The 112094-nt window shown below is 68.8% G+C and carries 108 protein-coding genes, 1 tRNA gene and 2 riboswitches (1 of these 111 running past the window's edge); of the genes, 57 read left to right on the top strand and 52 right to left on the bottom strand.

The window, feature by feature from the left end; translation table 11 throughout:
* From FZ938_RS12015 to FZ938_RS11995, 5 genes are all read left to right on the top strand, one after another.
* Positions 1 to 1540: the 3' portion of a hybrid sensor histidine kinase/response regulator gene (locus FZ938_RS12015; protein ID WP_149198728.1), read on the top strand. 1268 nt of this gene lie to the left of the window's left edge; only the last 1540 of its 2808 coding nucleotides appear in the window; the start codon falls outside the window, past its left edge; the stop codon is at positions 1538 to 1540.
* Positions 1537 to 2037 (top strand): chemotaxis protein CheW, encoded by a 501-nt coding sequence (locus FZ938_RS12010; RefSeq protein ID WP_098736194.1) that lies wholly within the window; start codon positions 1537 to 1539, stop codon positions 2035 to 2037. Before FZ938_RS12015 ends, FZ938_RS12010 begins: the two co-directional genes overlap by 4 nt.
* Positions 2038 to 2124: 87 nt before the next feature.
* Entirely contained in the window at positions 2125 to 2490 is a 366-nt protein-coding gene (locus FZ938_RS12005) for a response regulator (RefSeq protein WP_045583532.1), read from the top strand.
* Positions 2491 to 2579: 89 nt separating this feature from the next.
* Entirely contained in the window at positions 2580 to 3743 is a 1164-nt protein-coding gene (locus FZ938_RS12000; protein WP_149198727.1) for a protein-glutamate methylesterase/protein-glutamine glutaminase, read from the top strand.
* Entirely contained in the window at positions 3740 to 4579 is an 840-nt protein-coding gene (locus tag FZ938_RS11995) for a CheR family methyltransferase (RefSeq protein ID WP_149198726.1), read from the top strand. The genes FZ938_RS12000 and FZ938_RS11995 overlap by 4 nt, the downstream gene beginning before the upstream one ends.
* 71 nt (positions 4580 to 4650) lie before the next feature.
* Here FZ938_RS11995 and FZ938_RS11990 read toward each other — a convergent pair whose 3' ends face one another.
* The 4 genes from FZ938_RS11990 to ctrA form a co-directional block, all read right to left on the bottom strand.
* Positions 4651 to 4875 (bottom strand): hypothetical protein, encoded by a 225-nt coding sequence (locus FZ938_RS11990; protein ID WP_149198725.1) that lies wholly within the window; start codon positions 4873 to 4875, stop codon positions 4651 to 4653.
* Between the two features lie 48 nt (positions 4876 to 4923).
* Entirely contained in the window at positions 4924 to 5142 is a 219-nt protein-coding gene (locus FZ938_RS30525; RefSeq protein ID WP_174757061.1) for a hypothetical protein, read from the bottom strand.
* A 113-nt stretch (positions 5143 to 5255) separates the two neighbouring features.
* The gene (locus FZ938_RS11980; protein ID WP_012977930.1) at positions 5256 to 5465 is read right to left on the bottom strand and encodes a cold-shock protein; all 210 of its coding nucleotides are present in this window, start codon (positions 5463 to 5465) and stop codon (positions 5256 to 5258) included.
* Between the two features lie 257 nt (positions 5466 to 5722).
* Positions 5723 to 6463, bottom strand: coding sequence for a response regulator transcription factor CtrA (gene ctrA / locus FZ938_RS11975; protein ID WP_109150426.1), 741 nt, complete (start codon positions 6461 to 6463; stop codon positions 5723 to 5725).
* A gap of 254 nt (positions 6464 to 6717) precedes the next feature.
* Between ctrA and fliI the strand changes: the two genes are divergently transcribed.
* Entirely contained in the window at positions 6718 to 8055 is a 1338-nt protein-coding gene (gene fliI, locus FZ938_RS11970) for a flagellar protein export ATPase FliI (RefSeq protein ID WP_149198724.1), read from the top strand.
* A complete protein-coding gene (locus FZ938_RS11965) occupies positions 8052 to 8486 on the top strand; it encodes a flagellar export protein FliJ (protein ID WP_109150424.1) in 435 nt (144 codons plus the stop codon). Before fliI ends, FZ938_RS11965 begins: the two co-directional genes overlap by 4 nt.
* A gap of 85 nt (positions 8487 to 8571) precedes the next feature.
* Here the strand turns inward: FZ938_RS11965 and FZ938_RS11960 are convergent, their stop codons facing one another.
* From FZ938_RS11960 to FZ938_RS11945, 4 genes are all read right to left on the bottom strand, one after another.
* A complete protein-coding gene (locus tag FZ938_RS11960) occupies positions 8572 to 9021 on the bottom strand; it encodes a hypothetical protein (RefSeq protein WP_149198723.1) in 450 nt (149 codons plus the stop codon).
* 170 nt (positions 9022 to 9191) lie between these two features.
* Positions 9192 to 9770 (bottom strand): hypothetical protein, encoded by a 579-nt coding sequence (locus tag FZ938_RS11955; protein WP_149198722.1) that lies wholly within the window; start codon positions 9768 to 9770, stop codon positions 9192 to 9194.
* Between the two features lie 115 nt (positions 9771 to 9885).
* Positions 9886 to 10116, bottom strand: a complete 231-nt coding sequence (locus tag FZ938_RS11950) for a hypothetical protein (RefSeq protein ID WP_149198721.1) — start codon at positions 10114 to 10116, stop codon at positions 9886 to 9888.
* A gap of 146 nt (positions 10117 to 10262) precedes the next feature.
* Positions 10263 to 11276: a LysR family transcriptional regulator gene (locus tag FZ938_RS11945; protein ID WP_149198720.1), complete on the bottom strand. Its 1014-nt coding sequence runs from the start codon at positions 11274 to 11276 to the stop codon at positions 10263 to 10265.
* 147 nt (positions 11277 to 11423) lie between these two features.
* Here FZ938_RS11945 and FZ938_RS11940 point away from each other — a divergent pair, with 147 nt between their 5' ends.
* Positions 11424 to 12596: a mandelate racemase/muconate lactonizing enzyme family protein gene (locus tag FZ938_RS11940; RefSeq protein WP_149198719.1), complete on the top strand. Its 1173-nt coding sequence runs from the start codon at positions 11424 to 11426 to the stop codon at positions 12594 to 12596.
* 138 nt (positions 12597 to 12734) lie between these two features.
* On the opposite strand, the gene FZ938_RS11935 is transcribed toward FZ938_RS11940, so the two are convergent.
* A complete protein-coding gene (locus FZ938_RS11935; RefSeq protein WP_174757059.1) occupies positions 12735 to 12944 on the bottom strand; it encodes a hypothetical protein in 210 nt (69 codons plus the stop codon).
* A gap of 220 nt (positions 12945 to 13164) precedes the next feature.
* Here FZ938_RS11935 and FZ938_RS11930 point away from each other — a divergent pair, with 220 nt between their 5' ends.
* A complete protein-coding gene (locus FZ938_RS11930) occupies positions 13165 to 13719 on the top strand; it encodes a carbonic anhydrase (protein WP_149198718.1) in 555 nt (184 codons plus the stop codon).
* A gap of 64 nt (positions 13720 to 13783) precedes the next feature.
* Here the strand turns inward: FZ938_RS11930 and nadC are convergent, their stop codons facing one another.
* The 3 genes from nadC to nadA all read right to left on the bottom strand — a co-directional run bounded on the left by nadC (position 13784) and on the right by nadA (position 17475).
* Complete coding sequence (gene nadC, locus FZ938_RS11925) at positions 13784 to 14617, bottom strand: carboxylating nicotinate-nucleotide diphosphorylase (RefSeq protein WP_149198717.1); 834 nt, start codon at positions 14615 to 14617, stop codon at positions 13784 to 13786.
* On the bottom strand, positions 14602 to 16263 hold the full coding sequence (locus FZ938_RS11920) for an L-aspartate oxidase (protein WP_149198716.1): 1662 nt from the start codon (positions 16261 to 16263) through the stop codon (positions 14602 to 14604). Before FZ938_RS11920 ends, nadC begins: the two co-directional genes overlap by 16 nt.
* Before the next feature lie 201 nt (positions 16264 to 16464).
* Positions 16465 to 17475: a quinolinate synthase NadA gene (nadA, locus tag FZ938_RS11915; RefSeq protein ID WP_149199017.1), complete on the bottom strand. Its 1011-nt coding sequence runs from the start codon at positions 17473 to 17475 to the stop codon at positions 16465 to 16467.
* A 170-nt stretch (positions 17476 to 17645) separates the two neighbouring features.
* Here nadA and FZ938_RS11910 point away from each other — a divergent pair, with 170 nt between their 5' ends.
* The 13 genes from FZ938_RS11910 (at position 17646) to FZ938_RS11850 (ending at position 30549) form a co-directional block, all read left to right on the top strand.
* Positions 17646 to 17834 (top strand): hypothetical protein, encoded by a 189-nt coding sequence (locus FZ938_RS11910; RefSeq protein ID WP_149198715.1) that lies wholly within the window; start codon positions 17646 to 17648, stop codon positions 17832 to 17834.
* Between the two features lie 151 nt (positions 17835 to 17985).
* The gene (locus tag FZ938_RS11905; protein ID WP_149198714.1) at positions 17986 to 18594 is read left to right on the top strand and encodes a TorD/DmsD family molecular chaperone; all 609 of its coding nucleotides are present in this window, start codon (positions 17986 to 17988) and stop codon (positions 18592 to 18594) included.
* The gene (locus tag FZ938_RS11900) at positions 18591 to 18815 is read left to right on the top strand and encodes a hypothetical protein (protein WP_149198713.1); all 225 of its coding nucleotides are present in this window, start codon (positions 18591 to 18593) and stop codon (positions 18813 to 18815) included. Before FZ938_RS11905 ends, FZ938_RS11900 begins: the two co-directional genes overlap by 4 nt.
* Positions 18816 to 18834: 19 nt before the next feature.
* On the top strand, positions 18835 to 21747 hold the full coding sequence (locus tag FZ938_RS11895; protein ID WP_149198712.1) for a formate dehydrogenase subunit alpha: 2913 nt from the start codon (positions 18835 to 18837) through the stop codon (positions 21745 to 21747).
* Positions 21748 to 21767: 20 nt separating this feature from the next.
* Positions 21768 to 22403: a formate dehydrogenase FDH3 subunit beta gene (gene fdh3B, locus FZ938_RS11890; RefSeq protein WP_149198711.1), complete on the top strand. Its 636-nt coding sequence runs from the start codon at positions 21768 to 21770 to the stop codon at positions 22401 to 22403.
* Positions 22404 to 22583: 180 nt separating this feature from the next.
* A complete protein-coding gene (locus FZ938_RS11885; protein ID WP_149198710.1) occupies positions 22584 to 23582 on the top strand; it encodes a formate dehydrogenase subunit gamma in 999 nt (332 codons plus the stop codon).
* A gap of 180 nt (positions 23583 to 23762) precedes the next feature.
* Positions 23763 to 25283 carry an aldehyde dehydrogenase gene (gene adh / locus FZ938_RS11880; RefSeq protein WP_149198709.1) on the top strand — a complete coding sequence of 507 codons (1521 nt, stop codon included), beginning with the start codon at positions 23763 to 23765 and terminating at the stop codon, positions 25281 to 25283.
* Positions 25284 to 25375: 92 nt separating this feature from the next.
* Positions 25376 to 25753, top strand: coding sequence for a DUF779 domain-containing protein (locus FZ938_RS11875; protein WP_149198708.1), 378 nt, complete (start codon positions 25376 to 25378; stop codon positions 25751 to 25753).
* A gap of 183 nt (positions 25754 to 25936) precedes the next feature.
* Positions 25937 to 27097 (top strand): nitric oxide-sensing protein NosP, encoded by a 1161-nt coding sequence (nosP, locus tag FZ938_RS11870; protein WP_246457322.1) that lies wholly within the window; start codon positions 25937 to 25939, stop codon positions 27095 to 27097.
* A 4-nt stretch (positions 27098 to 27101) separates the two neighbouring features.
* Positions 27102 to 28934 (top strand): ATP-binding response regulator, encoded by a 1833-nt coding sequence (locus FZ938_RS11865; RefSeq protein WP_149198707.1) that lies wholly within the window; start codon positions 27102 to 27104, stop codon positions 28932 to 28934.
* A 42-nt stretch (positions 28935 to 28976) separates the two neighbouring features.
* Complete coding sequence (locus FZ938_RS11860; RefSeq protein ID WP_149198706.1) at positions 28977 to 29696, top strand: endonuclease III domain-containing protein; 720 nt, start codon at positions 28977 to 28979, stop codon at positions 29694 to 29696.
* Between the two features lie 289 nt (positions 29697 to 29985).
* Entirely contained in the window at positions 29986 to 30207 is a 222-nt protein-coding gene (locus FZ938_RS30520; protein WP_174757057.1) for a DUF2281 domain-containing protein, read from the top strand.
* 156 nt (positions 30208 to 30363) lie between these two features.
* Positions 30364 to 30549 (top strand): hypothetical protein, encoded by a 186-nt coding sequence (locus FZ938_RS11850; protein WP_149198704.1) that lies wholly within the window; start codon positions 30364 to 30366, stop codon positions 30547 to 30549.
* 60 nt (positions 30550 to 30609) lie between these two features.
* Here the strand turns inward: FZ938_RS11850 and scpC are convergent, their stop codons facing one another.
* Positions 30610 to 32118, bottom strand: coding sequence for a succinyl-CoA:acetate CoA-transferase ScpC (gene scpC, locus FZ938_RS11845; protein WP_149198703.1), 1509 nt, complete (start codon positions 32116 to 32118; stop codon positions 30610 to 30612).
* 348 nt (positions 32119 to 32466) lie between these two features.
* Here scpC and FZ938_RS11840 point away from each other — a divergent pair, with 348 nt between their 5' ends.
* Positions 32467 to 33204: an AraC family transcriptional regulator gene (locus FZ938_RS11840; RefSeq protein WP_149198702.1), complete on the top strand. Its 738-nt coding sequence runs from the start codon at positions 32467 to 32469 to the stop codon at positions 33202 to 33204.
* Here FZ938_RS11840 and FZ938_RS11835 read toward each other — a convergent pair.
* Together FZ938_RS11835 and FZ938_RS11830 are read right to left on the bottom strand one after the other, a co-directional pair.
* Positions 33197 to 33895 (bottom strand): alpha/beta fold hydrolase, encoded by a 699-nt coding sequence (locus tag FZ938_RS11835; protein WP_149198701.1) that lies wholly within the window; start codon positions 33893 to 33895, stop codon positions 33197 to 33199. The two genes, FZ938_RS11840 and FZ938_RS11835, sit on opposite strands and share 8 nt — an antisense overlap.
* Positions 33896 to 34003: 108 nt before the next feature.
* Positions 34004 to 34621 carry a DedA family protein gene (locus FZ938_RS11830; protein ID WP_174757056.1) on the bottom strand — a complete coding sequence of 206 codons (618 nt, stop codon included), beginning with the start codon at positions 34619 to 34621 and terminating at the stop codon, positions 34004 to 34006.
* A 150-nt stretch (positions 34622 to 34771) separates the two neighbouring features.
* On the opposite strand from FZ938_RS11830, the gene FZ938_RS11825 reads away from it, so the two are divergent.
* A complete protein-coding gene (locus FZ938_RS11825; RefSeq protein ID WP_109156215.1) occupies positions 34772 to 35251 on the top strand; it encodes an Lrp/AsnC family transcriptional regulator in 480 nt (159 codons plus the stop codon).
* 195 nt (positions 35252 to 35446) lie between these two features.
* On the opposite strand, the gene FZ938_RS11820 is transcribed toward FZ938_RS11825, so the two are convergent.
* Positions 35447 to 36685 (bottom strand): winged helix-turn-helix domain-containing protein, encoded by a 1239-nt coding sequence (locus FZ938_RS11820; protein WP_149198700.1) that lies wholly within the window; start codon positions 36683 to 36685, stop codon positions 35447 to 35449.
* 133 nt (positions 36686 to 36818) lie between these two features.
* Between FZ938_RS11820 and FZ938_RS11815 the strand changes: the two genes are divergently transcribed.
* Complete coding sequence (locus tag FZ938_RS11815; RefSeq protein WP_149198699.1) at positions 36819 to 38021, top strand: NnrS family protein; 1203 nt, start codon at positions 36819 to 36821, stop codon at positions 38019 to 38021.
* A gap of 23 nt (positions 38022 to 38044) precedes the next feature.
* Here the strand turns inward: FZ938_RS11815 and FZ938_RS11810 are convergent, their stop codons facing one another.
* The 4 genes from FZ938_RS11810 to FZ938_RS11795 all read right to left on the bottom strand — a co-directional run bounded on the left by FZ938_RS11810 (position 38045) and on the right by FZ938_RS11795 (position 42701).
* On the bottom strand, positions 38045 to 38419 hold the full coding sequence (locus tag FZ938_RS11810; RefSeq protein WP_149198698.1) for a response regulator: 375 nt from the start codon (positions 38417 to 38419) through the stop codon (positions 38045 to 38047).
* Positions 38420 to 38579: 160 nt separating this feature from the next.
* On the bottom strand, positions 38580 to 38975 hold the full coding sequence (locus FZ938_RS11805; RefSeq protein WP_149198697.1) for a hypothetical protein: 396 nt from the start codon (positions 38973 to 38975) through the stop codon (positions 38580 to 38582).
* 124 nt (positions 38976 to 39099) lie between these two features.
* Entirely contained in the window at positions 39100 to 41859 is a 2760-nt protein-coding gene (locus tag FZ938_RS11800; RefSeq protein ID WP_149198696.1) for a hybrid sensor histidine kinase/response regulator, read from the bottom strand.
* Positions 41856 to 42701 (bottom strand): phosphate/phosphite/phosphonate ABC transporter substrate-binding protein, encoded by an 846-nt coding sequence (locus FZ938_RS11795; protein WP_149198695.1) that lies wholly within the window; start codon positions 42699 to 42701, stop codon positions 41856 to 41858. Before FZ938_RS11795 ends, FZ938_RS11800 begins: the two co-directional genes overlap by 4 nt.
* Before the next feature lie 356 nt (positions 42702 to 43057).
* Between FZ938_RS11795 and FZ938_RS11790 the strand changes: the two genes are divergently transcribed.
* The gene (locus FZ938_RS11790; protein ID WP_149198694.1) at positions 43058 to 43246 is read left to right on the top strand and encodes a hypothetical protein; all 189 of its coding nucleotides are present in this window, start codon (positions 43058 to 43060) and stop codon (positions 43244 to 43246) included.
* 72 nt (positions 43247 to 43318) lie between these two features.
* Here FZ938_RS11790 and FZ938_RS11785 read toward each other — a convergent pair whose 3' ends face one another.
* From FZ938_RS11785 to FZ938_RS11775, 3 genes are read right to left on the bottom strand one after another with little or no spacing between them, the layout of a single operon-like run.
* A complete protein-coding gene (locus FZ938_RS11785; protein ID WP_149198693.1) occupies positions 43319 to 46396 on the bottom strand; it encodes a multidrug efflux RND transporter permease subunit in 3078 nt (1025 codons plus the stop codon).
* Between the two features lie 10 nt (positions 46397 to 46406).
* The gene (locus tag FZ938_RS11780; RefSeq protein WP_246457320.1) at positions 46407 to 47651 is read right to left on the bottom strand and encodes an efflux RND transporter periplasmic adaptor subunit; all 1245 of its coding nucleotides are present in this window, start codon (positions 47649 to 47651) and stop codon (positions 46407 to 46409) included.
* A 6-nt stretch (positions 47652 to 47657) separates the two neighbouring features.
* Positions 47658 to 48347 (bottom strand): TetR/AcrR family transcriptional regulator, encoded by a 690-nt coding sequence (locus tag FZ938_RS11775; protein ID WP_149198692.1) that lies wholly within the window; start codon positions 48345 to 48347, stop codon positions 47658 to 47660.
* A gap of 261 nt (positions 48348 to 48608) precedes the next feature.
* Between FZ938_RS11775 and FZ938_RS11770 the strand changes: the two genes are divergently transcribed.
* The 3 genes from FZ938_RS11770 to FZ938_RS11760 all read left to right on the top strand — a co-directional run bounded on the left by FZ938_RS11770 (position 48609) and on the right by FZ938_RS11760 (position 51980).
* Positions 48609 to 49796, top strand: a complete 1188-nt coding sequence (locus tag FZ938_RS11770) for a urate hydroxylase PuuD (RefSeq protein ID WP_149198691.1) — start codon at positions 48609 to 48611, stop codon at positions 49794 to 49796.
* Between the two features lie 35 nt (positions 49797 to 49831).
* The gene (gene guaD, locus FZ938_RS11765) at positions 49832 to 51166 is read left to right on the top strand and encodes a guanine deaminase (RefSeq protein WP_149198690.1); all 1335 of its coding nucleotides are present in this window, start codon (positions 49832 to 49834) and stop codon (positions 51164 to 51166) included.
* A gap of 26 nt (positions 51167 to 51192) precedes the next feature.
* Positions 51193 to 51319: riboswitch (yybP-ykoY riboswitch) on the top strand.
* 82 nt (positions 51320 to 51401) lie between these two features.
* On the top strand, positions 51402 to 51980 hold the full coding sequence (locus tag FZ938_RS11760; RefSeq protein WP_149198689.1) for a manganese efflux pump MntP: 579 nt from the start codon (positions 51402 to 51404) through the stop codon (positions 51978 to 51980).
* Positions 51981 to 52052: 72 nt separating this feature from the next.
* Here the strand turns inward: FZ938_RS11760 and ahpF are convergent, their stop codons facing one another.
* Positions 52053 to 53648 (bottom strand): alkyl hydroperoxide reductase subunit F, encoded by a 1596-nt coding sequence (ahpF, locus tag FZ938_RS11755; RefSeq protein ID WP_149198688.1) that lies wholly within the window; start codon positions 53646 to 53648, stop codon positions 52053 to 52055.
* Positions 53649 to 54005: 357 nt separating this feature from the next.
* Positions 54006 to 54569, bottom strand: a complete 564-nt coding sequence (gene ahpC / locus FZ938_RS11750) for an alkyl hydroperoxide reductase subunit C (RefSeq protein WP_085092243.1) — start codon at positions 54567 to 54569, stop codon at positions 54006 to 54008.
* Between the two features lie 237 nt (positions 54570 to 54806).
* On the opposite strand from ahpC, the gene FZ938_RS11745 reads away from it, so the two are divergent.
* Both FZ938_RS11745 and FZ938_RS11740 read left to right on the top strand, forming a co-directional pair.
* Positions 54807 to 55718 (top strand): hydrogen peroxide-inducible genes activator, encoded by a 912-nt coding sequence (locus FZ938_RS11745; protein WP_149198687.1) that lies wholly within the window; start codon positions 54807 to 54809, stop codon positions 55716 to 55718.
* A gap of 116 nt (positions 55719 to 55834) precedes the next feature.
* Positions 55835 to 56749: a prephenate/arogenate dehydrogenase family protein gene (locus FZ938_RS11740; RefSeq protein WP_149198686.1), complete on the top strand. Its 915-nt coding sequence runs from the start codon at positions 55835 to 55837 to the stop codon at positions 56747 to 56749.
* Positions 56750 to 56774: 25 nt separating this feature from the next.
* On the opposite strand, the gene pobA is transcribed toward FZ938_RS11740, so the two are convergent.
* Entirely contained in the window at positions 56775 to 57974 is a 1200-nt protein-coding gene (gene pobA, locus FZ938_RS11735) for a 4-hydroxybenzoate 3-monooxygenase (protein ID WP_149198685.1), read from the bottom strand.
* Between the two features lie 161 nt (positions 57975 to 58135).
* Here pobA and FZ938_RS11730 point away from each other — a divergent pair, with 161 nt between their 5' ends.
* From FZ938_RS11730 to FZ938_RS11720, 3 genes are all read left to right on the top strand, one after another.
* The gene (locus FZ938_RS11730; RefSeq protein WP_149198684.1) at positions 58136 to 59119 is read left to right on the top strand and encodes a helix-turn-helix domain-containing protein; all 984 of its coding nucleotides are present in this window, start codon (positions 58136 to 58138) and stop codon (positions 59117 to 59119) included.
* A gap of 55 nt (positions 59120 to 59174) precedes the next feature.
* Positions 59175 to 60017 (top strand): serine O-acetyltransferase, encoded by an 843-nt coding sequence (cysE, locus tag FZ938_RS11725; protein ID WP_149198683.1) that lies wholly within the window; start codon positions 59175 to 59177, stop codon positions 60015 to 60017.
* A 94-nt stretch (positions 60018 to 60111) separates the two neighbouring features.
* Positions 60112 to 60849, top strand: coding sequence for a DUF3750 domain-containing protein (locus tag FZ938_RS11720; RefSeq protein ID WP_149198682.1), 738 nt, complete (start codon positions 60112 to 60114; stop codon positions 60847 to 60849).
* Between the two features lie 765 nt (positions 60850 to 61614).
* Here the strand turns inward: FZ938_RS11720 and FZ938_RS11710 are convergent.
* From FZ938_RS11710 to FZ938_RS11680, 7 genes are all read right to left on the bottom strand, one after another.
* Positions 61615 to 61690 (bottom strand) — tRNA-Phe (locus FZ938_RS11710).
* A 118-nt stretch (positions 61691 to 61808) separates the two neighbouring features.
* The gene (locus FZ938_RS11705; protein WP_149198680.1) at positions 61809 to 62054 is read right to left on the bottom strand and encodes a DNA gyrase inhibitor YacG; all 246 of its coding nucleotides are present in this window, start codon (positions 62052 to 62054) and stop codon (positions 61809 to 61811) included.
* 28 nt (positions 62055 to 62082) lie between these two features.
* Positions 62083 to 63342, bottom strand: a complete 1260-nt coding sequence (locus FZ938_RS11700) for a ribonuclease E/G (protein WP_149198679.1) — start codon at positions 63340 to 63342, stop codon at positions 62083 to 62085.
* Positions 63339 to 63962, bottom strand: coding sequence for a Maf family protein (locus FZ938_RS11695; protein ID WP_149198678.1), 624 nt, complete (start codon positions 63960 to 63962; stop codon positions 63339 to 63341). The genes FZ938_RS11700 and FZ938_RS11695 overlap by 4 nt, the downstream gene beginning before the upstream one ends.
* Positions 63963 to 63987: 25 nt before the next feature.
* Positions 63988 to 64206: a translation initiation factor IF-1 gene (gene infA / locus FZ938_RS11690; protein ID WP_012977999.1), complete on the bottom strand. Its 219-nt coding sequence runs from the start codon at positions 64204 to 64206 to the stop codon at positions 63988 to 63990.
* 157 nt (positions 64207 to 64363) lie between these two features.
* Positions 64364 to 65548 carry a lysozyme family protein gene (locus FZ938_RS11685; RefSeq protein WP_149198677.1) on the bottom strand — a complete coding sequence of 395 codons (1185 nt, stop codon included), beginning with the start codon at positions 65546 to 65548 and terminating at the stop codon, positions 64364 to 64366.
* Between the two features lie 67 nt (positions 65549 to 65615).
* The gene (locus FZ938_RS11680) at positions 65616 to 67958 is read right to left on the bottom strand and encodes a hybrid sensor histidine kinase/response regulator (RefSeq protein WP_246457318.1); all 2343 of its coding nucleotides are present in this window, start codon (positions 67956 to 67958) and stop codon (positions 65616 to 65618) included.
* Positions 67959 to 68191: 233 nt separating this feature from the next.
* Here FZ938_RS11680 and FZ938_RS11675 point away from each other — a divergent pair, with 233 nt between their 5' ends.
* Positions 68192 to 69418, top strand: a complete 1227-nt coding sequence (locus FZ938_RS11675; RefSeq protein ID WP_246457315.1) for a PepSY-associated TM helix domain-containing protein — start codon at positions 68192 to 68194, stop codon at positions 69416 to 69418.
* 36 nt (positions 69419 to 69454) lie between these two features.
* On the opposite strand, the gene FZ938_RS11670 is transcribed toward FZ938_RS11675, so the two are convergent.
* From FZ938_RS11670 to hisG, 4 genes are read right to left on the bottom strand one after another with little or no spacing between them, the layout of a single operon-like run.
* Positions 69455 to 69928 carry an arsenate-mycothiol transferase ArsC gene (locus FZ938_RS11670; protein ID WP_149198676.1) on the bottom strand — a complete coding sequence of 158 codons (474 nt, stop codon included), beginning with the start codon at positions 69926 to 69928 and terminating at the stop codon, positions 69455 to 69457.
* Positions 69929 to 69944: 16 nt separating this feature from the next.
* Positions 69945 to 70430 carry a UPF0262 family protein gene (locus FZ938_RS11665; RefSeq protein WP_109073224.1) on the bottom strand — a complete coding sequence of 162 codons (486 nt, stop codon included), beginning with the start codon at positions 70428 to 70430 and terminating at the stop codon, positions 69945 to 69947.
* A gap of 35 nt (positions 70431 to 70465) precedes the next feature.
* Positions 70466 to 71770 (bottom strand): histidinol dehydrogenase, encoded by a 1305-nt coding sequence (gene hisD / locus FZ938_RS11660; protein ID WP_149198675.1) that lies wholly within the window; start codon positions 71768 to 71770, stop codon positions 70466 to 70468.
* Positions 71754 to 72431 carry an ATP phosphoribosyltransferase gene (gene hisG / locus FZ938_RS11655; RefSeq protein WP_109073237.1) on the bottom strand — a complete coding sequence of 226 codons (678 nt, stop codon included), beginning with the start codon at positions 72429 to 72431 and terminating at the stop codon, positions 71754 to 71756. The genes hisD and hisG overlap by 17 nt, the downstream gene beginning before the upstream one ends.
* Positions 72432 to 73009: 578 nt before the next feature.
* On the opposite strand from hisG, the gene FZ938_RS11650 reads away from it, so the two are divergent.
* From FZ938_RS11650 to FZ938_RS11630, 5 genes are read left to right on the top strand one after another with little or no spacing between them, the layout of a single operon-like run.
* Positions 73010 to 73210 (top strand): hypothetical protein, encoded by a 201-nt coding sequence (locus FZ938_RS11650; RefSeq protein WP_149198674.1) that lies wholly within the window; start codon positions 73010 to 73012, stop codon positions 73208 to 73210.
* Positions 73211 to 73258: 48 nt separating this feature from the next.
* Positions 73259 to 74050: a MetQ/NlpA family ABC transporter substrate-binding protein gene (locus FZ938_RS11645; protein WP_149198673.1), complete on the top strand. Its 792-nt coding sequence runs from the start codon at positions 73259 to 73261 to the stop codon at positions 74048 to 74050.
* Between the two features lie 44 nt (positions 74051 to 74094).
* On the top strand, positions 74095 to 75147 hold the full coding sequence (locus FZ938_RS11640) for a methionine ABC transporter ATP-binding protein (RefSeq protein WP_149199012.1): 1053 nt from the start codon (positions 74095 to 74097) through the stop codon (positions 75145 to 75147).
* Positions 75125 to 75793, top strand: coding sequence for a methionine ABC transporter permease (locus tag FZ938_RS11635; RefSeq protein WP_149198672.1), 669 nt, complete (start codon positions 75125 to 75127; stop codon positions 75791 to 75793). Before FZ938_RS11640 ends, FZ938_RS11635 begins: the two co-directional genes overlap by 23 nt.
* Before the next feature lie 26 nt (positions 75794 to 75819).
* Positions 75820 to 76611, top strand: a complete 792-nt coding sequence (locus tag FZ938_RS11630; protein WP_149198671.1) for a MetQ/NlpA family ABC transporter substrate-binding protein — start codon at positions 75820 to 75822, stop codon at positions 76609 to 76611.
* Here the strand turns inward: FZ938_RS11630 and FZ938_RS11625 are convergent.
* On the bottom strand, positions 76583 to 80440 hold the full coding sequence (locus FZ938_RS11625; protein ID WP_149198670.1) for a tetratricopeptide repeat protein: 3858 nt from the start codon (positions 80438 to 80440) through the stop codon (positions 76583 to 76585). The genes FZ938_RS11630 and FZ938_RS11625 overlap by 29 nt on opposite strands.
* Before the next feature lie 172 nt (positions 80441 to 80612).
* Here FZ938_RS11625 and FZ938_RS11620 point away from each other — a divergent pair, with 172 nt between their 5' ends.
* Genes FZ938_RS11620 through FZ938_RS11575 form a run of 10 tightly spaced genes read left to right on the top strand, consistent with a single transcriptional unit; the run spans position 80613 to position 90783 of the window.
* Complete coding sequence (locus FZ938_RS11620) at positions 80613 to 81008, top strand: response regulator transcription factor (RefSeq protein WP_149198669.1); 396 nt, start codon at positions 80613 to 80615, stop codon at positions 81006 to 81008.
* Positions 81005 to 81652: a chemotaxis protein CheC gene (locus FZ938_RS11615; RefSeq protein ID WP_174757054.1), complete on the top strand. Its 648-nt coding sequence runs from the start codon at positions 81005 to 81007 to the stop codon at positions 81650 to 81652. The genes FZ938_RS11620 and FZ938_RS11615 overlap by 4 nt, the downstream gene beginning before the upstream one ends.
* 40 nt (positions 81653 to 81692) lie before the next feature.
* The gene (locus tag FZ938_RS11610) at positions 81693 to 83669 is read left to right on the top strand and encodes a methyl-accepting chemotaxis protein (protein ID WP_149198667.1); all 1977 of its coding nucleotides are present in this window, start codon (positions 81693 to 81695) and stop codon (positions 83667 to 83669) included.
* A gap of 41 nt (positions 83670 to 83710) precedes the next feature.
* Positions 83711 to 85291 (top strand): chemotaxis protein CheW, encoded by a 1581-nt coding sequence (locus FZ938_RS11605; RefSeq protein ID WP_149198666.1) that lies wholly within the window; start codon positions 83711 to 83713, stop codon positions 85289 to 85291.
* Between the two features lie 28 nt (positions 85292 to 85319).
* On the top strand, positions 85320 to 86444 hold the full coding sequence (gene cheB, locus FZ938_RS11600; RefSeq protein ID WP_174757099.1) for a chemotaxis-specific protein-glutamate methyltransferase CheB: 1125 nt from the start codon (positions 85320 to 85322) through the stop codon (positions 86442 to 86444).
* Between the two features lie 11 nt (positions 86445 to 86455).
* A complete protein-coding gene (locus FZ938_RS11595; protein ID WP_149198664.1) occupies positions 86456 to 87079 on the top strand; it encodes a HEAT repeat domain-containing protein in 624 nt (207 codons plus the stop codon).
* Between the two features lie 5 nt (positions 87080 to 87084).
* Positions 87085 to 87963, top strand: a complete 879-nt coding sequence (locus tag FZ938_RS11590) for a CheR family methyltransferase (RefSeq protein ID WP_149198663.1) — start codon at positions 87085 to 87087, stop codon at positions 87961 to 87963.
* The gene (locus FZ938_RS11585) at positions 87960 to 88355 is read left to right on the top strand and encodes a response regulator (protein WP_149198662.1); all 396 of its coding nucleotides are present in this window, start codon (positions 87960 to 87962) and stop codon (positions 88353 to 88355) included. Before FZ938_RS11590 ends, FZ938_RS11585 begins: the two co-directional genes overlap by 4 nt.
* Entirely contained in the window at positions 88352 to 90544 is a 2193-nt protein-coding gene (locus FZ938_RS11580) for a chemotaxis protein CheA (protein ID WP_149198661.1), read from the top strand. The genes FZ938_RS11585 and FZ938_RS11580 overlap by 4 nt, the downstream gene beginning before the upstream one ends.
* Complete coding sequence (locus tag FZ938_RS11575) at positions 90544 to 90783, top strand: hypothetical protein (protein ID WP_149198660.1); 240 nt, start codon at positions 90544 to 90546, stop codon at positions 90781 to 90783. Before FZ938_RS11580 ends, FZ938_RS11575 begins: the two co-directional genes overlap by 1 nt.
* On the opposite strand, the gene bluB is transcribed toward FZ938_RS11575, so the two are convergent.
* The 3 genes from bluB to cobA are packed head-to-tail and all read right to left on the bottom strand — an operon-like array spanning position 90755 to position 93539.
* On the bottom strand, positions 90755 to 91411 hold the full coding sequence (gene bluB / locus FZ938_RS11570) for a 5,6-dimethylbenzimidazole synthase (protein WP_149198659.1): 657 nt from the start codon (positions 91409 to 91411) through the stop codon (positions 90755 to 90757). The two genes, FZ938_RS11575 and bluB, sit on opposite strands and share 29 nt — an antisense overlap.
* Positions 91412 to 91417: 6 nt before the next feature.
* The gene (locus FZ938_RS11565) at positions 91418 to 92731 is read right to left on the bottom strand and encodes a cobyrinic acid a,c-diamide synthase CobB (RefSeq protein WP_246457313.1); all 1314 of its coding nucleotides are present in this window, start codon (positions 92729 to 92731) and stop codon (positions 91418 to 91420) included.
* The gene (gene cobA, locus FZ938_RS11560; RefSeq protein WP_149198657.1) at positions 92724 to 93539 is read right to left on the bottom strand and encodes a uroporphyrinogen-III C-methyltransferase; all 816 of its coding nucleotides are present in this window, start codon (positions 93537 to 93539) and stop codon (positions 92724 to 92726) included. Before cobA ends, FZ938_RS11565 begins: the two co-directional genes overlap by 8 nt.
* 58 nt (positions 93540 to 93597) lie before the next feature.
* Between cobA and FZ938_RS11555 the strand changes: the two genes are divergently transcribed.
* Positions 93598 to 94719, top strand: coding sequence for a cobalt-precorrin-5B (C(1))-methyltransferase (locus tag FZ938_RS11555; RefSeq protein WP_149198656.1), 1122 nt, complete (start codon positions 93598 to 93600; stop codon positions 94717 to 94719).
* Here the strand turns inward: FZ938_RS11555 and cobM are convergent.
* From cobM to cbiE, 3 genes are read right to left on the bottom strand one after another with little or no spacing between them, the layout of a single operon-like run.
* Complete coding sequence (cobM, locus tag FZ938_RS11550) at positions 94686 to 95459, bottom strand: precorrin-4 C(11)-methyltransferase (protein WP_149198655.1); 774 nt, start codon at positions 95457 to 95459, stop codon at positions 94686 to 94688. The two genes, FZ938_RS11555 and cobM, sit on opposite strands and share 34 nt — an antisense overlap.
* The gene (locus FZ938_RS11545) at positions 95456 to 95899 is read right to left on the bottom strand and encodes a cobalamin biosynthesis protein (protein WP_149198654.1); all 444 of its coding nucleotides are present in this window, start codon (positions 95897 to 95899) and stop codon (positions 95456 to 95458) included. Before FZ938_RS11545 ends, cobM begins: the two co-directional genes overlap by 4 nt.
* Positions 95887 to 97125: a precorrin-6y C5,15-methyltransferase (decarboxylating) subunit CbiE gene (gene cbiE, locus FZ938_RS11540; RefSeq protein WP_149199011.1), complete on the bottom strand. Its 1239-nt coding sequence runs from the start codon at positions 97123 to 97125 to the stop codon at positions 95887 to 95889. The genes FZ938_RS11545 and cbiE overlap by 13 nt, the downstream gene beginning before the upstream one ends.
* Here cbiE and FZ938_RS11535 point away from each other — a divergent pair.
* Positions 97124 to 97921 (top strand): cobalt-precorrin-6A reductase, encoded by a 798-nt coding sequence (locus FZ938_RS11535; protein ID WP_246799009.1) that lies wholly within the window; start codon positions 97124 to 97126, stop codon positions 97919 to 97921. The two genes, cbiE and FZ938_RS11535, sit on opposite strands and share 2 nt — an antisense overlap.
* A 77-nt stretch (positions 97922 to 97998) precedes the next feature.
* Here the strand turns inward: FZ938_RS11535 and cobJ are convergent, their stop codons facing one another.
* The 8 genes from cobJ to FZ938_RS11490 form a co-directional block, all read right to left on the bottom strand.
* Complete coding sequence (gene cobJ, locus FZ938_RS11530) at positions 97999 to 98757, bottom strand: precorrin-3B C(17)-methyltransferase (RefSeq protein ID WP_149198653.1); 759 nt, start codon at positions 98755 to 98757, stop codon at positions 97999 to 98001.
* Positions 98754 to 99494, bottom strand: a complete 741-nt coding sequence (locus tag FZ938_RS11525; protein ID WP_149198652.1) for a precorrin-2 C(20)-methyltransferase — start codon at positions 99492 to 99494, stop codon at positions 98754 to 98756. Before FZ938_RS11525 ends, cobJ begins: the two co-directional genes overlap by 4 nt.
* A complete protein-coding gene (locus tag FZ938_RS11520; RefSeq protein ID WP_149198651.1) occupies positions 99491 to 100129 on the bottom strand; it encodes a precorrin-8X methylmutase in 639 nt (212 codons plus the stop codon). Before FZ938_RS11520 ends, FZ938_RS11525 begins: the two co-directional genes overlap by 4 nt.
* On the bottom strand, positions 100122 to 101447 hold the full coding sequence (gene cobG / locus FZ938_RS11515; protein ID WP_149198650.1) for a precorrin-3B synthase: 1326 nt from the start codon (positions 101445 to 101447) through the stop codon (positions 100122 to 100124). Before cobG ends, FZ938_RS11520 begins: the two co-directional genes overlap by 8 nt.
* Positions 101444 to 104836 carry a cobaltochelatase subunit CobN gene (gene cobN / locus FZ938_RS11510; protein WP_149198649.1) on the bottom strand — a complete coding sequence of 1131 codons (3393 nt, stop codon included), beginning with the start codon at positions 104834 to 104836 and terminating at the stop codon, positions 101444 to 101446. The genes cobG and cobN overlap by 4 nt, the downstream gene beginning before the upstream one ends.
* A gap of 230 nt (positions 104837 to 105066) precedes the next feature.
* Entirely contained in the window at positions 105067 to 106128 is a 1062-nt protein-coding gene (gene cobW, locus FZ938_RS11500) for a cobalamin biosynthesis protein CobW (RefSeq protein ID WP_149198648.1), read from the bottom strand.
* Positions 106129 to 106140: 12 nt separating this feature from the next.
* Positions 106141 to 106908: a CbtA family protein gene (locus FZ938_RS11495; protein WP_149198647.1), complete on the bottom strand. Its 768-nt coding sequence runs from the start codon at positions 106906 to 106908 to the stop codon at positions 106141 to 106143.
* Positions 106909 to 106918: 10 nt separating this feature from the next.
* Positions 106919 to 107107, bottom strand: coding sequence for a CbtB domain-containing protein (locus FZ938_RS11490; RefSeq protein WP_149198646.1), 189 nt, complete (start codon positions 107105 to 107107; stop codon positions 106919 to 106921).
* Between the two features lie 44 nt (positions 107108 to 107151).
* Positions 107152 to 107374: riboswitch (cobalamin riboswitch) on the bottom strand.
* A 319-nt stretch (positions 107375 to 107693) separates the two neighbouring features.
* On the opposite strand from FZ938_RS11490, the gene FZ938_RS11485 reads away from it, so the two are divergent.
* The 5 genes from FZ938_RS11485 to FZ938_RS11465 all read left to right on the top strand — a co-directional run.
* Entirely contained in the window at positions 107694 to 108461 is a 768-nt protein-coding gene (locus FZ938_RS11485; RefSeq protein WP_149198645.1) for an ABC transporter ATP-binding protein, read from the top strand.
* A complete protein-coding gene (locus FZ938_RS11480) occupies positions 108454 to 109191 on the top strand; it encodes an ABC transporter ATP-binding protein (protein ID WP_149198644.1) in 738 nt (245 codons plus the stop codon). The genes FZ938_RS11485 and FZ938_RS11480 overlap by 8 nt, the downstream gene beginning before the upstream one ends.
* Positions 109192 to 109342: 151 nt before the next feature.
* Entirely contained in the window at positions 109343 to 110551 is a 1209-nt protein-coding gene (locus tag FZ938_RS11475; RefSeq protein ID WP_149198643.1) for an ABC transporter substrate-binding protein, read from the top strand.
* Between the two features lie 199 nt (positions 110552 to 110750).
* Positions 110751 to 111638 carry a branched-chain amino acid ABC transporter permease gene (locus tag FZ938_RS11470; protein ID WP_149198642.1) on the top strand — a complete coding sequence of 296 codons (888 nt, stop codon included), beginning with the start codon at positions 110751 to 110753 and terminating at the stop codon, positions 111636 to 111638.
* Positions 111639 to 111642: 4 nt separating this feature from the next.
* Positions 111643 to 112094, top strand: a 452-nt coding sequence (locus FZ938_RS11465) for a branched-chain amino acid ABC transporter permease (protein WP_149198641.1), incomplete at its 3' end; no start/stop codon positions are given.

The raw sequence follows: 112094 nt of genomic DNA, 5'->3' as shown, positions 1-112094 counted from the left end.
GGCGATCCAGAACGGGATGGCGTCGGAAGGCGAGCTGGCCTCGATGACCGACCAGCAGATCATCCAGTTCATCATGAAGCCGGGCTTCTCCACCGCCGCCAAGGTCACCAACGTGTCGGGCCGCGGCGTCGGCATGGACGTGGTGAAGACCAACATCGAGAAGATCGGCGGCACGATCGAGATCAAGTCGGTCCAGGGCAAGGGCTCGACCTTCGTCATCAAGATCCCGCTGACGCTGGCCATCGTCTCGGCCCTGATCGTGGAATGCGCCGGCGAACGCTTCGCCATCCCGCAGATCAGCGTGGTCGAGCTGGTGCGCGCCGCGTCCGACAGCGAGCACACCATCGAACGGCTGAAGGGCACGCCGGTGCTGCGCCTGCGCAACCGCCTGCTGCCGCTGGTGTCGCTGCAGCAGCTGCTGCGGCTGGACGACAGCGAGGGCGCCGCCAAGACGGAGGACGAGACCTTCATCGTCGTCACCCAGGTCGGCACCTACACCTTCGGCATCATGGTCGACCGCGTGTTCGACACCGAGGAAATCGTGGTGAAGCCGGTGGCGCCGATCCTGCGCCACATCGAGATGTTCTCGGGCAACACGATCCTGGGCGACGGCTCGGTCATCATGATCCTGGACCCCAACGGCATCGCGTCGGCCACCGGCGAGATGGCGATGGGCGAGGCCGCGGGCAAGGAGACCACCGCGGTCCAGACCCAGCGCCAGGAGGACAAGATGGCGCTCCTGCTGTTCCGCGCCGGCGAGGGCGCGCCCAAGGCGGTGCCGCTGTCGCTGGTCGCCCGCCTGGAGGACGTCGATCTCGCCACGGTCGAGCTGTCGAACGGCCTGCCGGTGGTCCAGTACCGCGGCAAGCTGATGCCTCTGGTGCCGATCAACCCGAACTTCGTCATCGCCAACGAAGGCCGCCAGCCGGTCCTGGTCTTCGCCGACGGCGACCGCTCGATGGGCCTGATCGTCGACGAGATCGTCGACATCGTCGAGGAGAAGCTGAACGTCCAGCTGGCCGCGGAGCGTCCCGGCCTGATGGGTTCGGCCATCATCGCCGGCAAGGCGACCGAGGTGATCGACGCCGGCTTCTTCCTGACCCAGGCCTACAAGGACTGGTTCGGCTCCTCCACCCAGGAGGGGTTCGAGGAGGAGAAGCTGCAGCGCGTGCTGCTGGTGGACGACAGCCCGTTCTTCCGCAACCTGCTGACGCCGCTGCTGTCCGTCGCCGGTTACGACGTGACGGCGGTGGAGAATGCCGGCGACGCGCTGGCTCTCTGCGAGGCGGGCGAGGACTTCGACGTCATCGTCTCCGACATCGAGATGCCGGGCATGAGCGGCTTCGACTTCGCCGAGGCGGTGCGCCACGGCAGCCGCTGGCATCGTGTGCCGATGGTGGCGCTGTCCAGCCATGCCAGTGCCCGCGACCTCGACCGCGGCCGGATCGCCGGTTTCAACGACTATGTCGCCAAGTTCGACCGTGACGCGCTGCTCTTCGCGCTGCAGCAGACGCTGACCGAACAGAAAGGTGCCGCATGAGCAACGCCAAGCTGCCGTCCACCGTCCGGAAGTCCAGGGGCGACGACATCGTCGTATCCGGCAACCAGGACTTTGTGACCATGACGATCGCCGACCAGATGTTCGGCATCCCGGTCCTTCAGGTGCAGGACGTGCTGGGCCATCAGCGGATCACCCGCATCCCGCTGGCCCCGCCGGAGGTCGCCGGATCGCTGAACCTGCGCGGCCGCATCGTCACCGCCATCGACGTCCGCCTGCGGCTCGGCCTGACCGGCCGGCCGAAGGACAAGCCGGGCATGTCGATCGTCGTCGACCTGCGCGGCGAGCTGTACAGCCTGATGGTCGATTCGGTCGGCGAGGTGCTGAGCCTGACCAAGGAGGACTTCGAACGCAACCCGGCGACGCTGGATCCGCGCTGGCGGGAGGTCTCGACCGGAATTTATAGGCTGAACGGCCAGTTGATGGTTGTGCTGGACGTGCCCCGTCTGCTCAACTTCACAACCATCGAGACGGCCTGACGGCTCGCGGCGCTCTTCAGCGATGGAGGGCGCCGGTCCTGCCGGCCGGCTATTGCCGACGAACAGATGACCTGAGGCCCTGCCGCAATGAAATCCTGCCTGGTGGTCGATGACAGCCGCGTTGTCCGCAAGGTCGCGCGCAAGATCCTGGAAGAGCTGAACTTCGCCTGCAGCGAGGCGGAGGACGGCAAGCAGGCGATGGAAGCCTGCGCGGCGCAGATGCCCGACGCCATCCTGCTGGACTGGAACATGCCGGTGATGACCGGGATCGAGTTCCTGCGCCGGCTGCGCAAGATGAGCGGGGGGGAGCAGCCCAAGGTGGTGTTCTGCACGACCGAGAACGACCTCGCCCACATCCAGGAGGCGCTGTCCGCCGGGGCCAACGAGTACATCATGAAGCCCTTCGACAGCGACATCATCCAGACCAAGTTCGCGCAGGTCGGCCTTCTCTGAGCCTGGCCGCATTCCAGGCCCGGGTGCCAGGAGAAGCCGCCCGGGAAAAGCCGCGTTGAACATGTCGAGTTGAAAGGCGAATCGCCGTTATGTCGGACAGTTTTGGCAGAGGCCCCCTCACCACCGCGCGACCGGCCAACCCGGATCCCGTCCGGGTCATGGTGGTGGACGACTCCGCCGTCATCCGTGGCCTGCTGACCCGCGCGCTGGAAGGGGACCCGGACATCCGCGTCGTCACCTCCGTCGGCGACGGACAGATGGCGGTCAATTCGCTGCAGCGCAATTCCATCGATGTCATCGTGCTGGACATCGAGATGCCGGTGATGGACGGGCTGACCGCCATCCCGAAGCTGCTGGCGGTGGCGCCGCAGGTGAAGATCATCATGGCCTCCACGCTGACGCTGCGCGGAGCCGACGTTTCGATGCGCTGCCTGTCGGCCGGTGCCGCCGATTACATCCCGAAGCCGACCTCCACCCGCGAGATCGGCGGGGCGGAGGACTTCAAGCGCGAGCTGGTCGCCAAGGTCAAGGCGCTGGGCGCCGCCGCCCGGCGTGCCGGGTCGCGAAGCCGCGGCGAGATCCGCCCGCTGACCCCGGCGGCTCCGGTCGGGCTGCTGAAGCGCGAGATCGGGCCGATCACCACCCGTCCGGCCCCGGCCGGCATCGCGGTGAAGCCGGACGTGATCGCCATCGGCAGCTCCACCGGCGGCCCGCAGGCCCTGTTCGAGGTGCTGTCGCACCTGAAGACCGGCGTCAGCCAGCCGATCCTGATCACCCAGCACATGCCGGCGACCTTCACGACCATCCTGGCCGAGCACATCAGCCGCCAGTGCGGGATCGACGCGCGCGAGGCCAAGGACGGCGAACCGGTCGTGCAGAACCGCTGCTATATCGCGCCCGGCGACTTCCACATGCTGGTGGCGCAGCGCGGCGGGGCCAACGTGATCACGCTGAGCAAGGATCCGCCCGAGAATTTCTGCCGCCCGGCGGTCGATCCGATGATGCGGTCGATCCTGAAGGCCTTCGGCGGACGCAAGATCCTGGCCTGCATCCTGACCGGCATGGGGCAGGACGGGCTGAAGGGCTGCACCGACGTGGTCAACGGCGGCGGCACCCTGATCGCCCAGGACGAGGCGTCGAGCGTGGTCTGGGGCATGCCCGGTGCCGTGGCGCAAGCCGGCATCTGCAACGCCATCCTGCCGCTCAAGGAAATCGGTCCCCACATCCGCAAGCTCGCTTCGAGGGCAGCATGAGAGTCGAAGATTTCGACATGTTCTCCACGCTGCTCAAGCAGCGTTCCGGCCTGGTCCTCACCCGCGACAAGGCATACCTGCTCGAATCCCGGCTGATGCCGGTGGCGCGCAAGTGGAACATGAAGGGGCTGGAGGAGCTGGCGACCACCGTCCGCACCCGCAAGGACGAGGCGCTGCTGCGCGACATCACGGAAGCGATGACGACCAACGAGTCGTCCTTCTTCCGCGACCAGAAGCCCTTCGACCAGTTCCGCCAGCTGGTGCTGCCGAAGCTGATGGAGGCGCGGGCGGCCAAGCGCAGTCTGCGCATCTGGTCGGCCGCCTGTTCGTCGGGGCAGGAAGCCTATTCGCTGTCGATGATCCTGAACGACGAGGCGGCGAAGCTGGCCGGCTGGCGCATCGAGATCGTCGGCACCGACATCTCGGCGGAAATGGTGGAGCGGGCGAAGTCCGGCATCTACACCCAGTTCGAGGTGCAGCGCGGCCTGCCGATCACCATGCTGGTGAAGCATTTCAAGCAGAACGGCGACAAGTGGCAGATCAGCCAGCAGCTGCGCCAGATGGTGTCGTTCCGCGAATGGAACCTGCTGGGCGACCTGTCGGCGCTGGGCCAGTTCGACATCGTCTTCTGCCGCAACGTGCTGATCTATTTCGACCAGCCGACGAAGGCGAAGGTGCTGGAGTCGATTTCCCGCCAGATGCCGCAGGACGGCGTTCTGTATCTGGGCGGGGCGGAAACGGTGCTGGGCATCACCGACAAGTTCAAGCCGGTCGAAGGCCAGCGCGGCCTCTACAGCATGGGCGGCTTCTCCGCCGCCGGCGCCAAGGTGGCGTGAGACTCTCTGCAGGAGCGACGGGGGCGGGAGAGCCGCCCCCACCCGGACGAAAAATGTAAGGCGAAACGGCGTCAGGCCGACGGCGTGATCGACTTGATCGGGCCGCGCGGGTTGCCGGACATTTCCGCGATCTTGCGGTCCTGCTGCTCGATGAAGGTGCGGATGGAGTTCTCGCGGTCGAACTGGTCGATGTCGGCGGTCGGCACCTTGCGGTTCGAGGTGCGCGCACCGTCCTGGTAGATCACATCGAAGAGCGCGAAGGCGTTGTCGACGGGCTGTTTCTTTTGACGGGCCATGGCCTGTCCTCCGTATGGTCGCGGTCGGCCGCGCTTGCGGTCGGCCGGTCAGGCATTGTTGGTATCGATCTTGGTATCGGTGTCGGTCGGGACGGCGTCATCCTGCGCGTCCGCATCGTCCTGCCCACTCTGTTCGCCGTCGGTCTGATTGCCGGCACGGCGGGCGGCGACCTCTTCCTCGCGACGCTGAAGCTTTTCCTGCTTCCTCTGTTCCTTGGCCCGGTTGCGCTCGGCCCGCTGCTGGTTGTAATTCGGTTTGAAAGCCATAGCGGTTCTCCTCTGGGCAGAGCCCTGCGTCTGGGCAACAGGGACTTGTGCAACACGGAAAAAGGGCACCGGTTTCCCGATGCCCCTTTTTCCGCAGGTCGGCGGTCAGGCGGTCAGACCGCCTTCAGATTTTCCGCCGAGGTCTTGCCACGCTTCGGATCGCGCTGCTCCTCGTAGGAAATCTTCTGGCCATCGACCAGGCTGCGCAGCCCGGCGCGTTCGACAGCGGAGATGTGAACGAACACATCCGGGCCGCCGCTTTCCGGCTGAATGAAACCAAAGCCCTTGGTGCTGTTGAACCATTTGACGGTGCCGACGGGCATGTCTGTCTCCCATAACGCGAAGGGCGCCGCACCACCGGTGCGGCGCATCAGACTGGGTGTGGGAATGGCGGCCCCCAAATGCCCGCTAAGGCATGATCGCGATGGCGAAAAAAGGGGGGCTGAGCGTGGGGGCGTTTGAACGCCCCCCAGTCCGAAGCAGAATGACCAGTCAGACATGGGAACGCCCGGTCCCGCTTTCAAGGTGAAAGACGGCCGGGCGTTCGATGGGCGGACGAAAAAGAAATGCGGGCCTGATGTCAGCCGGCGGCCTGCTGCTGCGGCACGCGCGGCGGCGGCGGGGGATTGCCCTCGGCGACTTCCTCGTGCGGGTCGCGCAGCACATAGCCGCGGCCCCACACCGTTTCGATGTAGTTGTCGCCCTGGGTGGCGGCGGCCAGCTTCTTGCGCAGCTTGCAGACGAAGACGTCGATGATCTTCAGTTCCGGCTCGTCCATCCCGCCATAGAGATGGTTCAGGAACATCTCCTTGGTCAGCGTCGTGCCCTTGCGCAGGCTCAACAACTCCAGGATGCCGTATTCCTTGCCGGTCAGGTGCAGCGGCGACTGGTCGACCTCCACCGTGCGGGTGTCGAGGTTGACGGTCAGGCGGCCGGTGCGGATGATGCTGTCGGAATGGCCCTTCGACCGGCGGACGATGGCCTGGATGCGGGCGATCAGTTCGCGCTTGTCGAACGGCTTGGTCAGGTAATCGTCGGCGCCGAAACCCAGCCCCTTGATCTTGTTGTCCATCTCCGTCAGGCCGGACAGGATCAGGATCGGGGTGGTGACGCGCGCGGCGCGCAGGCGGCGAAGAACCTCGTACCCGTCGATGTCCGGCAGCATCAGATCAAGAATGATGATGTCGTAGTCATAGAGTTTGCCGATCTCCAGCCCGTCTTCACCCAGGTCGGTAGAGTCGACGATGAATCCTTCCGTGTTCAGCATCAGCTCGATGCTTTTGGCGACGGAGGAATCGTCTTCAACCAGCAGAACCCTCATGGCGATATCCCGACGTTTGATGGCGCGCTTTCGCTACCCGACTCTGGTAATGGTCCCCGATCCTTGATGATCGATTTCAACCATCCCGTTTACACAAGTTAACAGACGATTCAGCTTAACGCCAGTGCCAAGCGCTTACACAACGTTAATCCTTCCATCGCAAGATGCGATCATGGTGGTTAACGTCGCCTCCGTCCACAGAACTACCACTTAATAGGAGCGCGTTCCGTCTTGGGAACGCCGGTATCCGATCCATGCCGTTCGATATCGATCAGTTGATCCGCGACATCGACCAGATTCCCGACTGCAGCCGTTACGGCCGCGTCACCGCCGTGTCCGGCCTGATGGTCGAGGTCGGCGGGATCGAAAAGGAATTGTCTGTCGGTGGCCGCTGCATCGTCGAGACGCGCGACCGCCGCCGCATTCCGTGCGAGGTCGTCGGCTTCCGGCAGGGGCGGGCGCTCGCCATGCCCTTCGGTGCGCTCGACGGGGTGGGTCTGGGCTGCCGCGCGCTGGTGGCCGGCGACCAGGCGATGATCCACCCGACCGACGCCTGGCTCGGCCGTGTCGTCAACGCGCTGGGCGAGCCGGTGGACGGCAAGGGGCCGCTGCCCAAGGGACCGCAAGGCACGCCGATCCGCAACAACCCGCCCAACGCCCATTCCCGCGCCCGCGTGGGGGGCAAGCTGGACCTGGGCATCCGCGCCATCAACGCCTTTCTCACCTGCTGCCGCGGCCAGCGCATGGGCATCTTCGCCGGATCGGGCGTCGGCAAATCGTCGGTCATGTCGATGCTGGCGCGCTTTTCCGCCGCCGAGGTCGCGGTGATCGGCCTGATCGGCGAGCGCGGACGCGAATTGCAGGAGTTCATCACCGAGGATCTGGGCGAGGAGGGTCTTGCCCGCAGCGTGGTCGTCTGCGCGACATCGGACGAGGCGCCGCTGATGCGCAAGCAGGCGGCCTACATGACGCTGGCGGTGGCCGAGCATTTCCGCGACCAGGGCCGCGACGTGCTGTGCATGATGGACAGCGTCACCCGCTTCGCCATGGCCCAGCGCGAGATCGGCCTGTCCGCCGGCGAGCCGCCGACGACCAAGGGCTATCCGCCGACGGTCTTCGCCGAGCTGCCGCGCCTGCTGGAGCGCGCCGGGCCGGGGGTGGTCGGGTCGGGCACCATCACCGGCCTGTTCACCGTGCTGGTCGACGGCGACGATCACAACGAACCGATCGCCGACGCCGTGCGCGGCATCCTGGACGGCCATATCGTGATGGAACGCAAGATCGGCGAGCGCGGGCGCTACCCCGCCATCAACATCCTGCGCAGCGTGTCGCGCACCATGCCCGGCTGCAACACGGCGAACGAGAACGAACTGGTCGGCTATGCACGCCGCCTTCTGTCGTCCTACGACAACATGGAGGAGATGATCCGGCTGGGCGCCTACCGCCGCGGCACCGACCCGCAGGTGGACGAGGCGATCCACTACCAGCCGGCGCTGGAAGCCTTCCTGAAGCAGGGCAAGCGCGAGGCCACCGATCTGGAGACCAGCTACGCCATGCTCGCTGAAATCTTTGGGGTGCAGTGGCCGCAATGAGCCTGAAAACGATCATCCGCCTGCAGAAGCTGCAACTGGACGAGAAGCGTCGGGTCCTGGCGGAACTCCACACGCTGGCCGACCGGCTGCGCAACGAGATCGAGAAGGTGAAGCAGGAGATCGCGCACGAACAGGAAACGGTGCGCGACGACTTCTCCGTCTCCTTCACCTATTCCAACTTCGCCCAGGCGGCGCTGGAGCGCGGCCGCAAGCTGGGCGAATCTCTGGGCCAGGTGGAGGCGCAGATCAACATCGCCACCGACGAGATGGCCGAGGCGTTCCAGGAACTGAAGCGCTACGAACTGGCGGAAGAGGAGCGGCTGAAGCGCGAGCGCGACAAGCAGAAGCGCAAGGAGGCCGCGATGCTGGACGAAACCGCGCTGGTCGGATTCAGGCGCCGGCAGGCGGAGGAGGAGGCGGCCGGGGGGTGAGGGTGGTTTGGGTGGTTGGGTGTCGTTCCCGCCGTTGCAGACAAGGCATTTCCGCAACGGCGGGACTTCAGGATTTCCCAGAGGGTCAGAGTTCAAAATCCGAGAGCTGAATGTCAAAAAAAGGTCTCAAGATTTTTTCCTCAAATAACTCATGTTCATCTGATGGAACCGAGGCAAATGTAGAGCGAAAGTTGGGAGACCACCATTTCTTGTCATCGTCATACGGGGCGCCGACTTTTGCGCTGCGAATCAATCGAAATGGGCGGTCAATCCAGCCGCTGCCCCATTCCGTAAAAATATTCGCCGGCCCGGTGAATTGCCCAAAAAGATATATCCCTTGATTTCCATGCGTTAGGTAAAAATAATCTCCTATTGGTGCATCTATAAAAAGCTTTCCTTGTGTTTCGCGCGACGTGCCTAGTCCCTGGGTATCTTTGTGGATGAAAACAAGTTTTTCGCTAATAGACTTTACCATGTCGGCAAATGTAAAGTAGTCAGTGCCGTGTGAAAGCTTCCAGAATTTTGGAACAAACATCGTTAATTCCCCATGGATAATTATAACGCGAAGCTTTTAAGGCTGCGCAATCTGAGAAATTCAAGTATATCATGTTTTATTGATTCGTTGTGCGTTTTTTCGCGGAAAACGCGAGCGCGCGGTTGTGAATGTTGTTAATTGCGGAACTACAGATTAAGATACTATTCTTTTTAAACCGTCACCGACACCAATCCACCCGGCGACCCGCCGGAACGCCCGCCGGTCGCGGCCGGAGTGAAGCCGCCGGTCGTCGGCGCCGCAGCGCTGGTCCCCGCTGCCGTCCCGCCGCCGCCCGAAGCACTCGCGAAGGATACGCCGATCGACGTGCCGGCCAACCCGGAGTCGCCCGTGGCCGGGGTATAGCCACTGCCCGACGAAGCCCCCGTGCTGCCGGTGGAGCCGTCCGCCGACCCGTATGTTTCCGTCTTCGCCGCGGCCGATTTCCGCTCGTCCTCCTGGGCAAGGCGGCTTGCGGTGCGGCGGTATTCCTCGACCACGCGCTGGGAGGGGATCTGGTCCTGGGTTTCGCCGGTGTCGAAATCGCGGAAATACAGAACGGCCACCCGCGCGCCCTGGTCATAGCGCAGGAAGGGGCTGATATAGCCGGGGCCCGAAGCCTTGTCCGTCCCGCCATCGGCGGTGCCGCCGGTGCTGTCGGCGGCGGGCGATGCCGAAGCGGACCCAGCCTCCGTCGGCTGGAAAGCCGTCGGTCGGATCGCCGTCGTGCTGGAAACGCCACGGATCTCCATCGGTGCCTCCCGCGCTTCTTGCCCGCTTTCCAGGCGTTGCCGTTGAGACAGCCCCCGGCCGGGTGCCGTCCCGCTTCGCTCTCCCAGCCGTTCCCGCTACCCGACCCGATCCGGTTCAGACCGAGATGTTGAGATTCTGGCCGCGGGTGGGGGTGGTGTTGCCGCCGCTGGAACCGCTCTGGACCGTCTGCGCCTCCTGCTGGCGGCGGGTGCGCTCGGTCTGGTCTTCCTGCGCGGATTCGACGGGGGAGGTGGACCGCTGCGCCGCGGCCGGGCCGCTGCTGAGCGGGGTGGCGTAGGGCTGCTGCTGATAGCCGCCGATACCGCCAATGCTGCTGACGCCCATGATCGTTCCTCCGGTCGCTGATGCGACGCTTCCTAAACCAACTAGGCAAATTTTGCCCGATCGGAAGGGTTAGCGCCAGCGAAATCGCGCGGTTGGACAGCCTTTGTCGAGAATGTCAACGATCAAAGTGACTTGCGGTCAAACGGTCACAACTCTTTTTCCGTGACCGGTTCCGCTCCGGCAACCGGGGCGGCAACCGATGTGGCTGATTCCGCCGGCGACTCGGCGTTGCGCCACAGTGCGGCTTCGACCGCGAGCGTCCAGAAGCTTTCGGCCGCCTTGCTCTGGCGGGCGCGGGGGCGGACCAGCCGGATCTGCACCGGAACGGTCCAGCGCTCGTCGCCGGCCGGCACCCCGGCGCGCACCAGGGTGCCGCGCGCCAGATCCTCGGCGATCAGGCTTTCCGGCAGCCATGCCACCCCGCGCCCGTCGCGCGCCAGCGTGCGCAGCACCGCCGCGAGGTGGGAGGTGAAGACGGTGTCGAGCGCATTGGTCAGCGGCTGCACCGCCCGCACCGCCTCCAGGATGCGACCCATGCCGGATTCGCGGCTGTAGGACAGGTGCGGCAGCGGCGCGCTTTCGCCGCTTTCCCTGGCCGCCAGCAGATGTCGCGGCCGGCCGGCGGCATCGGGGGCGGTCACCGCCAGCAGCCGGTCGCCGCCGACGACGACGGAGCGGAAGGACTCCGCATCCAGCCGGCCGGCCGCCGCCGGGTGGGCATGGCAGAGCAGGAACTGCGCCTGGCCTGCCAGCATCAGCCGCTCGCAGGCCTCCATGCTGTCGGACGACAGGGTGATGGCGCCCAGCCTCGCCCGCGCCTCCAGCGCCCGCAGCCAGGAGGGGAAGAAGGTCAGCGACAGCGCGTGGGTGGCGGCGAAGCGCAGGGTCGCGGCCTCCGACTGGGCGGCGAGCCGGGCCTCCTCGCGGCCCTGCAGCAGGCGGCGCACGGTCTCGTCGGCGAAGGGGCGGAAGCGTCGCCCGGCCTCCGTCAGCGTCACCGGCTGGGCGCTGCGGTCGAACAGCGGGGTGCCGGCCCAATCCTCCAGCGCGCGGATGCGGCGGCTGAAGGCCGGCTGGGTCAGGTGGCGTGCGTCGGCGGCGCGGGAGAAGTTGCCGCAATCGACCAGCGCCAGGAAATCGTCGAGCCAGGAGAGTTCCATCGCCCAATCTTCGTCACGTCTGCCGGCCTCCGGCCACCCTATGCCGAACCCGCATGATGCGTTCCGACCTTGGCATTGGCCCGGCGGCCCGCACCATCCCTACAGTGCCGTCATCGAACGCGCCACCACGCTGCAAGGGAAACCGCCATGCGCATCGTCGAAATCCGTGAGCAGACCGCCGGCATCAAGTCCGACATCGCCAACGCCTTCATCGATTTCAGCCAGATGACGTGCAGCGTCGTCGCGGTGGTCACCGACGTGGTGCGCGACGGCAAGCCGGTGATCGGCTACGGATTCAACTCCAACGGCCGCTATGCCGCGGGCGGGCTTCTGCGCGAGCGCTTCATCCCCCGGCTGATGTCGGCGGCGCCCGACAGCCTGCTGGAGGACAGCGGCGAGAACCTCGACCCGTTCCGCATCTGGGCGCGGTTGATGACCAATGAGAAACCGGGCGGCCATGGCGAGCGTTCCGTCGCCGTCGGCACCATCGACATGGCGGTGTGGGACGCCGTGGCGAAGATCGCCGGCGTGCCGCTCTACCGCCTGTTGGCCGACCGTTTCCGTGGCGGGGTGGCCGACGACAGCGTCTGGGTCTATGCCGCCGGCGGCTATTACTATCCCGGCAAGGACGTGACGGCGCTTCAGGACGAGATGCGCAGCTACCGCGACCGCGGATACAAGGTCGTGAAGATGAAGATCGGCGGTGCCCCGCTGGAGGAGGATCTCCGACGGATCGACGCGGTGCTGGAAGTGGTCGGGTCGGGCGGGAACCTGTGCGTCGACGCCAACGGCCGCTTCGACCTCGACACCGCCATAAAGTATGCGGAGGCGCTGAAGCCCTACGGCCTGTTCTGGTACGAGGAAGCCGGCGACCCGCTGGACTATGCGCTGCAGGCCGAACTCGCCAACCACTATGACCGCCCGATGGCGACCGGCGAGAATCTGTTCTCCCACCAGGACGCCCGCAACCTGATCCGCCATGGCGGCATGCGGGCCGACCGCGACTGGCTGCAGTTCGACTGCGCGCTGAGCTATGGGCTGGTGGAGTATCTGCGCACGCTCGACATGCTGAAGGACAATAGCTGGTCCAGCCGGCGGGTGGTTCCGCATGGCGGGCACCAGATGTCGCTGAACATCGCCGCCGGCCTGCATCTGGGCGGCAACGAATCCTACCCCGACGTCTTCAAGCCTTTCTGCGGCTTCGCCGACGGTATCGCGGTCGAGGATGGCCGGGTGCGCCTGCCGGACTTGCCGGGCGTCGGGTTCGAAGCGAAGTCGGAGCTGTTCGCGACGATGAGCGGGCTGCTGGAAACCCGATAACGCCGCTCAAGCTTAAGATCAGAACCTGTTCCATTGGGAGACGGAATCGCGATTGTTCGAATCGACCATTGACCGAGTGCGGCACTGTGGCAATCTGTTGGTGGTCGCAACGTTTCAGAAAGGAGGTGATCCAATGTCTCATGGAGCCAGTCCGGTCGTCGCCGCATTGTTCGGTCTCGCCACACTCCTGACGGCGGGGATCGCCAACGCGGACTGTTCGTCCAGCCACAGCGCGAGCGCCTCGCCGCCGCCGGCCTCCAGCACCGTCGGGTCGGCCGGCACGCCGGCGCCCAGCACCACGCGCGGCGGGTGATGGCTGAACGCTGACGACCAGGAACATCCATGCATGGAAACGGGCCGTCCCCAACCGGGGCGGCCCGTTTTCTTTTCCGGTTAAAAATGCAATGAAATCGGGTTGTGGGTCGATCTATCCGAAAAATACCACAGAGGTGAGCGATCATTGCTTTTCCGCACTGTGGAAGCCCATGTATTGGAATTTTTAATACTTAGATGCCACCATCGCGCGTGAAACCCCCGATACGGGTTCGGGGCGTGTTGGGAGGGCACAATGGATCATTCGACCGGTCATCACCACGGCTGCTGCCAGGGCGAACACAGCTCGCGCCGCGGGTTCCTGAAGCTGGCGACGCTGGGTGCCGGCGTGACGCTGATGGCGCCGATGATGATGAGCCGCCCGGCCCTGGCCGGCAGCGTCGACACGCTTCTGCTGTCCTGCATGGACTATCGCCTGATGGGCCATGTCGCCAGCTACATGAACGCCCGCAACATGCAGGCGAACTACGACCACGTCATCCTGGCCGGCGCCAGCCTGGGCGCGCTGACCGACAAGAAGCCCGCCTGGGGCGAGGCGTTCTGGGACCATGTCGCGGTCGCCAAGGAACTGCACCACATCAAGCGCGTGATCGTCATGGATCACCGCGACTGCGGCGCCTACAAGGTCTTCCTGGGCATGGATCTGTCGCCCGATCCGGCCAAGGAGGCCGAGGTGCATGGCCAGTACCTGACCAAGCTGAAGGCGATGGTCAAGGAACGCCACCCGGACCTCGAGGTCGAACTGCTGCTGATGGGCCTGGACGGCAACGTCGAGAAGCTGGCGGCGTAGTAGGAAACATCTGGGAATATCTCCCTCTCCCCCCGGGGAGAGGGAGATATTCCAAGTCACACCCTCACATATCCAGCCCCAAATCCAGGTTCGGGGCGCTGTGGGTCAGCCAGCCGCAGGAGATCATGTCGACGCCGGTTTCCGCGATGGCGCGGACGGTGGCGAGCGTGACGTTGCCCGACGCCTCGGTCAGCAGACGGCCGTCGACCATCCGCACGGCGCGGCGTAGCGTGTCCGGGTCCATGTTGTCGAGCAGGACGACATCGACCGGCAGGCCCAGCAGCTCGTCCAGCTGGTCGAGCGTGTCGACCTCGACCTCCACTTTCACCATGTGGCCGATGGCGGCGCGGACGCGCTCCACCGCCGGGCGCACGCCGCCGGCAACGGCGATGTGGTTGTCCTTGATGAGGACGGCGTCATCCAGCCCGAAACGGTGGTTGAAGCCGCCGCCCAGCTTCACCGCATGCTTTTCCAGAACGCGCAGGCCCGGGGTGGTCTTGCGGGTGCAGACGATGCGGGCATTGGTGCCGTCCACCTCGCGCACCAGGGCGCGGGTGGCGGTGGCGATGCCCGACAGCCGGCCCATCAGGTTCAGCGCCGTGCGCTCCGCCGTCAGCAGGGCGCGGGCCTTGCCGGTCAGGCTGGCGATGGTGCCGCCGGGCGCCACGTCGTCGCCATCGGCGCGCTCCACCGTCACCGAAATGCCGGGGTCGAGCAGGCGGAAGGCGATCAGCGCCGCTTCCAGCCCGGCGACGCGGCCATCCTTGCGGGCGGCGATGCGGGCGGTCGCCACCGCGTCGGCCGGGATGATGCTGTCGGTGGTGATGTCGCCGGCCCGGCCCAGATCCTCCGCCAGGGCGGCGCGGACGATGGGCTCGACGGTCAGAGGATGCAGCATGCGGCGTCTCCGGACAGGGGACCGGCGGTGCCGGCCAGATCGCTGAGGGTCAGGGTGCGGGTGGTGGCCCCATCACCATGGATGGGATTGGGGAGGGGATGGTCGCTGCGGCAATGGGCGCCGCGGCTTTCCTCCCGCGCCAGTGCGGCATGGACGACCAGCCGGCCGACCAGCAGCCGGTTGCGCGCCTCGCCCCACTGGCGGACGATGTCCGGCGGGGCTTTGGCATCTTCGTGGGCGTCATCCCCCTCGCACCGGAGCATGTCCAGGGCCGCCGCCAGCCGGTCGAGCTTGCGCCGGGCGGCCAGCAGCCCCAGACCGTCGCGCACCAGCCCGGCCCCCTCATAGAGCGCGCTGCGCGCCTCTGCCCCGATGGCATCGAGCAGGATATGGCTGACATCGGCGGCGACCGCAGGCGGACGGGGCAAGGCGAAGGGCGGCAGCGGCGCCAGGGGGCGCTCCGCCACGTCGCGGGCGACGCGGGCGCCGAAGACAAGCGCCTCCAGCAGCGAGTTGCTCGCCAGCCGGTTGGCGCCGTGGACGCCGGTGCATGCGACCTCGCCGCAGGCCCATAGCCCCTCCAGGCTGGTGCGCCCGTCGGCGTCGGTGACCACCCCGCCCATATGATAGTGGGCGGCCGGGGCCACCGGCATCGGCTCGGCGAAGGGATCCAGCCCATGCTCGGCGCAAAGCGCCAGCACGGTGGGGAAGCCGTCGGGCTTGGCGGCGAGCGCCGGGCGAAGGTCGAGGAACACCGGCTCCCCCGCCGCGACGCGGCGGCCGATGGCGCGGGCGACCACGTCGCGCGGCGCCAGTTCGGCCAGCGGATGCTCGTCGGGCATGAAGCGGTTGCCCTGGCGGTCGAGCAGGATGGCGCCGGCTCCGCGCAACGCCTCGGTCAGCAGCGGCACCGGGTCGGCGTCGACGGCCAGCGCCGTGGGGTGGAACTGCACGAACTCCAGGTCGGCCAGCCGGGCCCCGGCCCGCGCGGCGATAGCGAGACCGTCGCCGGTGGCCTCCGCCGGGTTGGTGGTGCGGGCGAAGGTGGCGCCGATGCCGCCGGTCGCCAGGATCACGCGGGGTGCGCGGTGCAGCACCCAACCTTCGGGATGGCAGGCCAGCAGGCCGCAGACCCGGCCGTTGCGCAGCACGAGATCGACGGCGAAGGCATCGGTCTCCACCCGCACCGACGGGGTGGCGCGCAGGCGGTCGGCCAGGGCGGTGACCAGGGTGCGGCCGGTGGCGTCGCCCCCGGCATGGACGATGCGCGCTGCGCCATGGGCGGCTTCCCGGCCCAGCAGCGGCGCGCCGTCGGGCGCGCGGTCGAAGGGCAGGCCGTCGTCGAGCAGGCGGCGGACCAGGGCGGCGCCGTCGCGGGTCAGCAGGGCCGCCATCGCGGCGTCGACCAGCCCGGCCCCGGCGGCGACGGTATCGGCGGCATGGTCCTCCGGCCGGTCGTCCGGACCGACGGCGGCGGCGATCCCGCCCTGGGCGTAGAGGCTGGAGCCGCCGGGCAGGCCGGCGGTCTTGGTGATGAGCGTGACGGCGCGGGGGGCGAGTTGCAGGGCGGCGGTCATCCCGGCAAGGCCGGAGCCGACGACGATCACCTCGGCATCGCGGACATCGTAAGGCGTGCTGGAGGTCATCAAAGAACTCCTCACAAGTTCCTTCTCCCCCCTGGGGAGAAGGTTAGGATGAGGGGGTTCGGCGCAGCCGAAGACATCCATGAGGTGCGACTCTTGCCCCCACCCTGACCCTCCCCCGCTCTCAGCGGACCTATGGTCCGCCTGTCGCGTCAGCACAAAGCGGAGCTTTGTGCGAGAGCTGGGCGGGGGAGGGGGATTGGTTCACTTCGGCTTCACCGCGAGCATGCGTTCCACCGAGCGGCGGGCGCGGGCGGCGAGCGCGTCGGGGATCTCGACGCGCGGTTCCAGGGTCTGCAACGACTCCAGGATGCTCGACAGGGTCACCGTCTTCATGTGCGGGCAGAGGTTGCAGGGCCGCACGAACTCCGTCTCGGGAGAGGCGGCGGCGACGTTGTCGCTCATCGAGCATTCGGTGACCATCAGCACCCGCGGCGGCTTCTCGTTGCCGACGAAGTCGATCATGCGGGCGGTGGAGCCGACGAAATCGGCCGCCCCCAGCACGTCGGGCGGGCATTCGGGGTGGGCGATCACGGTCAGCCGGTCGAAACGGCGGCGGAACTCCTCGATCTCGGCGCCGGTGAAGCGCTCGTGCACCTCGCAATGGCCCTTCCAGGCGATGATCTCGACCTTGGTCTGGGTGGCGACGTATTTCGCCAGATATTCGTCGGGCAGGAAGATCACCCGGTCGACACCCAGCGATTCCACCACCTCCACCGCATTGCCGGAGGTGCAGCAGATGTCGACCTCCGCCTTCACCTCGGCCGAGGTGTTGACATAGGCGACCACCGGCACGCCGGGATGCGCCTCGCGCAGGAGCCGGACGTCGGCGGCGGTGATGCTGTCGGCCAGCGAACAGCCGGCGTTGCGGCTGGGGATCAGCACCGTCTTGGCCGGGTTCAGCAGCTTCGCCGTCTCCGCCATGAAATGCACGCCGGCCAGCACGATGACGTCGGCGTCGGTCTGCGTCGCCTTGGCGGCCAGCGCCAGGCTGTCGCCGACGATGTCGGCCACGCCGTGGAAGATCTCCGGCGTCTGGTAGTTGTGCGCCAGGATGACGGCGTTGCGCTCGCGCTTCAGCTCGTTGATGGCATGGACCAGCGGCGCGTGGAAGGGCCATTCGATGGCCGGCACGACGCGTTTCATCCGCTCATAGATCGGCGCGGTCGCCGCAGCGACGGCAGGGGTGTAGGCGAGTTCGGCGACCTCGGGCATCATGTGCTCCGCTCTATGCTCGTTCTGAGCAAAACAATATGTGCTCGATCAGAGCATATCAAGCGGAAAAGATCGGACGGAAACAATCGGGCTCCGGCGGTGTTGTCCGTGGCGTGGGCGGAGCCGGCAGCGCGGCTTCGTTCCGGTCAGCGCTGTCCGGAGATTTGCCGATGAAAGCCTTTCTTGCCGCGCTCATCGCCATCGTCGTCCTGGCGGGTGGCGCCTGGGCGGTCCTGCCGACCTTGTTCGCCCGCAGCGCCGACGAGACTTTCGCCTCAGTGGGCGCGCGGGTGGGAGGGGAGGCGTCGGTCGAGCACCGCAACTTCTCCGGCCGTCCGCAGACCGACCGCAAGGAATGATCCCTCAGCCGGGAATAAGGTGGGAATAAGGGATGACCTCGGCCGGGTAGCTCCGACCGGGCAAGGCAACCTTTGGTCCTGCCCGGCGTTGTCCCTATTCAGCCCAGCCATGGCCTTCGTCGAGGGTTCCGGAGCGGCTTGTGGGAGTGTGATGACGGTTCATGATCCGGAAAGCGGCGCGGATGGCTTGCGCGCCGACGTCTACCGGCTGCTGGCGCTGACGCTGGCGGCCCCGCCGGGCGCCGACCTGCTGGCGCTGCTGGGCGGCCTTTCCGGCGATGCGACGCCGATCGGCCGCGCCTTCGACGATCTGGCCGCGCGGGCGCGGGGCACCGACCCCCAAGCGGTGGAGCGCGAGTTCAACGCGCTGTTCATCGGCGTCGTCCAGGGCGAGCTGGTCCCCTACGCCTCCTACTACCGCACGGGCTTCCTGACCGACCGGCCGCTGTCGGCCCTGCGCGCCGACCTTCAGGCGCTGGGGCTGGAGCGCGCGCCCGGCGTGTCGGAGCCGGAAGACCACATCGCCGCCCTGTGCGACGTGATGGCCGTGCTGATCCGCGAGGGGGCCGACCCGGCGGTGCAGCGCCACATGCTGGACAGCCATCTGATGCCCTGGGCCGGGCGCTTCTTCCAGGATCTGGAAGGGGCGGAGACGGCCGGCCTCTACCGCCCGGTCGGCACCATCGGCCGCCTGTTCCTGGAGATCGAACGGGAAGCACTCAACCGACAGACCGACCAGTTGGAGGAGGCCGACGCATGAAGACGCCGCCAGAACCCCCGCGCAATCCCCCGCCCGGCAATCCGCTGCAGCGCCGCGACATCCTGAAGACGCTGGGCCTGGGTGCGGCCGGCGCCGCCGCGGCCGCCGTGCTGCCGGCCGGCGACGTGGCGCAGGCGATGGAATCGCCGCAAGAGCAACTGAAGACCCGCTATCGCGAAACCGAACACGTCAAGCGCTTCTACGCGCTGAACCGCCTGTAGGGCGATCCGGAGGGAGTCCATGCTGGTCAAACGCAGCTCGGCGAAAACGGCAGGCAACAAGCGCTCCGGTCTGGTCGCCGCGCTGGCCGACACCCTGGAATCGGGTGTCAGCCGCCGTGGCTTCCTGCGCCGCTCCGGCCTTGCCGCGGGCGGCATCGCCGCGGTCGGCGCGCTGCCGGGCGCGATGATCCGCAAGGCGGAGGCCGGTCCCATCCTGCCGAATGTCGAGGTGGTGACGCGCAAGAATGTCTGCACCCACTGCTCGGTCGGCTGCACGGTGATCGCCGAGGTGCAGAACGGCGTCTGGGTCGGGCAGGAGCCGGGCTGGGAAAGCCCGATCAACCAGGGCACCCACTGCGCCAAGGGCGCCTCGGTCCGCGAGCTGACCAAGGGCACCCGCCGGGTCAAATACCCGCTGAAGCTGGTGGACGGCGTCTGGCAGCGCATCACCTGGGACCAGGCGATCGAGGAGATCGGCAACAAGCTGCTGGAGATCCGGCAGGCGTCCGGTCCCGACGCGGTGTTCTGGCTGGGCTCGGCGAAATTCTCCAACGAGGGGGCCTATCTCTACCGCAAGCTGGCGGCCTTCTGGGGCACCAACAACGTCGATCATCAGGCGCGCATCTGCCATTCCACCACGGTCGCCGGCGTGGCGAACACGTGGGGCTACGGCGCCATGACCAACAGCTACAACGACATCCAGAACTCCAAGGCGCTGCTGATCGTCGGCGGCAACCCGGCGGAGGCGCACCCGGTGTCGATGCAGCACATGCTGCGCGGCAAGGAGCACAACCGCGCGCCCTTCATCGTCATCGATCCGCGCTTCACCCGCACCGCCGCCCACGCCACCGAATATGTCCGCATCCGTCCCGGCACCGACATCCCCATCGCCTGGGGCCTGCTGTGGCACATCTTCGAAAACGGCTGGGAGGACAAGGAGTATATCCGCCAGCGCGTCTACGGCATGGACGAGATCCGCGCCGAGGTGAAGAAGTGGACGCCCGAGGAGGTCGAGCGGGTGACAGGCGTTCCCGGCGCCCAGGTCCGCCGGGTGGCGGAGGTGATAGCGAAGAACAAGCCCAGCACCGTGATCTGGTGCATGGGCGTCACCCAGCACACGGTGGGCACCGCCAACGTCCGCGCGCTGTCGATCCTGCAATTGGCGCTGGGCAACATCGGCGTGGCCGGCGGCGGCGCCAACATCTATCGCGGCCACTGCAACGTGCAGGGCGCCACCGACTTCGGCCTCGACGTCAGCACGCTGCCCTCCTATTACGGGCTGGCGGAAGGGGCGTGGAAGCATTTCTCCCGCGCCTGGGACGTCGAATACGACTATCTCAAGGGCCGGTTCGCCTCCAAGGAGCTGATGGAGGCCAAGGGCATCCCGACAACGCGCTGGTTCGACGCGGTGCTGGCCAAGCCGGGCGACATCGACCAGCCCAGCCCGCTGCGCGCCATGATGTGCTTCGGCCATGGCGGCAACACCGTCACCCGCATGCCGGACATGGTGAAGGGGCTGGAGAAGCTGAGCCTGCTGGTCATCGCCGACCCGCACCCGACCACCTTCGCCGCGATCAAGGAACGGCGCAACGGCACCTACATCCTGCCGGCCTGCAGCCAGTTCGAGACCGACGGGTCGCGCACCTGCTCCAACCGCTCGATGCAGTGGGGGGAGAAGGTGGTGGAGCCGATCTTCGAATCGAAGGACGACTACACCATCATCTACCTGCTGGCGCGCAAGCTGGGCTTCGCCAACGAGATGTTCAAGCACATCACGGTGGAGGACACCCGGCCGGTTCCGGAGGACATCCTGCGCGAGATGAACCGCAGCTGTCTGTCGATCGGCGCCACCGGCCAGTCGCCGGAACGGCTGAAGATGCACATGAAGCATCAGGCCGATTTCGACAAGATCACCATGCGGGCCTCCTCCGGCCCCTGCGCCGGCGACTATTACGGCCTGCCCTGGCCCAGCTGGGGCCATCCGGAGATCAGGCATCCCGGATCGGCGGTGCTCTATGATACCTCCAAGCATGTGATGGACGGCGGCGGCGTCTTCCGTGCCCGCTTCGGCGTGGAGCGCAACGGCGTCTCGCTGCTGGCCGACGGCTCCTATTCGAAGGGGTCGGAGATCGAGGACGGCTATCCCGAATTCACCATGGCCGTGCTGAGGAAGCTGGGCTGGGACAAGGATCTGACGCCCGACGAGATGCGCGTCATCCAGGCCATCGGCGGCGGCGGGGCAGAGGTGGACAATGTCAGCTGGCAGACCGACCTGTCGATGGGCATCATCCGCGTGGCGCTGAAGCATGGCTGCGTGCCGCACGGCAACGCCAAGGCGCGCGCCGTCGCCTGGAACCTGCCCGACCCGGTACCGATCCATCGCGAGCCGATCTATTCCCCGCGCCCCGATCTGGTGAAGGACTTCCCGGCCATCGAGGACCGGCGCGACTTCCGTCTGGTCCAGCTTGCCCGCTCGCTTCAGTTCAAGGTGGCGGACAGCGACCTGCGCCAGCGCTTCCCGATGATCCTGACCTCCGGCCGGCTGGTCGAGTATGAGGGCGGCGGCGAGGAAACCCGGTCCAACCCCTGGCTGGCCGAACTGCAGCAGTCGATGTTCGCGGAAATCAACACCAGGGACGCCGAAAAGCTGGGCATCCGGGACGGCGCCTGGGTCTGGGTCTATGGGCCGGAGGACGGCAGCAAGGCCAAGGTGCGGGCGCTGGTGACCGACCGCGTCGGCGGCGGCACGGTGTTCATGCCCTTCCACTTCTCCGGCTTCTGGCAGGGCGAGTCCTTGCGCGGCAACTACCCGCCCGACACCGACCCCATCGTGCTGGGCGAGCCGGCCAACGGGGTGACGACCTACGGCTACGACCCCGTCACCTTCATGCAGGAAACCAAGGTCACCCTCTGCCGGGTCGAACCGGCATGACGTGCAGGAGCTGATGAGACATGGCCCGGATGAAGTTCCTGTGCGATTCGGAACGCTGCATCGAATGCAACGCCTGCGTCACCGCCTGCAAGAACGAGCATGAGGTGCCCTGGGGCATCAACCGCCGCCGGCTGGTCACGCTGAACGACGGCAAGCCGGGCGAGCGGTCGATCTCCATGGCCTGCATGCATTGCAACGACCCGCCCTGCGCCGCGGTGTGCCCGGTCGACTGCTTCCTGCAGACCGCCGACGGGGTGGTGCTGCACAGCAAGGATCTGTGCATCGGCTGCGGCTATTGCTTCTACGCCTGCCCGTTCGGCGCGCCGCAATACCCGCGCACCACCGATTTCGGCAGCCGCGGCAAGATGGACAAGTGCACCTTTTGCGCCGGCGGTCCCGAACCGGACGGCAGCGTCGAGGAGTACCAGAAATACGGTGCCAACCGGCTGGCCGAGGGCAAGCTGCCGCTCTGCGCGGAGATGTGCTCCACCCGCGCGCTGATGGCCGGCGACGGCGCCATCCTGGCCGACATCTATCAGGAACGGTCGGTGCGGCGCGGCTACGGCTCCGGTGCGCCGGGCTGGTCCACCGCCTATGGGCGGAATGAGCGGGGCTCCCCCTTCGCGCCCGGTGGGCCGGGGACGGGAGGGGCGTGAGGAGTGCCGCGGCGGTTGCCCCCTCCCCATCCCTCCCCCGCTCCGCGGGAGAGGGGGCAGGACGCTTGGTGAAGTTTGGCAACGGAGCGGCGGCAGTCCCCTCTCCCTCGAAGAGGGGGAGGGTTAGGGAGGGGGCAATCGGCGCCTCCCTCATATGAAGGACCATTCTGGGAGACCACCATGCGCCCCCTGCACGCCCTGCTGCTGATCGCCCTGATGGCCGTTGCTGGTCTGGCCGCTCCGACTTTCGCACAAGCGCAGCTTACTCAGGTGCCCGGCCCCAACTCGCCGACCACGAAGGAGCAGGTGCCGCTCTACGTCCCGCAGGACGACAAGGTCGTCGGCCGCGTCAGCATCCCGGACGAGAAGCTGGCGGTGCTGGTCCAGCCGGAAGGGCGGGAATGGCGGGAGTGGCGCACCCACACGCTGCGGCTGGCCATCGGCGGGCTGGCCATCGGCATGACGGTGGTGCTGGCGATCTTCTTCCTCTATCGCGGCACGATCCGCATCCATGGCGGCAAGGCGGGGCGGCTGGTGCTGCGCTTCAACGGGCTGGACCGCTTCGCCCATTGGACGACGGCGGTCAGCTTCCTGACCATGGCGCTGACCGGCGTGATCCTGACCTTCGGCCGGTCGCTGCTGATCCCGCTGATCGGCCATCAGGCCTTCACGCCGCTGGCGGAATATTCCAAGTCTATCCACAACTTCGTCAGCGTGCCCTTCGTCGTCGGGCTGCTGATGATCGTCGCGCTGTGGCTGCGTGACAATATTCCGGAGAAGGCCGACTGGATTTGGATCAAGTCGGCGGGCGGGCTCTTCTCCAAGGCTGGCCATCATCCGGAAGCCGGGCGCTTCAATGCCGGCCAGAAGTTGGTGTTCTGGAGCATCGTGCTGGGCGGCGTCGTGATGGCGGCCACCGGCTATCTGCTGATGGTGCCCTTCGCCTTCACCGGGATCGGCGGGATGCAGACCATCCATGTCATCCACGGGCTGCTGGCGGCGGCGCTGATCGCCGCGGTGATCGGTCACATCTACATCGGCACCATCGGTATGGAAGGCGCCTTCGACGCCATGGGCTCCGGCGATGTCGACGAGAACTGGGCGATGGAGCACCACCGCCGCTGGTATCAGGAACAGCTGCGCAAGGGCTATGTCGAAGGGCGCCAGCCGGCGGAGTGAGGCGCCCCGGGGAATCCGTCATGGAGTGGCCCATTGGGTGGGATACGAACAATCCCACCTCCGCACCGTCTCCTTCCATAGTACAATTTACCCTTCCCCTCTCAGAGTGGCTGAATGGCCCCGACAAACGCGTTGGACCGGAGACCTGACCGGTTCACCACACTGAGAGGAACGGCCCAAATGCTCCACCAGGCTCTCGAAACGCTCCAGAAGCAGATCGCGCTCCGCCCCCGCTACGACAACTTTATCGGCGGCCAGTGGGTTGCGCCGGTGGACGGCCAATACTTCACCAACCTGACCCCGATTACCGGCAAGCCGCTGTGCGAGATCGCCCGTTCCCAGGCCGCCGACGTCGAGCTGGCGCTGGACGCCGCCCACAAGGCCAAGGACGCCTGGGGCCGCACTTCGCCGACCGAGCGCTCGAACATCCTGCTGAAGATCGCCGACCGCATGGAAGAGCGGCTGGAGATCATCGCGCTGGCCGAGACGCTGGACAACGGCAAGCCGATCCGCGAGACCCGCGCCGCCGACGTTCCGCTCGCCATCGACCACTTCCGCTACTATGCCGGCTGCATCCGCGCCCAGGAAGGCTCGATCGCCGAGATCGACCACACCACCTACGCCTACCACTTCCATGAGCCGCTGGGCGTCGTCGGCCAGATCATCCCCTGGAACTTCCCGCTGCTGATGGCCGCCTGGAAGCTGGCCCCGGCCCTGGCCGCCGGCAACTGCATCGTGCTGAAGCCGGCCGAGCAGACCCCGATGGCGATCCTGGTCCTGATGGAGATGATCGGCGATCTGCTGCCGCCGGGCGTCATCAACGTCGTCAACGGCTTCGGCATCGAGGCCGGCAAGCCGCTCGCCACCAACAAGCGCATCTCGAAGATCGCTTTCACCGGCGAGACCTCGACCGGCCGCCTGATCCTGCAGTACGCGTCGGAGAACATCATCCCGTCGACCGTCGAGCTGGGCGGCAAGTCGCCGAACATCTTCTTCGAAGACGTGATGGCGTCCGACGACGAGTTCCTGGACAAGGCGCTGGAAGGCTTCGCGATGTTCGCGCTGAACCAGGGCGAGGTCTGCACCTGCCCGAGCCGCGTCCTCATCCAGAAGTCGATCTACGACCGCTTCATCAAGCTGGCGGTCGAGCGCGTCGCCAAGATCGCCCAGGGCCATCCGCTGGACGGCGGCACGATGATCGGCGCCCAGGCGTCGCAGGAGCAGATGGAGAAGATCCTCTCCTACATCGAGATCGGCAAGGCCGAGGGCGCCAAGGTGCTGATCGGCGGCGAGCGCGCCCATCTGGGCGGCGAGCTGGAGGGCGGCTACTACGTCCAGCCGACCATCCTGGAAGGCCACAACAAGATGCGCATCTTCCAGGAGGAGATCTTCGGCCCGGTCGTCGCCGTGACGACCTTCGAGACCGAGGAAGAGGCGCTGGCCATCGCCAACGACAGCGAGTTCGGTCTGGGCGCCGGCGTCTGGACCCGTGACGGCAACCGCGCCTTCCGCATGGGCCGCGGCATCCAGGCCGGCCGCGTGTGGACCAACTGCTACCACCTGTATCCGGCGCACGCCGCCTTCGGTGGTTACAAGAAGTCCGGCATCGGCCGCGAGACGCACAAGATGATGCTCGACCACTACCAGCAGACCAAGAACCTGCTGGTCAGCTACAGCCCGAAAGCGCTCGGCTTCTTCTGAGCCCTGCTCCTCCCTATCGGGCGAACCTGGGCCGGGGGCGCGTCCCCCGGCCTTTTTTCTTTCTCCGCGTGGTTTCGTGATAAAGGACCGCCATGACCGACCGCGTGATCGCCACCCCTGAAGCCATCGCGCTGCTGGACCGCCTTGCCGCGAAGCACGGGCCGCTGATGCTGCATCTGTCGGGCGGCTGCTGCGACGGGTCGGCACCGCTCTGCCTGCCGAAGGGGGAGTTCCGCATGGGCGGGCGCGACCTGTGGATCGGCACGGTCGCCGGCGCGCCCTTCTGCATGTCCGACGACACCTTCCAATGGTGGCGCAACACCCAGGTCATCCTGGACGTTATCCAGGCGCGCGGCGGCGGCTTTTCGATCGAGGCGCCGGACGGCGTCCGCTTCACCGCCAAGGCCCGTCTGTTCACCGACGAGGAGTTGGCCGGCTTGCCCGATCCGCAGCCGGCAGAGAGTATCTAGGCCGAGCATCTTCAGGAGCCGCCCCGCATCATGTCCTCCTTCACCGGCCCGCGGATTGGTCTTGCCCGCCGCCATCCCTGGAGTACCCTTGCCGGATCGTATCCGCGCACGGAGAGGGAGGCGCAAGCGGCATCGATGTCCACACGGGAGATCTCCGCAGACGGCCCCTCCGCGGACGGCCCGGTGAAACCCGCGTCCGGCGACGGCATGCCGCGCGCCGTCACCCATGCCGAACGCGCCGACGAGGCGGCGAGGGAACTGCGCGCCGGGCTGGGCGAGGCGGCGCTGGAACTGGTGGTGGTGTTCTGCGCCCCCAGCTATGACCGCGATGCCCTGGCCGATGCCCTGGCGCGGGAGTTCGGCATGGTGCCGGTCATCGGCTGCACCACGGCGGGGGAGATCGGTCCCGGCGGCTACACCACCAACGCCCTGGTGGCTGTGGGCTTCCCGAGCGAGGATTTCTGCATCGTCACCGCGCTGGTCGACCATGTCGACCGCTTCGAGATCGCCGACAGCACCGCCATCGCGCGCTCACTGCTGTCGCGCCGCGACCGGGCGATGGCGAGCCGGCCCGTGCCGCTGGGCGAGGATGCCCGCAGCTTCGCCATGCTGCTGATCGACGGCCTGTCGATGAGCGAGGAGACGGTGGTCAGCGCGCTGCACAACGCGCTGATCGACATCCCGCTGTTCGGCGCCTCGGCCGGCGACGACCTGCATTTCGAACGCACCTTCGTCCTTCACGAGGGCGCCTTCCACCCCAATGCCGCGGTGGTGGCGCTGTTCACCACCAACCGGCCCTTCACCGTCTTCCGCACCCAGCATTTCGTCAGTTCCGACCGCAAGATGGTCGTCACCGGCGCCGACCCGCAGCACCGCATCGTCCATGAGATCAATGCCGAGCCGGCGGGCCGCGAATACGCCCGGCTGGTCGGTCTGGAGGGCGAGCCGCTGACTCCGATGATCTTCGCCGCCCATCCCGTCGTCGTGCGGGTCGGCGGCCAGTACCATGTCCGCTCGATCCAGAAGGTGAACGACGACGAGAGCCTGACCTTCTTCTGCGCCATCGACGAGGGCATCGTCCTGACGGTGGCGGAGGGGGTCGATCCGGTCTCCAACTTCGACGGTCTGATCGCGGGCATCGAGGAAGAGGTCGGTGCCCCCGACCTGATCCTCGGCTGCGACTGCATCCTGCGCCGGCTGGAGATGGAGCAGCGGCAATTGAACGCCGTCATGTCGGAACGGCTGGCGCGCAACCGGGTTGTCGGATTCTGCGCCTATGGCGAACAGGTGAACGGCATGCACGTCAACCAGACCTTCACGGGCGTCGCCATCGGAGGACGCTAAAGCCATGGCCGGCATCCAAACCCGCAACTGGACCCTCGACCCCGCCGACCGCATCGCCGCGCTGGAGCGCGAGAACGCCAAGCTCCAGCGCATCAACAAGGTGCTGATGGACCGCGTCGAGCGGTCGATGGATTTCCAGGGCGGCGCCTTCTCGCTGTTCCAGACCGCCATCGTGCTGGAGCAGAAGATCCGCGAGCGCACGCTGGAGCTGGAACGTGCCCTGCACAAGCTGGAGGACAGCAACCGCGACCTCGCCCGCGCCAAGGAGCTGGCGGACACCATGCGCACCCGCCTGTTCGAGGCGATCGAGTCGGTGAACGAGGGGTTCGCCCTGTTCGACTCCGCCGACCGGCTGGTGCTGTGCAACCGCAAATACCTGTCCTACTGGCCGTCGGTGGCGGGCCGCATCCAGGCCGGCATCCGCTTCAACGATCTGGTCGCCATGGTCGCCGCCGCCGGCGCGGTCAGCGAGCCGCCTCCCGACGTCTGGCTGCGCGAGCGGATGGAGCACCGCCACGACCTGAAGGGCGTCTTCCTGAACCGGCTGTCGGACGGCCGCTGGATCCAGGTGAACGAGCGGCGCACCCGCGACGGCGGCATCGTCGGCGTCTACACCGACATCACCGTCATCAAGCATGAGGAGGAGCGGCGGCGCGAATCCGAACAGGCGGAGAAATCCGCGCTGATGATGCTGAACGACCAGCTTCAGCAGGCGAAGTCACAAGCCGATCAGGCCAACCTGTCGAAGACCCGCTTCATCGCCGCCGCCAGCCACGACCTGTTGCAGCCGCTGAACGCCGCCCGCCTGTTCGTCTCGGCACTGGCCGACCTGGAACAGCCGCCCGCCAATGCGGAGTTGGTGGACAACATCGACTTGGCTCTGGCGTCGGTGGAGGATCTGCTGTCGGCGCTGCTCGACATCTCCAAGCTCGACGCCGGGGCGGTGACGCCGGAGGTCAGCGATTTCCCGCTGCGCGGCATCCTGGCGCCGCTCGCCACCGAATATGCCGCAGTGGCGGCGGAGCGCGGCATCGACCTGAAGGTGGTGGGATCGGGGGCGGTGGTGCGCAGCGACATGCGGCTGCTGCGCCGGATCGTGCAGAACTTCCTGTCCAACGCGCTGCGCTATGTGCAGGGCGGCCGGGTGGTGGTCGGCTGCCGCCGGACCGGCGACGGCATCCGCATCGAGGTGTGGGACAACGGCCCCGGCATCCCGCGCGACAAGATCACCGAGATTTTCCAGGAGTTCCGCCGACTCGACACCCCCGTCACCAAGGGACGCGACCGTGGCATGGGGCTTGGCCTCGCCATCGTCGACCGTGTCGCCCGTATGCTGGGCCACCCGATCACCGTGCGGTCGGAGCCGGGCCGGGGTTCGGTCTTCGCCGTCACCGTGCCGCGCGGGACGGAGAGGCGCGCCGTGCGTCCGGCCAACGTCGCCGCCCGGCCGATGACCAACCGGCTGGCCGGAACCTCGGTGCTGGTGCTGGACAACGAGCCGGCGGTGGTGGCGGGGATGGAGGCGCTGCTGCGCGGCTGGGCCTGCGACGTGGTGTCCGCCACCAACGGCGACGAGGCGCTGGCTCTGCTGTCCGGCATGCCGCAGCCGCCGGATCTGCTGATCGCCGACTATCACCTCGACGACGGGGCGCTGGGCGTCAACGAGGTGGCGCGGCTGCGCGCCGCCTGCGGCCGCATCCTGCCCGCCGTGATCGTCACCGCCAACCGCACGCCGGAACTGGCGGACGAGGCCAAGGCGGCCGGCTGTCTGGTGCTGAACAAACCGGTGAAGCCGGCGCAGTTGCGCGCGGTGATGTCGGGGCTGGTGGGGGTATGATTTACCGGTAACGCCTTACCGGTTCGGCTGTTGTCGGTTCTTATGACCGACCCCGTTGCATTGCGCGACAAGGCGCTCGAGATCCATCGGCTGCTGTGCACCGTTTACGGCTGCCCGGTCGCCTATTTCCACAGCCTCGACCCGCTGAGTGAGCTGGTGTCGTCGCTGCTGTCGCACCGCACCCGGAATACGGCCTCCGGCGCCGCCTTCAAGGCGTTGCGGCGACGCTGGCCGGATTGGGAGTCGGTGCGCGACGCCCCGGTCGCGGAGGTGGAGGCGACCATCGCCGGCGTCACCTGGCCGGAGCAGAAGGCGCCGCGCATTCAGGCCATCCTGCGCCGCATCACCGAGCGGGTCGGCAGCCTGTCGCTCGACCTGCTGTCCGGCATGCCGGTGCCCGAGGCCCGCGCGTGGCTGGAGGAGTTACCGGGGGTGGGGCCGAAGACCAGCGCTGCGGTGCTCAGTTTCTCCACCCTGCGGCAGGCGGCCTTGCCGGTGGACAGCCACCACCACCGCGTCGCGGTGCGCACCGGCCTGATCCCCGCCAACGTCGCCGTCGGCCCGTCGCACGCGGTGTTGTCGGCGCAATTGCCGGAGGATTGGGACGCCCAGCAGGTCTACGACAACCACGAGGTCATGATGCTGCACGGCCAACGTTGCTGTTACTATCAGGCGCCGGCCTGCGATCGCTGCGTGCTGCTGCGCCTGTGCCCGACCGGACAGGCCCTGCGTCCGTCCGAGGGTGAGCGGGAGAGGGCGTGAGGGTGGACGACCGGGCGGTGTTGCACATAGCTCCCTCTCCCGCCCCGGGAGAGGGAAGGGGCTCATGCGCCAGCATGGGAAGGGTGAGGGGCTGGGTACGAAGCCATGCGGTTCGGGATTCTTGGGCTCCCCCTCACCCTCCCCACTTCGTGGGTCCCCTCCCTCTCCCGGGCGGGAGAGGGCGTTTATTGGCATGTACGGATCCCCCTATCTTTGTTCCAAGCTATCGGCACCGTTTGATACGCGTATGATGGTTTGCCTCCGAGAAGGCACTCAAGGAATCGCTGCGATGGATCATGATGAACTGCTCGCAAAGCTTCGAATGCTGCCCAAGGACAAACGGGACGAGGTGATGGACTTCGTAGACTTTTTGGTCGCTCGCTATGGCCGCTGCAATGAAAGCTCTCCGGGCCACGCCTCTGCCGAAGCTTGCATCAGCCAAACATTCCGGGACGTGCACGACGATCCCGTTGCCTACAGCCTTCAAGACCTGAAGGAGCGCTGGCGCTGACGACGACCGCCCACGCGGCGCCTCACCCCATTCGTTTTGTGCATTGCAACACGCAGCCATTCCCAGAATGCAGGGCCGTTCATCACCAGCCGAGCGCATATAAGATTGTGAGAGCGACGAAGACGCCGCTCCGATCTTCATAAGACGAGGCCTGAGGTGATACACAAGATTCTGGACGCGATCGATGCCATCGTCGCGGAAAAACGCCAGAACGGCCAGCTTGAGGACTGGCTCAAGAGCGGAGCTGCACGCCGTTTCTGCGAGAAGATTTCGTCCGAGCGCAAGCACTATTACCCAGCATTGCTTCTCTACTTGGAGAGCAATGGCGGGCAGCATGTCTGACCGGTACAGATAACGGGAACGGGCCGCGGAATTCCGCGGCCCGCCCGTTTTCGAGGGACCCTATTCGGCCGCCAGCGGCTTCGGCATCATGCTGCCGGTCTGCTGGAAGCGGGTGTGCCAGGCGAAAGCCTCCTCCAGCAAATGCGGGGTGTGGCCGCCGCGCTGGAGTGCCCGGCGCTGATAGTCGGCCGCCAGTTCACGGTAGCTGGGGTGGACGCAGTTGCGGATGATCGTCTCCGCCCGCTCGCGCGGAGCCAGCCCGCGCAGGTCGGCCAGCCCGACCTCCGTCACCAGGACGTCGACGTCATGTTCATTGTGGTCGACGTGGCTGACCATCGGCACGACGCTGGAGATGGCGCCGCCCTTGGCCAGCGACTTGGTGACGAAGATGGCGAGGTGGCTGTTGCGGGCGAAGTCGCCGGAGCCGCCGATGCCGTTCATCATCTGCGTGCCGTTGACATGGGTGGAGTTGACGTTGCCGTAGATGTCGCACTCCAGCGCCGTGTTGATGCCGATGACGCCAAGGCGGCGGATCACCTCCGGATGGTTGGAGATCTCCTGCGGACGCAGCAGCAGCCGGCCCTTGTAGGAGCCGATCTTCGGCAGCACCTCGGCGTATTTCCCGGCGCTGAGCGTGATCGAGGAGCCGGACGCGAAGTTCAGCTTGCCGGCGTCGAACAGCTCGAAGGTGCTGTCCTGCAGGACCTCGCTGTACATGGTCAGGTCGTGGAACGGCCCGTCGATCAGCCCGTGCAGCACCGCGTTGGCGATGGTGCCGATGCCGGCCTGCAGCGGCGCCAGCGAGCGGCCCATCCGGCCCTGGCGAACTTCGCGGCCCAGGAACTCGATCAGGTGGCCGGCGATGGCGTTGGTCTCGTCATCGGGCGGCAGGATGCTGGCGGAGCTGTCCTGCTTACGCGTCACCACGATGGCCGCGATTCGTGACGGGTCGATCGGGATATAGGGCAGGCCGGCGCGGCTTTCCGCCGTCACCACCGGGATCGGCTCGCGGAAGGGGCGGCGGGTCGGGATGTAGACGTCGTGCATCCCCTCCAGATCCAGCGGCTGGGTCAGGTTCAGCTCGATGATGATCTTCTCGGCCAGGATGGCGAAGGTCGCCGAATTGCCGATGGAGGTGGTCGGCACGATGCCGCCATTCTCGGTGATGGCGCAGGCCTCGATCACCGCGACATCGACCGGCCCCATCTGGCGCGAGCGCAGCAGCTCCACCGTTTCAGACAGGTGCTGGTCGACGAACATCACCTCGCCGCGGTTGATCGCCTTACGCAGAACCGGGTCGGCCTGGAAGGGCAGGCGGCGCGACAGCACCCCCGCCTCCGTCAGGATGCGGTCCACGTCGTTGCCCAGCGAGGCGCCGGTCATCAGGGTGATCTTCAGCTTTTCCGAGGCGGCGCGCTCGGCCAGCGCCAGCGGAACCGCCTTGGCGTCGCCGGCGCGGGTGAAGCCGCTCATGCCCACGGTCATGCCGTCCTTGATGAGGAAGGCGGCCTCTTCCGCCGGAACCACCTTGCCCCACAGGGATTTCAGGCGGATGCGATCTCGGTACATCGGGCGTTCCTTTTATGAATGCTTTTTGGCGAATGGCGAACGATCCGTGCCTTGGCGGCCGTATTTCTTGTTTGAAAATACTCATAAGGAGGCGCTGTCCGGCGCCGCAATTGTTCGTCCGGAATATCAGGCAACGCTCAAGTGAATAGGTGGGCGAATATCGGATGATCGGTGCGCATTGCGGACGTTGACTTGGAAATGCGCCGGGGTGATTTGCTGAAACTCAGTTTCGCCTTCTGGTATTTGTGGGGGTCGGCCGGTCCCGCGCTTGTGCGCAGCTGTGTCTGTACGCGCCGGGGATGACGGCGTAGCATCGGCCGGTCGATCCAACCGCAGGAGTCCGCCGGCGTGGCGTCCCCGCATCGGCCGACCGTCAGCACCCGCAGTTACGACGGGCATGAACGGCGGCACGCCCATGACCATCACCAGATCGTGCTGCCGGTCGCCGGGACCCTCGACATGGAGGTCGGCGGGGCTTGCGGGCGGGTGGGCGACGGGCGCGGGGTGCTGGTGGCCGACGGCGTGCCGCACAGCTTCCGCAGCGGCGGAACCAACCGCTTCGTCGTGCTGGACGTGCCGGCCGCCGGGTTGGTGCCGGAGGCGGCGGTGCGCGCCTGCGACGCTTTCTTCGCCATCGACGGCGCGCTGGACGGGCTGGTGCGTTACTTGGCGGCGGAGGCGGCCGACCGGCCGCTCGACCCGGTGCTGGCCCATCATTCGGCGGGGCTGCTGCTGCGCGCCCTGGAAGCCCGGCAACCGCCGCCGCTGTCGGACGACCCCATCGACCGCGCCCTGGCCCTGATGGCGGAGCGCTGCACCGAGCCGCTGACGGTGGCGGAGTTGGCCGAGGCGGCCGGTCTGGCGCCCAGCCGGTTCCATGAACGCTTCCGCGCGCGGACCGGCAGCACCCCCGCCGCCATGCTGGCCGACCTGCGGCTGGACCGGGCGGAGGCATTGCTGCGGGAGGGCAGGCTGCCGCTGGCCGAGGTGGCGTTGGCGGTGGGCTTCTCCGACCAGAGCGCCCTGACCCGCAGCCTGCGCCGCCGCCGCGGCACCACGCCGGGGGCGGTGCGGAAGTCTAGATAGAGCGGGCCGCCTCGACGATCACCGCCGCCACCGCATCCGGGCGCGACAGGTGGGGAGCATGGCCGCTGTCAACCTCCACCGTTCGGGCGCCGATGCGCGACGCGGTGGCGCGCAGGAAGTCGGGCGGCAACATGCGGTCATTGGCGGCGACGACATACCAGGCGGGCTTGGTCTTCCAGGCGGCGGCGCTCACCTTCGTCGCGAAGCAGGCCGCCGCCACCGGCCCCTGGGTGGCGGTCAGCAGGGCGGCCTCCTCCGCCGGCAAATCCTGGGCGAAGTTGCGGGCCATGCCCTCCGGTTTCAGGGTCAGGAAACGGTCCTTGTCCACCGAGACGCCCGACAGGCCGGCCGAGGGCGGGAAGGGCTTCAGCGTGTCGTTCGGCGACTGCCCGGCGTCGGGAGCGAAGGCGGCGATGTAGACCAGCGACTTCACCCGCTCCTGGTCGCCGATCTGGGTGATGACGGCGCCGCCCCAGGAATGGCCGACCAGCACCACCGGCCCCTTGGTCCGGTCGATGGCGCGCTGGACATGGGCGACATCGTCGTCGAGCGAGACCAGCGGGTTCTGCACCGCCACCACCGCGAACCCTTCCGCCTGCAGCCGGGGAATCACCCGGCCCCAGGAGGAGCCGTCGGCGAAAGCGCCATGGACGAGGATGATGATGGGGGTGGAAGTCTCGGTGGAACTCATTGAGGCGGCTCCCGCTGGCGGTCGGATCGGCCAGTCAGAGCATGGCCGCGCCGCCGCCGTCCAGCCGGGGCGGGGAGGTTTTTCTCAGGGTGGAAAAGGGATTGGCGGTTATTCCGCCGGCTGCTGGCTCGTGCGCCGGCCGAAAGTGGCGACGCGGTAGATGTACCAGAGGGCGATCCCGGCGGCGACGATGTTGGAGATCGGGTTCAGCCAGCCGGCGACCTGCTGATAGCGGTCCTCCAGCAGATAGCCGGCACTGGCGAGAAAGGTCGTCCAGATCGCCGTGCCGACCGTGGTGTAGAGCAGGAAGGGGGCCAGCGCCATCTCCGACACCCCGGCGGGGATGGAGATCAGCGTGCGCACCGCCGGGATCATCCGGCCGATCAGCACCGAGCGGCCGCCATGCTCGCGGAAGCGGACGGCGGCCCGGTCGACCTCCTCCGGCGCGATGGTCAGCCAGCGGCCATGGCGCCCGGCCCAGCGCTTCAGCCGGCGGCAGCCGACCCAGCGGCCGATCAGGTACCAGAACAGCGCCCCCAGCACGGCGCCGCCCGTGCCCGAGACGATGACCATCACCAGCCCCAGGTCGCCGCGCGCGGCGGTGAAGCCGGCCAGCGGCAGGATCAGCTCCGATGGGATGGGCGGGAACAGGTTCTCCGCGAACATCAGCAGAGCGACGCCGGCATAGCCGGTGTGCTCCACCATACCGACGATCCAATCGAACAAGTCCGTTCTCCCACGCTTGGCGCCCGCTCCCACCGTCGGACCAACACCGGGAAGGGTGGATTGGTTGCATGGAGGGGCTCGCACCGGCCGCCGGCTCTGCTTATGTTTGCAGGTGTAACGATTGAATGGGCGGAGGAGGGGAAGGCGCAGATGGCGGCGATCAAGCTCGACCGGCATGAGAAGGGTATCCTGGCGGCCCTGCAGGAGAACGCCCGCCTGACCATGCAGGAGCTGGGCGACACCGTCGGCCTGTCGGCCTCGCCCTGCTGGCGCCGGGTGCGGTCGATGGAGGACATCGGCGTCATCCGCCGCTACACGGTGCAGCTCGACCCGCGCAAGCTGGGGCTGGGCGAGTGCGTCTTCGCCCATGTCACGCTTGAACGCCACAAGGAGAATGCGGTCGAACAGTTCGAGACCGCCATTGCCGATATGCCGGAGGTGCTGGAATGCTTCGCCGTCACCGGCGACGCCGATTACCTGCTGCGCATCGTCGTGCCGACGACGGAGGATTACGGCCGCTTCCTCAGCGAACGCATCTTCTCCATCCCCGCTGTTTCGCACGTCAAATCGAGCGTCACCCTGAAGGAGGTCAAGTTCGAGACCCGGCTGCCGCTCGACCATCTGGAGTGAGGCGCGATTCGCCCTCTTCCGCCTCGGGAGAGGGAGGGGACCCACGAAGTGGGGAGGGTGAGGGGTAATCCAAGCATCCCGAACCGCACGGCTCCGTGCCTGACCCCTTACCCTTCCCACCGCTTTGCGGCGGGCCCCTTCCCTCTCCCGGGACGGGAGAGGGAGCCGGTGCGATTTCTTAACCTCCGGTCGAACTCAGATCCCCGTCAGCCGCAACTCCGCATCCAGCGCCGGCGCCAGATCGCCGCCGCCGGCCATCGTCACCCGCTCCAGCCCCAGCCAGCCGGCCAGACGGCGCAGTTCCGCCGCCAGGGGCGGGGCGACGGTCGCGTGGCTGGCATGGGGTTCGGTGTGGGCGGCCTGGACCAGCAGGGCGGAGGCCTTGCGGTCGGATTTCAGGTCGACGCGGGCGGCGATGCGCTCGTCCATCAGGAAGGGCAGGACGTAATAGCCATGTTCCCGCTTGTGGGCGGGGGTGTAGATCTCCAGCCGGATGCGGGCGCCGAACAGCCGTTCGGTGCGCTGCCGTTCCCAGATCAGCGAATCGAAGGGGGAGAGCAGGGCGCGGGCCGGGGCCTTGCGGGGAACGCGCAGGTCGGGGGTGACGTAGGCGGTGCGCTCCCAGCCCTCCACCGTCACCGGCAGCAGGTCGCCGGCTTCCACCAGTTCGGCGATGCGCAGGCGGGCGTCGGCGACGTCCAGCCGGTGATAGTCGCGCAGGTCGCGCTCGGTCGCCACGCCATGGGCGCGGGCTGCGATGCGCAGAAGGGCACGCTGGGCCTCGGCCTCCTCCGGGGTGGGCGTATCGAGGACGGCGGATGGCAGCACCCGCTCCGGCAGGTCATAGAGCCGCTCGAAGCCGCGACGGCCGGCGGTGGTGACCAGACCGGCCCAGAACAGGAACTCCACGGCGCGCTTGCCGTCGCTCCAGCCCCACCAGCCGCCGGCCCCGCGCCCGGCCTCGGACAGTTCCGACGCACCCAGCGGGCCGCGCGCCGCCACCTCGGCCAGCACCGAGTCGATGTAGGGACGGCGTTCGGCGGCGAAGCGCGCCAACTCGCCATAGATGCCCTCGCCGCGTTCGGCCCGTGCCATGCGCCAGCGGAACAGCGGCTGCTGTTCCACCGGGATCAGCGACGCCTCGTGGCCCCAATATTCGAACAGCGCCCGCCGCTTGCCGCCATAGGCCAGCCGGTCGAGCAGCGCCGCCTCGTACGGCCCCAGCCGCGAGAACAGCGGCAGGTAATGCGAGCGCACCAGCACATTGACGGAATCGATCTGCACCAGCCCCAGCCGGCCGATCAGGCGCCGGGCATGGCGGGCTTCGACAGGATCGGCGTCGGGGGGCGTGTTGGGGAAGCCATTGGGGAAGCCTTGGGCCGCGATGGCGACGCGGCGGGCCTCGCGCAGGGACAGGCTGTCGGGACGGGGCATGGACCTGGAAGGAAATGGAGCGGGTGGGCAGCTTGCGAATGCGTTTGATTTTCGTCAAGGCGGCACGGGGGCGGGGCGCGCAGGCTGACGGTCAATCCTGCACTGCAGCACCCGTTTTGCGGAGTCCCCCTTCATGTCCTCCCCCAGTCTTGCCGGCCGCGACGACGGCCCCGCCATTCCGATCCTGTTCCAGTATGGTTTCCGATTCTTCTTCCTGTTCAGCGGCGTGGCCGCCGTCGGGCTGCTCGGCGCCTGGCTGGGCGTGCTGGTGACCGGGGAATGGCCGGAGCATGCGGTCGGCGCCAGCGCCTGGCATGCGCATGAGATGCTGTTCGGCACGGTGGTGGCCGCCATCGCCGGCTTCCTGCTGACCGCGGTGCCGAGCTGGACCGGAACCAAGGCGGTGGCGGGCGCGCCGCTGATGGCGCTCGCGGCCTTGTGGATCGCCGGCCGCGTCGCCGTCTTCCCCTGGACCGGCATGCCGGAGCCGGTGGCGGCGGTCATCGACATCGCCTTCCTGCCGGGGCTGGGGTTGGCGCTCGGCCGACCGCTGGTGGCGGCGGGCAAGTGGCGGAACAGCGCCTTCCTGATCCTGATCGGGCTGCTGACGACCGCAAACCTGCTGATCCATCTGGACTGGCTGGAGATGCTGGACGGCGGGGCGGATGCCGGCTTCGCGCTGGGGCTGGGCGTCGTGCTGATGATGGTGACGGTGATCGGCGGGCGCATCCTGCCGGCCTTCACCCGCAACGGGCTGGGCAAGGCGGGGATTGGCGTGCGGTCCTGGCCGATGGTGGAGCGGCCGGTTCTGGTGCTGACGCTGGCGCTGATCCCGGCGGCGATGGTGGCGCCGGACTCCGCGGTCACCGGGCTGATCGCGCTCGCCGCCGCGGCGGCCCATGCGGTGCGGCTGGCCGGCTGGCAGGGCTGGAAGGCCTGGCGCTCGCCGATCCTGTGGATCCTGCATGTCGGCTATCTGTGGGTGCCGGTGGCGTTGAGCCTGCGCGGGCTGCATGCCCTGGCCGGGCTGCCGGCGGCGGCGGGGACCCATGCGATGACGGTCGGCGCCTTCGCCACCCTGATCCTGGCGGTGATGAGCCGCGCCTCGCTCGGCCACACCGGGCGGCCGCTGGTGGTGTCGCGGGGGACGGTCGCCGCCTATGTGCTGCTGACGGTCGCGGCGGTCGCCCGCACCGCCTCGCCGCTTTTGCCGGTCGAGTGGGTCTGGGCGGCGCTGCAATGGTCGGGCTATGCCTGGGTCGCGGCCTTCACCCTGTATCTCGTCGCCTATGCCCCGGTCCTGCTGTCGCCGCGGGCCGACGGGCGGCCGGGCTGATTGGAAGAACTTGGACGGCGCCGTTACGCGGCGCCGCGGAAGTAGCGGTCGATGGCGTCGGTCATCTCGACCTCACGGAAGGGCTTGGTCAGCACCGGCCGGTCCTGATGGCTCCGCGGCAGGCCGGCGGCGCCATGGCCGGTGGTGAAGACGAAGGGGATGCCCCGGGCGCTCAGTGCGTCGGCGACGCTGTCGACGCGCTCCCCGCGCAGGGTGACGTCCAGCAGGGCGGCGTCGATGCCGCCCTTGGCGATCAGCTCCAGCGCCTCCGCCACCGTGCCGGCGGGGCCGATGACGCCGACATTCTGGACTTCCAGCGAATCCTCGATGGCCATGGCCACCAGCGGCTCGTCCTCGACGAGCAGGATGCGCAAGGGCTTCGATCGGTCGGCTTCCATGGACAGGCGGCTCGCTGCTGGTCGGGGCTGTTGTCGGCCGTCAGATGGGGGTCTTGATCCCATACGGCAACCGGCGTGAGCTTTTCCGTTCAGCCCTCCGCTTGTCCAGCCCGACCTTGGTCATCGCCCATTGGTCCATCCGCGAGCTATAGCTGGACTATCACCCCAGATCATCGAGCGCCTGTTGGAGGGACGGATAGAGCGCTTCCACCAGCGACCCGTCCGGCCGGACCGGCGACGGCAGGGTGTCGGCCCCTTCCAGCGCCCGGAACAGCGGCAGGCCGCCGACCTCGACGAAGCCGCCGCGCTCGCCATACTGGCCGACGATCCAGTCCTTGACCGTCGGGTCGCCGTCCAGCGCGTTGTTGTGCGAGATCAACGCATGGGTGCCGTCGTCCGACCGGCGGTACCAGGCCCGGCAGCCGTCGCCGAGATCCATCGGCGTGAAGCCGGCCTCGGTCATGGCCTTCCGCACCGCCGGGTTCACCCGGTCGGCCCTCAACCGATCGGTCTGCGCACCGGTCCATTGGTCGAGATCGTCCGCAAGCTCGGTCATTTCGCCTCTCTGGTCATGGTCCTGAATGGACAACGCATCAGGGAGACTTTTGTGCCACGCGGACCTGTCCGAATGTGGAGGGAGCGGCTGCCTGTTTGTGACTGTCCGGCCGCCGCCTATCCGTTCAGACGTTTAGCGGCTTGCGGGTGCGGAGCGCGGCAAGGGAGCGGTCGAGCAGGTCGCGCAACCGGTCCTCCTGGTCCAGAACCGCGGAGGCGGGGGCATGTTCCAGCTCCTTCGCCAGACGGCCGAGGGCGGCGGCGCCGAGATTGAGCGCGGTGCCCTTCAGCGTGTGGGCGGTGCGGTTGTGCGGCTCCCCGGCGCGGGCCTGGGCGACCATGCTGTCGACCGTCTTCTGCCCGTTGTCGGTGAAGCCGGCGACGGAAGCGGTCCAGTCGTCGGCCGTCAGCACCTCCAGCAGCAGGGACACCTGCTCCTCATCCAAGAGGTCGGCGTCGGGAATTGCAGGCTGGTCGGCAGGCAAATCCGCGGGCTGGTCGATCATGGCGGGCTCCGGAGCGGCGGGTACGGGGGCGGCGGACACAGCCGTGCCGGCAGCAACGCCGTTGCCCAGCACCGATGCCATTTCGGCAAAGAGCAGGGCGGGGCGCAAGGGCTTCGTGACGAAACCGTTCATCCCCGCCGACAGGCATTCCGGCCGCGAGCTGCCCGACGCATGGGCGGTCAGCGCCAGGATGGGGACGCGACCAGTCGGTTCGGGCAGTTCGCGCACGCGGCGGGTGGCGGTCAGCCCGTCCATGCCCGGCATCTGGATGTCCATCAGCACGAGGTCGAACGGCTGGTCGCGCACCATGCGCACCGCCTCCCCGCCGCTGGCGGCCAGCGCCACGCTGTGGCCGGCGCGCTCCAGGATGCCGCGGACGATGTCGCGGTTCACCTCGATGTCGTCGACCGCCAGCACGCGCAGCGGCGGCAATGCGGCGGCGCGCGCCGCATCGCCGACGCTGGTGCCGTGGCCGGGCTCGACGCGGCGCAGGGCCGACGGGTCGCCGGGACGGGCGACGACGGTGAAGCGGAAGACGCTGCCGCGGCCGGGGGCGGTGTCCACCGCGATGCTGCCGCCCATCAGCAGGCAGAGGTCGCGGCAGATCGCCAGCCCCAGGCCGGTGCCGCCATAGCGCCGGGTGATCGAACTGTCGGCCTGGGTGAAGCGGTCGAACAGGGTTGGCACCGAGCCCGGCGCGATGCCGATGCCGGTGTCCTCCACCTCGAACTCCAGCAGGAAGGAGTCCGGGTGGCCATAGGACACGACGCTGTCGGTACCGCGGTCCAGCCGGCGCACCCGCACGGCGACATGGCCCTCTTCGGTGAATTTCACCGCGTTGCCGACCAGATTGAACAGGATCTGGCGCAGGCGGGCCGGGTCGGTGACGATCACCTCCGGCACCGACGGCATCAGCCGGGCCGACAGCTCCAGCCCCTTGTCGGTGGCGTTCGGGCGCAGAACCTCCAGCACGCCGTCGATCAGCTGGGGCAGGGCGCAGTCCGCCTCCTCCAGATCGATGCGACGGGCCTCCAGCTTCGACAGGTCGAGAATGTCGTCCAGCAGCCGCAGCAGGGTCTCGGCCGAGCGGCGGGCGACGTCGGCCAGCCGCTTCTCCTCCGTCGGCAGGGAGGCGTCGGCCAGCAGGGTCAGGTTGCCGAGCACGCCGTTCATCGGGGTGCGAAGCTCGTGGCTGACGGTCGCCAGGAACTCGGTCTTCGACCGGCTGGCGGCCTCCGCCTTCTCCTTGGCCAGCAGCAGCTGCTCGGCCGCCTGACGCGGCTCGGTCACGTCGATGCACAGCCACAGCTTGCCGATGGCCGTGCCGGCGGCGTTGCGCACCGGCACATTGTGCCAGCTGACGATGCGCCCGTCGGTCAGCGTCATTTCGCGCCGCTCGTCGCCGTCCACCGCCGACAGCAGGGTATAGTCGGTGTCGCGCGGGGCGTTGCCGGCATTGGCCAGCGTCTCGTCCAGCCGGTGGCCGACCGGCGCCCCGGCGATCGCGAACAGGCAGGAGAAGGCCGGGTTGGCGTAGGCGATGCGCCCGTCGCCGCCGACGAACAGCACGCCGAAATCCATCGCCGACAGAAGCGCCGACAGACGGGCGCGTTCCTGCTCCACGTCGCGGGCCAGCGCCTCCTGCTCGTCCAGTGCGACGGTCAGCTGGTCGACACGCTCCTTGATGGCGTGGGACATGGTATTGAAGGCCGCACCCAGCCGGCCGATGTCGTCGCTCCCCTCCGCCAGCTCGGGCGGGCTGTAGTCGCCGGCCGCCACCCGTTCGCTGGCCCGCGCCAGCGCCGCCAGATGGCGGGTCAGCCACAGGCCCAGCAGGGTCAGCAGTCCGGCCGACAGCAGGATCTCCGACAGGGCGATGGCGATGCCCTGGGTCAGCAGGTCGCGCCGCGCCTCGACGATGTGCAGCAGGTCGAGACCGAACTGCACCGCGCCCAGCTTCTGCCCGGCCAGCGACACCGGCACCGCCACGTCGTAGCGGGCGATGCCGTCCTTGGCGTCCAGCGTCAGGGCCGGGTCCGGATCGGGCAGCGCGCGGTTTTCCGGCCAGCCGCTGATCGCCACCAGCCGGCCGTTGCTGTCGCTGACCGCGAGATAGAGGACGCCGCCGGTGGAGCGGCTTTCGTCCAGCACCGCCTGCAGCGTCGCATAGTCGCGCTGGGCCAGCGGCGCCACCAGCGCGGCGTTCAGCACCGGCGCCACCTGTCCGGCATGCAGCCTTGCCTGTTCGGCGAGGCTGCCATAGAGCAGGCGCACGCTGTTGGCGACCAGCAGGGTCAGCATGATCGCCTCGACCGCCATGGCGGCGACCAGCATGCGCCCGCGCAGGGTCTTCCAGGGCGCCAGACGGGTCAGGATCATTTCCCAGCCTTCAGAACGCTCCGGACCTCGTCGGACAGCGGCTCCATCGCCTCCAGTTCCTCGTCGCTGACCGTACGGTAGCCGTCGAGCTGGTTGGCGTCGAAATAGGCCTTGCCCTCCGCCGTCTCGCCGAAGGCGAACAGGGCCTTGCGCAAAGGGTCCGCCACAGCCGCCTCCCTGCCGTTCAGCATATAGACGCGGCCGGCCATCGGGCGGCTCTCGGCGATGGTGGAGAGCTGGGCCTGAACCTCCGGCGCCAGCTTGGCGCGGTTGGCCAGCGACATGAAGCCGGCCGACGCGTCGCCGGCCAGGATCAGCTGGGCCACGCTGTCGGCGGCGCTGACATAGCGGAGCTGGATGCCGGGCAGCTTCTGGCCGGCGAGCCAATGCTGGCCCCACAGCGTCACCAGCGAGGACGGGCTTAGGCCGAGGACGGTGGTGCCGGCGAGCGACGCCGCCGTCCGGTACGGTCCCTTGGCGGCGGTCACCACCACGGCGCGGAAGTCGGCCTTGTAGGTCAGCAGCGGCAGATAGCCGGCGTCCTTGCGCAGCATCTCCGCCTGATGGCCGGTGGTGACGGCGATGTCGTATTCCTGGTCCATCGCCCGGCGGGCGAAGGCGGTGAAGTCGGGGGCCGTCACGATCTCCACCGGCCGGCCCAGCGCCGCCTCCACCGCGCGGCGGACGGGCTGGTACTGTTCGATGATGACGCGGGCGCTGGTGTGCGGGGCGATGCCGATGCGGAACGCCTGCTCCGCCGCCACGGCCGGAGCGGGAGTTGCCAGTCCGCACAACAGGGCGGAACAGAGCGCGGCAAGGCCGGCCAACAGACGCATTGTCATGGATCTCGGATCCCTACGTTGTGCAGGCGTGAAATGCCGGCGCATGAACGGACAGCATTCGTGACGGCGACGGTCCAGCCAGGGTGTAGGACGAAAGATATAACATTCGATAAATGCCGCAGGTAGGGACAAGAGCGCGCAGGGTGGCCGGTTTCGCGCATGTCGCGGCTGGTTTCACGCGGTCTGAAAGACGTGCGGAACTTTGGCCATTCCTGCTCGCATCATTCTGCCGGCCCTGCGCAACTTTGAAACGGCGGCGGAGCAGGATTCGGCGTGGGCCAAGAAAGATCACGCTTTGGTTGCGGGACGGTCCGCTATGTGTCGGGCGTGCCCCCAGCCGCAAAGGACCTCCCCCCGTGCCGGAACGAGCCCTCGACCCGCAGTCCTCCATCTGCCGCGCCATCCGCCTGCTGCGCGACCACAGCCGCGACTGCCACAGCATCGAAACCCGGCGCCTGCTGATCCACACCGAACGCTGGCTGGTCTGGATGCTCCGCCGCGAAGAGGGCGAGGACCTGCCGGTGCCGGCGGAACTGGCGGGGTGACAAGGCACAAACGAAAACAGGCCCCTCCCGGTCGGGAGGGGCCTGGTTCGTCTTGCGGTTCCCGACGGCGCGTCAGGTCGTGCTGCGCAGCTGCTCCGCCCGGCTGGAGCGGGAGGTGGCGTAATGGTCCGTCGCCAGCAGGGTGTAGACCGCCGGCAGGACGAACAGCGTGAACAGCGTGCCGATCAGCATGCCGGACACGATGACCAGGCCGATGGAGAAGCGGCTGGCCGCGCCGGCGCCCGCCGCCGTCAGCAGCGGCAGCAGGCCGACCACCATCGCCGCGGTGGTCATCAGGATCGGGCGCAGGCGGACACGGGCCGCATGCTCGATCGCGGTGCGGCGGTCCACGCCTTCGTTGATCTGCATCTCGCGGGCGAACTCCACCAGCAGGATGCCGTGCTTGGAGATCAGGCCGATCAGGGTCACCAGACCGACCTGGGTGTAGATGTTCATGGTGGCGGCGCCGAAGAACAGCGGCAGCAGCGCGCCGCAGATCGACATCGGCACCGACACCAGGATCACCAGCGGGTCACGCAGCGATTCGAACTGCGCCGCCAGAACCAGATAGATCACGATCAGCGCGAAGGCGAAGGTGACCATCAGCTGGCTGCCCTCCGTCACGAACTGGCGCGATTCCGACAGGTAGGCGTGATTGAAGCCGGCCGGCAGCTGGGTGCGCGCCTGCTCCTCCAGGAAATCGACGACCTGCCCCATCGAGACGCCCGGCATCGGCACGGCGGAGAAGGTGGCCGAGGGCAGCTGGTTGTACTTGTTCAGCGCGTTCGGCTCCACCGCCGTATCCACCGACACCACGGTGGACAACGGGATCTGGGCGCCCGACCCGGAGGTGACGTAGTAGTTGGTCAGCGATTCCGGCGTCAGGCGGTCGGCCCGCGGCACCTGGGGAATAACCTCGTAGGAACGGCCGTTCAGGTTGAAGCGGTTGACGTAGTTGCCGCCGACCAGCACGGCCAGCGTGTCGCCCACCGCCTTCATCGACAGGCCGAGGTCGGCCGCCTTGGCGCGGTCGATCTTCAGCCGGACGACCGGGCTGTCATATTTCAGGTCGGTGTCGGTGACGATGAACATGCCGCTTTTCATGGCGGCGTCGTTGATCCGCTCGATGGCGTCGAAGATGGTGCGGTAATCGCCGGGGCTGGAGATCACCATCTGCACCGGCAGGCCGCCGGTGGAGCCGGGCAGGGCCGGCGGCGACACCAGGAACACGTTGATGCCCGTCACCTTGCCCAGCTCGGCCTGGGCCAGCGGCTGCAGTTCCTTGGCCGACCGCCCGCGCTCGCCCCACGGCTTCAGGATCATGCCGGCGAAGCCCTGGTTCAGGGTCGGGATGCCGGTCAGGACGAAGCGGGTATCGGTTTCCGGGAAGCTGGCGAAGGTATCGTCGATCTGCTTTCCGAAGCTGTCGATATAGTCGAGGTTGGCGTATTGCGGCGCCTTGGAGATGCCGAACAGGATGCCCTGATCCTCTTCCGGCGCCAGCTCCGACATGGTGTTGGCGAACAGGTAGCCGACCGACAGCAGAATGCCCAGCGCGAACAGCAGGGTCGCGGCGCGATAGTCCAGCATGCCGTCCAGCCGCCGCTCGTACCAACCCGCCAGCCGTTCGAACTGGCGGTCGAGGAAGGCGGCGAAGCGGCCCTGGCTCCCGCCCTCCTTCAGGATGACGGAGCACATCATCGGCGACAGCGTCAGCGCCACGATGCCCGACACGATCACCGACGCGGCGAGCGTGAAGGCGAATTCGCGGAACAGCGCGCCGGTCAGTCCGCCCAGCAGGCCGATGGGGGCATAGACCGCCGCCAGCGTGATGGTCATGGAGATGACCGGCCCGATGATCTCGCGCGCGCCGATCAGCGACGCGGCGACCGCCGATTTGCCGTGCTCGATATGCCGGTGGATGTTCTCCACCACCACGATGGCGTCATCGACCACGAGGCCGATGGCGAGCACCATCGCCAGCAGCGTCAGCAGGTTCAGCGAGAATCCCAGCGCCAGCATGAAGGTGGCCGCCCCCACGATGGACAGCGGGATGGTGACCACCGGGATCAGCACCGACCGGAGGGATCCGAGGAACAGGAAGATGACGACGATGACGATGGCCACCGCTTCGAGCAGCGTCTTCACCACCTCGTCGATGGAGGCCTGGATGAAGCGGGTGCTGTCATAGACGATTTCCATCTTCATGCCGGGCGGCAGGTTGCGCCGCAGCTCCGGCTCCATCTTGCGGATGTCTTCGACGATGTTCAGCGGGTTGCCGGTGGGGGTGGAATCGACGCCGATGAAGATCGCCTGCTGCCCGTTCATCGCCACGCTGGCGTCGAAGCTCTTGGAACTGAGTTCGACGGTGGCGATGTCGCGCATCCGCACCAGCGCCCCGTCCTTGGCCTTCACCACCATGTCGCGGAACTGCTCCACGTCGGTCAGGCCGGTGTTGGCGGTGACGTTGGAGATGACGAAGACGCCCTTGGTCTGGCCGGGAGCCGACTGGTAGTTGTTGGCGGCAACCGCCGCCGAGACGTCGGCCGGCGAGATGTTGCGCGCCGCCATCTTGGCCGGATCCAGCCAAAGCCGCATGGCGAAGGTCTGGCCGCCCAGGATCTTGGCCTGCGCCACCCCGTTCACGGTGGACAGCACCGGCTGCACCACGCGCGTCAGATAGTCGGAGATCGCCGCCCCCGACAAATCGGGGCTGGAGAAGCCCATATACAGGATGGAGGTCGTCTCGCCGGTCGATTTCAGGATGACCGGGTCGTTGGCCTCGCGCGGAAGCTGGTATTTGACCTGCTGCACCTTCGCCATCACGTCGGTCATCGCGACGTTGGGGTCGAAGTTCAGCCGGACATAGGCGGTGACGACGCTCTGCCCCTGGGTGGAGGAGGAGGTCAGATAGTCGAGACCCTCGGCCGTCGCCACCGCCTGTTCGATCGGCGTCGCGATGAAGCCCTGCATCAGCTCCGGCGAGGCGCCGGGATAGCTGGTGGTGACGGTGATGACCGTGTTCTGCAGCTGCGGATACTGCCGGATCGGCAGCTCCAGCATCGAGCGGATGCCGACCAGCAGGATCAGCAGGCTGACCACGACGGACAGAACGGGCCGGCGGATGAAGATGTCGGTGAAACTGCCCATGGCGTCGGCCTCAGTTCTGCGGCAGGGTCTGCGGGGGCGTGAGCGGATTGCTCTGCGCCTCGACGACCGCGGCGCCGTTGTCCAGCTTCAACTGGCCGGACACCACGACGCGGTCGCCGGGGTTCAGGCCGCTGCGGATCTCGACCCGGTTGGCGAGGCGGTCGCCGGTCTTCACCGCCTTGCGCTCCACCACCATCTGCTCCTTGCCGTCCTGGCCCTGCTTCTTCGCGGCGACGAAGACGGAATCGCCGTAGACCGTGTAGTCGACCGCGGTTTCCGGCACCGTCAGCGTGTTGGGCTGCGGCGGCAGGACGACGCGGACGCTGGCGAACATGCCCGGCCGCAGCTGGCGTTCGCGGTTGTCCATGGTCGCCTGCACCTTCACCGCGCGGGTGTCGGCGCTGACCTGCGGTTCGATGGTGGTGATCTTCGCCTCGAAATCGCGGCCGGGCAGGGCATCGACGTTGATCAGCACGCCCTGGCCGACCGACAGCTTCGGCAGCGCCTGCTCCGGCAGGGTGAAGTTGATGTAGAGCTGCGACAGGTCGGTCAGGGTGACGATGGTGGCGCCGGGATTGACGTAGTCGCCGACATTGACCTGCCGGATGCCGAGGTCGCCGTCGAACGGCGCCTTGATCAGCTTCTGCCCGATCAGTGCGCTGGTGCGCTTCATGTTCGCGTTGATCTCGTCGAGCTGCGCCTGATACTGGTCGACGTTGCTCTGGGGCGTGGCCTGGCTGCGGCGCAGGTCGCGGTAGCGCTCCAGGTTCAGCTCGGCCAGACGCGCCTGGGCGCGCTGGGCCAGCAGGTCGGCCTGCTCGGTGGCGTCGTTCAGCTGCACCAGCGGGTCGCCGGCCTTGACGCGGGAACCCGATTCGAAGGGGATGCGGTCGACGCGGCCGGCGACCTCGGGGGCCACCGTGACCTGACGGGCCGCCTGCAGCGTGCCGATGGCCGGCAGATATTTCGGGATGGTCTGCACCGTCGCGTCCGCCAGAGCCACCGGGGTGGGCGGCGGCTTGTTGTTGGCGAAGAAGTCGGCGATGGCCTTGGCGCGGAAGCTGTTGAAGCCGTACAGGGCCGCACCCAGCAGCCCGAGGATCACCAGGGTGATGACGATGCGCAGGGTCAGCCGCCCGCGCGTCACCGGCTTGCGCGGCGGCGTGGAGGGCGGTGGCGGAGGCGTTCCGCGGCCCGGCTCGGACGCCGGGTGGCCGAATGACGTCTCGGTCTTTGGCGAATGGTCCAGGGTCACGATCGGCTACTCCGGTCTCTCGGGTGTGGGGTTGTCGTTCTTGGAGCCGCACTCGCGGGCGGCGATGATGTCGTCACGCAGGCCGAGGCCGCGCAGGATGAACCAGACGGTCTGGCGGGCAAGCTCGGGACGGCCGCAGGGATAGGGCACCACCGTCCCGCCGGACAGGCAGACGGTCGCCATCATTCCGCACAGATGTTCGGCGAGCCAAAGCCCGTTCTCCGCATCGATCGGCCCCGGCGCAAGGTCGCCACAGGCGACGGCTGCGGCGATGGAGGCGGCGAAACAGGGCAGGAAGCGGCTGCGGATGCCCTCATAGACCTGCCGCATGAACTCGCCGTCCTCCAGCAGGCTGATGATCGACAGACGGTGGCGCGCCCGCTCGTCGGGATCGGCCGGCACCTCGATCACGAAATAGTTCACCAGCCCCTGGATCATCTGCACCAGCGTGCCGGTGCCCGGCGGCAGGGCGACCAGCCGCTCATATTCCGGGTCGCCGTCGATGCAGCTGAGGAAGATCGCCTCGTACAGCGAGGCCTTGGACGGGAAATGCTTGAAGATCAGCGCCTCAGACACGCCGGCGGCCTGCGCGATCTCCCGTGTGGTGGTCGCGGCGAAGCCCTTGCGCGCGAACAGCGGCAAGGCGGCGTCGAGGATCGCCCGCTTGCGGGCGCTGCTGTCGAGGCGTGGGGCCATCGGGGCGTTAAATCAGTAGCTTGTGATAAGTGAGTGCTTACTCACCTTCGCTGGCGGAGGTATAGCTTGGGTGCGTCATTCTGTCCATTGGCTTTGGTAGGACCAGGGCGGGTCTCCTGCCCGGCCCCTGACAGCCCTCATGACGGGCGCCGCCATCTTTCGTCATTTTTTGAAGCTGTTGGGACGGACGAATGGTTTTCCGCACCCGCACACTCGCCTTACAGTCAAGCCATCGACCTGACCGGAAGGAGCGTGCGCGCGATGGAGCCCATCCTGTGGGAATGGATCAACGCCCTGGCGCGGTGGCTGCACGTCATCACCGCCATCGCCTGGATCGGATCGTCCTTCTACTTCATCCATCTCGACGCCTCGCTGCGCCGCCGTGCGGGGGCGCCGGCCGGGACGGCGGGGGACGCGTGGCAAATCCATGGCGGCGGCTTCTACCACATGACCAAATACATGGTCGCTCCGCCGCAGTTGCCGGAGGATCTCACCTGGTTCAAGTGGGAGTCCTATGCGACGTGGCTCAGCGGCTTCTTCCTGATGTGCGTGCTGTATTACCGCGGCGCCGACCTGTTCCTGATCGACCAGGACGTGATGGCGCTCAGCCACTGGCAGGCGGTGGCGATCAGCGTCGGCGCGCTGGTGGCGGGCTGGGTCGCCTATGACCTGATGTGCAAGTCGCCGCTGGGCCGCAACGACGGGGCGTTGGCGGTCGCCGGATTCGTGATGCTGGTGGCGACGGCCTGGGGCATGACGAAGATCTTCAGCGGGCGCGGCGCCATGCTGCAGGTCGGCGCCCTGATGGCGACGATGATGGCCTGCAACGTCTTCATGCTGATCATCCCCAACCAGCGCAAGACGGTGGCCGCCATGCTGCGCGGCGAGACGCCGGACCCGTCGCTGGGAAAGAAGGCAAAGCAGCGGTCGTTGCACAACAACTACCTGACCCTGCCGGTCGTCTTCCTGATGCTGTCCAACCATTATCCGCTGGTCAGCTCCACCCGCTACAACTGGGTGATGGTGGCGCTGGTGCTGGTGGTCGGCACGGCGATCCGCCACTTCTTCAACAGCCGCCATGCCGGCAAGCCGACGCCCTGGTGGACCTGGGGAGTCGCCGCCGCCGGCATGCTGGCCTGCGCGTGGCTCAGCACCATGGGGCCGGCCAACGGCGACACGGCTGCGGCCGCGCCGGTCAAGGTCGGCTTCAATCAGGTGGAGGAGATCGTCGTCACCCGCTGCAGCATGTGCCATGCCGCCCAGCCGGTGTGGGAGGGCATCGCCACCCCGCCGCGCGGCGTCGTGCTGGAGGGCGACGGCATCCGCCGCCATGCCGAGCAGATCCGCCTGCAGGCGGGCTTCAGCAGTGCCATGCCCCCCGCCAACATCACCGGAATCACGCCCCAGGAACGCGCGGTGTTGGCGGCGTGGTCGGGGGACATTAAGTAACCGCCCTCACAGATTTTCCATCGAACCGGATACCCATGCCCGATCACCCCATTTCTGCCGCCATCCGTGGGCGCCTGCTCAGCTTCCATCGCGCGCCCGCCGGGCCGGGGGACTTCGACTGTCTGACCTACCATGAGGACGGGCTGCTGCTGGTCGGGGCCGACGGGCGGATTCTGGAGGTTGGTGAGTGGGCCGATCTGCGCGGCCGGGTGCCGGAGGGGGTGACGGTCGACGACCACAGCGGCAAGCTGGTGCTGCCGGGCTTCATCGACACCCACATCCATTTCCCGCAGACCCAGGTGATCGGCTCCTACGGCGCCCAACTGCTCGACTGGCTGGAGAAATACACCTTCATCGAGGAGCAGCGCTTCGCCGACCCGGCCCATGCCGCCGCCAACGCCGCCTTCTTCATGGACGAGCTGCTGCGCAACGGCACGACGACGGCGGTGGTCTACGGCTCGGTCCATCCGCAGTCGGTCGACGCCCTGTTCGCGGAGGCCGAGGCGCGCGGCGCCGGGATGATCGCCGGCAAGGTGATGATGGACCGCCATGCTCCGCCCGCCCTGACCGACACCGCCGACAGCAGCTATCGCGACAGCAAGGATCTGATCGGCCGCTGGCACGGCAAGGGGCGCCAGCGCTATGCCGTGACCCCGCGCTTCGCCATCACCTCGACCGAGGCGCAGCTGGAGGCGGCCGGCGCGCTGCTGCGCGAGCATCCCGGCGTCCATATGCAGACCCATCTGTCGGAGAATACCGACGAGATCGCCGAGGTGCGTCGCCTGTTCCCCGGCGCCCGCGACTACACCGACGTCTATGACCGCTTCGGGCTGCTGGGGCCGACCTCGCTGTTCGGCCACTGCATCCATTTGTCGGAGGCGGAGATGGACCGGCTGTCGGAGAGCGGGTCGGTCGCGGTTTTCTGCCCGACCAGCAACCTGTTCATCGGCAGCGGCCTGTTCGACCTCGACGCATTGTCGAAGCCGACACGGCCGGTGCGCACCGCCATCGCCACCGATGTCGGCGGCGGCACCAGCTATTCCATGCTGCGCACGGCGGCGGAGGCCTACAAGGTCTTGCAACTGCGGCGGCAGAACCTGCCGGCGCTCGCCGCCTTGCACTGGATGACCCGCGGCAATGCCGAGGCGCTGGGCATGGCCGGTGAGATCGGCAGCCTGGAGCCCGGACGCTGGGCCGACCTCGTCGTGCTCGATCCCGCCGCGACACCGGCTATGCGACATCGCATGAGGGCGGTGGATGGCGATCTGGAGGAGGAGCTGTTCATCCAGGTGACGCTGGGCGACGACCGTTCGGTGGCCGCCACCTACCTGCGCGGCCGCAATTCGCACCTGCGGCAATCGGGCGCTTGACCCAAGCCCCTAGTCCTTGTAGGAGTTCCCCCGTCATTGGGGAGTAGCCACCCGCCGGCGTTTGGATTCGGCGGGGTTCGCGTCAACAGACTTGGACGGTTCCGGCCTCCGGCCGCTACCGCCATGGCGCGCACGGCGGCCAGAAGGCCGACCCGGCGAGACCAGTGGATCGGGCATCTCCGCGGCCAGCCGGAGTCCGTCCGATTCCACTGTGTTGTCTGGCCCGGGAATAGCCATGATCGCCACGTCCCTTGCGCTCGCTTTCAGCCTTTCGATGGATAGCTTCGCCGCCGCTCTCGGCCGCGGGGCCTGCTCGCGCCGGTCCGGCCTGCCCGAGGCGGTGCGCGTGGGCGCGGCCTTCGGCGTCTGCCAGTTCGCCATGCCGCTGGTCGGCTGGGGCATCGGCATCGCCTTCGCCAGCCTCGTGGAGTCGGTCGATCACTGGATCGCCTTCGGCCTGTTGCTGGCTGTCGGCGGCGCGATGCTGCGCAATGCCATCATGGACGGCGAGGATGAGGGCGAGGAGGATTGCGGCCCGGTGCGCAGCGTGCGCGCCGAATGGCTGGCCCTGCTGACCACCGCCGTCGCCACCAGCATCGACGCCGCCGCCGTGGGGGCGGGGCTGGCGCTGGTCGACGTGGATATGGTGACGACCTCGGCGCTGATCGGCGTGGTGACCTTCGCGGTGGCCTTCGGCGGCGTGCTGATCGGCAAGGCCGCGGGCAACCATCTGGGCCGCTGGGCGGAAATGGCCGGCGGCGTGGTGCTGATCGGCCTGGGCGCGAAGATCCTGCTGGAGCATACGCTGGGGTGACACAGTCACCTATCCCGCTCCGTGCGGGAGAACCCCCCCTCTCCCCGGGGGGAGAGGGGATTATTTCCGTCCTTACTCCGCCGCGACGGTCTCGCGTACGGCTTCCTCGGCCGGGACCGTGCGGATCAGGTGGTCGAAGGCGGCGAGCGCGGCCTTCGCGCCTTCGCCCATGGCGATGACGATCTGCTTGAACGGCACCGTCGTCGCGTCGCCGGCGGCGAAGACGCCGGGCAGCGAGGTCTGGCCGCGGTTGTCCACCTCGATCTCGCCGCGCGGGGTCAGCGCCAGCGTGCCCTTCAGCCATTCCGTGTTCGGCACCAGCCCGATCTGCACGAAGATGCCTTCCAGCTCCACCCGCTTCAGCTCGCCGCTGTTGCGGTCCTTGTAGGACAGGCCGACGACCTTGTTGCCGTCGCCATGCACCTCGGTGGTCTGGGCCGAGACGACGACGGTGACGTTGGCCAAGCTGTGCAGCTTGCGCTGCAACACCGCGTCGGCGCGCAGCTGGCTGTCGAACTCGATCAGCGTGACGTGCGAGACGATGCCGGCGAGGTCGATGGCCGCCTCGACGCCGGAATTGCCGCCGCCGATCACCGCCACGCGCTTGCCCTTGAACAGCGGACCGTCGCAGTGCGGGCAGTAGGCGACGCCCTTGTTGCGGTATTCCGCCTCGCCCGGAACGTTCATCGAGCGCCAGCGGGCGCCGGTCGACAGCACCACCGTGCGCGACTTCAGCGAGGCGCCGCTGGCCAGCTTCACCTCGATCAGGCCGCCTTCCTGGGTGGCCGGCACCAGGGCGGTGGCGGTCTGCAGGTTCATCACGTCGACCTCATAGTCCTTGACGTGCTGTTCCAGCGCCGCGGCCAGCTTCGGCCCCTCGGTGTGGGAGACCGAAATGAAGTTCTCGATCGCCATGGTGTCGAGCACCTGACCGCCGAACCGCTCGGCCGCCACGCCGGTGCGGATGCCCTTGCGGGCGGCGTAGATGGCGGCCGCGGCACCGGCGGGGCCGCCGCCGATCACCAGCACCTCGAACGGGGCCTTGGCCTTGATCTTCTCGGCGGCGCGGGCGACGGCGCCGGTGTCCAGCTTGGCGACGATCTGCGCCACGTCCATCCGGCCCTGGGCGAAGGGCTCGCCGTTCAGGAAGACGGTGGGGACGGCCATCACCTGACGCTGCTCGACCTCCTGCTGGAACAGCGCGCCGTCGATGGCGACATGCTTGATCCGCGGGTTCAGCGCGCTCATCAGGTTCAGGGCCTGGACCACGTCCGGGCAGTTCTGGCAGGACAGCGAGAAATAGGTCTCGAAGCGGAAATCGCCGTCCAGGTTGCGGATCTGCTCCAGCAGTTCCTCGGACTCCTTCGACGGATGGCCGCCGACCTGCAGCAGGGCCAGAACCAGCGAGTTGAACTCGTGACCCATCGGCAGGCCGGCGAAGGTGACGCCGATGTCGGTGCCATCGCGCTTGATGGCGAAGGAGGGCCGGCGCTCGTCGTCGCCGTTGCGGTCCAGCGTGATCTTGTCGGACAGCGAGGCGATGTCTTCCAGCAGGCCGAGCATCTCCTGCGACTTCGCCCCGCCGTCCAGCGACGCCACCAGCGTGATCGGGTTGGTGATGCGCTCCAGATAGGCCTTCAACTGCGTCTTCAGATTGGCGTCCAGCATGGCTTTCGTTCCCAACGTCTCGTGTCCGGGGCGGATCGCCTGCGCATTGTCGCGGCGATCCGGGCGGCGGTCTGGTTTTGAAACAGTGAAACTGTCCGGAACGTCATCGTCCTCCCCGCGCAGGCGGGGATCCAGGCTCGGAAAGGGCTGCGTCAAAACGCGCGCCTGGGTGCCCGCCTTCGCGGGGATGGGGAAACCGATGACGGACCCTGATGGCGGGGAGGCTTTGAAAGCCGGCCCGCAAAAACCTGCCTTGCGGCCATTCCGGCCGATCAAGGGTACTCGTTTTCAAACCCGCCGGAGCGGGGTGGGAGCCGGCCGAAACCGGCCCCCGATCCGTGGGATTCCGAAGAACCCTTAGATCTTGCCGACGAGGTCGAGCGACGGGGCGAGGGTCTTCTCGCCTTCCTGCCACTTGGCCGGGCAGACCTCGCCCGGGTGGGCGGCGACGTACTGGACGGCCTTGATCTTGCGGAGCAGCTCCTTGGCGTCACGGCCGACGCCGCCGGCGGTGATCTCGACGATCTGGATCTTGCCGTCCGGATCGACGACGAAGGTGCCGCGGTCGGCCAGACCGACTTCCTCGATCAGGACCTCGAAGTTGCGGCTGATCGCCAGCGTCGGGTCGCCGATCATGGTGTAGTTGATCTTGCCGATGGCCGGCGAGGTGTCGTGCCAGGCCTTGTGGCAGAAGTGGGTGTCGGTCGAGACGCTGTAGATCTCGACGCCCAGCTTCTGGAATTCGGCGTAATTGTCGGCCAGGTCTTCCAGCTCCGTCGGGCAGACGAAGGTGAAATCGGCCGGATAGAAGAACACGACCGACCACTTGCCCTTCAGGTCGGCGTCGGTCACGTCGATGAACTTGCCGTTCTTAAAAGCGGTCGCCTTGAAGGGCTTAATCTCGCTGTTGATCAAGGACATTTGTGTTCTCCGATGAGGTGCGATGAATGGTTGTCGCCTCGATCTCCGGCCGGGGGCCGTGACATGCCCGACTTAGTGCGGCGCACCGGGTCGAACAAGAGGGCCTGCCTTGTGGCCAGGGGTCGGGGCGATGTTCCCGTGTCCCGTTGACCCGTGGAGGAATACGGGAAATCTGTTATCAAGAGAAGTAGAAAATACCAATTGGATTGATCGATTAAACCGATTACATAACCGGGCATGAAACCGCTCCCCACCCTGCGCCAGCTCCGCTATCTCGTCGCCGTCGTCGACCGCTGCCATTTCGGGCAGGCGGCGGAGGCCTGCCTCGTCAGCCAGTCGACGCTCAGCGCCGGCCTTCAGGAGCTTGAGGATCTGCTGGGCGCCACGCTGGTGGAGCGCACGCGGCGATCCGTGCTGCCGACCCCGCTCGGCCGCGAGATCGCGGAGCGGGCGCGGCAGCTGCTGAAGGGCGCCGAGGAACTGGTGGACATCACCCGCTCGGCCGCCGACCCGATGTCGGGCGCGCTCCATCTGGGGGTGATCCCGACCATCGGCCCCTTCCTGATCCCCCGCGTGATGCCGGCCCTGCGCGAGGCCTTTCCACGCCTGCGGCTCTATCTGCGCGAGGATCAGACGGCGCGGCTGCTGGATCAGTTGAACGCCGGCAAGCTGGATGCGGCGCTGCTGGCCTTGCCCTATCCGATGGGCGATCTGGAGACGGAGGACATCGCGGAGGACCGCTTCTCCTTCGTCTGCCCCACCGGCCACCGGCTGAGCGCCGGCGATCCGGCCGAGCCGGTGACGGTCCCGTCGGAGGATCTGCTGCTGCTGGAGGACGGGCACTGCCTGCGCGACCATGCCATGGCCGCCTGCGCGCTGGACGCCACGCCGCACAACACCGCCTTCGAGGGCACCAGCCTGCACACGCTGGTGCAGATGGTGGCGAACGGGCTGGGGGTGACGCTGCTGCCGCAGATGGCGGTCGATTCGGGCATCCTGCGCGGGCTGGATCTGGCGGTGCGCCCGCTGGCCGGCGGCCGGCCGGGGCGGCGGATCGCGCTGGCCTGGCGCCGCACGTCCGGCCGGAAGGAGACCTTCCAGCGGCTGGCCGAAGCGCTCCGGGCGGAGATGACGCGAAAGGACGGCTGAGGACGACGGCTTGGGGGTGGGCCGCGCTCAAAGTATCGCTTGGTCCGGCGGGCGCGAGGTGGTTTAAACGGGACGGTTTTTCGCCCGTTCACTCCGCTTTCGGGACACCCTGCGTCATGTCCACCGCCAGCACCGATACCACTTCCGCCCCTGGTCCCCTGTTCGACCGCGTCGCCATCATCGGCATCGGTCTGATCGGCTCGTCCCTGGCACGGGCGCTGGCGGAGTATGGGATCGCGCGGCAGGTCGTCTGCGCCGACCGCAGCGCCGAGGCCTGCGCCAAGGCGCTGGAACTGGGCATCGTGGCGGAGGCCTCCACCGATCCGGCAACCGCACTCGCCGGTGCCGATCTGGTGATTCTCTCGACTCCGGTCGGTAGCTATGCCGCGGTCGCCGAGGCCATCGGGCCGCTGCTGAAACGCGGGACCATCGTCACCGACGTCGGTTCGGTCAAGCAGGCGGCCCTGCGCGACATCGGGCCGCATCTGCCGGACGGCGTTCACCTGATCCCCGGACACCCGGTGGCGGGCACCGAGCATTCGGGACCGGAGGCCGGCTTCGCCACCCTGTTCCAGGGCCGCTGGTGCATCCTGACCCCGCCGACCGGCAGCGACCGCCATGCGCTGGAGCGGGTGACGGAGCTTTGGCGCCGCGTCGGCTCAACCGTGGAGATCATGGAAGCGAGCCACCATGACCGTGTTCTGGCCATCACCTCGCACCTGCCGCACCTGATCGCCTACACCATCGTCGGCACCGCGTCGGATCTGGAGGAGGACACCAAGTCCGAGGTCATCAAGTTTTCCGCCGGCGGCTTCCGCGACTTCACCCGCATCGCCGCCAGCGATCCGGTGATGTGGCGCGACGTGTTCCTGAACAACCGCGAGGCGGTGCTGGAAATTCTCCAGCGTTTCACCGAGGATCTGACGGCACTGCAGCGCGCCATCCGCTGGGGCGAGGGGCAGCAGCTGCAGGACCACTTCACCAAGACCCGCGCCGTGCGCCGGGGCATCATCGACGCCAAGCAGGCGTGAAGGGGCAGGGCCGGCCAGCGGTTCTTCACTCCATCGGCAGGCCCACATAATTTTCCGCCAGCGCCGTCATGGCGGCGCGGGAGTGGACCAGATAGTCCAGCTCGGCCAGATGCACGCGCTGCTCGAAGGGCGACTCCGCCTCGTTCCGGTGCAGCATGGTGGTCATGGACCAGGAGAAGCGCTCCGCCTTCCAGATCCGGCGCAGGCAGGTGGCGCTGTAGCCGTCCAGCCCCTCGGTTGTGCCGGATTTGTAGTAGGCGGCCAGGGCGCGGGACAGCACTGCCACATCGGCGACCGCGAGGTTCAGGCCCTTGGCGCCGGTCGGCGGCACGATGTGGGCGGCGTCGCCGGCGATGAACAGCCGGCCATGCCGCATCGGGTCGCAGACGAAGCTGCGCATGGCGATGATGCCCTTCTGGAAGATCGATCCCTCCGTCAACGTCCAGCCGCTGTCGTCCTCCAACCGGCGGTGCAGTTCGGACCAGATGCGGTCGTCGGACCAGTTGGCGATGTCGTCCTTGGGATCGACCTGGATGTAGAGCCGTTGCACCTCCGGCGAGCGGGTGCTGAGCAGGGCGAAGCCGCGCTCGTGGTTGGCGTAGATCAGTTCGGGATGCGACGGCGGCGCCTCGGTCAGGATGCCGAGCCAGCCGAAGGGATAGACCATCTGGTATTCGGTGCGCGTGGCGGCCGGGATCGCCTGCCTGCTCGGCCCGTGGAAGCCGTCGCAGCCGGCGACGAAATCGCAGCGTAGTTCCTCCAGCGGTCCGTCCGCGCCGCGGCGGAACTGTACGTGCGGCGTCTTGCCCTCCAGGTCGTGGAACTGCACGTCGGACACGCCGAACAGGATGGTGCCGCCATCCTCCAGCCGGGCGGAGACGAGGTCGCGGATCACCTCGTGCTGGGCATAGACGGTGACGCGCTTGCCGCCGGTCAGTTCCGCCATGTCGATGTGGTGGCTGCGGCGGTCGAAGCGCAGTGTGATGCCGGAATGGAAATGGGCCTCGCGCATCATGCGGTCGCCAAGCCCCATGTCGTTCATCAGGTCGACCACCCACTGCTCCAGCACCCCGGCGCGGATGGTGCCCTCGATCTCCTCGCGGCTGCGGTGTTCCAGGATCACCGATTCGATGCCCTGGCGATGCAGCAGATGGGACAGGAACAGGCCGGCCGGGCCGGCGCCGACGATGGCGACCTGGGTGCGTGTGGATTTTGTCGGATGCATGTCTCTCGCCCTCCTTCGGGACCGGCGGCAGGCGCGCGTTTGCTGATTGTTGTGCGCGCCAATCATTGGTGCTCATGCTATTCCCGGGAGCGGAGGGCCGGACATAGACGAACCGGCGAAAGACTTGTACTTTTCATCGCAAGCCTGCCGGAGCCCGTGCGATGTCCGCCCACACTGCCCATTCCGGCCACAGCGCCGAACCTATTCCCCGCTATTGGCTGTATGGCGAACCGCCGGCGCTGCCGGAACTGCGCTTCGTCCATATCGAGACGATTCCGGAGCGGATGCGCTTGTACAATTGGGAGGTCCGCCCCCACCGCCATGACGGGTTGAGCCATGCGCTGCTGGTCACGGACGGCGGCGGGCGGCTGACCGCGGACGGGGTCGAGGTGGCCTTCCGCGCCCCGGCGCTGATCACCGTGCCGGCGCAGGTGGTGCATGGCTTCCGCTTCGATCCCGGCACCGACGGCCATGTGCTGACCATGTCGGAGGGGTTCCTGGCCGGTGTGCTGGCCGCCGCACCGGAAGCGGAACTGGCGCCGGCCCTGCCGCTGGCCTGGGATCTGGGGGCCGGATCGGACGAAGCGGCGGCACTCGACCGCTGTTTCGCCGAGATCAGGCGGGAGTTCCGCGCCCACCACATTGGCCGGGTCAGCGCGATTTCGGCGCAGGTGATGCTTCTGCTGGTCGCCACCGCGCGGCTGGCGGCCGACCGGCGGCACGACGAGGCCGGGCGCGACGGGCAGGGGGTGTCGCCCGATTTGCGGCTGCTCGCCCGGTTGCGGCCGATGATCGACGAGCGGTTCAGCCAGCATTGGCCGGTGGAGCGCTATGCCGCGGCATTGGGCGTTACGGCAGGCCGGCTGAACGCCGCCTGCCGCCGGGTCACCGGCCTGTCGACCCTGCGACTGGTCCATGCCCGGCTGATGCTGGAGGCCCGCCGTTCGCTGATCTACACCAGCCACGGTATGGCGGAGATCGGCTATGCCCTGGGCTTCGAGGACCCGGCCTATTTCTCGCGCTTCTTCACCAAGCGCGAAGGGCGGTCGCCGCAGGCTTTCCGCCGGGCGCATGGTGATGGCGGAATGGGAAGCAGCCTTGACGGCAATGGCCTTGACCGGAATGGGGGCGGCTCACCACAGTAACGGACTTGCGCCCCTCGGCCTGGAGGCGGGGCGGTCCGGATTTGGGAAGAGGGTGATGGCGATGGACAGCCTGGACGTCATGATGCGGGAGGCGGCCGAGACGGTCGAACAGTCGCTGTGGCGCCGCCTGCGCGCCGACGCCGCCCGCGTGGCGGAGGAGGAAAGCGGCCTCTCCCCCTTCCTGTACGACGCGGTGTTGGCGCGCGACGGCTTCGACCCGGCGCTGGCCGCCCTGCTGGTGCGAAAGCTGGCCGACCGCGCCATGCCGGAGGACCGGCTGGCCGCCGTGGTGCGCGATGCCATGGAGGCTGACCCGGCCATCGTCGAGGCCGCTGCCGCCGACCTCGCGGCCATCCTGGCGCGCGATCCGGCCGCCGACGGCTGTCTGACGCCCTTCCTCTATTTCAAGGGCTACCATGCCCTGCAATGGCACCGCGTCGCCCATTGGCTGTGGCGGGGCGGCCGCCACGACCTCGCCCATTTCCTGCAAAGCCGGGTGTCGGAGGCCTTCGCCGTCGACATCCACCCGGCGGTGCCGGTCGGGCGCGGCGTGTTCATCGACCATGGCACCGGCGTGGTGATCGGCGAGACGGCGGTGATCGGCAACGACGTGTCGATCCTGCAGAACGTCACGCTCGGCGGCACCGGCAAGGAGCATGGCGACCGCCATCCCAAGGTGCGCGACGGCGTGCTGCTGTCGGCCGGGGCCAAGGTGCTGGGCAACATCACCATCGGCGCCCATGCCAAGGTCGGCGCCGGCAGCGTCGTGCTGAAGGACGTTCCCGGCTGCGCCACCGTAGCCGGCGTGCCCGCCAAGGTCGTCGGCTGGTGCCGCGACGAGCCGGCGCCGGCCCTGACCATGGACCAGAGCCTGCAACAGGGCGATTACAGCATCTGAGCGGCGTCTTCCGCGCTGTGTCCCTCCGCTGTCACCGGAAATCCGCCGTCGCAATGACTACATGGAGGGCGGGCGGTAATAGGGCGCGAGGGCCGTGAGGGTGTTGCTGGCATTTCTGTTGACGCTGGTCCTGCTGCTGGCCGGGCCGGTGTTCCTGCTTGCCTCCGGCGCGGTGCCGACGGCTGTCGACTGGAGCCGCATCGACCGCAGCCCGGTGGGCCTTGCCCCCGACGCGGCGGCGACGCCGGAGGCGGTGGTCCAGGTCTATGCCGCCCGTGTCCTGTCCTGGCGCGGCGCCTTCGGCGTCCATCCGTGGTTCGCGGTGAAGCCGGCCGGCGCCCGCAGCTATACGGTCTACGAGGTGATCGGCTGGCGCGCCTATCGCGGCCTGTCGGTGGTCTCCGTCAGCAACCGCGACCCCGACGGCCGCTGGTTCGGCGCCCAACCCTCCTTGCTCGGCGAGTTGCGCGGCCCTGCCGCCGCAGCCGCCATCCCCAAGATCGCCAAGGCCGCCGCCAGCTATCCCCATGCCGGCGAATATCGCGTCTGGCCCGGCCCCAACAGCAACACCTTCGCCGCCTGGGTCGCCCGCGCCGTACCGGAACTGCGGCTCGACCTGCCGGCGACCGCGCTGGGCAAGGATTACCTGGGCCGTGGCGTGTTCGCGCGGGCGCCGAGCGGCACCGGCTGGCAGATCAGCCTGTTCGGCGTCGCCGGCCTGCTGCTGGCGTGGGAGGAGGGGCTGGAGGTCAACCTGCTGGGGCTGACCATCGGCATCGACCCGCTGGACCTTGCAGTGAAACTGCCGGGGATCGGAAGAATGGGGTGGTGAGAGTAGGCTACCTCACGCACCTTGTAAGGTGAAACCACATATCGGCGGCAAATTGACTGAAGAATACAAAGGCTTATTATAAATCATAAGCAAATGAAATTATTTAATTTGCTGAAGTATAGATCAGCTTAAAGCACTATTGGCAGATAAGGTGTGTCTGAGGTAACTATGAAATCGTTCGCTTACATATAACGAGCATATTCTGAAATATGGTTAAAAGCATACGTTGGTATGAGGTTTTATCAGCTCTGACGGTGTGCAGGATCGCAACCTAAAAAAATTTAGGGGTACACCATTGACGTCATAACCACTACTTTCTATCTGGTCATTGCGGCCACGTTTGCCGTGATTTTTCTTATTCCAGGAGAATTAAATGACTAAACTTCCCCCGGGCTCAAACAGCGGCAAGAATGGAGGCATTTATCAGGAAGTCGGTCCGCGCGGTGGGCCAAAAGATAACTATGCTACCGTGCCTGATAATACTCGTTTGCCTCCCACCACTCAGCCGGGGAGAACTTGGGTGCCAATTACGCGCACTCCAGATAGCACCCGTAAAGATTGATAAGGGTAATTTCTTTAAGTAGCGGGGCAGATGTATTAAAGTGCCATCCGCCTTGCTTCTTAACACACGTGCGAATTAAGTTTAATGCATGTGTTCAGCATACAATATTTTCATCGCGATTAAATTTATTAATCTTTGGATTATTGGTTAGAAGGGCTTGCCTAACCGCACCATCCAACCCGCTGATTTTAAAGGAGGGAGGATGGTGCCCAGGGACGGAGTCGAACCGCCGACACGGGGATTTTCAGTCCCCTGCTCTACCAACTGAGCTACCTGGGCATCTCGGCGCCGCTTGGTGGGTGACCGTTTCGGTCGGTGCGGCGCGTCGTGTGGGGCGCTTTTTAGAGGGGTTCGGACGGGCTGTCCAGAGGAAAATTCAAAAAAATTTAGACCCGTCTCACAGTTCCTCATCGGGGTCGGATCCGCCGGGCGCGGCAGGGGTTTCCGGGCTCTCGATGCGGTAGACGCCGCCCAGCCAGCGCGACAAATCCACGTCGGCGCAACGCTTGGAACAGAAGGGGCGGGTGGCCGGTTCGGTCGGGCGGCCGCAGATCGGGCAGTTGGTGCCCGCCTTGGCGCCGGCATGAGGCTGGCCATGGGCTTGGGAGCGCTGCGGAGCGCCGGGGGTTTGGGGATCGGACAAGGATGGCCTCCGTAACGGATAACAGCGGTCAGGGCCGCAGCAGGGCTGCCAGCGGCGTGCCGCGGCGGGCGCGGGTCAGTTCGACCAGGCCCAGTTTGGACATGCCGTAAACTTGGGTCTGCACCGGGTCGCTTTCCACCGCCTGCGACAGTGCGGCCAACACACGCTCGGCATCGCCGCGGCTGCGCATGTTGACGAAATCCACCACCACGATGCCGCCGATATTGCGCAGGCGAAGCTGGCGGGCGATCTCCGCCGCGGCGTCGAGGTTGACGTCCAGTGGGTTGCCGCGCTCCCCGGCATTCACGTCGACCACCGTCAGCGCCTCCGTCCGCTCGATCACCAGCGAACCGCCGAGCGGCAGCGGCACCCGGACGTCGAGAAGTTCCGCAATCGCGGAGTCGAGGTCGCGCAGGTCGAACAGGCGCTGGGCGTCCCCATGGGCGTCTGTATGAGCGCTCAGGCGCGGCAGCAGGTCGGGGGCGTGGCGGTCGCACCAGTCGCGCAAGGCCGACAGCAGCGGCCCGTCGCCCATCTTGATTTGACCGGCCGGCGCCGGGTCGTCGACCAGGATGGCGGCGGGGGCGGCAGCCCCCTGTTCGATCAGGGCGCGGGTGGGGGCGTCGGGGCCGGGATGCAGCAGGCGCGGGGCGGAGCCAGCGCGGGCGTCGTCGCGGATGGCGCGCCATTGCAGGTGCAGCGCTTCCGATTCGGCGGCCAGAAGGTCATCGGCGACCTGGGCGGCGCCGGCTCGCACGATCCAGCCGGCGCCGGTGGCGAGCTGTTCGATGCGGCGGGCCAGCGCGGCACGCTCCGGACCGGTGCCGAGGCGCTTCGACACGGCGATGTCGCGGCCGAGCGGCGCGTGCACCAGGAAACGGCCGGGCAGGGTGATGTCCATCGTCAGCGACGGACCCTTCGACCCGACTGCGTCGGCCTTCACCTGCACAATCACCGGCTGGCCGGTGCGCAGCAGCGCGCCGATGGGGGCCGGCTTGGCGCCCGGACGATTGGAGCGCGGTTGCGGGGAATCGTCGTCGAGGACGGGACGGCGCACGTCGGCGGCCGGCAGCAGGCCGGACAGGCCGCCCCCCAAGCTATTTCCCAAATCGACGAATGCGCCGTTCAGGCCGGTGGCGATGCGCTCCACCCGGCCCAGGATGATGGCGCCTAGCAGCGACGGGCGGTCGGCGTGGTCGATGTGCAGGTCGGTCAGGCGGCCGTCGGCCAGCACCGCCGCCCGCGTCAGCGGGCCGTCGCGGTCGACCAGCAGCTCAAGCCTGCTCATGGCGCGGGAGGTGTCGGGGGAGGAAGCGGGAAGCCGGCGCCGTGCAGCATGCCGGCGACCTCGTGCAGGGACAGCCCGACGACGTTGCTGTAGGAGCCGCCGATCCAGCGCACCAGCGCCCCCGCCCGGCCCTGGATGGCATAGCCGCCGGCCTTGCCCTTCCATTCGCCGGACGCGATGTAGGCGTCGGTTTCCGCCCGGTCGAGCACCTTGAAGGTGACGTCGGTGCGGACCAGCCGGTCGATTCGGCGATGGCCTTCCGTCCCTGGAATCAGCAGGACGATACCGCCGATCACCCGGTGCCGGCGGCCGGACAGCAGGGACAGGCAGCGTCGCGCCTCCTCCTCCCGTTCGGCCTTGGGCAGGATGCGGCGGCCACAGGCGACCACGGTGTCGGCGGCGAGAATCCAAGAATCGGGGTGGCGCGCGGCGACGCACGACGCCTTCTCCGCCGCCAGACGCAGGGCGTGCTGGGGCGGGAGTTCGTCGCGCTGCGGCGTTTCGTCGAGATCGGCGGGATCGACGGCGTCGGGCACGATGCCGATCTGGCGCAAAAGGTCGAGCCGGCGGGGCGAGGCCGAAGCCAGCACCAGCCGGGGCGCCTTGGACGGGATCGTCACGGGGAACCGCGATGCAGCAAGGATGCTACTTGAACCGGAAGGTGATGCGGCCCTTGGTCAGGTCGTACGGCGTCATTTCCACATTGACGCGGTCGCCCGCCAGGACGCGAATCCGGTTCTTACGCATCTTGCCGGAGGTGTGCGCCAGAACCTCGTGATCGTTGTCGAGCTTCACCCGGAACATCGCGTTCGGAAGCAATTCGACGACGGTCCCGGAAAACTCGATCAGATCTTCCTTTGCCATAGGCCCTTATGTCCGTCCTAAAAGTTTCGCGGCAATAACTGACCTTCCAAGGCCGCCGGGTCAAGGGGGATTCCCACCGCCGATGCGTTCGGCCGCAGCCATCCGCGCGGGGCAGCCCCGCGTTGTGTGGCGAAAATACCCTGTAACCCCTGCCGCGTCAGACCGACTGATAGGGGTTGAGCGGCGATGCACCGCCTTCTTCCAGGCGGCGCGGCTGTTCCAGCGCCTTGCCGATCGCCGCGAACATCTCGCGCTGGTCGATCTCCATGCGGCGGGTCAGCCGGCTCACCGTTTCCGCCGCGGTAAGGGCACGGCCGGTGGAGCGGTCGTGGAACAGGTTGTGATTCGCCTTCGCCGCGCTGGGCAACAGGTCGGCGGCGACGGCGCCGGGGCTCGATTCGGCGGCGCGAATCAGCTTCGCCGCCCCGCCGGAGCCCAGAACATAGGCCATGCGGCTCTCCGATTCGCTGGCGGGACGGCCCAGCCGGTTCTCCAGCGCCTCGCGCCCTTCGGCCAGATAGCGGGCGGCCATGCCGGCCGACAGGTCGACGTCGTGACGCAGTTCCAGGATCTGGCGGCGGATCGCCGGATCCTTGACGCTGGACACGCCGTTGCGGACCTGGATGTGCGAGGCCAACTCACCCTGGCCATAGGCGGCACCATGGCGGCGGAACAGGTCGAGCCATGTCGATTCGAGGAACTGGAACGGGCCGGCGGCGGAACTGCGGCTGTTCCTGGCGCCGGGGTCCAGCCCGCTTTCCTGGGTGGCCTGGGCGAGGATCGCGGTGAAGCTGTGGCCCGACAGGCCGGCGACCTGCTGCGAAGCGATCAGCACCCGCGTGGCGGTCGGATCATCGGAGTTCACCGCCTTGACCGTCTCCGCCACCTTCTTCGAACTTGGGGTCGGACCCTGCGCCGGGGCCGGCACCGCCGGCTTCAGCCCGGGCAGGGGCGCGCGTGGTGGAGCGGCCTCGCCGTCCGCCGGCGCGGAGTCCGCCAGCAGGACCGGCGCCTCCGGCTTGACGGTCGGGAGCGGTACCGCTGTGCCGTCGGCCAGACGGATGGGCGTGACCGGCTTGGCCGCCGGAAACGGGACCTGGGTGCCGTCGGCCAGCAGGATCGGGGCCGGCGGCTTGGCGGACGGCAGGGGCGGCGCCTTCTGGCCGTCCTGGAGCAGGCCGTTGGCGGGGCGGCCGACGGGCAAGGCGGCTCTGCCGGGCCGGTTGGTCTGGACCAGCGCATCACGGAAGGACGACTCGCCGCCGGCGCCATCGGCCAGCGACGGGGGACTATCGGGCTTGCGCTCCGGAACGGGGGCGAGAGGGGGCTGCGCAACCTTCATGGTACACACTTCGCTGCAGACCGGCCGAGCCTGCCGGGAGGGGTGCAGCCACTATAGCACCGACTCGTCAGCTGTGTGCGATCAACTGCGGACGCGGGGGCCCATCCTGTCCATCCTCGGGCGATTCGTTGTGCATGTGCCCGACGTGAACCCAGCGGCCGATCGCGGCCAGCAGCTTGGTCTTCTCCAGCGGCTTGGCCAGATGGGCGTTCATGCCCGCCTGCAGGCAGCGTTCGACCTCCACCTGCAGGACGCCGGCCGACAGGGCCAGGATCGGGATGCGGCCCACCGGGCCGGGCAGGGCACGGATGCGGCGGGTGGCCTCCAGCCCGTCCATCACCGGCATCTGCACGTCCATCAGCACGAGGTCGTAGGTCTGTTCCTGCACCGCGGCGACCGCGGCGGCGCCGTCGTCCACGGCATCGACATGGTGGCCGGCCTTGGTCAGCATGGTCACCGCCAGATCGCGGTTCATCGCCAGATCCTCGGCCAGCAGGATGCGGGCGCCGGGGCTGCCGGGCTCGCTTCCGGCAAGGGGGGAGCCGTCGCGCTGGACCGCGGCGCTCCCGGCGGGCAGCAGCGGCAGCGAGAACCAGAAGGTGCTGCCGCTGCCGGGCTGGCTTTCCATGCCGATCTCGCCGCCCATCAGCTCCACCAGCCGGCGGCAGATGGCCAGCCCCAGGCCGGTGCCGCCGCGCCCGCGCTCCAACTGGGTGAAGCGCTGGAACAGGTCGCGCTGCCGTTCGGGCGCGATGCCGATCCCGGTGTCGGTGACGGTGAAGGTGCAGATGCGGCCGCCGCCGGGCTTGCCGCCCGCCTTGCCGCCGTCATCCTCGATCGCCTTCACCGTCAGCCGGACCGAGCCGCGGTCGGTGAACTTCACCGCGTTGCTCAGCAGGTTCAGCAGGATCTGGCGCAGCCGGTCGGGGTCGCCCATGACGAAGCCGCGGGCGGTGGCGGAAATGCTGGTCTGCAGCTCCAGCCCCTTCTGTTCGGCGGCCAGACGGACGATGGCGACGCAGCGGTCGGCGAGATCGTCCAGCCGGAAGGGCACGCTGACCAGATCGAGCCGCCCGGCCTCCAGCTTCGACAGGTCGAGCACGTCGTTGATGACGGTCAGCAGCGACCGTCCGGCATCGCGCACCTGCGAGGCGTAGCGCCGCTGTTCGGCCGTCAGCGGGGTTTCCAGCAGCATCTCCGCGAATCCGATCACGCCGTTCATCGGCGTGCGGATCTCGTGGCTCATGGTGGCGAGGAATTCCTCCTTGGCGCGGCTGCCGGCCCGCGCCTCCTCCATGGCGGAGCGCAACTCCTGCTCGCGCTGTTTCAGGCGGCGCGACATGTTGTTGAAGGCGTGGGAGACGACGCGGAATTCATGCGGCGCCCGGTCCGCCTCGATCACGGTGCCGCCGCCGCCGTCGCCGATCCGGGTGGCCGCGCTGCCCAATTCCCAAACCCAGCGCAGGACGGAGGCGCGCAGCAGGACCCACAGCGCGGTCACGCTGACCAGCGCCGCGATGCCCAGCAGCCCCAGGCTCTGCCACAGGTCGCGCCGCGCCTCCGCGATGATCGGGCTGGTCGGCATGCCGACGGCGAAGATCGTGTCGGTCTCGTCGGAATGACGGAAGGCCCACAGCCGGTCGCGCCCGTCGGCGCTTTCGGAATCCAGGAAGCCGTCCCGCTCCTTCAGCATCTGCTGGACATGCGGCAACTGGCCGACATTGCGGTTCAGCCAGCCTTCCGGATCGGGCTGGCGGGCGACGATCACGCCGTTGTGGTCCAGCACCATCACGCGGGCGTCGGGCTGCTTCAGCACCTTCACCAGATCGGTCAGCCAGGTCAGGTCGACGGCGACGCCCATCACGCGGACGATCCGGCCATTCTCGATGATCGGGCTGGCGACGATGATCAGCGGCTTCAGCGAGCGCTTGCCGATGATGAAATCGCTGACCACCCAGCTTTTGGTGTCGAGGACGCGCTGGAAATATTCGCGTTCGCGCAGCGAGATGCCGGCGCCAGGGCCGGTGGTGTCGCAGATGATGTTGCCGTCGGCGTCGGTCAGCCAGACGCCGGTGGTCCAGCGGTGCTGGCGCGGCATCGGCGCCAGGGTGGCGACGCAGGCGTCGGTGTCGGTCGGCGTGGCGTTGCGGATCGCCGGCACCAGCGACAGCACGCCCAGCAGGTTGCGCGCCTCGCCGATCAGGTCATGCTGGCGCTGCACCCCGTCGTCGGCCAGATGCAGGGCCAATTCGCGCGCGGCGCCGATATGGTCGTCGAGCTGCTGGTCGGCGAGATAGAGCGCGCCAACCAGCGGCAGCGCCAGCGAGGCCAGCACCACGCCCATCAGGCGCGCGCGCAGGCTGCGCGGGCTGAAGGCGCGGAGAAGGCGGGGCATCAGACCGGCGGGCATGGATGGACGGCTCTCCGCGCGAAAATTCGTCGACGCTCCCGAGCCTAGGGCGGCACGCGACGCGTTGCGATGACACAGCTCAATAACATTGGCGGGGATGCAATGTGAACTGCCCGCGGCGCAAAAAGTTGCAGAATGCCAAAATTATTACCGACCATGCCGTGTGCGGTGTTGCGGAGGATTTGACGGCCGTCAAGGCCGGCGGAACGGGGATCCGGGATGGTTCTGCCACCATGCCGACCATCCGCCAGGAGCCCCGCCAGATGCACAGCGAATGCGATCACAGGATCAAGCCTACGCGGCCGGGCGGCTGGGGAATCGGCATCTTTCTCGGCGTTTCGCGGCAGCGGGTGCGCCGCGCCGTGCTGATGCTGCACCTGACGCTGGGGCTGGCCGTGGGGGCGCTGTTGGCGCTGACCGCGCTGACGGGCAGCCTGCTGGTCTTCTACGTGGACATCGACCGGGTGCTGACGCCCGAACTGGTGGTGCCCGCGGGACATGGTGAAGCGTTGCCGCTGGACCGGGTGGTTCAGGCGCTGCGCGAGGCCCATCCCACGCGCAGCGGCGGCTGGCGGCTGGAGATTCCGCATGGGCCGGACCATCCGATCATGGCCCGCTACATGAAACCGCAGGAGACGGCGGGCAAATCCTTCGCACCGCTGATGGTGGCGGTGAGTCCGTACAGCGGCGAGGTGCTGTCCTCCCGTTTCTGGGGCCGGACGGCGATGACCTGGGTCTACGACCTGCATTACCTGCTGCTGGCCGGCGACAGCGGCCGGACGGTGCTGACGCTGGGCGGCATCGGCAGCCTGCTGGTCCTCGCCAGCGGGGTCTATCTGTGGTGGCCGGCGGCCGGGAAATGGGGACGGGCCTTGCGGCCGCGCCTGCGCTCTGGCTTCGTCCGGCAGGTGTTCGACATCCATGTGCTGGCGGGGGTCTACGGCCTCGTCGTCCTGCTGCCCCTGATCGTGACGGGGGTCGTCATGGAGCAGCCGGAGTGGGTGAAGCCGGTGGTGGAGCGGCTGTCCCCCGTGACCGCGGCACCGGCCATCGCGCCGGCACAGGGCGGTACGGCGGTCGGTGCCGATGCCGCCCTGGCCGCGGCGCTGGCCCGCTTCCCCCAGGCCGAACCGCGCTGGGTCGAGGTGCCGGGGCAGGGCGGCGGCGCCTATCACATCCGCTTGTTCCAGGCCGGCGAGCCCGGCTGGCGCTTTCCCAAGACCAGCGTCTGGGTGAATGGCGGCGACGGCACCATCCTTGACCTGCGCGACCCCACCCGCTGGACCGCCGGCGACGCCTTTTTCGGCTGGCAGCATCCGCTGCACAACGGCGAGTGCTTCGGCCTGTGCTGCCGCATCCTCGTGGCGGTCGCGGGGCTGCTGCCGGCCCTGCTTCTGGCGACCGGGGTGGTGCGCTGGCGGCAGAAGAAGGCGACGCGGCCGGCGCGGGCCGGACGTTAGACCACCGGGCCCTCAGACCGCCGGGCCGCCGGCCCCTCAGACAGTCGGGCCGCGGGTCAGGGGGAAGCGCTGCTTCACCTTGGCCAGCAGGCCGTCGCGGACCTGCCGGTAGGCTTCCAGCATGGCGTCGCGGGTGCCGTCGACCAGGGTGGGGTCGAAGGTGTTCCAGAACTCCACGTCGCAGGCCATGGTGCGCGTCATCTCGATGGCGCGGTGCTGCGCCTCCGGCGACAGCGAGACGATCAGGTCGAAGTTGGTGTCTTCCAGATCCTCGAAGGTGCGGCAGCGGTGCTTGGACAGGTCGATGCCGATCTCCTCCATCACCGCGACGGCGAAGGGATCGACCTCGTCGCCCTCGCGGACGCCGACCGAATCCACATAGACGCGGGTGCCGTGGTAATGGCGCATCATCGCCGCCGCCATCGGCGAACGGATCATGTTGTAGGTACAGGCGAATAATACGCTCGTGACCGGCAGAGGGGTGAGGACCGGGGTCGCCGCCATGGCCATGCGCCGCCCGTGCCCGTCAGCCGCGAATGTGCAGGACGCAGATCAGCGTGAACAGCCGGCGCGCGGTCTGCAGGTCCATTTCCACCTTGCCGGCCAGACGTTCGCGCAGCATCTCGGACCCCTCGTTGTGCAGGCCGCGGCGGCCCATGTCGATGGCCTCGATCTGCGAGGGCGTCGACCGCTTGATGGCGGCGTAATAGCTCTCGCAGATCAGGAAATAGTCCCGCACGATCGAGCGGAATCCGGTGATCGGCAGCATCAGCCGGTCGAGCACGCTGTCGTCTTCGCGCCGGATGTCGAAGACCAGCCGGTTGTCCTCGATCGACAGGTGCAGGTGGTACGGCCCGTCCTCCGCGAAGTCGCAGGGGCAGAACTCGTTGTCCTCCAGCAGGTCGAAGATGGCGACGGCGCGCTCATGCTCGACCTCCGGCTTGTGGCGGACGACACTCCGCTCGTCGAGCGTCACATGGGTGATGCGCCGCTTGCTCTTCGCCGTCGTCACGCCCCGCCTCCCCGCTTTTTCAATCTTTATAGAACTTATTCTTTGTAGTCTGGCAGCCGCTGGGCGACGGAGCGCGCGTGCGCCTCCAGCCCCTCGGCCATCGCCAGCGTCACCGCCGCCGGACCGATGGCCCGCAGGCTGTCGGCGTCGCAGGCGACGAAGGTCGTCCGCTTCATGAAGTCCAGCACGTTGAGGCCGGACGAGAAGCGGGCGCTGCGCGCCGTCGGCAGCACGTGGTTGGGACCTGCGACGTAATCGCCGATGGCCTCCGGCGTGTAGCGGCCGAGGAAGATGGCGCCGGCATTGCGGATCTTCGCCGCCAGTGCGTCCGGATCCTCCACCGCCAGTTCCAGATGCTCCGGCGCCAGCCGGTCGACCAGGGCCGGCGAATCCGCCGTCAGGTCGCCGACCAGGACGATGGCGCCATGCTCCCGCCAGCTTTCGCCGGCGATCGCCGTACGCGGCAGCGTTTCCAGGTGCCGGTCCACCGCCGCCGCGACCGCGTCGGCGAAGGCGGCGTCGTCGGTGATCAGGATCGACTGGGCCGAGGTGTCATGCTCCGCCTGCGACAGCAGGTCCATGGCGATCCAGGCCGGATCGTTCCTGCCATCGGCCACCACCAGGATTTCCGACGGGCCGGCGATGCTGTCGATGCCGACGAGGCCGTAGACCTGCCGCTTGGCGGCGGCGACGAAGGCGTTGCCGGGGCCGACGATCTTGTCGACCGGCCGGATCGTCGCCGTGCCGTGGGCCAGCGCCGCGACCGCCTGGGCGCCGCCGATGCGGTAGATCTCGTCGATGCCGCAGCGCTTGGCAGCGGCCAGCACCAGCGGGTTGATCGCCCCGTCCGGCGTCGGCACCACCATGACGACGCGCTCCACGCCGGCGACCTTGGCCGGCAGGGCGTTCATCAGCACCGAAGACGGGTAGGAGGCGGTGCCGCCCGGCACATAGAGGCCGACGGCGCCGACCGCCGTCCAGCGGGCGCCCAGCCGCACGCCGGCAGCGTCGCGATAGTCGGTGACCTCCGGGATCTGACGGCGGTGGAATTCCTCGATCCGCGCGGCGGCGAGGTCCAGCGCCTCCAACGTCTCGGCCGAGCATTTGGCGGTGGCGGCGTCGATCTCGTCCTGGCCGATGCGCAGGGTCTCCGCCGTCAGGGTCTGGCGGTCCCAGCGGGCGGTGTAGTCGATCAGGGCGGCGTCGCCGCGCGTGCGCACCTGATCGATCACCCCGGCGACCAGCGTCTGGACATCCTCGCTGGCCTCGCGCTTGGCATGCAGCAGCGCCTCGAACCCGGCTGCGAAGTCCGCGTCGCGAATATCAAGCCTGACGGGCATTCACCGCCTCCCGGAACTTGTCGATCCACTGAGAAATCTCGGCCGTCCGCGTCTTGAAGGCCGCGCGGTTGACGATCAGCCGCGAGGTGACGTCGGCGATATGCTCCACCTCCACCAGCCCGTTGGCCTTCAGCGTAGAACCGGTGGAGACCAGATCGACGATGCGGCGGCACAGGCCCAGCGTCGGCGCCAGTTCCATCGCGCCGTTCAGCTTGACGCATTCGGCCTGGACGCCGCGCGCGGCGAAGTGACGCTTGGTCACCTCCGGATATTTGGTGGCGACGCGCACATGGCTCCAGCGCGACGGATCGTCGCCCTCCATCATCTCCACCGGTTCGGCGACCGACAGGCGGCAGGCGCCGATGCCGAGGTCGAGCGGGGCGTAGATCTCCGGATAGTCGAACTCCATCAGCACGTCATTGCCCGCCACGCCCAGATGGGCGGCGCCGAAGGCGACGAAGGTCGCCACGTCGAAGGAGCGGACGCGGATGATGCTGAGGTTCGGCACATTGGTGGCGAAGCGCAGAAGCCGGCTCTTGTCGTCGTCGAAGGCCGGCTCCGGATGGATGCCGGCATGGGACAGCAGCGGGCGCAGCTCCTTCAGGATACGGCCCTTGGGCAGGGCCAGCACCAGCTGGTCGTCAACCGGTGTGGCCGTCATCGCGGCGGCAGTCACCCCTTGGGCGCTGGGATCGGCGGACAAAACACTCTCCTCGCATCGCTCGCCGGGGCGATGTGCATGCCCCGGATGAACCATCGACGCGATAGATAGCACATTCCACGCGCCCGTCACCTGTCGCTGTCGCGCCGCATCAATTCAACAGCATAAATTTGCGAATTCAGATATTTCACACAATGCTCAGAATTATGGTTGACCATACTCCATGGAAGGGGTAGAGAAATGTTCATGGACGCCCCGCCGGGGCCTCCCGCGGCAATTTGAACCCTGCAGCTTGCGCCGCGTCACCAAACGCTAAAGCGCCACGATACCGGTCGTGGACCTCTTCAAGAAGGAGAGACCGGAATGACCTCGCGAGTTTCCGCTCCCCCATCCGTGCTTCGGACCGCTTTCCCGGCCTGCATGATGCGCCCGGGCCTGTGTTGCCGCTGATCTCGCGGCCCCAAGACACAGTGCCCATCCCGCACATCCGCCAGTCCTGAAAGCACGTGCGCCGCCCGCCCCGCGATCGTCGAGGGCCAGCCGCGCAACGGACCCATATTCCGGGGGAGTCCTTCGCCATGACCCACGCCAATGCCTACGCCATCGAAGTCCAGGGCCGCTCCGCCGGCATCGTCGTCGCCGAACGCGGCGGCTTCACTTTCTTCGTTTCCGATTGGGCTTTCCGCGATCTCGACCGCCGTGTCTTCCGCAATGTCGGACAGGCCCAGCGCGCCGCCCACCAGCATTACAGCCGGCTGCCCGACACCCGCCGCCGCTGACGCTCCATCAAAAAAAACCCGCTGCCAGAAACCCCGAGGAAAGACCCGATGAAGCGCATCCTGATGTCGGTGGCCGTCGCCGCCGGCCTGTTGACCGCCGCAACCTCCGCCCCAATCTCCGCCCTTGCCGCTCCGCTGAAGCTCGGCGTGTCGGCCGGTCCCTATGGCGAGATCCTGGAATTCACCGCCAAGCTGGCCGTCAAGGAGGGCATCGAGGCGCAGGTGATCGAGTTCACCGACTGGAACATGCCGAATGCGGCGCTCCAGGCCGGCGACATCGACGCCAACAACTTCCAGCATCAGCCCTTCCTGGACAATCAGGTGAAGCAGCGCGGCTACGACATCGTCTCCGTCGCCAAGAGCGTCGTGGTGCCGATGGGCGTCTACAGCAGCAAGGTGAAAGCGCTGGCCGACCTGAAACCAGGTGCGTCGGTGTCGATCCCCAACGACCCCACCAACGGCGCCCGCGCCCTGTTCCTGCTGGCCAAGGCCGGCGTGATCGGGCTGAAGGAGGGGGCCGGGCTGAACACCACCATCGCCGACATCGTCAACCCGAAGGGCATCAAGCTGGTGGAACTGGACGCCGCCCAGCTGCCGCGCTCGCTCGACGACGTGGATGCGTCGGTCATCACCCTCAACTATGCCGTGCTGGCCGGGCTGGAGCCGAAGAAGGCGCTGGTGCTGGAGGATGACCAGTCCAAGTGGAGCCTGGTCTGGGCGGTCCGCAAGGATCGCATGGAAGACCCGACGATCAAGCGCTTCATTGCGCTGTATCGTTCGCCCGAAGTGCGGCAGTTTATCGAAACGCGCTTCAACGGTTCCATCATTCCGACTTGGTGAGGGGGCTGGGGGGACGCAGGACGTCCCCTTTTGCCGAATAAATGATGATAACGCTAACAAACATTCACAAGACTTATGCCGCACGTGGCGGCGGGGCTCCGGTCCATGCGCTGGCGGACATCGACCTTTCCATCGGACGCGGCGAGGTCTTCGGGATCATCGGCCGGTCGGGCGCCGGGAAATCGACGCTGCTGCGCACAGTCAACCTGCTGGAAAGCCCGAGTTCGGGCAGCGTGATGGTGGACGGGGTGGAGATGACCGCCCTGTCGGCGGCGGAACTGCGCCGGGCCCGCCATTCCATCGGCATGATCTTCCAGCACTTCAACCTATTGTCCTCGCGCACCGTCTTCGACAATGTGGCGCTGCCGCTGGAACTGGCCGGTACGCCGAAGGCGGAGATCCGTCGGACGGTGGAGCCGCTGCTCGACCTCGTCGGGCTGGCCGACAAGCGCGACCGCTACCCGGCGGAGCTGTCGGGCGGGCAGAAGCAGCGTGTCGGCATCGCCCGCGCGCTTGCCAGCAAGCCGAAGGTGCTGCTGTCGGACGAGGCGACCTCCGCCCTCGATCCGGAGACGACGACGCAGATCCTGCATCTGCTGGCCGACATCAACCGGCGGCTGGGGCTGACCATCGTGCTGATCACCCACGAGATCGCCGTCATCAAGGAGATCTGTCACAAGGTGGCGGTGATGGAAGGCGGCCGGGTGATCGAACAGGGGCCGGTCTTCGACATCTTCGCCCATCCCAGGCACCCGACCACACGCAGCTTCGTCGATCCCGTCATCAACCGCGGCATCCCCGACAGCCTGCGCGGCCGGCTATCGCCCCAACCCGGTCCCGGCAGCAATCCGGTGCTGCGCATCACCTTCACCGGCGAGAAGGCGACCACCCCGGTCATCAGCGCCATCAGCCGCCATCTGGACCTGGACCTGAACATCTGGCACGGCCAGATCGACGAGATCCAGGGCGCGCCCTTCGGCACGCTGGTGGTGGAGGCGCTGGGCGATCAGGCCAAGGTCGATGCCGCCATGGCTCTGGTCAAAGAGAACAATCTGGGTGTCGAGGTGTTGGGCCATGCTCTCCCCGCAAATCATTGACCTGCTGATCAAGGGGCTGCTCGACACGCTGCACATGGTGGCGGTGTCGGGCGCCATCGGGACGCTGATCGGCCTGCCCATCGGCGTGATGCTGGCCGTCACCGGCCGGGGCGAGCTGCTGCAGAACTTCGCCTTCAACAAGGTGATGGGGGCGGTGGTCAACATGACCCGCTCCACCCCCTTCATCATTCTGGTGGTGGCGATCATCCCCTTCACCCGGCTGATCGCCGGCACTTCCATCGGCACCAATGCCGCCATCGTGCCGCTGACCGTCGCCGCCGCCCCCTTCATCGCCCGTGTGGTGGAGAATGCGGTGCGCGAGGTCGACCGCGGGCTGGTCGAGGCGGCGCAGGCGATGGGCGCTACGCCGTTCCAGATCATCCGCAAGGTTCTGCTGCCTGAAGCCCTGCCGGGCATCGTCGCCGGCCTGACCCTGTCAGCGGTCAGCCTCGTCGGCTATTCGGCCATGGTGGGCGCGGTCGGCGGCGGCGGGCTTGGCGACCTCGGAATCCGCTACGGCTATCAGCGCTTCCTGCCGGAGGTGATGCTGGCGGTGGTGATCGTGCTGATCGTGCTGGTGCAGATCGTTCAATCGACGGGCGACTGGATCGCCCGCCGCGTCAACAAACGCAATCTGAAATCCTGACCCAAAAAACTCGAGGAGTGTTCGAGATGCTGCGCTTCCGTTCGCTGGCTTCCCTGTTGGCCGGCGCCGCCACCCTGGCCGTTGCCTTCGGTGCTTCTGCCGAGACCATCAAGGTCGGCGTCACCGCCGGTCCGCACGCCCAGATCCTGGAGGCGGTGAAGCCCATCGCCGCCAAGGACGGGCTGGACATCCAGATCATCGAGTTCACCGACTACGTCATCCCGAACCAGGCGCTGGCCGGCGGCGACCTGGACGCCAACAGCTTCCAGCACCAGCCCTATCTGGACAACCAGGTGAAGGACCGCGGCTTCGATCTGGTCAGCGTCGGCAAGACGGTGGTCTACCCGATCGGCATCTATTCCAAGAAGGTCAAGAGCCTGGACGAGCTGCCGTCGGGCGCCAAGGTCGCCATCCCCAACGACCCGACCAACGGCGGCCGCGTCCTGCTGCTGCTGCAGGCCAAGGGGCTGATCAAGCTGAAGGACGGCGGCAATCTGAAGGCCTCGCCGATCGACATCGTCGAGAACCCGAAGAAGCTGGAGATCGTCGAACTGGACGCCGCCCAGCTGCCGCGCTCGCTGGATGACGTGACCGTCGCCGCCATCAACACCAACTTCGCGTTGGAGGCCGGCATCGACCCGGTCAAGGACGCAATCGCCCGCGAGGCGGCGGACAGCCCCTATGCCAACGTCATCGCCGTGCGCAAGGCCGACAAGGACAAGCCCTGGGTCGCCAAGCTGGTGAAGGCCTACAACAGCCCGGAGGTGAAGGAATTCATCCTCACCAAGTTCAAGAACGCCGTGGTTCCCGCTTTCTAAGGGCCGGCCTTCTGAGGTCCATGAGAGCACGCCCGGCGGCGCTGAGCGCGTCGCCGAGCGTTTCCCCCGGCCGCGGCCCGAACAGCCGCATCGACGGATACCAGGGCCGGCAGCCGGTGCCGAGCGCCGTCCAGTCTCCCGCCGGCCCGATCCGCCAGACCGGCACGCCAAGCGCGCCGGCCATCTCCGCCACCGACGTTCCGGCGGAGATCACCAGATCCAGCGCCGCCGTCAGGGCCGCCGCGCCGTCGAGGTCGTTCTTCAGATCGAGCGGCGGGCGGTGGATGGCGATGCCGAAACGGTGTTCGGCCTCGGCGAGTTCGGCTTCGCAATCGTCGTATTGAAGATTGATCAGGCGCAGGCCGGGCAGGGTGAGGATCGGCGCCCAGTCGGCCAGCGGGGCGTAGTTGGCGTCGCGCAAGGTGCTGCGCAGGCCGCTGCGCCAGCAGAGGCCGATGGTGAGGGCGGGGTTGGGCGTCTGCATCCGCTGCCCCCTCCCCATCCCTCCCCCGCCTTTGGCGGGAGAGGGGGCAGGATGCTTGGCGGCGCCGCTTGATCGCAAAGCGGCGGCAGTTCCCTCTCCTGCCGAAGGCGGGGGAGGGTTAGGGAGGGGGCCGTCGTCGCCACTCAATCCACCCACCCACCCCCGCCACCGCTCCACCGCCGCGCCGTCCGCCCGCAGCCATCCACCCTGCGCCGGAAAGCCGCTCAATCCCCAGCCCAGCAGCAAGGGCAGCGACCCTGCCGGGGCGTGGCAGTCGGCGTCCACCGGATCGTCCGTCGCCGCCCGCACCAGCGCCTGTGGGAATGACCGAGCGAACAACTCCACCAGCCGCGGCTCGCATTCCAGAACCACCCGGCCGGCGCGCGCGATCAGGTCGGCGTAGCAGGCGCTGAACATCAGCTCGTCGCCCACCCCCTGCTCGCGCCAGACCAGAACGGTCTTTCCGGCCGGATCGCCGCCATCCCAGGCGGGAATGCGGAAGCGGCGGTCGGGCAGGGCCTGCCCGGCGGCGAAGCGTGCCTCCAGCCCGGCCCAGCCCTCGGCAATCTCCCCCCGCGCCAGTGCCGCGTAACCGCGGTTGAAGGTGGCGAGCGTCAGGGTCGGGTCGTCCTCCACCGCCCGGCGATAGGCCGCGTCCGCCTCGGCAGGGCGGCCGGCGGCGTGCAGGGCGTTGCCGAGATTGTAGCGCCAGTCGGCCCGCGCCGGCTCCAGCGCCAGGGCACGGCCCCAGCCCTTCAGCGCGGCGTCGAGCCGGCCCTGCCGCTGCCGGAGATCGGCCAGCCCGGCCCAGCCGGCGCCGGTGCCGGGGGCGAATAGGATCACCCGCCACCAAGCCAATCCGGCGGCATTGCCGTCGCCCGCCCGCTCCAACGCCAATGCGAGGTTGCCGAGCGTGCCGAGGTCGCCCGGCCGGCCCTGGAGCGCCAGCCGCAGATGCGCCACCGCGTCGGCCGGCCGGTCGAGCGCCAGGGCCGCCAGTCCCATGTTGCTGGTCGCCGCCGGATCGCCGGGGCGCAGGCGCAAGGCCCGGCTGGCGGCACGCTCCGCCTCGGCGGCATGGTCGGTGTCACGCAAGGCATCGGCCGACAGGGCGGTCCAGGCCTCCGCCAGCGCCGGATCGAGGGCGAGTGCTCGCCGGAAGAAGGGCAGGCCGTCGTTGCCCGCCCCCTGCCGCGCCAGCCCGGCATTGGCCCACAGCCCGGCATGGAAGGGGGCGAGACGCCGCGCCGCGTCGGTCGCCTCGGCCGCCTCGGCCGCCGCGCCACGGGACAGGCGCAGTGCGCCGAGATTGCCGAGCGCCTCGACGTCATCGGGGGCGAGTGTGGCGGCGGCCAGCCAGTCGGCCTCGGCGTCGGCCAGAGCGCCCATTTCCTGGTGGGCCAGCGCGCGGCGCTTGTGGCGGCCGGCGGTCGGCTCCACCGCGATGGCGCGGCTCAGCAGGGTGGCGGCGATGTCGGGACGGCCGGCCTGATGGCCGAGTAGCGCGTAGCCCTCCAGTGCCGCCGGCATCTCGCCACCCTGGTCGAGGATGCGCTGGTAAGCCTTCTCCGCCTCGGGCCAGTGGCCTGATTCATGAAGCGAGCGGGCTTCGGCAAGCCATTCATCAATGGGCAAGGCAGGGACCAGCCGGTGCAGCTCCGCCGACATTCTTGCCAGAACGTCGGCCAACCCTTCGCCGGGGCGCGTGCTCCACAGCCGCATCGATGGGAACCAGGGCCGCACGCCGCTGCTCAGCGCCGTCCAGTCGCCGGCCGGGCCGAAGCGCCAGACCGGCACCCCCAGCGCGCCCGCCATCTCGCCGACCGAACTCGCCACCGTCACCACGAGGTCGAGGTTGGCGATCAGCGCGGCGACGCCTTCCAGATCGTTTTTCAGGTCGGTGCCGGGCCAGCGGTGGATGCGCAGGTCCAGGTTGGCTTCGACCGCCGCGATCTCCGCCTCGCGCCCGTCATATTGCAGGGTGACCGGGATCAGGCCGGGCAGGGCCAACAGCGGCGCCCAGTCGGCGAGCGCGGTGTAGGAGGCCTTGCGCTCCCCCAGCATGTTCTGGCTGCCCCAACAGATGCCGACGCGCAAACCCGGCCCCAATGCAGCCAGCCGCTCCGCCCATTCCATGGCGCGCGCCGGATCCGGCGCCAGCCAGGACGGCCGGGCGGGAAAATCGGCCAGGGTCGGGCGCAGCAGCCGGGGAAGCGATCCCATCGGCAGATGGGCCTCGGCAACGGTGGCGGCGTCGGTCGGATCGACGGTCTCCGCCCGCACCGTGACGCCGGGCAGGGCACGGCCGACCAGCCCGGTCAGGCGGGCATCGACCTCCACCACCAGCGCCGCCGGACCCAGCTTTGCGGCGAGGTCGGGCAGTGCGGTGCCGAACATTAGCTCGTCGCCCAGCCCCTGTTCGCGCCAGACCAGCAGGCGCCGGCCGGTCGCGCCATCCCAGACCGGCAGGGCGATGCTGCGCCCGGCGGACACGCGGCGGGAGGCGAAGCGGGCCTCATACTCGTCCCACCCCTCGGCCAGCCGGCCGCGGCCGAGCAGCCGCAGGGCGAGGTTCCAGCGGGCCAGCGCGAAGCCGGGAGCATGGACGAGAGCGTTGCGATAGAGCGCCTCCGCCTCCTCGCCGCGCCCCTGCGCCTCGCGCAGCAGGGCGAGGTTCACCATCGTCTCGGCATCGCCGGGGGCGAGGCGCAGCGCTTCCAGATGCGCGGCCTCGGCCTCGCCGGTGCGTCCGGTCTCCTTCAGCACGACGCCGAGGTTGGTCAGGGCGGTGGCATGGCCGGGGTCGAGCCGCAGGGCGTGGCGCAGCGCCGTTTCCGCCTCGCCATAGTCATCCTGCGCCCGCAGCAGCGTGCCGAGATTGGCCCAGGCCTCTGCATAGCCGGCGTCGAGATCGAGCGCGCGGCGGTAGTGGAGCGCGGCCTCCGCCAGCCGGCCCCGATCCTGCAGGGCGCTGCCCAGGCTGTTGTGCGCCTCCGCATAGGCCTCGCGCAGGGCGAGCGCCCGGCGGTATTCCGCCTCCGCCTCCTCCAGCCGGCCCAGGGCATGGAGGGCGAGGCCGAGGTTGGCATGCTGCTCCGCCATCTTCGGGCGCCGGGCGATGGCCTGTCCGATCAGGTGGACGGCGTCGGCATCCCGTCCGTGCTGGTGATGCAGCACACCCAGCAGATGCAGCGCGTCGGCATTCCCGCCGTCGACCGCCAGCATGGCGCGATAGGCGCGCTCCGCCCCGTCCAGATCGCCGGCGCGGTGGTGGGCCAGCGCCTCGCGCAGGAGGGCGGCCAGTCTAATGGAGACGGCTCTGGCGGGTGCAGCGGGTGGCGGCATGAGCGAGGGGCGCCAAGGGAAGGAACGGGCCATTTCGATAGCACGAATCGGTCGGGCGGCGCGCAGGCAAAATCCCGAGTGCAATTAAGGGGACTGGCGTGGTTATCTTCATTCTGTATACTTGCCCGTAATTCGGCTTCGCCGGCCGATCTCCATCCAAAAGGCTTATATCTTGAGTAAGACTGCAATCATCGTCGACGACAGCAAGCTTTCGCGCATGCATGTGCGGGCCATGGTCTTGCGCAACAAGCCCGACTGGTCGGTGGTCGAGGCGGCGAACGGCGACGAACTCTTCAAGACGTTGCAGGGCACGCCGGTGGACGTCGCGATCATCGACTACAACATGCCCGGCGACAACGGCGTGGACACCGCGGCCAAGTTGCGCCAGAGCCACCCCGACGTCCACATCGCCATCATCACCGCCAACGCCCAGGACGCGGTGGTGTCGGGCATCCGCGCGGTCGGCGCCGCCTTCATGCCCAAGCCGCTGGAGGAGGAGCAGGTCGCCCGCTTCCTGAACTCCACCGCCCTGCCGCCGCGCCGGCCTGCCCAGGCCCCTCAGGAGTGATCGCAGCCCCCATGCTGAGCGAGCTGGAGCGCGACGCGCTGGCCGAACTGGGCAACATCGGCATCGGCCGGGCATCGACGGCGCTCGGCCGCATGCTGGGCGGGCTGGTCACCCTGTCGGTTCCATCGGTGGAAATGGTGCCGCTGGCCGATGTGGCCGGGCTGCTGGACCGGGCGCTGACGCCGCCGCTGGTGGGCATATCGGAAACGCTTGGCGGCCTGTTCGCCGGTTGCGCCCTGCTGGTCTTCCCCCAGGCCGGCAGCCTGTGCTTGGTGCGCGCCGCCCTGCCGCCCGACGTGCCGGCGGAGGAGGTTCCCGAGCTGGAGGACGAGGTTCTGGCGGAGCTGGGCAACGTCGTGCTGAACAGCGCGCTGGCCCTGGTCGCCAACCTGTTGGGCGAGCCGGTCGAAACCGGCCTGCCGGCGGTGTTCCGTGGCGGTGCGGCGGAGATCCTGCGGGGATGTTCGGGGACGCCGCCAACCGCTGACGGTGCCGCGGTGCTGTTCCACATCGATCTGCGCACGACCCTGCCGGGCGGCGACGGGGCGGCAGTGGCGGGCCGGGTGGTCCTGCTGCTCGACGCCGGCTCCGCCGGGGCGCTGCAGGCGACGCTCGGCCGCTATATCGGGCGGCTGGTGGCGTGACGGCAACAAGAACAACCGGCTGGAAAGGCGGGTAAGGACCATGGCACTCATCAAGAAGACCAAGATCGACACGGCGCACACGGCCCGGAGCAAGCCCGGCGCCGCCGGCGATCCGGATCGGTCCGCCGCCGGGAACGAGACCGTCACGACCGAATCCGCGCCGCCGGCCGCCACGCCGGGCGCGCCGCAACGCCGCCGGGCGCGTGCCGATTCGCGCCGCCGGCAGGCCGCCAGCGGCATCGCCGCCGCCGCCACCGAACTGGCGAGCGGCGTCACCCAGGCGGCCTCGGCGGCGGAGGAACTGCGCCGGGCGATGGAGCAGATCGCCGCCGGGGCGGAGGAATCGGCCAGCGCCACCCAGCAGTCCCAGCGCATGATCGGCCGCGCGTCGGAGCTTCTGACCCGGTCGCGCAGCACGGCGGAGCAGGCGGTGCTGCGGGTCGAGGCGCTGCAGGCCACGCTGAAGGACGTCAGCGGCCAGATCCTGTCGTCCATCGACGGCATCGTCCGCGCCGCCGAACGGCAGGAGGCGTCGGTGCGGCTGGTGCGCGACCTGGAGGCCCGGGCGCAGGAGATCGGCACCATCGTGCAGAGCGTCGCCGCCATCGCCGACCAGACCAACCTGCTGGCGCTGAACGCCGCCATCGAGGCGGCGCGGGCGGGGGAAGTGGGCAAGGGTTTCGCGGTCGTCGCCGACGAGGTGCAGGCGCTGGCCGAACGGTCGGAGCGCAGCGCCAACGACATCCAGGGGATGGTCGCGGAAATCCAGGAGGCGGTGGCCTCCGTTGCCGCCGGCATCATCGCGTCCGCCGACACCGCCAAGGCGGAGGTGGAGCGCGGGCGCATGATCGTCCAGCAGCTGGAGGGCGTGCGGTCGGACATGTCGACCATCGTCCAGGGCGCGCAGGAGACCATCCGCGCCGCGGTGGAGGCCGATCAGGCCGCGCGCGAGGCCCTGCGCGGGGCCGAGACCATCGCCGCCAGTGCCGAGGAGCAGTCCGCCGCCGCGGAGGAGGCGCTGAGGACCGTGGGCGAGCAGGCCGTGGCATTGACCCAGAGCCAGCGCGCCGCCGGCCAGCTGTCCGAACTGGCCGAGGATCTGGAGGGCACCGCCGACCTCGCCGCCACCGCCGACGAACTGGCCTCCGCCGCCGAGGAACTGTCGGCCGCCATCGAGGAGATCAACCGCGGCGCCGCCCAGATCATGACCGCCATCGGCCAGATCTCCGGCGGGGCGCAGGCGCAGAGCGCCGCCACCCACCAGTTGGCCTCGGCGATCGCGGAGATCGACGCCGCCGCGACGCTGGCAGCCGGGCGGGCAAGCGATTCGGTCGATCGCTGCACCTCGATGGAAGGGCTGCTGGGCGAAACGCGTGAGACCATCGGAAAGCTGGCGGACGGCATGCTGGAGGCGGTCGACTCCTCCCGCCGGGCCGGTGAACGGCTGGACGCGCTGGAGCGGCTCGGCCGGCGCATCGACAAGGTGGTGGACGCCATCGCCACCGTCGCCATCCAGACCGGCATGCTGGCGGTCAGCGGCTCCATCGAAGCGGCACGGGCGGGGGAGTTCGGCCGAGGCTTCACCGTGGTCAGCGGCGACATTCGCAAGCTGGCCGGCGACAGCGCGGAAAGCGCGGAACGGGTGAAGGACATCGTCCGCGACATCCAGGACCAGATGCTGCGGGTGCGCCGCGACGTGGACGAGGTCTCCGCGACGGCGGTGACCGAGATCGCGCGCCACCGCGCCTTCGGCGTCACCCTGACCGCCGGCACGCAGGAGCTGCGGGTGGTCACCGCCGGCAGCCGCGAGATCCTGGACGCCGCCAGCGAGACCACCGCCGCCCTGCGCGAGACCCGCGTCGGTGTGGAACAGGTGGCCGCCGCCACCGCCGCCGCGAACCTCTCCGGATCCGAAGCGGCCAAGGCCGCGCGCGAACAGGCGAAGGGGGCCGAGGAACTGGCGTCGGCGATCGAGGAGATCGCGGCGATGGCCGACAGCCTGCTGGGCGCGGTTTGACCGCCGTGGCCGGGGGCGTAGCGGGAGGCGTGGCCCTGGACATGGCCGGGGACCGCGCGGCGACAGCCGGGGCCGATGGCGCCCTTGCCTTCGTCACTGTGGCGGTCGGCGACCTCCGCCTTGCCCTGCCGCTGGCGGCGGTCCGTGCGGTGATCCGGCTGCCGGAACTGGTACGCATTCCTCTGGGGCCGCCCAGCCTCGACGGGCTGGCGCAGTGGCATGGCGAGGCGGTGCCGGTGCTGGACCTTGCCTGGGCATTGGGCAGGCCGGGCGGTGGGGCCGCCTCGCGGGAGACGCGCGTGGTGCTGGTCTGGCATCGCGGCCAGCCGGTGGGTCTGCGGGTGGACGCGATGGCCGGCATCCTGCGCACCGACCCCGACCGCATCGATCCGGTGACGCAGGAGGAGGGCGGGCTCGATCCCGTCATGCTGGACGGCCTGTTGCGTGACGGACCGGCCACGATCCTGAAGCTGGACGCGCTGATCGACCGGCAGTTCGGCGACCGCACGGAGGTTGAACGGGCGGGGGTGGAATGGACTGACCGGGGAACCGGTGGGTTCGGACGTGTGACGGCGGGCGAGGCTGCGGCCGGGAAAGCGGCGGCCGGACCCGATCGCCAGGCTCTGCTGGTCTTCGAGGTCGCCGGGCAGGAATTCGCCTTGCCGGTGGACCGGGTGCGCGAGGTTCTGCCGGCTCCGCGCGAGGTCGCCCGCATGGCGCGGGCCAAGGCGCATCTGCTGGGCGTGATGGCGGTGCGCGACCGGCTGCTGCCGCTGGTGGGGTTGCGCGCCCTGTTCGGCCTGGACGGCACCGGTGGACAGGGGGCCGGCGGACAGGAGGCCGGACGCCGCGTCGTCGTGGTGCGGTCGGGGGCCGCCTGGCAGGCGCCGGTCGGCGTGCTGGTGGACGAGGTGCGCGAGATCCTGCGGCTCGATCCCGTGCTGATCGACCCGGTGCCGCCGCTGCTGGCCCGCGAGCCGGAGTTCGAGGATCTGGACGGCATCGCCCGGGCGGATGGTGGGCGGCGGCTGGTGTCGGTGCTGTCGGCGGAACGGCTGTTCCGCCATGGCGCGGCAATCGGCGCGGAAGCGGGCGGAAAGGGGGACGGGATGGAACCGGCACGGCCTGCGGAGGGGAGCGGAAACGCGGAACGCTTCGTCGTCTTCCGTCTCGCCGGGGCGGAATATGGCCTGCCGGTATCCGCCGTGCGTGAAGTGCTGCGCCGGCCCGACAGCATCACGCCGCTTCCCAACGCGCCCGACTTCGTCGCCGGCGTGCTGACCCTGCGCGGCGAGGTGCTGCCGCTGATCGATCAGCGCCGGCTGCTGAACCTGCCGGCCGCCTCGGCCAGCCCCTCCGCCGGGCTTGAGCGTGGGCGGGTGGTGGTGGTCGGGCGCGACGGGCTGCTGGTCGGGCTGCTGGTGGACGGGCTGTCCGGCCTGCTGACGGTTCCGGCGGAACGGATCGGTCCGGCACCGGCGGTGTCGGCGGCGCAGCGCCGGCTGATCCGCCGGGTCGCCACGCTGGATCCGGCCGGCGGCAGCCGCCTGATCCTATTGATGGATGCGGACAGTCTGCTCGACATGGACCGGCTGGCCGATCTGCCCGTTATCCCGCAGTGACGGCTGGGAGCCTGGATTGGGGGACGGCGTGCTGACGGTGCTGGTGGTGGACGATTCCGCATTGATGCGCCGGCGCATCGCGGATCTGCTGATCGAGGCCGGATTCCGGGTGGAGACCGCCGCGACGGGGGAGGAGGCCCTGGCGCGCCTGCCGGTCGTCGATCCGGACGTGGTGACGCTCGACGTCACGATGCCCGGCATGGACGGGCTGACCTGCCTTGCACGCATCATGGTCGAGCATCCCAAGCCGGTCGTCATGGTCTCCGCCCTCACCGGCGCGGGGGCGGAGGAGACGCTGGAAGCGCTTCGGCTGGGCGCGGTGGAGGCGGTGCAGAAGCCGGCCGCCGGCTCCATCGGCCGCATCGGCGAGGAACTGGTGGAGACGGTGCGCGCCGCCGCATCCTCCCGCCCGCGCCGGGTCCACGGCCTGCGCGAACGGCTGCGGCTGGCCCGCGCCCGCATCGCCGGAGAGGATTTCGTGGTGCCGGAGGGGCTGCCGCCCGCGGTGCCGCCCATGGCGGCGTCGCCTGCAGCCGTGGCGGCGGGCGACGAGGGCGAGGGGGTGGTGCTGGTCGGCGTGTCCACCGGCGGACCCAGCACGCTGGAGGACATCCTGCCCCTGCTGCCGGCCGGCTTTCCCTGGCCGGTGGTGGTGGCGCAGCACATGCCGGCCGCCTTCACCGCGACCCTGGCGCGCCGGCTGGACGAGCTGTGTGCGCTGAGGGTGCTGGAGGTGGAGCGGGCGACGGTGCTGGCGCCGGGCATGGTCTGCATCGCCCGCGGCAGTGCGGACGTCGAACTGGCGCGGCGCGGCGGTCGGCTTCAGGCGGTCTGTGTGCCGCCCTCGCCCGACCGGCCCTGGCATCCCAATGCCGACCGGCTGGTGACCAGCGCCCTGCGGCTGCTGCCAGCCGACCGGCTGGTGGGGGTGCTGCTGACCGGCATGGGCAATGACGGGGCGGCGGCGATGGCCGAGCTTCATGCCCGCGGCGGCCGCACCATCGCGGAGTCGGAGGACAGCGCCGTCGTCTTCGGCATGCCGCAGGACCTGATCCGGCGCGGCGGCGCCGGCGTCGTGTTGCCGTCGGGCCGTATCGCCGGCCAGCTCACCCGCTGGCTGATGCCTGTCGGCCGGCGCGCCGGGATCGATTGAGGAGTGACGCCATGGGACTGGTGAAGAAGAGGGCGGCTCCGGAGCTTGCCCCGGCCGCACCCGACAGCCGGCGCGACCCGCTGGCCTCGCTCGAGGATGCCGACGCCGCCGTTCGTCGTGACGGCGCCCACGCGCTGGGCCATGTGGCGCTGCCGGGCGCGGAGGCGGCGCTCGCCCGCCGGCTTCAGACGGAGGGGGATGCCGGCGTGCGCGAAGCCATCCTGACCGCGCTCGCCCGCATCGCCACGCCCGACGCGGCGGCGGCGCTCGTCCCCTTCCTCGACCGCGAGGATGCGGCCTTGCGCAACGCCGCGCTGGAAAGCCTGCAGCAGATGCCGGCGGAGGTCGCCGCCCCGGCGCTGCTGCCGCTGCTCGACCATGCCGATGCCGACCTGCGCATCTTCGCTGTACAGGGGCTGGGCAGCATCACCCATTCCGGCCGCGCCGACTGGTTGGCAAGGGTGATGGAGCGCGATGCCGACGTGAATGTCTGCCTCGCCGCGGTGGAGGCGCTGGCCGAGGCCGGCAGTCCGGAGGCGCTGTCCAGCCTGGAGACGCTGGCCCGCCGCTTCCCCGGCAACGCCTTCGTCGCCTTCGCCGTCGACGCCGCCCGCTCCAGTTTCCAGGGACGGTGAACGGATTGACCGACGCCGAGCCGGAAGGCCTGTCCCAGGAGGATTATGCGACGCTCTGCGGGTTCCTGCGGGACCGCACCGGCCTGTCCTTCACCGAGGCCAAGCGCTATTTCGTCGACCGCCGCATCGCCGCCCGCATGCAGGCGGTCGGCGCGACGGGATTGCGCGCCTATCTGAATTTGCTGCGCTTCCAGGCGTCGGGGGAGGAGCTTCAGCGGCTCGTCAACCTGATGACGGTGAACGAGACCTATTTCTTCCGCGAGAAGTACCAGTTCGACTGTCTGGTGAACTCCGTCCTGGACGAGCTGGTGCGGGGGCGGCCGAAGGGGTCGCGGCTCCGCATCTGGTCGGCCGGCTGCGCCACCGGCGAGGAACCCTACTCCATCGCGATCATGCTGCTGGAAAACTGGCGCCGGGTGGACGATTACGAGATCGAGCTGCTGGCATCGGACATCGACAGCGCCGTGCTGGAACGCGCGCGCGAGGGCATCTATGACGAGCGCGCCCTGCAGGGGCTGCCGGCCCATCTGCGCGCCAAGTATTTCCAGCCCCTGCGCGGAGCGGCCGAGGCCGGCGGGCCACGCTGGCGGATCGTCGAGGATCTGCGGGAGTCCGTCGATTTCTCCCTGGTCAACATCGCCGACCCGCAGCAGGTGCGGGCCTTCCGCGGGATCGACGTGATCTTTTGCCGCAACCTGCTGATCTATTTCGACGATCTGGGCCGACGGGAGGCGGCGAGCATGTTCTACGATGCCCTTGCGCCGGGCGGCTTCGTCTGTCTCGGCCATTCGGAAAGCATGAGCCGCATGTCCTCGCTGTTCGTTCCGCGCCGCTTCCCCGACGCCATCCTCTACCAGAAGCCGGCGGACGGAGGTGGAGCGTGAGCGGGCCGCGCGTCCTGGTGGTGGACGACGCCGTGACCGTGCGCGCCTTCAGCCGCCGCGTGCTGGAGGCCGACGGCTTCGTGGTGGACGAGGCGGTGAACGGCATCGAGGGGCTGGAACGCGCCATGGCCGCGCCGCCGGATCTGGTGATCGTCGACGTCAACATGCGCAAGATGGACGGCTACACCATGCTGCGCGTCCTGCGCCGCGATCCGGGTTTGCGCGACGTGCCGGCCATCATGATCAGCACCGAATCGAAGGACAGCGACCGCGAGCAGGCCCTGCTGGCCGGCGCCAACTGGTACATCGTGAAGCCGCCACGGCCGGAGGTGCTGGTGGAGGCGGCTCGGCTGCTGACCGGACGGCCTCCCAACAGGGAGGACGCGCCATGAGCGAGCTGTTCGACCAGTTCGTCGTCGAGGCGCAGGAGCTGCTGGAGACCGCCGGCGCCGCCCTGCTGGCGCTGGAGCGCGACCCGGCCGACCGCGCGTCGGTGGACGAGCTGTTCCGCGCCTTCCACACGCTGAAGGGGGCGAGCGCCCTGTTCGACATGGCACCCTTCACCCGGCTGGTGCATGCCGGGGAGGACACGCTGTCGCTGCTGCGCGACGGCCGGCGCGGCATGACACCGGCCCTCATGACGCCGGAGTTGGCCGACCGGCTGTTCCGCGCGCTCGACCAGTGCGCCCGCTGGGTGGCGGCGCTGGAGGAGGCCGGCGCGCTGCCTGCCGATGCGGCGGAGGCGGCGGAAGGGTTGGTGCGCGGGCTGGCGGGGGGAGAGGTGGCGGCCGGTGCGGCGGCTTCCGGCGGTGAGGCCGACGCTTTCCCCTGGGTGGCGGCGCTGACGGACGCGGAGCGCGCCGCCGTGGGCGATGGCGCGCTGACCGCCATCGACTACACGCCCGATCCGGAGTGCTTCTTCACCGGCGACGATCCGCTGGCACTGTTCCGCCGGGTGCCCGACCTGCGGCTGTTGCGGATCGAGCCGTCGGAACCGCTGCCGCCCCTGGCGCAGATGGACCCCTACCGCTGTATCCTGCGCTTCCGCGCCCTGAGCGGTGCCGGGATGGAAGCGGTGACGCCGGCCTTCCGCAGCGTGCCCGATCAGGTGCGGATCGGCAGTGTCACGCTGGCGGCTGCCGCCGTGTCCCCCGCCGCCGCGCTGCCGGATTCACTGGCGGCGGCGATGCTGGAGGAACAGGCGCGCATCCTCGACCTTCCCGGCAGCACCGCCGAACAAGACTCCCGCCGCGCCGCGGTGGCGCGGGCGGTCGCCGCGATCCTGACGGCGTTGGGGCAGCCGACGGAGCGCGGCGCCGTGGAGGCCGCCTGCGTCGACGCCGGGACGATGCGCCGGTTTCTGGCCGATGGACCTGCGGAGAAGCCCGCCACGGCCGAGCCGCGATCCGCCTCCGCTCCCGTCCCGCGCCGCGCCCTGCGGGTGGAGCCGGAGCGGATGGACGCGCTGATGGCGCTGGTGGGCGAGCTGTCGGTGGTGAAGGGGCAGTTGGGGCCGCTGGTCCGCCGCGCCGGCAACGGCGAAATGGCCCGCGACCTGAAGAGCTTTTCCGCCCGGCTGGACAGTCTGGTCGGCGACCTGCGCCATGCGGCGTTGCGGCTTCGCCTGCTGCCGTTGGCGCGCGTGTTCGATCCGCTGCCCCGGCTGGTGCGCGACACCGCCCGCCGGCTGGACAAGAATGTCGAGCTGGTGCTGGAAGGGGCGGAGACGGAGGCCGACAAGGACATCCTCGACGTGCTGGGCGAGCCGTTGCTGCATCTGGTGCGCAACGCGCTGGACCACGGCATCGAGACGCCGGAGCGGCGGGCGGCTACGGCCAAGCCGCCGGCCGGCACGCTGCGGGTCCGCGCCTTCCAGGACAAGGGTGGGGTGGTGGTGGAGGTGTCGGACGACGGCGCCGGCATCGACCCGGCGGCGATGCGCCGCGCCGCCGTCGCCAAGGGGCTGATGGAGCCTGACGCCGCAGCGGCGCTGAGCGATACCGATGCGGTGCGGCTGGTCTTCGCCCCCGGTTTCAGCACCGCCGGCAGCGTGTCCGACCTGTCCGGCCGTGGCGTCGGCATGGATGCGGTGCGGGCGGCGGTGGAGCGGGCCGGCGGCCGGGTGGAGGTCGTCTCCACCCCCGGCAGCGGCACGCGGGTGCGGCTGTCGCTGCCGCTGACGCTCAGCATCACCCGCGTCGTGGTGGTGGAGGCGGCGGGATCGCTCTACGGCATCCCGGTGGCGCTGGTCGGCGGCGTCCAGCGGGTGCCGCGGGCCGAGATTCGTTCGGTGAAGCGGGCGGAAAGCGTCGTGCTGCGCGACCGGGTGGTGCCGCTGGTCCGCCTGCGCCGCCTGTTGGCCCAGCCCGACGACGAACGGTCGCGCGAGACCGTTTGCGTGGTGCTGGCCGAACTGGGCGACGGTCCGGTCGCAGTGGCGGTGGACGATGTCGGCGAGCGCGCCGACGTGGTGCTGCGCCCGATGACCGGGGTTTTGCGGGGTCTGCGCGGCTATGCCGGCACGGCGGTGCTGGGCGACGGCCGGCTGATCCTGGTGCTCGATCTGCGGGAGCTGTTGTGATGCCGATCCGCTATGACGCCGATCTCGCCCGCTTCGAGGCCGCCTGCACGGTGGAGGATGCCCTGCCGCTCGCCGAATGGCTGGAGGCGACCGCCGTGCCGCGGGTGGATCTGTCCGCCTGCACGGAGCTGCACACGGCGCTGCTGCAATTGCTGATGGCGGCAAGGCCGGTGGTGGACGCCGGGCCGGAGGATGCGTTTCTGGCGCGCGTCATCCCTCTCCCTCCCACCGGTCCCTGAACACCAGATCCTCCAGCGGCAGGCGCTTGCGCCAGCCCTTGGTTTCCAGTTCCGGCGTCGCTTCGAAATGGGTGACGTGGCCCAGGCAGAGATAGGCGATCGGCACGATCCGCTCTGGGATGCCGAGCGCCTGCTTCAGGGCGTCCTCATGCAGGATGCTGACCCACCCCACCCCCAGCCCTTCCGCCCTTGCGGCCAGCCACAGATTCTGCACGGCGCAGACGCAGCTGTAGAGGTCCATCGCCGGCATGTGGGTGCGGCCCAGCACCACCGGGCCCGAGCGCTCGCGGTCGCAGGTGATGCACAAATTCACCGGCGCCTCGCGGATGCCCTCCAACTTGAGGCGGCTGTAGAGGCTGCGGCGCTCTCCCTCGAACATCGCCGCCGCCTCGTCGGTGGCGCGGGTGAAGTCGGCGTGGATGCGCGACTTCACGGCCGGGTCGGTGACGACGATGAAGTTCCACGGCTGCATGAAGCCGACCGACGGCGCGTGATGGGCGGCCAGCAGGACACGGTTCAGCACCTCGTCCGGCACCGGGTCCGGCCGGAACTGCCCGCGCACGTCGCGGCGGGAGAAGATCGCCTTGTAGAGCGCGTCGCGTTCCGCCGGGGTGAAGTCTTCATCCATGCGCCGTCACCCCCGCGCGATCAGGTGGACGAAGGACCCCGACGCCAATCCACGCCGGCTGCCCAGCATGCCCAGGTCGCTGCCGTCCGCCGCCGTTGCCTGCAGCAGCGGCGCGTCGTCGCCGCGCGACAGCGTCGAGGCGTAATGGAACTCGTGCCCCATCAGCGGAGATCCTGCCGGCCCCAGCGGTCCGTCAGCCAGCAGAACCGCCCGGCGATAGCCCAGATGCAACCGCCGCTTGGCGAAGGAGGTGCGCACGCCCAGCAGCCCGGTCATCGGGTGGGTGACGCCGTCGGCATCCTCCAGCGTTTCACCCATCACCATGTAGCCGCCGCATTCGCCATAGACCGGCACGCGCTCCGCCGCAGCACGCAAGCCGGCGCGGAAGATGTCGTTGGCGGCGAGGCTGCCTGCATGCAGCTCCGGATAGCCGCCGGGCAGATAGACGGCATCCACATCCGCCGGCGGCGCCTCGTCCGCCAGGGGGGAGAAGAAGCGCAGTTCCGCACCCGAAGCCTGCCAGCCGGCGGTGAGGTGCGGATAGACGAAGGTGAAGGCGGCGTCCCGCGCGATGGCGATCCGCTGTCCCAGCGGCGCCAGGGCGGGGGCGTCCCTGCCGCGCCCGGCCTGCGATGGCCTGGCCAGCGCGACGACGCGGTCGAGATCGACATGCTCCGCGACGAAGCGGCCGAGTGCGGCCAGCCGGTCGGCCAGCCCCTCCGTCTCGTCCGCCTGGACGAGGCCGAGATGGCGTTCGGGCAGGCTGAGGTCGGGCGCGCGGGGCAGGGCGCCCAACAGGGGAATGCCCAGCGCTTCGATGGCGTTGCCGGCAAGCGCGGTGTGGCGCGGGCTGCCGACATTGTTCAGCACGACGCCGCCGATGGTCACGTCGTCGCGGTAGGTGGCGAAGCCCTTGACCAGGGCCGCGGCCGATTGCGACTGGCCCTTGGCGTTCACCACCAGCAGGACCGGCCAGCCGGTGCGCGCCGCGATCTCCGCCGTCGAACCGGTGCCGGTGGCGCCGACCCCGGCGACGCCGTCGAACAGGCCCATCAGCGCCTCGCAGACCAGCAGGTCGGCGCCCTCGGCGGCGCGGGCGGCCAGACCGTCCAGCAGGTCCGGTCCCATCGCCCAGCTGTCGAGGTTCACGCTCGGCCGGCCGGTGGCGGCACGGTGGAAGGCCGGGTCGATATAGTCCGGCCCCGACTTCACCGCCCCAACCGCGAGGCCGCGGGCGCGCAGCGCCGCCAGAAGGCCCAGCGTCAGCGTCGTCTTGCCGGTGCCCGAGGCCGGGGCGGCGATGATGAGACCGCTAGTCATTCTTCCCTCCGGCATGTTGCAGCGCCGTTTGGGTGGGAAGCCATTCCAAAGCGGGGCGCAGCCGCACCACCTCGCCGATCACGATGATGGCGGGCGGCTCCAGGTCGCTGGCCGCCAGATCGGCGACGCAGGTGCCGAGGGATGTGACGAGGCTTTTCTGGTTGGCGGTCGTCGCCTCCGTCACCACGCCGACCGGGGTGCCGGCGGACAGGCCGCCGGCCATCAGCTCCGCCGCGATGGTCGGCAGCGCCTTCCAGCCCATATAGAGGATCAGCGGCGCCTTGGTGGCGGCCAGCGCCCGCCAGTCCGGCCCGCCGCCCAGCGAATGGCCGGTCGCCAGGATCACCGCCTGGTTGGTGTCGCGGTGGGTCGCCGGGATGCCGGCATAGGCCGGGCCGGCGATGCCGGACGTGATGCCGGGCACGATGCGGAAGGGGATGCCCTCCGCCGCCAGCGCCTGCGCCTCCTCGCCGCCGCGGCCGAAGACGAAGGGGTCGCCGCCCTTCAGGCGCAGGACGCGGTGACCTTCCTTCGCCAGCTCGATCAGGCGGTTGGTGATGTCGTCCTGATGGGCGGAGGGGCGGCCGCCGCGTTTTCCGGCGAACTCCAGCCTTGCCGACGGGCTGGCGAGCGCCATGATCCGTTCGCCGACCAGCGCGTCATGGACGATGACGTCGGCTTGCCTTAGACCTTGCAGGGCCAGCAGGGTGAGCAGGCCGGGGTCGCCGGGGCCGGACCCGGCCAGCCAGACGCTGCCGGGGGCGAAGGGGACCAGGACGCTTTCGGGAATGGACGACTCAAACGACATGAACGCGGACTCGGGCTCGGAGAGGACGGAAGGCGGCGTGGAGCGCGCCGGAGATGGCATGCCGGAGCATGCTACACCCTTGCGCCGCGGCTGGACGACGGGAACCTGCGCCACCGCCGCGGCTCGGGCGGCGGCGGCAGCGTTGTTCGGCGGGGAGTTCCCCGACCCGGTGACCGTGACCCTGCCCGGCGGCCAGACCCCGGCCTTCGCCCTGGCAGTGACGGAGCGGGGGGAGGGGCCGGATGGACCCTGGGCCATGGTCGGCGTGGTCAAGGATGCCGGCGATGACCCCGACGTGACCCATGGCGCGCTGGTGCGGGCGCGGGTCTGGCGCGGCGCGCCCGGCAGCGGCGTGACGTTCCGCGCCGGTCCCGGCGTCGGCACCGTGACCCTGCCCGGCCTGCCGCTTGCCGTCGGCGAGCCGGCGATCAACCCGGTGCCGCGCAGCATGATCGCGCAGGCGGTGGGGGAGGCGGCGGCCGAGGCGGGGCAGCCTGCCGATCTGGTGGTGGAAGTCGGGGTGGAGAATGGCGAAAAGCTCGCCAAGCGCACCATGAACGGACGGCTCGGCATCCTGGGTGGGCTGTCTATCCTGGGAACGACGGGGATCGTCGTGCCCTATTCCTGCGCGGCCTGGATCGCGTCGATCCAGCGCGGCATCGACGTGGCGCGCGCCGCCGGGCTGACCCATGTCGCGGCCTGCACCGGCGACCTGTCGGAAAAGGCGGTGGTCGCGCGCTACGGCCTGTCCGAACAGGCGCTGATCGACATGGGCGATTTCGTCGGCGGCACCCTGAAGTACCTGCGTCGGCACCCCATTCCGCGTCTGACCCTGTGCGGCGGCTTCGCCAAGTTCGGCAAGCTGGCGCGCGGGCTGATGGATTTGCACAGCAAGCGCAACAGCGTTGATTTCGAATGGCTGGCCGGGCGGCTGGCGGATCTTGGTGCCGGGCCGGACCTCATCGCGCAGGCGCGCGGCGCCAACACGGCGGCGCAGGTGCTGGGCTTGGCGGACGCCGCCGGACTGCGGCTGGCCGATCATGTGGCCGAGCTGGCCCGCCGCGCCGCGCAGGATGTGCTGGAAGACGCGCCTGTCGCCGTCGAAGTGCTGGTCACCGACCGCCAGGGGCGCATCGTGGGAGAGGCTCACTCCCCCAACTCCTGGCCCAGTCCCCGATAGCGGCGGACATGGCTGCCGTCATAGAGCGCGCTGCAGCGGAACTCCTCATGGCCCAGCGCCGGGCCGACCAGGATCAGCGCGGTCCGTTCCATCGGCGAGGCCGCGACCTGTCCGGCGATGTCGGCCAGCGTTCCGCGCAGCACCCGCTCGTCCGGCCAGGTCGCGCGATACACCACCGCCGCCGGGCAGTCGGCGCCGTAGAGCGGGGTCAGCCGTTCCACCACCCGGTCGATGACGTGGATCGACAGGTGGATCGCCAGCGTGGCGCCCGAGGCGCCCAGCACCTCCAGCGTCTCGTTGGCCGGCATGGCCGAGGCGCGGCCTTCGGTGCGGGTCAGGATCAGCGTCTGGCTGACTTCCGGAAGGGTCAATTCCCGCCCCAGCGCGGCCGACGCGGCGGCGAAGGCGGGCACGCCGGGGGTGATGGTGTAGGGGATGCCGAGTTCGCGCAACGCGCGGGTCTGTTCGCCGAGCGCACTGTAGACCGACAGGTCGCCGGAATGCAGCCGCGCCACGTCCTTGCCGGCGGTGTGGGCGTCCTGGAACTCGGCGACGATCTCCTCCAGCGTCAGCGGCGCGGTGTCGATGATCCGCGCATCGGCGGGGGCATGGGCGATGATCTCCTTCGGGACCAGCGATCCGGCATAGAGGCAGACCGGGCAGCGCGCGATCAGGTCGCGGCCGCGCAGCGTCAGCAGGTCGGGAGCGCCCGGTCCGGCACCGATGAAATGGACGGTCATGAGCGGGTCTCCGAAAGGGCGACTGCGGGCAAGGCGAGCGCAACGGTGGCGCGGGGGGTGGAGCGGCGCGGCAGCAGCAGGCGCGATCCCGGCCCGGCGGCGGCCAGCGCCGCCGCTTCCGCCACCGAGGCCAGACCGACCGCGGCCAGCACGGTGGCGGAGCGGGTGTGGACGCGGTCCTGCGCGGCCAGCATCGCGTCCTCCCCGATGAAGCGAAGCGGCAGGCCCAGCGCGCGGGCGGCCTCCGCCAATCCCGCCTCGTCTGCCTTCATCGCCGGGGCGGCCAGCGCCGCCAGCTGGCGCGCGGCGTCCGGCAAGGCGGCCTCGTCGAAGGCGGCGGCGACCAGACCGGCGATCTCCTCCCAGCCGCAGCCGCGGCGGCAGCCGAGACCGACGAAGACCGGGCCGAACAGCAGGGCATCGGGGGTCAGGCGGTCCATGCGCCCTCCGCATACGGCTTTTCCGCCCGCCACAGCGTGACCGGCATCGCCGCCCGCCAGCCGCGGAAGCCGCCGACAGCCGAGGCGCGGGACACCGAAATCTGGGTCAGCTCACCGCCCAGCCGCTTGTGCGCGTCGATCAGCACAGCCTCGCTTTCCAGCGTCACCGCGTTGGCGGCGATCCGGCCGCCGGGGGGCAGGGCGTCCCAGCAGGCCGCCAGCACGCCGTCCGCCGTCAGCCCGCCGCCGATGAAGATGGCGTCCGGCCGCTCCAGCCCATCCAGCGCAGCCGGGGCCTTGCCGCGCGCCAGGGCCAAGCCGGGGACGCCGAAGGTCGCGGCATTGGCAAGGATGCGGGCGATGCGCTCCGGGTGATGTTCGACGGCAATGGCGCGGTTGGCGGGGTCGCGCAGCATCCATTCGATGCCGATCGACCCCGACCCGGCGCCGACATCCCACAGCAGCTCTCCCCGGCGCGGCGCCAGGAAGGACAGGGTGACGGCGCGCACCTCGCGCTTGGTGATCTGGCCGTCATGCTCGAACCAGTCGTCCGGCAAGCCGGGGGCAAGCGGCAAGATGCGAGCACCGGGGGCAGCGACGCAGTCGAGCGCTATGGTGTTGAGGTCGGCGACCTGCTCTGTGCTCCAGGCATCGGCGCTGGCTTCCAGCCTGCCCTCGCGCCGGCCGCCCATCGCCTCCAGCACCGTGAGGCGCGACTTTCCGAAGCCACGGGCGCGCAGCAGGGCGGCAAGCTTGGCTGGGGTCGTTCCGTCCCAGGAAAGAAGCAGCAGTTTGGCGTTCGGTTGCAGATGCGGAACGACCTGCTCCAGCGGGCGGCCATGAACGGTCAGACAACGGCAGTCCTGCAACGGCCAGCCCAGCCGGGAGGCGGCGAGGCTGAAGGCCGAAGCTGCCGGGATCACCGTCGTTTCCGCAGCCGGAACGAATCGCGACAGGGTGGCGCCGACGCCGTACCAGGACGGATCACCGCTCGCCAGCACGCAGACCCGCTGTCCGCGCCAGGCGAGCAGGCCGGGGAAGGCGTCGGTCATCGGCGACGGCCAACTCAGCCGTTCCTGTCCCGCAACGACCGGCACGAGATCGAGGTGGCGGCTGCCGCCATAGAGGATGGCGGCACCTTCCACCGCCGCACGGGCGGCGGGCGACAAACCGTCCCAGCCATCCTCGCCGACGCCGACGATGGTGAGCCAGCGGGCCGTTCCCATGCTATCCATGGCACCGATCCTGAGGGGTGGGGAGGGGGAATTGGTCAAGGCGCTGATGGTCAAAGTACTGATCCTGGGCGGCACGACGGAGGCGACGGCGCTGGCGAAAAGGCTGGCCGGTCATCCGCGCATCGAAGCCCGCGTGTCGCTGGCCGGCCGCACGAAGAACCCGGTGCTGCCGCCGCTGCCGACCCGCATCGGCGGCTTCGGCGGGGTGGAGGGCTTGGCCGATTACCTGCGTGCCGAGGGTATCGGGGCGGTGATCGACGCGACCCATCCCTTCGCGGCGCAGATCTCTGCCAATGCCGCTGTGGCCTGCGCGCAGGCCGGCGTGCCGCTGCGCCTGCTGACCCGACCGGCCTGGGTGGCGGGGCCGGGCGACCGCTGGATCGGCGTGCCGGACATGGGGGCTGCGGCACTGGCCTTGCGCGACCTGGGCGACACCGTGTTCCTGACCATCGGCCGGCAGGAAGTCGCGGCCTTCGAGGCGGTGCCGGACAAGCGCTACCTGATCCGCGCCGTCGATCCGCCCGATCCGATGCCGGCCCTGCCGCGCATGAGCCTGATCCTCGACCGCGGGCCGTTCACCGTGGAGGGCGAACTGGCGCTGATGCGCGGGCAGGGGGTGGAGGTGGTCGTCAGCAAGAACAGTGGCGGACGGGCGACCGACGCGAAGCTGGAAGCCGCGCGGGAGTTGGGCCTGCCGGTGGTGATGGTGGAACGGCCGGCGGGCAATGGCGTGGCGGAACTGCACGACGTGGACGCGGCGGTGGGGTGGCTGGAGGGGGTGGGCTGACTCTCCCCCTCGCGGATTCCCCCTCTCCCCCCCCGGGGAGAGGGTTACTCGCGGCGGGTTGGTCGTCACGCCCATCCTCACCCCCGGTAATGCCGGGGCGTGTAGACCCAGCGCCCGCCATCCGCCCGCGCCACGAACCGCGTGTGCGACGCGCCGATGATCACCAGCGTGCGCATGTCGGCCTGCTCCGCCTGCACTTCGCCCAGGGTCGTCACCGTCAGCTCCTCGTCATGACGGCCGACGGCGCGGCCCAGCACGATAGGGGTCTCAGGCGCGCGGATGTCGCGCAGGGCGTCGAAAGCGGCCCCCAGCTGCCAGGGCCGGGCCTTGGAGATCGGGTTGTAGAGCGCGATGACGAAATCCGCCTCCGCCGCCAGCCGCAGGCGCCGCAGCACCACCTCCCACGGCTTCAGATTGTCGGACAGCGAGATGGCGCAGAAATCATGCCCGAGCGGCGCCCCCGCCCGCGCCGCGGCGGCCTGCATGGCGGAAACGCCGGGATCGACCGAGAGATGCACCGCATGCCACGCCTCGGGGGCGGCCGGGTCGTCCAGCGCCTCGAAGATCGCGGCGGCCATGGCGAAGATGCCGGGGTCTCCGCCCGACACCACCGCCACCCGCCGGCCCTGCGCCGCCAGATCCAAAGCGAAGCGGGCGCGGTCCAGTTCCACCCGGTTGTCGGAGGCGTGGCGCACCTGATCTCCCGGCGGCACACGCTCGACATAGGGGAAATAGCCGACGAGGTCGGTCGCCTCGGCCAGATCGCGCCGGGCCTCCGGCGTCAGCCAATCCTCCGGGCCCGGCCCCAATCCCACAACCTTAAGCCAGCCGCTCATCCGCGCTTGCCCTCGCCCGGAATGACGATCTGGGAGAAGTAGGGGGCGACGTCCGGCGCTTCCAGGAAGGGCATGAAGCGCTGTTCGTCCATGCTGGCGCGCTCCACGTACCATGCCCGCTCCGCCAGTCCGGCGGCGGCGATGGCGCGGCGGACCTTGGGCAGGTTCTGGCCCAGCTTCATCACCACGCAGGCATCGGCGGCGGTCAGGGCGCGGACAAGCGACTCCTCGTCCAGCGTGCCGGGAATCACCGACAGCACGTCGTCGCGCAGCATCAGCGGACGTGGCAGCAGAGAAGCGCTGCACACCATGCTGGTGACGCCGGGGACGACCTCCGTCGCAAAACGGCCGGACAGCCGCAGGAACAGGTGCATGAAGGAGCCGTAGAAGAACGGATCCCCCTCGTTCAACGCGGCGACGGAGCGGCCGGCGGCGAGGTGGGCGGCGATGCGCTCGGCGGACTCGTCGAAGAAGGCTTCGATCTGGCGGCCATAGTCCGGGTGGGTCGGCGGCAGTTCCACCGTCACCGGATAGACCATCGGCAATTCGATCTGGTCGGCGGTGATCGCCTGGTCCGCGATGCGGCGGGCCTGGCCCCGGGTGCCGCGCTTGCAGAAATAGGCGACGACCGGGCAGGCGCCGATGGTGCGCACCGCCTTCAACGTCATCAGTTCCGGATCGCCGGGGCCGACGCCGACGCCGAACAGGGTGCCGGAGGTGGGGGTCTCGCCGCTCATTCGACGTCGCTCGCCAGGGCGTTGACGGCGGCGGCGGCCATGGCGCTGCCGCCGCGCCGGCCCCGGATCGCCAGATAGGGGACGCCGAAGGGGTTCTCGGCCAGCGCCTCCTTGCTTTCCATGGCGCCGACGAAGCCGACGGGGAAGCCCAGGATCGCCGCCGGTTTCGGCGCGCCGGCCGCCAGCATCTCCAGCAGGTAGAACAGCGCGGTCGGCGCGTTGCCGATGGCCACCACCGAACCGCCGAGCCGGTCGCCCCACAGGTCGAGCGCGGCGGCGGAGCGGGTGTTGCCGATGGTCCTGGCCAGATCGGGCACCGTGGGATCGCGCAGGGTGCAAATGACCGCATTGTCGGCCGGCAGGCGGGCGCGGGTCACGCCATGGGCGACCATCTCGCTATCGCAGAGGATGGGGGCGCCGGCGCGCAGAGCGGCGCGGGCGGCGCCGCCGACATCGGTGGAGAACAGCAGGTCCTGGGCCGCATCGACCATGCCGCAGGCGTGGATGACGCGCACCGCCACCGGCTTCAGGTCGTCGGGAATGGCGGAGAGGTCCGCCTCCGCCCGGATGGTGGCGAAGGACTGGCGGTAGATGGCCGCTCCGTCGCGGATATAGTCGTAGAGCGGCTCAGGCACCGGTGGACTCCTCGGTCAACAGATCCGCGACGCGGGCCACGGCGTCGGCGGGGGACAGGCCGGTGTACGGGGAAGCGTCACCGGGTTTTGCGTTCAGGGCGACGTCATACACCCCGTCGCGGGCGGTCAGGGTGACATCGGCGATGGCGGGGTGGGCGCAGCCCTTGGCGCAGCCCGACACATGCACCATTCGGACATGGTCCAGCAAGGGGCCTGCGCGCTCGGCGATGGCGAGCGCCATCGCATGGGTGTCGGTGGTGCCGACATCGCAGCCGCCCATTCCGCTGCAGGCGGTCAGCTTCAGCCGGCGGTCGGCGTGGGAGAGGATGGCGCCATGGGCGCGGACGACGCGCTCTGCGTCCGTGGTGGGAGCGACAAGGATCAGGGCGCGCCAGGGGGTGATGCGGAACTCGACGCAGGCGGCGGCGAAGGCGGCGAGGGCGGCAGAAGTGAGGCGACCGAAGGGGAAGGCGACGACCTTCCCGGCTATCAATCCCTTCTCCCCCCCGGGGAGAAGGTTAGGATGAGGGGGTTCGGCATCGCCGAAGAGATCCATGAGATGCGTCCCCCTCACCTTGATCCTCTCCCCGGGGGGGAGAGGAGAAGTCAGGCGGGAAAGGTGCTTGATGATTTCATCAGTGCCAATCTCGGCAACCAAATCCGCCATGCGGCGCGGCGGCTCCTGCAAGGACGCGCGCAGGTCCAGGAAGGCGCGGCCCAACGCCGACGCCACATCCGCCACATCGTCGGTCCGGCACAGCCCTAGCGGGGCCGCTTTCGCCAGCGTGCCGCCCAGCGACACCCGGAAGTGTTCCGCGTCCACCGCGTCGAACCGTACGTCCGTGCTGCTGTCCGCCAGATGGCCGATGCCGCCGCCGCAGACCAGCCAGCCGAACTTCGGCGGCAGGCGGTGCAGGGCGGTGTCCGCCGCCAGCCGCGCGTCGAGCGTACGTGCCGCCCCCCGTACGTCCATCGGCGCGGATGGGTCCAGCCCTGCAGTGGGAGAACACAGCACATTGCGCACGGCCTCGCTCGCCGCGTCGGCGAAGACGTAGCCCATGTCGCGCAGGGCGTCGGTCACCGGTTCCAACGCGTCGGCGGCGATGCCGCGAAGCTGCAGGTTGCCGCGGTGGCTGAGATCGATCAAACCGTTGCCGTAACGATCCGCCAGTTCCGCGATGCGGCGGGCATGCTCGGCGGGCAGCACGCCGGCGGGGACGCGAACGCGCAGCAGGAACCCGTCGCCGACCTGCATCGGCGCAAGCACGCCGGGGCAGGTGCCGCGGCGTCTCGGCTGGTTGGCGGCGGGGGTCGTCATACGGCGGTCTCCCGGAGGCGCCGCAGATCCTCCGCGGTGGAGTTGCGGCGGGGATGCCACAGGCCGCGGTCGAGCGCCTCGCTCATGCGCGCCAGAATGTGCCGGGCAGCGGCCGGATTGGCATGCGACAGGAAGTCCCACACCTCCGCATCCTCGACGTACGCGTCATACAGCTGGTCGAAATGGGCGGGGCGTACGGCATCGGTGGTGGCGGCGAAGGCGAACAGCGTGTCGACGCCGGCCGCCAGCTCCGCCGCGCCGCGATAGCCGTGGCGCATCATCCCCTGGATCCAGCGCGGATTGGCCGCCCGGCCGCGCAGGGTGCGGGCGATCTCCTCCGCCAGGGTGCGGACGGCCAACTTGTCCGGATCGGCGCTGTCGAGATGGTAGAGCGCCGGTTCGGAATCCTCCAGCGCGGCGGCGGCGGCGAATCCGCCCTCGAACTGCATGAAGCCGTCGGTGGACAGAACGTCATGCTCGCGCTGATCCTGGTGGTGGACCAGCGCGTCGGCGCCGCCGACCCGGCGGCGGAACAATGCTGGCAGCGGCACGCCCTCCAGCCCGGCGCCATAGGCGTGGCAGCCGCCCTCCAGATAGGCGGCGCCGAAATCGGCCCGCGCTGTCCAGTCGCCGCGCGCGATCATGCCGGACAGCGCGGTGCCGTAGATGCCGGGGGCGGCGCCGAAAATGCGCGCGGTGGCCCAGCGGCGGGCGTCCGCCGCGTCGGTGCCGGATGCCGCAAGGCGCTGTTCCTCGGCCCGCGCGGTGGCGGCCAACGGGTTGACGTCGTCCGGCTCGTCCAGCACGGCGACGGCGCGGACCGCCTGGTCGAACAGGGTGATCTGCTGCGGGAAGACATCGCGGAACAGGCCGGAGATGCGCAGCGTCACATCCACCCGCGGGCGGCCCAGCACGCCGGCCGGCATGATTTCGTACCCCGTGACGCGGCCGGACCCGTTCTCCCAGATCGGACGGACACCCAGCAGGGCCAGCGCCTGGGCCAGCTCGTCGCCGCCGGTGCGCATGGCGGGAGTGCCCCAGCAATCGACCACCAGCCGGCGCGGCCAGTCGCCATGATCCTGGAGATAGCGGGTGATCAGCGCGTCCGCCGCCTGCCAGCCGAGCGTCCAGGCGGTCGGCGTCGGCACGCCGCGCGGGTCGAGCGCATAGAGGTTACGGCCGGTCGGCAGCGTGTCCGCCCGCCCGCGCGCCGGCGAGCCGCCGGGGCCGGGGCGGACGAATCGGCCGTCCAGCCCGTCGAGCAGCGCCCGCATCTCCGCCTCGCCGCAGGCATCGACAGCGGTGGCGACCATGGCCGGATCGGCGGTGCGCGCGACGGCGGCGGTCAGGCGATCGCGGCGCTCGCCGGTCGGGCTGTTGCCGAAGACATGCAGGCCGTCGCGGATCTGCAACTCCTTGATGTCGCAGAGATGGGCGTCCAGCCGCGACAGGATGGCGTCGGGATCGTCGTCGGGACGCAGATTGCAGTCGGCGGCGACGCCGGATTTCCAGGCGAGGTCGAGGATCGTCTCGCGCAGCATGCCCAGCCGCCTGGGGTCGAGCCCGGTCGCCTGCGAATACTCGTCGATGGCGGTTTCCAGCGCGGCAAGCTCGCCGTAGAGGCCGGACTCCACCGGCGGCGGGGTCAGGTGGCCGATCAGGACGGCGCCCAGGCGGCGGCGGGCCTGCACCCCCTCGCCGGGGTTGTTGACGATGAAGGGATAGAGGGTCGGCAGGGCGCCGCCGACGATCTCCGGCCAACACGCCGCCGACAGTGCCACCGCTTTGCCCGGCAACCATTCCAGCGTGCCGTGGGCGCCGATCTGCACCATGGCATGGATGCCGACGGCATGGCGCAGCCACAGATGAAAGGCGAAATAGCCGTGGCTGGGGGGCGTATCGGGATCGTGGTGCTGGGCGGTGGTCAGGGACCCATGGCCGCGGCTGGGCTGCACCGCCACAACCGCGTTGCCGCAGGGCAGGATTCGGAAGGCAAAGGCGCCGTCGTGGCAGGCGGGATCGGCGGCGGGGTCGCCCCAGGTCTGGGCGATGCGTGCGCGGACCTCCGGCGGGGCGAGGCGCTGGTAGTCGGCCAGCGACAGCGTCGGGGTGGGGGCGGCGGTCAGGGCCGCCATCAACGCGGCGGCGCTGTCCGGAATGGCGGACAGACCGTAGCCCTCGGCGGACAGGCGGTGGAGCATCGCCACCGTGCTGGCCGGACTGTCGAGGCCGACCGCATGGCCGATGCCGCCGCCGGGGCCGGGATAGTCGGACAGCACCAGCGCCAGCCGCCGCTCCGCCCGCGGGGTGCGGGACAGGCGGACCCAGCTTGCCGCGAGGTCGGCGGTGAAGGCCACCCGGTCGGGGATCGGGCGCAGGGCAGGGGCGGCGAATTGCAGGTCGGGGTCGGGGTCCCCCGCCGTCTTGAAGGCGATGGCGCGGGCGATGATGCGGCCGTCCATCTCCGGCAGCACGACGTTCATGGCGAGGTCAGACGGACCGAGGCCGCGTGACGAGGCCTGCCAGCCGGCTTCGGGGGTGGTGGACAGGATGGCCTGCAGGACCGGGCTGCCGTTGGCCTCCAGGGGGGAGCCGTCGTCGCGCGCTGCCGAAAAGGCGGTGGTGTTGACGACCACGGCGGCGTTCTGCGCGGTCAGGCTGGCGCGCATCCAGGCGGCGCAGTCCGGCTCCTTCAGGCTGGCGACGAACAGTGGGCGGGGGGCGAGGCCACGGGCAGCCAGCGCGTCGCACAGCGCGTGGATCGGGGCCAGGTCGCCGGCCAGCAGGTGGGAGCGGTAGAAGACGACGGCGGCCACCGGTGCATTTGCGGTGACGGGGCCGCTCCAGCCGTCGTAGGCACCGAAACGCGGGACCGGGGCGGGGTCGTCATGGGGGAGGGGCATGCCGGCCAAGGTCGCGGCGCAGGCCAGCAGATGGGCCATGTTGGCCGGGCCGCCCTCGGTGAAATAGCGCCAGAGGCGGTCGGCCGAGTCCGGAGAAACGGTGCCGTAGGCGGTGAGGTTGGGGTCGGGCTGTGCTTCGCCCGGCAGGACGGCGAGCGGGATGCCACGCTCGCGGCAGAGGGCGGAGAGACGGTCGAGGCCGTAGCGCCAGTAACCGCTGCCGCCGAGCAGACGCAGGACCACCAGTTTCGCCTTGGCAACGATGTTCTCGGCGTAGAGGTCGACCGACAGGGGGTGGCCGAGCCGATTGAGGTTGGCGAGGCGGAGGCTGGGCAGCCGGTCGCGTGCCGAGCGCCACGCGGCGGCGAGCGCGGTCAGGTCGCTGTCGGAAAAGGACAGCATGACGAGGTCGGCCGGCGTCTGCCCCAGATCTTCCGCCTGGGGGCCGGCGTCCAGTTCGTCCTGGCGGGCGGCGAGCAGGTGCATGGGTGTCCGCGGGTACGTTCAAGGAGTGGGGACACTTGCCCCCACCCTAACCCTCCCCCGCTCTCGCGGGGGAGGGGACTAAGCGCTTGTTCAGAAAAGTGGCGGCAGTCCCTCCCCCGCCCAGCTCTCGCACAAAGCTACGCTTTGTGCTGACGCGGCAGGCGGACCGTAGGTCCGCTGAGAGCGGGGGAGGTTAGGTGGGGGTCTAACTCCGCACCAAACTCAACCTCTTACCCGACAACCGCCCGCGTCACCGCATCGCGGTCCAGCCCGGTCTCACCGATCACCACCAGACGGCTGCGGCGCTCCTCGCCGGGCTTCCACAGGCGGTCATAGTGGGTCTGGATGCGGGTGCCGACGCCCTGGACCAGCAGGCGCATCGGCTTGCCGGGCACGTCGATGAAACCCTTCAGGCGCAGAACGCCATGCAGGCCGGCGACCTGCTCCAGCGTCATCGCCAGACGGGCGGGGTCGGGCTGCGACGGCAGTTCCACCACGAAGCTGGTGAAGTCGTCGTGGTCGTGGCCTTCCTCGTCGTCATGATGGCTGGGACGGTTGGCGAGGTCGTCCTCCACCGCCGCACCGACACCGAGCAGGACCAGCGGATCGACGGCGCCCTGCGACGCGCGGACCAGCTTGGCGTCGCGGCCGACCGCATGGCTCAGCGCACCACGGATCAGCTCCTCGACACGGGCGAGGTCGCCGGCGGCCACCAGATCGGTCTTGTTGACGACGATCAGATCGGCGCAGAGCAACTGGTCCTCGAACACCTCTTCGATCGGCGTTTCATGATCGACGGTGCCGGCGGCGTCGCGCTGGGCCTCCAGCGCCGCGGGATCGGGGGCGAAACGGCCTTCCGCCGCCGCCGCGGCGTCGACCACGGCGATGACGCCGTCGACGGTGACCCGCGTCTTGATCGCCGGCCAGTGGAAGGCCTGGACCAGCGGCTTCGGCAACGCGAGGCCGCTGGTCTCGATCACGATGTGCTCCGGCGGCTCCGGCCGGGCCAGCAGCTTCTCGATGGCCGGAACGAAGTCGTCGGCGACGGTGCAGCACAGGCAGCCGTTCGCCAGCTCGATCACGTCGTCTTCGGTGCAGGTCGGGTTGCCGCAGGCGCGCAGGATGTCGCCGTCGATGCCGACATCGCCGAACTCGTTGATGATCAGCGCCAGCCGGCGGCCGTCGGCCTTTTCCAGCAGGCCACGGATCAGCGTGGTCTTGCCGGCACCGAGGAAGCCGGTGATGACGGTCGCCGGGACTTTGCCGGCGGCCGTTTTCGCAAGTGCGGACATGGGCTTGTTTCCTTAACGCGCGCCGGGCTGGACCCGCAGGGCCGGGCGGGACTCGGTCTCGCGGACCAGACCGCTCATCAGCCAGCCGCAGGTGGCGCCCAGGATCGCCCAGAACAGGGCGGCCCCGCCGAGAGAAGCGGTGACGAAGCGGGCGGCCAGTTCCGGCGGAACCGCACCTTCGGCGCTTTCCGGATGGGGCGCGCCGATCAGATGGGGCAGCGCGGCGGCCAGGACGGCGACGGCGATGACCAGACGGTTGCGGGCGAAGGCGAGCGCGGTCAAGCCGACGCCGGCCCCGGCGGCGGCGGACAGCCACCAGAGCTGACGCAGCTCAAGCTCCGCCCCGGCCATGCCCGGCAGTTCGGGGGCCAAGCCGAAGGCGGGCGCCAGCGAGACGGCGACGAAGCCGCCCATGCCCCACACCAGCCCGCGCCGCGCATCGACCGGCCGGCCGGCCAGCAGGATCGCCGCACCCAGCAGCAGCGCATAGGCGACGCCGGTCAGCAGGTTGGCGACGATGGTCAGGCCGATGCGTTGCATCGCCTCGTCCAGCGAGGTCGGCACGCCTTCGCCGACCTCGCGCACGGGGCCGTGCTGATGCGACGGCGCAGGCGCGCCGGCAGGCGCCGCGGAGGCTGCAGGAGGCGGAGTGACCACCTCGTATTTCTCGGCTTCGAGGATCAGCGGGACGGTCGTCGCCTGCTGAACGACGGAAGCGGCCGTGCCGGAGAGCACGCCCGCGACCAAAGCGGCTGTGAACAGCCGCCGGATCAGATCCATGACCCGCTGCTTAGTGGCAGGGGAATGCGAAGGAGTGACGGGCGTCGTGCGCCGCGTCGTGGATCTGCTGCGGCTGGGCAAAGCCGACGCCGTACAGCAGGAAGCTGCCGAGCAGGATCGCGGCAAAGGCGGCGACCGCGGTCTGGGCGGCGCTGCGGGTCGCGGAACCGGCGGCAGTATTCATCGAACGGGTGGTCATCGAAGACATCCTTGCTCTCCCGCCACACCCGGCGGGGTTGGGAAAGGTTGGTACGTCCGCCGGCAGGTTTCCTGGCTCGCGGGTCGCCGCATCGTCGTCCGCCTTCCCGGCCGCGAAGGGCCAGTGGCATGATGGACGGGACGCTCGCCGCTCACAGTTGCGGGGGCAGCCGCGGCATTGGCGCTTCCAAAGAAGCTCCGCACCGCATTCCCTATTATCCCCGCCGCCCGTCAGGACGGGCAGGGCACCGTCGGACGGCCACCATCGCAGTGCCGCGCGCGTTTGGCAAGCCCACAATAAGGTGTCGGCCGCACGGACGATCTTGCATGCCGACATTTTGGATGCTGTCATGTTTGGCGGACAGAGTGTCCGGAAATCCGACACTTTCCGGTGTTAGGGTAAGCGAGTGGATGGAGGGCGCCGCAGCGAAACCGGCGGAGAAACAATGGGGCCGACGGCCCGACCGAAGCGAACCCGGCCGTGGCACGCTTCGTGCGTACAACAATCGGTGAAACGTCCCGCCGCACGGCGGCTCCCGGGCTTGAAGCCCGAAAATAAGGACGAACGGGAGGAGAATTCGCGACCGATGAACGCCGCACCGAACGACGACATCATCCTGGAAGCGCGCAACCTGACGAAGGAGTTCAAGGGGTTCGTGGCGGTGAAGGAGGTGAACCTTCAGGTTCGCCGCGGCACCATCCACGCGCTGATCGGCCCGAACGGCGCCGGCAAGAGCACGGTGTTCAACCTGCTGACCAAGTTCCTGACGCCGACGCGCGGCCAGATCCTCTACAAGGGCCGCGACATCACCCGCACCAAGCCGGCCGACATCGCGCTGATGGGGCTGGTCCGCTCCTTCCAGATCTCGGCCGTCTTCCCGCACTTGAGCGTGCTGGAGAATGTCCGCGTCGCCTTGCAGCGGCCGCTCGGCACCAGCTTCCATTTCTGGAAGTCCGAATCGTCGCTCTACGACCTGCATGACCGGGCGCTGGAACTGATCGAGGCGGTCAACCTCACCCCCTGGGCCGGCCACACCGCCGCCGAACTGCCCTATGGCCGCAAGCGCGCGCTGGAGATCGCCACCACGCTGGCGCTCGACCCGGAGGTGATGCTGCTGGACGAACCGCTGGCCGGCATGGGCCACGAGGACATCGAGGGCACGGCGGCTCTCATCAAGCGCGTCGCCGCCGACCGCACCGTGCTGATGGTGGAGCACAATTTGTCGGTCGTCGCCCACCTGTCGGACACCATCACCGTTCTGCGCCGCGGCGAGATCCTGGCGGAGGGGCCGTACGAGGTCGTCTCCAGGAACCCGCAGGTGATGGAAGCTTATATGGGGACCGGACATGCCTGACGGCGCGATGACCAAAACAGCCCAAACCGGGACGGCGATGCTGGAGATTGCCGACCTGCACGGTTATTACGGCGAGAGCCATGTGCTGCACGGTGTCAGCCTGGAGGTGCGCCACGGCGAGGTGGTGACGCTGCTGGGCCGCAACGGCGCCGGCAAGACCTCGACCATGCGCGCCATCATGGGGATCATGGGCAAGCGCACCGGCTCGATCCGCTTCCAGGGCCAGGAGCTGATCGGCATGGCCCAGCACAAGATCCCGCGCCTCGGCATCGGCTATGTACCGGAGGAGCGCGGCATCTTCTCAAGCCTCAGCGTGGACGAGAACCTGACGCTGCCGCCGGTGGTGAAGGAAGGCGGGATGACGGTCCCGCAGATCCACGACCTGTTCCCCAACCTGAAGGGCCGCGGCTCGACGCAGGGCACGCGGCTGTCGGGCGGCGAGCAGCAGATGCTGGCGATCGCCCGCATCCTGCGCACCGGCGCCACCCTGATCCTGCTGGACGAGCCGACCGAGGGGCTGGCCCCGGTCATCATCGAGCAGATCGGCGTCGCGGTGCGGGCGCTGAAGGCCCGCGGCTTCACCATCGTGCTGGTGGAGCAGAACTTCCGCTTCGCCGCCACCATCGCCGACCGCCATTACGTGATGGAGGAGGGCCATGTGGTGGACATGATCCCCAACGACCAACTCGACGCCAACATGGACAAGCTCCACACCTATCTCGGCGTGTAGACCGTCCAGCCAACCGACATCACCGGCACGAACGCCGCCCCCGCCCAACTCCGGGTCGGGGCGGCGAACTGCCGCAGCTTGCCCGATTACGGCCACAAGGACCCGCGAAGGGAACCGGCCGACAATAAAACCAAGAGGGAGAGACCTTCTGATGCGCACGCTTCTTCTCGCCGGCACCGCCCTGCTGACGCTCGCCGGGACCGCGATTCCGGCTTCGGCACAGGTGTCGGACAACGTCATCCGCATCGGCGTGCTGAACGACCGTTCCGGCATCTACGCCGATCTCGCCGGCGAGGGCTCCGCCATCGCCGCCCGGATGGCGGCGGAGGAGTTCGGCAACAAGGTCGCCGGCGCCCCCGTCGAGATCGTCGTCGCCGATCACCAGAACAAGGCCGACATCGCCGCGTCCAAGGCGCGCGAGTGGGTGGACACCGGCGGCGTCGACGTCATCGCCGACGTGCCGAACTCCGCCGCCGCGCTGGCGGTGCAGGGCATCACCAAGGACAAGAAGCGCATCTTCCTGATGTCCGGTCCCGGCGCCACCGCGCTGAGCGGCGCGCAGTGCAGCCCCTACGGCTTCCAGTGGACCTACGACAATTACGCCATGGCCGCAGGAACCGGCCGCGCCCTGTACGAGCAGGGCAAGAAGAAGTGGTTCTTCGTGACCGCCGACTACGCCTTCGGCCAGTCGCTGGAGGAAGAGACCACCAAGATGGTGAAGTCGCTGGGCGGCACCATCGTCGGGTCGGTGCGTCATCCGCTCGGCACCTCCGACTTCTCGTCCTTCCTGCTGCAGGCGCAGGGGTCGGGCGCCGACGTGATCGGTCTGGCCAACGCGGGCGGCGACACCGTCAACGCCGTCAAGCAGGCGGCGGAGTTCGGCATCACCCAGGCGGGCCAGAGCCTGGCCGGCCTGTTGATGTTCATCACCGACGTGCATGCGCTGGGTCTGCAGTCGGCGCAGGGTCTGATGTTCACCGAAGGCTTCTACTGGGACATGGACGACCAGACCCGCGAATGGTCGAAGAAGTTCGAGGCCAAGGCCGGCAAGAAGCCGACCATGGTGCAGGCCGGCGTCTATTCGGCGGTGAAGCATTACCTGAAGGCGGTCGAGGCGGCCAAGACCGACGACGCCGACAAGGTCGCCGCCAAGATGCGCGAACTGCCGGTCGAGGACATGTTCGCCAAGAAGGGCAAGGTCGCCGCCAACGGCCGCATGTTCCACGACATGTATCTGGCCCAGGTGAAGACCCCGGCCGAGTCGAAGGGGGCGTGGGACTATTACAAGATCGTCAAGACCATCCCGGCCGACACCGCCTTCATGGACCCGAAGCAGAGCGGCTGCCCGCTGGTGAAGTGAGGGGGCGGCGGGCGCCTTGCCCCCTCCCTAACCCTCCCCCTCTTCGAGGGAGAGGGGACTGCCGCCGCTTCGGCAATCACGCCTCGCCGACAAGCATCCTACCCCCTCTCCCGCGAAGCGGGGGAGGGATGGGGAGGGGGCCTGCGAAGCAACAACCAAAAACCAAGAACAACACCAACGAACCGGGAGAAATGCGGAGATGGTCAGCCTGCTGGGAATCCCGCCCCAAGTGCTGTTCGGGCAGCTTCTGCTCGGCCTGATCAATGGGTCCTTCTATGCGCTGCTCAGCCTGGGGCTGGCGGTGATCTTTGGCATGTTGAACGTCATCAACTTCGCCCATGGCGCGCTCTACATGGTCGGCGCCTTCGTGGCGTGGCTGCTGCTGACCTATGCCGGGATCGGCTATTGGGGAGCGCTGGTGGTGGCGCCGATCGTCGTCGGGCTGCTCGGCATCGCGCTGGAAAAGACGATGCTGTCGCGGCTCTACAAGCTGGACCATCTCTATGGGCTGCTGCTGACCTTCGGGCTGGCGCTGATCCTGGAGGGGGCGTTCCGCCACCAGTACGGCGTCTCCGGCCAGCCCTATCCGATTCCTGCAGCCCTTCAGGGCGGGCAGAATCTGGGCTTCATGTTCCTGCCCAACTATCGCGGCTGGGTCATCGTCGCCTCGCTGGTCATCTGCTTCGGCACCTGGTTCGCCATCGAGCGGACGAAGCTGGGCGCCTATCTGCGCGCGGCGACGGAGAACCCGACGCTGGTCCAGGCCTTCGGCATCAATGTGCCGGTGATGGTGTCGCTGACCTACGGCTTCGGCGTGGCGCTGGCCGGGCTGGCCGGCGTGCTGGCGGCGCCGATCTATCAGGTGTCGCCGCTGATGGGGACCAACCTGATCATCATCGTCTTCGCCGTGGTGGTGATCGGCGGCATGGGGTCGATCCTCGGCGCCATCGTCACCGGCCTGGGGCTGGGGCTGCTGGAGGGGTTGACCAAGGTCTTCTATCCCGAAGCGTCCAACATCGTCGTGTTCGTCGTGATGGCGATCGTCCTTCTCATCAAGCCCGCGGGCCTCTTCGGACGGGAGCGTTGATCCAATGACCGCCGCCAGCAATTCCACCCGCGTCGCGGTTCGGGGTCCGGCCATCGGCACGGCGCTGATCGCCGCCGTCCTGCTGCTGCTCGCGCTTGCGGCACCCTTCGTGCTGTATCCCGTCTTCCTGATGAAGGTTCTGTGCTTCGCGCTGTTCGCCTGCGCCTTCAACCTGCTGATCGGCTTCGCCGGCCTGCTCAGCTTCGGCCATGCCGCCTTCTTCGGCGGGGCGGCCTACATCGCCGCCCACACCGTGAAGGAATGGGGCTGGGCGCCGGAGGTGGGCCTGCTCGCCGCCACCGTGGTGGCCGGGCTGATGGGGCTGGTCTTCGGCCTGATCGCCATCCGCCGGCAGGGCATCTATTTCGCCATGATCACGCTGGCGCTGAGCCAGATGGTGTTCTTCCTGGCGCTGCAGCTGCCCTTCACCCATGGCGAGGACGGCATCCAGGGCGT

Origin of the sequence: Azospirillum oryzae (genome assembly GCF_008364795.1) — a bacterium.
GTDB classification, from domain to species: domain Bacteria; phylum Pseudomonadota; class Alphaproteobacteria; order Azospirillales; family Azospirillaceae; genus Azospirillum; species Azospirillum oryzae.
Note: the sequence above shows the minus strand (reverse complement) of the source record. Positions and strands in the feature narration are given on the sequence as shown.

Coding starts and splice junctions, on each gene's coding strand:
- hisG (WP_109073237.1), bottom strand. CDS start 72,431: ATGACGGCCACACCGGTTGACGACCAGCTGGTGCTGGCCCTGCCCAAG.
- FZ938_RS11795 (WP_149198695.1), bottom strand. CDS start 42,701: ATGACAATGCGTCTGTTGGCCGGCCTTGCCGCGCTCTGTTCCGCCCTG.
- FZ938_RS11995 (WP_149198726.1), top strand. CDS start 3,740: ATGAGAGTCGAAGATTTCGACATGTTCTCCACGCTGCTCAAGCAGCGT.
- FZ938_RS11860 (WP_149198706.1), top strand. CDS start 28,977: ATGACCGACCCCGTTGCATTGCGCGACAAGGCGCTCGAGATCCATCGG.
- scpC (WP_149198703.1), bottom strand. CDS start 32,118: ATGTACCGAGATCGCATCCGCCTGAAATCCCTGTGGGGCAAGGTGGTT.
- FZ938_RS11565 (WP_246457313.1), bottom strand. CDS start 92,731: ATGACTAGCGGTCTCATCATCGCCGCCCCGGCCTCGGGCACCGGCAAG.
- FZ938_RS11650 (WP_149198674.1), top strand. CDS start 73,010: ATGACCCACGCCAATGCCTACGCCATCGAAGTCCAGGGCCGCTCCGCC.
- bluB (WP_149198659.1), bottom strand. CDS start 91,411: ATGGATGAAGACTTCACCCCGGCGGAACGCGACGCGCTCTACAAGGCG.
- FZ938_RS11485 (WP_149198645.1), top strand. CDS start 107,694: ATGAACGCCGCACCGAACGACGACATCATCCTGGAAGCGCGCAACCTG.
- FZ938_RS11920 (WP_149198716.1), bottom strand. CDS start 16,263: ATGACCTCCAGCACGCCTTACGATGTCCGCGATGCCGAGGTGATCGTC.
- FZ938_RS11820 (WP_149198700.1), bottom strand. CDS start 36,685: ATGCCCCGTCCCGACAGCCTGTCCCTGCGCGAGGCCCGCCGCGTCGCC.
- FZ938_RS11745 (WP_149198687.1), top strand. CDS start 54,807: ATGAAACCGCTCCCCACCCTGCGCCAGCTCCGCTATCTCGTCGCCGTC.
- FZ938_RS11635 (WP_149198672.1), top strand. CDS start 75,125: ATGCTCTCCCCGCAAATCATTGACCTGCTGATCAAGGGGCTGCTCGAC.
- pobA (WP_149198685.1), bottom strand. CDS start 57,974: ATGCATCCGACAAAATCCACACGCACCCAGGTCGCCATCGTCGGCGCC.
- FZ938_RS11810 (WP_149198698.1), bottom strand. CDS start 38,419: ATGGAAGCCGACCGATCGAAGCCCTTGCGCATCCTGCTCGTCGAGGAC.
- FZ938_RS11990 (WP_149198725.1), bottom strand. CDS start 4,875: ATGGCCCGTCAAAAGAAACAGCCCGTCGACAACGCCTTCGCGCTCTTC.
- FZ938_RS11770 (WP_149198691.1), top strand. CDS start 48,609: ATGGAGCCCATCCTGTGGGAATGGATCAACGCCCTGGCGCGGTGGCTG.
- FZ938_RS11775 (WP_149198692.1), bottom strand. CDS start 48,347: ATGGCCCCACGCCTCGACAGCAGCGCCCGCAAGCGGGCGATCCTCGAC.
- FZ938_RS11910 (WP_149198715.1), top strand. CDS start 17,646: ATGAAAGCCTTTCTTGCCGCGCTCATCGCCATCGTCGTCCTGGCGGGT.
- FZ938_RS11675 (WP_246457315.1), top strand. CDS start 68,192: ATGCCGACCATCCGCCAGGAGCCCCGCCAGATGCACAGCGAATGCGAT.
- cobM (WP_149198655.1), bottom strand. CDS start 95,459: ATGACCGTCCATTTCATCGGTGCCGGACCGGGCGCTCCCGACCTGCTG.
- nadA (WP_149199017.1), bottom strand. CDS start 17,475: ATGCCCGAGGTCGCCGAACTCGCCTACACCCCTGCCGTCGCTGCGGCG.
- FZ938_RS11800 (WP_149198696.1), bottom strand. CDS start 41,859: ATGATCCTGACCCGTCTGGCGCCCTGGAAGACCCTGCGCGGGCGCATG.
- FZ938_RS11680 (WP_246457318.1), bottom strand. CDS start 67,958: ATGCCCGCCGGTCTGATGCCCCGCCTTCTCCGCGCCTTCAGCCCGCGC.
- fdh3B (WP_149198711.1), top strand. CDS start 21,768: ATGGCCCGGATGAAGTTCCTGTGCGATTCGGAACGCTGCATCGAATGC.
- FZ938_RS11900 (WP_149198713.1), top strand. CDS start 18,591: ATGAAGACGCCGCCAGAACCCCCGCGCAATCCCCCGCCCGGCAATCCG.
- FZ938_RS11875 (WP_149198708.1), top strand. CDS start 25,376: ATGACCGACCGCGTGATCGCCACCCCTGAAGCCATCGCGCTGCTGGAC.
- FZ938_RS12005 (WP_045583532.1), top strand. CDS start 2,125: ATGAAATCCTGCCTGGTGGTCGATGACAGCCGCGTTGTCCGCAAGGTC.
- FZ938_RS11490 (WP_149198646.1), bottom strand. CDS start 107,107: ATGACCACCCGTTCGATGAATACTGCCGCCGGTTCCGCGACCCGCAGC.
- FZ938_RS11575 (WP_149198660.1), top strand. CDS start 90,544: ATGCCGATCCGCTATGACGCCGATCTCGCCCGCTTCGAGGCCGCCTGC.
- FZ938_RS11580 (WP_149198661.1), top strand. CDS start 88,352: ATGAGCGAGCTGTTCGACCAGTTCGTCGTCGAGGCGCAGGAGCTGCTG.
- FZ938_RS11545 (WP_149198654.1), bottom strand. CDS start 95,899: ATGGACCGCCTGACCCCCGATGCCCTGCTGTTCGGCCCGGTCTTCGTC.
- ahpF (WP_149198688.1), bottom strand. CDS start 53,648: ATGCTGGACGCCAATCTGAAGACGCAGTTGAAGGCCTATCTGGAGCGC.
- FZ938_RS11610 (WP_149198667.1), top strand. CDS start 81,693: ATGGCACTCATCAAGAAGACCAAGATCGACACGGCGCACACGGCCCGG.
- FZ938_RS11945 (WP_149198720.1), bottom strand. CDS start 11,276: ATGGAACTCTCCTGGCTCGACGATTTCCTGGCGCTGGTCGATTGCGGC.
- FZ938_RS11905 (WP_149198714.1), top strand. CDS start 17,986: ATGACGGTTCATGATCCGGAAAGCGGCGCGGATGGCTTGCGCGCCGAC.
- cobG (WP_149198650.1), bottom strand. CDS start 101,447: ATGACGACCCCCGCCGCCAACCAGCCGAGACGCCGCGGCACCTGCCCC.
- FZ938_RS30525 (WP_174757061.1), bottom strand. CDS start 5,142: ATGGCTTTCAAACCGAATTACAACCAGCAGCGGGCCGAGCGCAACCGG.
- FZ938_RS11605 (WP_149198666.1), top strand. CDS start 83,711: ATGGCCGGGGACCGCGCGGCGACAGCCGGGGCCGATGGCGCCCTTGCC.
- FZ938_RS11555 (WP_149198656.1), top strand. CDS start 93,598: ATGCCGGAGCATGCTACACCCTTGCGCCGCGGCTGGACGACGGGAACC.
- FZ938_RS11865 (WP_149198707.1), top strand. CDS start 27,102: ATGGCCGGCATCCAAACCCGCAACTGGACCCTCGACCCCGCCGACCGC.
- cobJ (WP_149198653.1), bottom strand. CDS start 98,757: ATGAGCGGCTGGCTTAAGGTTGTGGGATTGGGGCCGGGCCCGGAGGAT.
- ctrA (WP_109150426.1), bottom strand. CDS start 6,463: ATGAGGGTTCTGCTGGTTGAAGACGATTCCTCCGTCGCCAAAAGCATC.
- cysE (WP_149198683.1), top strand. CDS start 59,175: ATGGCGATGGACAGCCTGGACGTCATGATGCGGGAGGCGGCCGAGACG.
- infA (WP_012977999.1), bottom strand. CDS start 64,206: ATGGCAAAGGAAGATCTGATCGAGTTTTCCGGGACCGTCGTCGAATTG.
- FZ938_RS11805 (WP_149198697.1), bottom strand. CDS start 38,975: ATGACCGAGCTTGCGGACGATCTCGACCAATGGACCGGTGCGCAGACC.
- FZ938_RS11630 (WP_149198671.1), top strand. CDS start 75,820: ATGCTGCGCTTCCGTTCGCTGGCTTCCCTGTTGGCCGGCGCCGCCACC.
- cobA (WP_149198657.1), bottom strand. CDS start 93,539: ATGTCGTTTGAGTCGTCCATTCCCGAAAGCGTCCTGGTCCCCTTCGCC.
- FZ938_RS11525 (WP_149198652.1), bottom strand. CDS start 99,494: ATGAGCGGCGAGACCCCCACCTCCGGCACCCTGTTCGGCGTCGGCGTC.
- adh (WP_149198709.1), top strand. CDS start 23,763: ATGCTCCACCAGGCTCTCGAAACGCTCCAGAAGCAGATCGCGCTCCGC.
- FZ938_RS11815 (WP_149198699.1), top strand. CDS start 36,819: ATGTCCTCCCCCAGTCTTGCCGGCCGCGACGACGGCCCCGCCATTCCG.
- FZ938_RS11640 (WP_149199012.1), top strand. CDS start 74,095: ATGATAACGCTAACAAACATTCACAAGACTTATGCCGCACGTGGCGGC.
- FZ938_RS11935 (WP_174757059.1), bottom strand. CDS start 12,944: ATGCATGGATGTTCCTGGTCGTCAGCGTTCAGCCATCACCCGCCGCGC.
- FZ938_RS11895 (WP_149198712.1), top strand. CDS start 18,835: ATGCTGGTCAAACGCAGCTCGGCGAAAACGGCAGGCAACAAGCGCTCC.
- FZ938_RS12000 (WP_149198727.1), top strand. CDS start 2,580: ATGTCGGACAGTTTTGGCAGAGGCCCCCTCACCACCGCGCGACCGGCC.
- FZ938_RS11980 (WP_012977930.1), bottom strand. CDS start 5,465: ATGCCCGTCGGCACCGTCAAATGGTTCAACAGCACCAAGGGCTTTGGT.
- FZ938_RS11835 (WP_149198701.1), bottom strand. CDS start 33,895: ATGAGTTCCACCGAGACTTCCACCCCCATCATCATCCTCGTCCATGGC.
- FZ938_RS11955 (WP_149198722.1), bottom strand. CDS start 9,770: ATGGAGATCCGTGGCGTTTCCAGCACGACGGCGATCCGACCGACGGCT.
- FZ938_RS11480 (WP_149198644.1), top strand. CDS start 108,454: ATGCCTGACGGCGCGATGACCAAAACAGCCCAAACCGGGACGGCGATG.
- FZ938_RS11950 (WP_149198721.1), bottom strand. CDS start 10,116: ATGGGCGTCAGCAGCATTGGCGGTATCGGCGGCTATCAGCAGCAGCCC.
- nadC (WP_149198717.1), bottom strand. CDS start 14,617: ATGCTGCATCCTCTGACCGTCGAGCCCATCGTCCGCGCCGCCCTGGCG.
- cobN (WP_149198649.1), bottom strand. CDS start 104,836: ATGCACCTGCTCGCCGCCCGCCAGGACGAACTGGACGCCGGCCCCCAG.
- FZ938_RS12010 (WP_098736194.1), top strand. CDS start 1,537: ATGAGCAACGCCAAGCTGCCGTCCACCGTCCGGAAGTCCAGGGGCGAC.
- FZ938_RS11670 (WP_149198676.1), bottom strand. CDS start 69,928: ATGGCCATGGCGGCGACCCCGGTCCTCACCCCTCTGCCGGTCACGAGC.
- FZ938_RS11475 (WP_149198643.1), top strand. CDS start 109,343: ATGCGCACGCTTCTTCTCGCCGGCACCGCCCTGCTGACGCTCGCCGGG.
- FZ938_RS11535 (WP_246799009.1), top strand. CDS start 97,124: ATGCTATCCATGGCACCGATCCTGAGGGGTGGGGAGGGGGAATTGGTC.
- FZ938_RS11730 (WP_149198684.1), top strand. CDS start 58,136: ATGTCCGCCCACACTGCCCATTCCGGCCACAGCGCCGAACCTATTCCC.
- FZ938_RS11940 (WP_149198719.1), top strand. CDS start 11,424: ATGCGCATCGTCGAAATCCGTGAGCAGACCGCCGGCATCAAGTCCGAC.
- cbiE (WP_149199011.1), bottom strand. CDS start 97,125: ATGGGAACGGCCCGCTGGCTCACCATCGTCGGCGTCGGCGAGGATGGC.
- FZ938_RS11470 (WP_149198642.1), top strand. CDS start 110,751: ATGGTCAGCCTGCTGGGAATCCCGCCCCAAGTGCTGTTCGGGCAGCTT.
- FZ938_RS11740 (WP_149198686.1), top strand. CDS start 55,835: ATGTCCACCGCCAGCACCGATACCACTTCCGCCCCTGGTCCCCTGTTC.
- FZ938_RS11825 (WP_109156215.1), top strand. CDS start 34,772: ATGGCGGCGATCAAGCTCGACCGGCATGAGAAGGGTATCCTGGCGGCC.
- guaD (WP_149198690.1), top strand. CDS start 49,832: ATGCCCGATCACCCCATTTCTGCCGCCATCCGTGGGCGCCTGCTCAGC.
- FZ938_RS11700 (WP_149198679.1), bottom strand. CDS start 63,342: ATGAGCAGGCTTGAGCTGCTGGTCGACCGCGACGGCCCGCTGACGCGG.
- FZ938_RS11760 (WP_149198689.1), top strand. CDS start 51,402: ATGATCGCCACGTCCCTTGCGCTCGCTTTCAGCCTTTCGATGGATAGC.
- FZ938_RS11595 (WP_149198664.1), top strand. CDS start 86,456: ATGGGACTGGTGAAGAAGAGGGCGGCTCCGGAGCTTGCCCCGGCCGCA.
- FZ938_RS11495 (WP_149198647.1), bottom strand. CDS start 106,908: ATGGATCTGATCCGGCGGCTGTTCACAGCCGCTTTGGTCGCGGGCGTG.
- FZ938_RS11785 (WP_149198693.1), bottom strand. CDS start 46,396: ATGGGCAGTTTCACCGACATCTTCATCCGCCGGCCCGTTCTGTCCGTC.
- FZ938_RS11685 (WP_149198677.1), bottom strand. CDS start 65,548: ATGAAGGTTGCGCAGCCCCCTCTCGCCCCCGTTCCGGAGCGCAAGCCC.
- fliI (WP_149198724.1), top strand. CDS start 6,718: ATGCCGTTCGATATCGATCAGTTGATCCGCGACATCGACCAGATTCCC.
- FZ938_RS11960 (WP_149198723.1), bottom strand. CDS start 9,021: ATGTTTGTTCCAAAATTCTGGAAGCTTTCACACGGCACTGACTACTTT.
- FZ938_RS11885 (WP_149198710.1), top strand. CDS start 22,584: ATGCGCCCCCTGCACGCCCTGCTGCTGATCGCCCTGATGGCCGTTGCT.
- FZ938_RS11645 (WP_149198673.1), top strand. CDS start 73,259: ATGAAGCGCATCCTGATGTCGGTGGCCGTCGCCGCCGGCCTGTTGACC.
- FZ938_RS11625 (WP_149198670.1), bottom strand. CDS start 80,440: ATGCCGCCACCCGCTGCACCCGCCAGAGCCGTCTCCATTAGACTGGCC.
- cobW (WP_149198648.1), bottom strand. CDS start 106,128: ATGTCCGCACTTGCGAAAACGGCCGCCGGCAAAGTCCCGGCGACCGTC.
- FZ938_RS11930 (WP_149198718.1), top strand. CDS start 13,165: ATGGATCATTCGACCGGTCATCACCACGGCTGCTGCCAGGGCGAACAC.
- FZ938_RS30520 (WP_174757057.1), top strand. CDS start 29,986: ATGGATCATGATGAACTGCTCGCAAAGCTTCGAATGCTGCCCAAGGAC.
- ahpC (WP_085092243.1), bottom strand. CDS start 54,569: ATGTCCTTGATCAACAGCGAGATTAAGCCCTTCAAGGCGACCGCTTTT.
- FZ938_RS11965 (WP_109150424.1), top strand. CDS start 8,052: ATGAGCCTGAAAACGATCATCCGCCTGCAGAAGCTGCAACTGGACGAG.
- hisD (WP_149198675.1), bottom strand. CDS start 71,770: ATGCCCGTCAGGCTTGATATTCGCGACGCGGACTTCGCAGCCGGGTTC.